Source organism: Pseudoxanthomonas putridarboris (assembly GCF_038321125.1).
In the GTDB taxonomy this organism is placed as follows: domain Bacteria; phylum Pseudomonadota; class Gammaproteobacteria; order Xanthomonadales; family Xanthomonadaceae; genus Pseudoxanthomonas_A; species Pseudoxanthomonas_A putridarboris.
In genome coordinates this window covers 225279-340621 of sequence record NZ_JBBWWT010000002.1, presented here as the reverse complement: position 1 = coordinate 340621, position 115343 = coordinate 225279, and the positions used below count along the sequence as shown (strand labels likewise).

90 protein-coding genes and 4 tRNA genes (2 of these 94 cut by a window edge) are annotated in these 115343 nt (G+C 67.2%); 24 read left to right on the top strand and 70 right to left on the bottom strand.

Annotated features, from left to right (window positions below; translation table 11 throughout):
- The 4 genes from AAD027_RS05585 to AAD027_RS05570 all read left to right on the top strand — a co-directional run.
- Positions 1 to 255, top strand: partial view of a M13 family metallopeptidase gene (locus tag AAD027_RS05585; RefSeq protein WP_341725402.1) — the 3' end only. 1818 nt of this gene lie to the left of the window's left edge; the window shows 255 of its 2073 coding nt (coding positions 1819–2073); the start codon falls outside the window, past its left edge; it ends in the stop codon at positions 253 to 255.
- Positions 256 to 355: 100 nt separating this feature from the next.
- Complete coding sequence (locus tag AAD027_RS05580; RefSeq protein WP_341725026.1) at positions 356 to 2437, top strand: M13 family metallopeptidase; 2082 nt, start codon at positions 356 to 358, stop codon at positions 2435 to 2437.
- A gap of 344 nt (positions 2438 to 2781) precedes the next feature.
- Positions 2782 to 4809, top strand: a complete 2028-nt coding sequence (locus tag AAD027_RS05575) for a M13 family metallopeptidase (protein ID WP_341725025.1) — start codon at positions 2782 to 2784, stop codon at positions 4807 to 4809.
- A gap of 93 nt (positions 4810 to 4902) precedes the next feature.
- The gene (locus tag AAD027_RS05570; RefSeq protein ID WP_341725024.1) at positions 4903 to 5682 is read left to right on the top strand and encodes an IS1595 family transposase; all 780 of its coding nucleotides are present in this window, start codon (positions 4903 to 4905) and stop codon (positions 5680 to 5682) included.
- A 59-nt stretch (positions 5683 to 5741) separates the two neighbouring features.
- On the opposite strand, the gene AAD027_RS05565 is transcribed toward AAD027_RS05570, so the two are convergent.
- Together AAD027_RS05565 and AAD027_RS05560 are read right to left on the bottom strand one after the other, a co-directional pair.
- The gene (locus AAD027_RS05565) at positions 5742 to 6401 is read right to left on the bottom strand and encodes a rhomboid family intramembrane serine protease (protein WP_341725023.1); all 660 of its coding nucleotides are present in this window, start codon (positions 6399 to 6401) and stop codon (positions 5742 to 5744) included.
- Between the two features lie 43 nt (positions 6402 to 6444).
- Positions 6445 to 6783, bottom strand: coding sequence for an MGMT family protein (locus tag AAD027_RS05560; protein ID WP_341725022.1), 339 nt, complete (start codon positions 6781 to 6783; stop codon positions 6445 to 6447).
- Between the two features lie 42 nt (positions 6784 to 6825).
- Here AAD027_RS05560 and AAD027_RS05555 point away from each other — a divergent pair, with 42 nt between their 5' ends.
- The gene (locus tag AAD027_RS05555) at positions 6826 to 7236 is read left to right on the top strand and encodes a hypothetical protein (protein WP_341725021.1); all 411 of its coding nucleotides are present in this window, start codon (positions 6826 to 6828) and stop codon (positions 7234 to 7236) included.
- Between the two features lie 166 nt (positions 7237 to 7402).
- On the opposite strand, the gene AAD027_RS05550 is transcribed toward AAD027_RS05555, so the two are convergent.
- On the bottom strand, positions 7403 to 8527 hold the full coding sequence (locus AAD027_RS05550; RefSeq protein ID WP_341725020.1) for an inorganic phosphate transporter: 1125 nt from the start codon (positions 8525 to 8527) through the stop codon (positions 7403 to 7405).
- A 12-nt stretch (positions 8528 to 8539) separates the two neighbouring features.
- Complete coding sequence (locus AAD027_RS05545) at positions 8540 to 9166, bottom strand: DUF47 domain-containing protein (RefSeq protein ID WP_341725019.1); 627 nt, start codon at positions 9164 to 9166, stop codon at positions 8540 to 8542.
- 280 nt (positions 9167 to 9446) lie between these two features.
- Here AAD027_RS05545 and AAD027_RS05540 point away from each other — a divergent pair, with 280 nt between their 5' ends.
- On the top strand, positions 9447 to 10754 hold the full coding sequence (locus AAD027_RS05540; protein WP_425605398.1) for a hemolysin family protein: 1308 nt from the start codon (positions 9447 to 9449) through the stop codon (positions 10752 to 10754).
- 1 nt (position 10755) lies between these two features.
- Positions 10756 to 11382 (top strand): exopolysaccharide biosynthesis protein, encoded by a 627-nt coding sequence (locus AAD027_RS05535; RefSeq protein ID WP_341725018.1) that lies wholly within the window; start codon positions 10756 to 10758, stop codon positions 11380 to 11382.
- Positions 11383 to 11599: 217 nt separating this feature from the next.
- On the opposite strand, the gene AAD027_RS05530 is transcribed toward AAD027_RS05535, so the two are convergent.
- The 3 genes from AAD027_RS05530 to AAD027_RS05520 form a co-directional block, all read right to left on the bottom strand.
- Positions 11600 to 13720, bottom strand: coding sequence for a putative bifunctional diguanylate cyclase/phosphodiesterase (locus AAD027_RS05530; RefSeq protein WP_341725017.1), 2121 nt, complete (start codon positions 13718 to 13720; stop codon positions 11600 to 11602).
- Entirely contained in the window at positions 13717 to 14646 is a 930-nt protein-coding gene (locus AAD027_RS05525; RefSeq protein ID WP_425605397.1) for a phosphate/phosphite/phosphonate ABC transporter substrate-binding protein, read from the bottom strand. Before AAD027_RS05525 ends, AAD027_RS05530 begins: the two co-directional genes overlap by 4 nt.
- A gap of 63 nt (positions 14647 to 14709) precedes the next feature.
- Positions 14710 to 15507 carry an RNA methyltransferase gene (locus AAD027_RS05520; protein ID WP_341725016.1) on the bottom strand — a complete coding sequence of 266 codons (798 nt, stop codon included), beginning with the start codon at positions 15505 to 15507 and terminating at the stop codon, positions 14710 to 14712.
- 95 nt (positions 15508 to 15602) lie between these two features.
- On the opposite strand from AAD027_RS05520, the gene AAD027_RS05515 reads away from it, so the two are divergent.
- Entirely contained in the window at positions 15603 to 16424 is an 822-nt protein-coding gene (locus AAD027_RS05515; protein ID WP_341725015.1) for an inositol monophosphatase family protein, read from the top strand.
- A gap of 164 nt (positions 16425 to 16588) precedes the next feature.
- Here AAD027_RS05515 and secF read toward each other — a convergent pair whose 3' ends face one another.
- The 10 genes from secF to AAD027_RS05465 all read right to left on the bottom strand — a co-directional run bounded on the left by secF (position 16589) and on the right by AAD027_RS05465 (position 28212).
- Positions 16589 to 17554 (bottom strand): protein translocase subunit SecF, encoded by a 966-nt coding sequence (gene secF, locus AAD027_RS05510; protein ID WP_341725014.1) that lies wholly within the window; start codon positions 17552 to 17554, stop codon positions 16589 to 16591.
- 16 nt (positions 17555 to 17570) lie between these two features.
- A complete protein-coding gene (gene secD / locus AAD027_RS05505; protein ID WP_425605410.1) occupies positions 17571 to 19421 on the bottom strand; it encodes a protein translocase subunit SecD in 1851 nt (616 codons plus the stop codon).
- A gap of 144 nt (positions 19422 to 19565) precedes the next feature.
- On the bottom strand, positions 19566 to 19904 hold the full coding sequence (gene yajC, locus AAD027_RS05500) for a preprotein translocase subunit YajC (RefSeq protein ID WP_341725012.1): 339 nt from the start codon (positions 19902 to 19904) through the stop codon (positions 19566 to 19568).
- A gap of 215 nt (positions 19905 to 20119) precedes the next feature.
- The gene (gene tgt, locus AAD027_RS05495) at positions 20120 to 21259 is read right to left on the bottom strand and encodes a tRNA guanosine(34) transglycosylase Tgt (protein ID WP_341725011.1); all 1140 of its coding nucleotides are present in this window, start codon (positions 21257 to 21259) and stop codon (positions 20120 to 20122) included.
- A gap of 287 nt (positions 21260 to 21546) precedes the next feature.
- Positions 21547 to 22548 (bottom strand): ABC transporter ATP-binding protein, encoded by a 1002-nt coding sequence (locus AAD027_RS05490; RefSeq protein ID WP_341725010.1) that lies wholly within the window; start codon positions 22546 to 22548, stop codon positions 21547 to 21549.
- Positions 22545 to 24215 (bottom strand): ABC transporter permease, encoded by a 1671-nt coding sequence (locus tag AAD027_RS05485; RefSeq protein WP_341725009.1) that lies wholly within the window; start codon positions 24213 to 24215, stop codon positions 22545 to 22547. The genes AAD027_RS05490 and AAD027_RS05485 overlap by 4 nt, the downstream gene beginning before the upstream one ends.
- Positions 24216 to 24255: 40 nt before the next feature.
- Complete coding sequence (locus tag AAD027_RS05480; RefSeq protein ID WP_341725008.1) at positions 24256 to 25353, bottom strand: Fe(3+) ABC transporter substrate-binding protein; 1098 nt, start codon at positions 25351 to 25353, stop codon at positions 24256 to 24258.
- Positions 25354 to 25642: 289 nt separating this feature from the next.
- Positions 25643 to 26695 carry a tRNA preQ1(34) S-adenosylmethionine ribosyltransferase-isomerase QueA gene (gene queA / locus AAD027_RS05475; RefSeq protein WP_341725007.1) on the bottom strand — a complete coding sequence of 351 codons (1053 nt, stop codon included), beginning with the start codon at positions 26693 to 26695 and terminating at the stop codon, positions 25643 to 25645.
- Positions 26696 to 26749: 54 nt separating this feature from the next.
- Positions 26750 to 27748 carry an isopenicillin N synthase family dioxygenase gene (locus AAD027_RS05470; protein ID WP_341725006.1) on the bottom strand — a complete coding sequence of 333 codons (999 nt, stop codon included), beginning with the start codon at positions 27746 to 27748 and terminating at the stop codon, positions 26750 to 26752.
- Between the two features lie 32 nt (positions 27749 to 27780).
- A complete protein-coding gene (locus AAD027_RS05465) occupies positions 27781 to 28212 on the bottom strand; it encodes an Lrp/AsnC family transcriptional regulator (RefSeq protein WP_341725005.1) in 432 nt (143 codons plus the stop codon).
- Between the two features lie 119 nt (positions 28213 to 28331).
- Here AAD027_RS05465 and AAD027_RS05460 point away from each other — a divergent pair, with 119 nt between their 5' ends.
- Positions 28332 to 29828: an aminotransferase class III-fold pyridoxal phosphate-dependent enzyme gene (locus AAD027_RS05460; protein WP_341725004.1), complete on the top strand. Its 1497-nt coding sequence runs from the start codon at positions 28332 to 28334 to the stop codon at positions 29826 to 29828.
- 239 nt (positions 29829 to 30067) lie between these two features.
- On the opposite strand, the gene AAD027_RS05455 is transcribed toward AAD027_RS05460, so the two are convergent.
- The 3 genes from AAD027_RS05455 to AAD027_RS05445 all read right to left on the bottom strand — a co-directional run bounded on the left by AAD027_RS05455 (position 30068) and on the right by AAD027_RS05445 (position 33310).
- Positions 30068 to 30682 (bottom strand): inorganic diphosphatase, encoded by a 615-nt coding sequence (locus tag AAD027_RS05455; RefSeq protein ID WP_341725003.1) that lies wholly within the window; start codon positions 30680 to 30682, stop codon positions 30068 to 30070.
- A 121-nt stretch (positions 30683 to 30803) separates the two neighbouring features.
- Positions 30804 to 32189: a purple acid phosphatase family protein gene (locus tag AAD027_RS05450; protein WP_341725399.1), complete on the bottom strand. Its 1386-nt coding sequence runs from the start codon at positions 32187 to 32189 to the stop codon at positions 30804 to 30806.
- Between the two features lie 8 nt (positions 32190 to 32197).
- Entirely contained in the window at positions 32198 to 33310 is a 1113-nt protein-coding gene (locus tag AAD027_RS05445) for a phytase (protein WP_425605409.1), read from the bottom strand.
- Positions 33311 to 33534: 224 nt separating this feature from the next.
- Between AAD027_RS05445 and AAD027_RS05440 the strand changes: the two genes are divergently transcribed.
- The gene (locus AAD027_RS05440) at positions 33535 to 35856 is read left to right on the top strand and encodes a TonB-dependent receptor plug domain-containing protein (RefSeq protein ID WP_341725002.1); all 2322 of its coding nucleotides are present in this window, start codon (positions 33535 to 33537) and stop codon (positions 35854 to 35856) included.
- A 341-nt stretch (positions 35857 to 36197) separates the two neighbouring features.
- Positions 36198 to 36830 (top strand): uracil phosphoribosyltransferase, encoded by a 633-nt coding sequence (gene upp / locus AAD027_RS05435; protein WP_341725001.1) that lies wholly within the window; start codon positions 36198 to 36200, stop codon positions 36828 to 36830.
- 478 nt (positions 36831 to 37308) lie between these two features.
- Here upp and AAD027_RS05430 read toward each other — a convergent pair whose 3' ends face one another.
- The 8 genes from AAD027_RS05430 to AAD027_RS05395 form a co-directional block, all read right to left on the bottom strand.
- The gene (locus tag AAD027_RS05430) at positions 37309 to 38964 is read right to left on the bottom strand and encodes a Na+/H+ antiporter (RefSeq protein ID WP_341725000.1); all 1656 of its coding nucleotides are present in this window, start codon (positions 38962 to 38964) and stop codon (positions 37309 to 37311) included.
- Between the two features lie 267 nt (positions 38965 to 39231).
- Entirely contained in the window at positions 39232 to 40122 is an 891-nt protein-coding gene (locus AAD027_RS05425) for an MBL fold metallo-hydrolase (RefSeq protein ID WP_341724999.1), read from the bottom strand.
- Between the two features lie 279 nt (positions 40123 to 40401).
- The gene (ggt, locus tag AAD027_RS05420; protein WP_341724998.1) at positions 40402 to 42150 is read right to left on the bottom strand and encodes a gamma-glutamyltransferase; all 1749 of its coding nucleotides are present in this window, start codon (positions 42148 to 42150) and stop codon (positions 40402 to 40404) included.
- A 50-nt stretch (positions 42151 to 42200) separates the two neighbouring features.
- Positions 42201 to 42449, bottom strand: coding sequence for a YfhL family 4Fe-4S dicluster ferredoxin (locus AAD027_RS05415; protein WP_341724997.1), 249 nt, complete (start codon positions 42447 to 42449; stop codon positions 42201 to 42203).
- Between the two features lie 517 nt (positions 42450 to 42966).
- Entirely contained in the window at positions 42967 to 43458 is a 492-nt protein-coding gene (locus tag AAD027_RS05410) for a hypothetical protein (protein ID WP_341724996.1), read from the bottom strand.
- Positions 43459 to 43502: 44 nt separating this feature from the next.
- Positions 43503 to 44012, bottom strand: coding sequence for a pantetheine-phosphate adenylyltransferase (gene coaD, locus AAD027_RS05405; RefSeq protein WP_341724995.1), 510 nt, complete (start codon positions 44010 to 44012; stop codon positions 43503 to 43505).
- Positions 44009 to 44626: a 16S rRNA (guanine(966)-N(2))-methyltransferase RsmD gene (gene rsmD / locus AAD027_RS05400; RefSeq protein WP_341724994.1), complete on the bottom strand. Its 618-nt coding sequence runs from the start codon at positions 44624 to 44626 to the stop codon at positions 44009 to 44011. Before rsmD ends, coaD begins: the two co-directional genes overlap by 4 nt.
- Before the next feature lie 729 nt (positions 44627 to 45355).
- Positions 45356 to 45655: a hypothetical protein gene (locus tag AAD027_RS05395; RefSeq protein ID WP_341724993.1), complete on the bottom strand. Its 300-nt coding sequence runs from the start codon at positions 45653 to 45655 to the stop codon at positions 45356 to 45358.
- Between the two features lie 124 nt (positions 45656 to 45779).
- Here AAD027_RS05395 and ftsY point away from each other — a divergent pair, with 124 nt between their 5' ends.
- The 3 genes from ftsY to AAD027_RS05380 all read left to right on the top strand — a co-directional run bounded on the left by ftsY (position 45780) and on the right by AAD027_RS05380 (position 48451).
- The gene (gene ftsY, locus AAD027_RS05390) at positions 45780 to 46937 is read left to right on the top strand and encodes a signal recognition particle-docking protein FtsY (protein ID WP_341724992.1); all 1158 of its coding nucleotides are present in this window, start codon (positions 45780 to 45782) and stop codon (positions 46935 to 46937) included.
- A 180-nt stretch (positions 46938 to 47117) separates the two neighbouring features.
- A complete protein-coding gene (gene mutY / locus AAD027_RS05385) occupies positions 47118 to 48182 on the top strand; it encodes an A/G-specific adenine glycosylase (protein WP_341724991.1) in 1065 nt (354 codons plus the stop codon).
- The gene (locus AAD027_RS05380; RefSeq protein WP_341724990.1) at positions 48182 to 48451 is read left to right on the top strand and encodes an oxidative damage protection protein; all 270 of its coding nucleotides are present in this window, start codon (positions 48182 to 48184) and stop codon (positions 48449 to 48451) included. Before mutY ends, AAD027_RS05380 begins: the two co-directional genes overlap by 1 nt.
- A gap of 239 nt (positions 48452 to 48690) precedes the next feature.
- Here AAD027_RS05380 and AAD027_RS05375 read toward each other — a convergent pair whose 3' ends face one another.
- Entirely contained in the window at positions 48691 to 49137 is a 447-nt protein-coding gene (locus AAD027_RS05375; RefSeq protein ID WP_341724989.1) for a DUF6491 family protein, read from the bottom strand.
- A gap of 177 nt (positions 49138 to 49314) precedes the next feature.
- On the opposite strand from AAD027_RS05375, the gene AAD027_RS05370 reads away from it, so the two are divergent.
- A tRNA-Phe gene (locus AAD027_RS05370) sits at positions 49315 to 49390 on the top strand.
- A gap of 188 nt (positions 49391 to 49578) precedes the next feature.
- Here AAD027_RS05370 and AAD027_RS05365 read toward each other — a convergent pair.
- From AAD027_RS05365 to AAD027_RS05290, 16 genes are all read right to left on the bottom strand, one after another.
- On the bottom strand, positions 49579 to 50796 hold the full coding sequence (locus AAD027_RS05365; protein WP_341724988.1) for an acetate/propionate family kinase: 1218 nt from the start codon (positions 50794 to 50796) through the stop codon (positions 49579 to 49581).
- Entirely contained in the window at positions 50793 to 52217 is a 1425-nt protein-coding gene (locus AAD027_RS05360) for a bifunctional enoyl-CoA hydratase/phosphate acetyltransferase (RefSeq protein WP_341724987.1), read from the bottom strand. The genes AAD027_RS05365 and AAD027_RS05360 overlap by 4 nt, the downstream gene beginning before the upstream one ends.
- 54 nt (positions 52218 to 52271) lie before the next feature.
- Positions 52272 to 53153, bottom strand: a complete 882-nt coding sequence (locus AAD027_RS05355) for a universal stress protein (RefSeq protein ID WP_341724986.1) — start codon at positions 53151 to 53153, stop codon at positions 52272 to 52274.
- A complete protein-coding gene (locus AAD027_RS05350; RefSeq protein ID WP_341724985.1) occupies positions 53150 to 55909 on the bottom strand; it encodes an HAD-IC family P-type ATPase in 2760 nt (919 codons plus the stop codon). The genes AAD027_RS05355 and AAD027_RS05350 overlap by 4 nt, the downstream gene beginning before the upstream one ends.
- A gap of 248 nt (positions 55910 to 56157) precedes the next feature.
- Positions 56158 to 56904, bottom strand: a complete 747-nt coding sequence (gene phbB / locus AAD027_RS05345) for an acetoacetyl-CoA reductase (RefSeq protein WP_341724984.1) — start codon at positions 56902 to 56904, stop codon at positions 56158 to 56160.
- On the bottom strand, positions 56894 to 57415 hold the full coding sequence (locus AAD027_RS05340; protein WP_341724983.1) for a phasin family protein: 522 nt from the start codon (positions 57413 to 57415) through the stop codon (positions 56894 to 56896). The genes phbB and AAD027_RS05340 overlap by 11 nt, the downstream gene beginning before the upstream one ends.
- A 46-nt stretch (positions 57416 to 57461) precedes the next feature.
- Positions 57462 to 58592, bottom strand: coding sequence for an ABC transporter permease (locus tag AAD027_RS05335; protein WP_341724982.1), 1131 nt, complete (start codon positions 58590 to 58592; stop codon positions 57462 to 57464).
- Position 58593: 1 nt separating this feature from the next.
- On the bottom strand, positions 58594 to 61428 hold the full coding sequence (gene rbbA / locus AAD027_RS05330) for a ribosome-associated ATPase/putative transporter RbbA (RefSeq protein WP_341724981.1): 2835 nt from the start codon (positions 61426 to 61428) through the stop codon (positions 58594 to 58596).
- A 4-nt stretch (positions 61429 to 61432) separates the two neighbouring features.
- The gene (locus tag AAD027_RS05325; protein WP_341724980.1) at positions 61433 to 62512 is read right to left on the bottom strand and encodes an HlyD family secretion protein; all 1080 of its coding nucleotides are present in this window, start codon (positions 62510 to 62512) and stop codon (positions 61433 to 61435) included.
- Entirely contained in the window at positions 62509 to 63948 is a 1440-nt protein-coding gene (locus tag AAD027_RS05320) for an efflux transporter outer membrane subunit (RefSeq protein WP_341724979.1), read from the bottom strand. Before AAD027_RS05320 ends, AAD027_RS05325 begins: the two co-directional genes overlap by 4 nt.
- A 57-nt stretch (positions 63949 to 64005) precedes the next feature.
- Positions 64006 to 64773, bottom strand: a complete 768-nt coding sequence (gene fabI, locus AAD027_RS05315) for an enoyl-ACP reductase FabI (protein ID WP_341724978.1) — start codon at positions 64771 to 64773, stop codon at positions 64006 to 64008.
- Between the two features lie 2 nt (positions 64774 to 64775).
- Complete coding sequence (locus AAD027_RS05310) at positions 64776 to 66512, bottom strand: PHA/PHB synthase family protein (RefSeq protein WP_341724977.1); 1737 nt, start codon at positions 66510 to 66512, stop codon at positions 64776 to 64778.
- 276 nt (positions 66513 to 66788) lie between these two features.
- Positions 66789 to 68081: a ComEC/Rec2 family competence protein gene (locus tag AAD027_RS05305; RefSeq protein WP_341724976.1), complete on the bottom strand. Its 1293-nt coding sequence runs from the start codon at positions 68079 to 68081 to the stop codon at positions 66789 to 66791.
- 10 nt (positions 68082 to 68091) lie between these two features.
- Positions 68092 to 69840, bottom strand: coding sequence for a gluzincin family metallopeptidase (locus AAD027_RS05300; RefSeq protein ID WP_341724975.1), 1749 nt, complete (start codon positions 69838 to 69840; stop codon positions 68092 to 68094).
- A 47-nt stretch (positions 69841 to 69887) separates the two neighbouring features.
- Positions 69888 to 71042: a DUF2235 domain-containing protein gene (locus AAD027_RS05295; protein WP_341724974.1), complete on the bottom strand. Its 1155-nt coding sequence runs from the start codon at positions 71040 to 71042 to the stop codon at positions 69888 to 69890.
- A gap of 1039 nt (positions 71043 to 72081) precedes the next feature.
- A complete protein-coding gene (locus tag AAD027_RS05290; RefSeq protein ID WP_341724973.1) occupies positions 72082 to 72936 on the bottom strand; it encodes a PA4780 family RIO1-like protein kinase in 855 nt (284 codons plus the stop codon).
- Between the two features lie 99 nt (positions 72937 to 73035).
- On the opposite strand from AAD027_RS05290, the gene AAD027_RS05285 reads away from it, so the two are divergent.
- Positions 73036 to 73746 carry an rRNA pseudouridine synthase gene (locus tag AAD027_RS05285; protein WP_341724972.1) on the top strand — a complete coding sequence of 237 codons (711 nt, stop codon included), beginning with the start codon at positions 73036 to 73038 and terminating at the stop codon, positions 73744 to 73746.
- 245 nt (positions 73747 to 73991) lie between these two features.
- A complete protein-coding gene (locus AAD027_RS05280) occupies positions 73992 to 75011 on the top strand; it encodes a LacI family DNA-binding transcriptional regulator (protein ID WP_341724971.1) in 1020 nt (339 codons plus the stop codon).
- A 165-nt stretch (positions 75012 to 75176) separates the two neighbouring features.
- Here the strand turns inward: AAD027_RS05280 and AAD027_RS05275 are convergent, their stop codons facing one another.
- The 3 genes from AAD027_RS05275 to AAD027_RS05265 all read right to left on the bottom strand — a co-directional run bounded on the left by AAD027_RS05275 (position 75177) and on the right by AAD027_RS05265 (position 82234).
- Positions 75177 to 76631, bottom strand: coding sequence for an MFS transporter (locus tag AAD027_RS05275; protein ID WP_341724970.1), 1455 nt, complete (start codon positions 76629 to 76631; stop codon positions 75177 to 75179).
- 140 nt (positions 76632 to 76771) lie between these two features.
- Positions 76772 to 79318: a glycoside hydrolase family 3 protein gene (locus AAD027_RS05270; RefSeq protein WP_341724969.1), complete on the bottom strand. Its 2547-nt coding sequence runs from the start codon at positions 79316 to 79318 to the stop codon at positions 76772 to 76774.
- A 135-nt stretch (positions 79319 to 79453) separates the two neighbouring features.
- Positions 79454 to 82234, bottom strand: a complete 2781-nt coding sequence (locus AAD027_RS05265) for a TonB-dependent receptor (protein ID WP_341724968.1) — start codon at positions 82232 to 82234, stop codon at positions 79454 to 79456.
- 229 nt (positions 82235 to 82463) lie between these two features.
- Between AAD027_RS05265 and AAD027_RS05260 the strand changes: the two genes are divergently transcribed.
- The 5 genes from AAD027_RS05260 to dxs all read left to right on the top strand — a co-directional run bounded on the left by AAD027_RS05260 (position 82464) and on the right by dxs (position 89704).
- The gene (locus tag AAD027_RS05260) at positions 82464 to 83936 is read left to right on the top strand and encodes a glycoside hydrolase family 30 protein (protein WP_341724967.1); all 1473 of its coding nucleotides are present in this window, start codon (positions 82464 to 82466) and stop codon (positions 83934 to 83936) included.
- 158 nt (positions 83937 to 84094) lie between these two features.
- The gene (locus AAD027_RS05255) at positions 84095 to 84571 is read left to right on the top strand and encodes an LEA/WHy family protein (protein WP_341724966.1); all 477 of its coding nucleotides are present in this window, start codon (positions 84095 to 84097) and stop codon (positions 84569 to 84571) included.
- Between the two features lie 61 nt (positions 84572 to 84632).
- The gene (locus AAD027_RS05250) at positions 84633 to 86423 is read left to right on the top strand and encodes an acyl-CoA dehydrogenase C-terminal domain-containing protein (RefSeq protein WP_341724965.1); all 1791 of its coding nucleotides are present in this window, start codon (positions 84633 to 84635) and stop codon (positions 86421 to 86423) included.
- Between the two features lie 141 nt (positions 86424 to 86564).
- Positions 86565 to 87218, top strand: coding sequence for an HNH endonuclease (locus tag AAD027_RS05245; RefSeq protein WP_341724964.1), 654 nt, complete (start codon positions 86565 to 86567; stop codon positions 87216 to 87218).
- A gap of 578 nt (positions 87219 to 87796) precedes the next feature.
- Positions 87797 to 89704: a 1-deoxy-D-xylulose-5-phosphate synthase gene (gene dxs, locus AAD027_RS05240; protein ID WP_341724963.1), complete on the top strand. Its 1908-nt coding sequence runs from the start codon at positions 87797 to 87799 to the stop codon at positions 89702 to 89704.
- A 199-nt stretch (positions 89705 to 89903) separates the two neighbouring features.
- Here the strand turns inward: dxs and AAD027_RS05235 are convergent, their stop codons facing one another.
- The 13 genes from AAD027_RS05235 to uvrB all read right to left on the bottom strand — a co-directional run bounded on the left by AAD027_RS05235 (position 89904) and on the right by uvrB (position 102273).
- Positions 89904 to 90926 carry a TraB/GumN family protein gene (locus AAD027_RS05235; RefSeq protein WP_341724962.1) on the bottom strand — a complete coding sequence of 341 codons (1023 nt, stop codon included), beginning with the start codon at positions 90924 to 90926 and terminating at the stop codon, positions 89904 to 89906.
- Between the two features lie 107 nt (positions 90927 to 91033).
- Positions 91034 to 91504 (bottom strand): cupin domain-containing protein, encoded by a 471-nt coding sequence (locus AAD027_RS05230; protein WP_341724961.1) that lies wholly within the window; start codon positions 91502 to 91504, stop codon positions 91034 to 91036.
- Positions 91505 to 91602: 98 nt separating this feature from the next.
- Positions 91603 to 91679: transfer RNA gene (locus tag AAD027_RS05225), tRNA-Pro, on the bottom strand.
- Positions 91680 to 91763: 84 nt separating this feature from the next.
- Complete coding sequence (locus tag AAD027_RS05220) at positions 91764 to 92120, bottom strand: MerR family transcriptional regulator (protein WP_093300448.1); 357 nt, start codon at positions 92118 to 92120, stop codon at positions 91764 to 91766.
- Entirely contained in the window at positions 92101 to 92400 is a 300-nt protein-coding gene (locus tag AAD027_RS05215) for an integration host factor subunit alpha (protein WP_055936063.1), read from the bottom strand. The genes AAD027_RS05220 and AAD027_RS05215 overlap by 20 nt, the downstream gene beginning before the upstream one ends.
- A 55-nt stretch (positions 92401 to 92455) precedes the next feature.
- Positions 92456 to 94834, bottom strand: a complete 2379-nt coding sequence (pheT, locus tag AAD027_RS05210) for a phenylalanine--tRNA ligase subunit beta (protein ID WP_341724960.1) — start codon at positions 94832 to 94834, stop codon at positions 92456 to 92458.
- A 123-nt stretch (positions 94835 to 94957) separates the two neighbouring features.
- Positions 94958 to 95953, bottom strand: a complete 996-nt coding sequence (pheS, locus tag AAD027_RS05205) for a phenylalanine--tRNA ligase subunit alpha (protein ID WP_341724959.1) — start codon at positions 95951 to 95953, stop codon at positions 94958 to 94960.
- Between the two features lie 199 nt (positions 95954 to 96152).
- Positions 96153 to 96512: a 50S ribosomal protein L20 gene (gene rplT, locus AAD027_RS05200; protein ID WP_341724958.1), complete on the bottom strand. Its 360-nt coding sequence runs from the start codon at positions 96510 to 96512 to the stop codon at positions 96153 to 96155.
- A 10-nt stretch (positions 96513 to 96522) separates the two neighbouring features.
- Positions 96523 to 96720, bottom strand: coding sequence for a 50S ribosomal protein L35 (gene rpmI, locus AAD027_RS05195; protein ID WP_341724957.1), 198 nt, complete (start codon positions 96718 to 96720; stop codon positions 96523 to 96525).
- Between the two features lie 497 nt (positions 96721 to 97217).
- Positions 97218 to 97766: a translation initiation factor IF-3 gene (infC, locus tag AAD027_RS05190; RefSeq protein ID WP_425605396.1), complete on the bottom strand. Its 549-nt coding sequence runs from the start codon at positions 97764 to 97766 to the stop codon at positions 97218 to 97220.
- 27 nt (positions 97767 to 97793) lie between these two features.
- Positions 97794 to 99695 carry a threonine--tRNA ligase gene (thrS, locus tag AAD027_RS05185; protein ID WP_341724956.1) on the bottom strand — a complete coding sequence of 634 codons (1902 nt, stop codon included), beginning with the start codon at positions 99693 to 99695 and terminating at the stop codon, positions 97794 to 97796.
- A 288-nt stretch (positions 99696 to 99983) separates the two neighbouring features.
- Positions 99984 to 100058 (bottom strand) — tRNA-Val (locus AAD027_RS05180).
- Between the two features lie 193 nt (positions 100059 to 100251).
- Entirely contained in the window at positions 100252 to 102273 is a 2022-nt protein-coding gene (gene uvrB, locus AAD027_RS05175) for an excinuclease ABC subunit UvrB (RefSeq protein ID WP_341724955.1), read from the bottom strand.
- 158 nt (positions 102274 to 102431) lie between these two features.
- Here uvrB and AAD027_RS05170 point away from each other — a divergent pair, with 158 nt between their 5' ends.
- Together AAD027_RS05170 and AAD027_RS05165 are read left to right on the top strand one after the other, a co-directional pair.
- Positions 102432 to 103004, top strand: coding sequence for a GspH/FimT family protein (locus tag AAD027_RS05170; protein ID WP_341724954.1), 573 nt, complete (start codon positions 102432 to 102434; stop codon positions 103002 to 103004).
- A 106-nt stretch (positions 103005 to 103110) separates the two neighbouring features.
- Positions 103111 to 103187, top strand: a tRNA-Asn gene (locus AAD027_RS05165).
- A gap of 70 nt (positions 103188 to 103257) precedes the next feature.
- Here the strand turns inward: AAD027_RS05165 and AAD027_RS05160 are convergent.
- The 9 genes from AAD027_RS05160 to AAD027_RS05120 form a co-directional block, all read right to left on the bottom strand.
- Entirely contained in the window at positions 103258 to 103677 is a 420-nt protein-coding gene (locus AAD027_RS05160; RefSeq protein WP_341724953.1) for a type IV pilin protein, read from the bottom strand.
- Between the two features lie 51 nt (positions 103678 to 103728).
- Complete coding sequence (locus AAD027_RS05155; RefSeq protein WP_341724952.1) at positions 103729 to 107523, bottom strand: pilus assembly protein; 3795 nt, start codon at positions 107521 to 107523, stop codon at positions 103729 to 103731.
- A 9-nt stretch (positions 107524 to 107532) separates the two neighbouring features.
- Complete coding sequence (locus AAD027_RS05150) at positions 107533 to 108045, bottom strand: pilus assembly PilX family protein (RefSeq protein WP_341724951.1); 513 nt, start codon at positions 108043 to 108045, stop codon at positions 107533 to 107535.
- 12 nt (positions 108046 to 108057) lie between these two features.
- Positions 108058 to 109206: a PilW family protein gene (locus AAD027_RS05145; protein WP_425605395.1), complete on the bottom strand. Its 1149-nt coding sequence runs from the start codon at positions 109204 to 109206 to the stop codon at positions 108058 to 108060.
- 8 nt (positions 109207 to 109214) lie between these two features.
- Entirely contained in the window at positions 109215 to 109715 is a 501-nt protein-coding gene (gene pilV, locus AAD027_RS05140) for a type IV pilus modification protein PilV (protein WP_341724949.1), read from the bottom strand.
- Positions 109712 to 110218: a GspH/FimT family pseudopilin gene (locus AAD027_RS05135; protein WP_341724948.1), complete on the bottom strand. Its 507-nt coding sequence runs from the start codon at positions 110216 to 110218 to the stop codon at positions 109712 to 109714. Before AAD027_RS05135 ends, pilV begins: the two co-directional genes overlap by 4 nt.
- A gap of 158 nt (positions 110219 to 110376) precedes the next feature.
- Positions 110377 to 111420, bottom strand: coding sequence for a sensor histidine kinase (locus AAD027_RS05130; protein WP_341724947.1), 1044 nt, complete (start codon positions 111418 to 111420; stop codon positions 110377 to 110379).
- A 76-nt stretch (positions 111421 to 111496) separates the two neighbouring features.
- Positions 111497 to 112879, bottom strand: coding sequence for a nucleotide 5'-monophosphate nucleosidase PpnN (gene ppnN, locus AAD027_RS05125; RefSeq protein WP_341724946.1), 1383 nt, complete (start codon positions 112877 to 112879; stop codon positions 111497 to 111499).
- A 126-nt stretch (positions 112880 to 113005) separates the two neighbouring features.
- Positions 113006 to 115343 carry the 3' portion of an outer membrane beta-barrel protein gene (locus tag AAD027_RS05120; protein WP_341724945.1) on the bottom strand. It continues 929 nt past the right edge of the window, so only the last 2338 of its 3267 coding nucleotides appear in the window; its start codon lies beyond the right edge, outside the window; the stop codon is at positions 113006 to 113008.

Genomic DNA, 115343 nt, shown 5'->3' with positions numbered 1-115343 from the left:
ACCGAGGGCACGCCGGACCCGATGACCGACGGGCTGACGCGCGACCAGCGCTTCTTCCTCAACTGGGCCACGGTGTGGCGCCGCAACTTCACCCCGGAAGAGCTGAAGAACCGCATCGCCACCGACGAGCACGCCCCGGCGCAGTTCCGCGCGATCGGCGCGCCTTCCAACCTGCCCGCGTTCGCCGCCGCGTTCTCGTGCAAGCCGGGCGAGCCGATGGTGCGCGCAGGCGACCAGCAGGTCGTGATCTGGTAGGCCTGTTTACGGCACTGGCGGTACCAACGGAGCCCGGCATGTCCGGGCTCCGTCATTTCCTGCGTAGAACGTTCGAGACCCCGTGAATGAGGGCCACGAAATGACACAGGGAATCCGCGTACTTCTCTTGTCGGCAGCCGTGGCGACAGCGGTAGCCGGCTGCCGTCAGGAACAGTTGCCGCCATCGACGCAGGCACCAAGCGTGCCTTATCTCCTCGACCCGGAAAAGCTGGCACCGCTGGTGGAATTCGATGCCGCCGCTCTCGACGAATCCCGGGAACCGTGCGTGGATTTCGATGGCTACGCCAACGGCAAGTGGCTGGCGGCCAATGCCATCCCCGCGGACAAGTATGCGTGGGGCGCCTGGGACATGCTGATCGAACGCTCGCAAAGCGTACAGCGGCAACTGGCGGAACAGGCGGCGGCCCGGCCCGACGCAGCGGGCGTGGACAAGATCGTCGCCGACTTCTGGAGTAGCGGCATGGACGAGGAGCGGCTCGACGCGCTGGGCATCGCCCCCCTGCGCGACGAGCTGGAACTCGTCCGCACCCTGTCCAGCCCGGCGGACATCGCAGGTTACCTGTACCGGAGCGCCGCGCAGGGCCGCGTCCGCCTGTTCGCTTTCGGGCCGTATCCGGATTTCAAGGACGCCACCGTCAACATGGCCTATGCCGAACAGGGCGGACTGGGCATGCCCGACCGCAGCCTGTACCTGGACGCGGACAAGCAGGCGATCCGCGACGCCTATCTGGTCTACATCTCCCGGCTGCTGGTCCTGTCCGGCGGGACGCCGGACAGCGCGGCGCGGCAGGCCGGCGATGTGCTGTCCTTCGAGACGCGCCTGGCCAAAGCCTCGAAATCCCGCGAGGAACTGGCGCGCGACGTGTCCCTCTACTATCACCCGCTCTCGATCGCGGAGGCCGAGAAACTCACGCCCAACTTTTCCTGGACGGCGTTCTTCCGCGCCCAGGGCATCGAGCCGCCGGCGGCGTTCTCCCTGTCCGTCCCCGCCTTCCACCAGGAATACGACCGGATGCTGGCGGACGTCCCCGTGCAGCAATGGCAGCACTACCTGGGTTTCCACGTCATCCATGAAGCGGTTCCCTTCCTGCCGGAGCCCTTCGCCGACGCCGCGGCCGACCTGCTGAAGGTCGCCGCGGGCGTGCAGGAAAAGAGTCCGCGCTGGAAGCGCGTGCTCCGCGAGATCAACCGTCACGTGGAAGAACCGATGGGGCAGTTGTACGTGCAGGTCGCCTTTCCACCCGAATCCAAGGCGAGGATGGAGTCCCTGGTGGAGAACCTGCGCACCGCGTTGAAGGTGCGCATCGAAAAACTGGACTGGATGAGCGACGAAACGAAACACAGGGCGATCGCCAAGTGGGAGAGTTTCACCCCCAAGATCGGCTACCCGGACAAGTGGCGCGACTGGGATGGCCTGAAGACCGCACCGGATGCCTTCCTGGCCAACATGCTGGCCGCGAAGGAATTCAACCACGCGTGGAACCTGAGCAAGATCGGCAAGCCGGTGGACAAGGACGAATGGTTCACCAGCCCGCAGACCGTGAACGCGTTCTACGACCCCCAGGCCAACGAAATCGTGTTCCCGGCGGCCATCCTGCAGCCGCCGTTCTTCGGACTGGCCGCCGACGATGCCCTCAACTACGGCGGCATCGGTGCCGTGATCGGACACGAAATGACCCACGGGTACGACGACCAGGGCTCGCGCTTCGGTCCCAGCGGCGAATTCGAGAACTGGTGGGCCGAGAGCGACAGCATCGCTTACAAGGCCCGCACCAGGAAGCTGATCGAACAGTTCGATGCCTACGAAGTGGGCACCGGCGACAGAGTCAACGGCAACCTGACCCTGAGCGAGAACATCGCCGACCTGGGCGGCCTGGCCACCGCGTACGATGCGATGAAGCTGGCTACCGGCGACCAGGCCGACCCGATGCTGGACAACCTTACCCGCGAGCAGAGATTCTTCCTCGGCTGGGCCACGGTATGGCGCAACAAATACACGCCCGAGTACCAGAAGATCCAACTGGTGGTCGATACGCATGCACCGTCGAGCATCCGTTCGATCGGCGCCCCGTCCAACCTGCCGGCCTTCGCCGCGGCGTTCAGCTGCAAGCCGGGCGCGCCGATGGCGCGCACCGGCGACCAGCAGGTGGTCATCTGGTAAATCCGCGCCCGACCGTGGCGTAGGAGGAAGGCCCGGCTTGCCCGGGCCTTTCCTTTGCCGGGACGCGCGCGCGCCTGCCTGCGATCCGCCCCCGCATGCGGGAAGAAGGGCGATGAGCCGCACCATCCCGCGCAAGATGCGCGCCGGGTGCCGGGGCGGAAATCCCACCCGGCACCCTTCCCCCAACGACCAGCCGCTCGGCGGCGCGGCGCCCCCTTCCCTCTTCGCTCTGTGACGCAGGGCGGAAAATGCCGCCGATCCCGGCGGGAATCGGGGCGTCCGCATTCGGAGTGGGCACGGGCGACTTGCTAGAATCGCCCGACCCTGAACTCTGGACACTGCTGATGCCCACCCTGCGTACCGCGCTCGGCCGCCCCACCTTGATCGCCTTCGCCCTGATTTTCGCCTTGGGCGCCCCCGATGCCGAAGCGCAACGCAACAAGCGTGCCGCCGTACCCGCCGTCAGCCCGCAGTGCAGCGACTTCTATGCCGCCACCAATGCCGACTGGCTGAAACAGAACCCGTTGCCGGCCGGAGTCGGCACGGTCAGCGTGCTGGGCCAGTTCCGCGACCGCACGCTGCAACAGCAGCGCCAGTTGCTGGACGCGGCCATGCAGTCGCCGCAGGGCAACGTGCAGAAGCTGCTGGGCGACTTCTGGGCCAGCGGGCTGGACGAGGCCGCGGTGGAAGCCGACGGCTCCCGCCCGATCGCGCCGCTGCTGGACCGCATCAACGCCATCAAGCGCGCCAAGGACGTGGCCCCGGCCATCGCCGCGCTGCACCAGGTCGGCATCCCGGTGGCGTTCAACTTCAGCCCCGACGTGGACCTGCAGCACCTGGACCGCCACATCGGCTACTTCATGCAGGGCGGCCTGGGCCTGCCCGACCCGGCCTACTACACCCGCACCGACGCCGACACGCGCGAGCTGCTGGGCCGCTACCGCACCTACGTGAAGCAGGTGCTGGCGCTGACCGGCACCCCGGCCAACAAGCTGGACGACGAATCGGCGCTCGTCATCGATCTGGAGACGCGCCTGGCGCAGGTGTCCAAGCCGCTGCTGGACCTGCGCAGCCCCTTCGCCAACTACGCCGCGATACCGACCAAGGACCTGGGCAAGCAGTACCGCAACCTGCAACTGGATGCGTTCCTGAAGGCGCAGGGCGTCAGCGACGACACCGTGTCGATGGCCGACCCGGAACTGTTCAAGCGGCTGGACGAACTGGTCGCCGGCCTCAAGCCGGACCAGTGGAAGAGCTACCTGCGCTGGCGCGTGGGCGATGCGATGGCGCCGTACCTGGCCAAGCCCTTCCGCGATGCCGAATTCGAGTTCCGCGGCCGCGTGCTGCGTGGCGAGGCCGCGCCGGCGCCGCGCTGGCAGCAGGTCCTGGACGCCATCAACCTGGCCGCCGGCCCGATGCTGGGCAAGGAATACGCCGCGCGCTACGTTCCCGCCGACCACACGCGCCGCGCCGAGCAGATCGCCGCGCAGGTGCGCGACGCGCTGGGCCGCGGCATCGAGCGCAACACCTGGATGAGCGAGGTCGCCAAGACCGAAGCCAAGGCCAAGCTGGACAGGCTGAAGATCGAGGTGGGCACGCCCAAGCGGGACCTCGACTACAGCGTGCAGCCGATGGGCCGCGGCAGCTTCGGCGGCAACATGCTGATCGCGTCCACCTGGCGCCATCGCGAGGAGATGAAGCGCATCGGCAAGGGCAATGCCGACCGCCGCTGGGACGTGCTGCCGCAGCAGCCCGCGCTGGCCTACGACATCGCGCAGAACCGCCTGATCGTCACCGCGGCCGTGCTGCAGGAGGAGATCTTCAACGCCAAGGCCACGCAGCTGCCGCCGGCCGTGCTGTACGGCGCCTACGGCGCGCTGGTGGGCCATGAACTGAGTCGCGGCTTCGACGGCAAGGGCCGCATGGTCGACGCCAAGGGCCAGTTGCGCGACTGGTGGACGCCGGCCGACGTGGCCGCGTGGACGGCGCTGGGCGGCAAGGTCGCCGCGCAGTACGACGGCTACGCGTATCCGGGCCTGAAGAGCGTCAATGTCAACGGCAAACTGACCCAGGACGAGAATCTGGCCGACCTGGCCGGCATCGAACTGGCGTGGGACGCCTTCACCACCGCCGAACCGCAGGCCGACGCGGCGGCCAGGCAGTCCTTCTACCAGGCCTGGGCCGGGCTGTGGGCGCAGCAGGTGTCGGAAACCGAAGCGGCGCAGCGCGCGGCCGTGGACGTGCACGCACCCGGCCACTGGCGCGCCAACGGCCCGCTGGTGCAGCAGCCCGCGTTCGCCCAGGCCTTCGCCTGCAAGGCCGGCCAGCCGATGCAGGCGCAGGAAGCGACGCAGATCAGGATCTGGCGCTGACGACGCGCCGTGGGAGGGACGTGAGTCGCGACCATACGAGGAAAAGAAAGGTAATTCCCAAGCAAACCGGACCAGATCTGAGAGGATTTGGTCATGAAGCAATGTCCTGCTTGCGGTGGTAGCCGACACTACGGCCTGTCGGATGGACGACTGAAATGTCGCGCTTGCGGCAAGCGGTTCACCTGGACATCGGTGTGGGACTCGGTGCGCTTACCAGGCACCAGCAAGCACCGCCTGCTGGAGTTGTTCGTGCTCGGTGTGCCGTCCTACCGGCAGCGTTTCCGGAGTGATACCACGGCCGCCACACGTGAACGGTTCTACCGGCTGGTGCGCGCGTGCTGCGCGATGGTGGAGCAACTGCGGGAGCCGTTCGAGGGCGCGCTGGAACTGGACGAAACCACGTTTGGGGGCGCCAGGAAGGGCAAACGTGGTTGGGGTGCTGCCGGCAAGGTGATCGTCTTTGGACTGATCAAGCGCAACGGTCAGGTCAAGGCCATGCCGATCGCGGCGCATGACCGGGCCTCGGTCATGCAGCAGATCGATGCGCACAGCCGTGAAGGTTCGCTGTACTACACCGACGAGTGGCAGGCCTACGCCACCTTACGCTTGCGCGGCGAGCATGTGATGATCCGCAAGGAGAAGGGACGGCCTCTCGGACGTGACCACATCAATGGCATCGAGGGCTTCTGGAGCTATGCCAAGAACTGGCTGTATCCCTACCGGGGCGTGCCCTCCCAATACTTCCATCTGTACCTGGCCGAAGTTTGCTATCGCTTCAACCACCGCCAGCAGGATCTCAAACCCCTGCTTTTAAGGCTTTTGAAGGCCACTTCGATCCAGGAACTGCGGCCCATTCTGGTCCGGAAAGCTTAGGAATTACCAAAAGAAAACGGCGCGGGAAACCGCGCCGTTTTCTTTCCGCTCCGCGCACCTCACTTCACGATGCGCATCCGCGGCGGTGGCGGCCGGCGCTTGCCGAACGGCGGCTGCCCGCGCCAGTAGCGGATCAACAGCCAGCCGAACAGCATGCCGCCCAGGTGCGCGAAATGCCCCACGCCCGGCTGCCAGCCGGTGATGCCGAACAGCAGTGTGGCAACCGCATAGATGATCACCAGCGTGCGCGCGGTGATCTCGACCGGGAAGGGGAAGATGATCATGCGCCGGTTCGGGAACAGCATGCCGAAGCCCAGCAGCAGGCCGAACACGCCGCCCGACGCGCCCAGCGACGAATACAGGCGCCCGGTCTCGGCGGTGAACCACGAGATCGCCAGCAACTGGCACAGGTTCGCGCCGATCAGGCAGACGAAGTAATAGACCAGGTAGCGGCGTTCGCCCCAGGTCTGCTCCAGCGGCGAACCGAATATCCACAGCGCAAGCATGTTGAAGAACAGATGGCCGAAGCCGCCATGCATGAAGCCGCTGGTGAGCAACTGCCATGGCTGGAAGCCGTAACCGGCGGCCGCGGCCGCATCATTGACGGGCCACATCACGAACAGATCGGTGATCGCCGGCGCCAGGAACACCTGCAGCATGAACACCACGCCATTGGCGATCAGCAGGGCCTGGGTGGCGGGGGGAAGTCGGGGGAACATGGAAGTCCTCGCGTCGGCAGACCGCCATGATACGGCTCGCGCGTTAACGCTTGCCGGGTCCCCATAGCGCGGCGTCCAGATCGTCCGCGGGCCGCGCGCGCTTCACCCGCCCGTTCACCACGGTGACGCCCTCGGCGCGCAGCCGCTGGCTCTGCTCACGGTACGCCTTCGAACCCTCGGGGAACGCGATGCGCCCGTCCGAGCGCAGCACGCGGTGCCAGGGCAAGGCCGGATCGTCGTTCTGGCTGAGGATGCGCGCCGCCAGCCGCGCGCGCCCCGGCAGGCCGGCACGATGCGCCACTTCGCCATAGCCGGCGACCTGCCCGCGCGGAATGGCGCGGATCGCGGCGAGGATGCGGTCTTCGGGAGACTTGGCGCTCATTGGGGATTAGCATAGCGGCACTGCGCAACACAGGAGCATGCCATGCAGAACTTCGAACAGGTCCGCGGACACCTGCACTCTTCCGGCTACAAGGTGACCATGCAGGATCCTTACGTCGCCTGCGTGGAACTGTCGCTGGGCAACGGCAAGCGCCACCAGGCGATCTTCCTGTCCGAACTGGGCAATGACGACGAACGCGGCTACCTGCGCGTGAGCACCGTGATCGCACCGATGACCGGCATCGACGCCAAGCGCGCGCTGACCTTCAACTGGCAAAGCAGCGTGGGCTACCTGGCCATCGGCGAACTCGACGGCGTGCCCTACCTGCAACTGTGCGAGAACCGCCCCTACGAAAGCCTCAACCCGGCCGAGGTGGACCGCCTGGTGCTGGAGATCGGCGGCCTGGGCGACAGCATGGAACGCGCCCTGTCGGCGGAGGGCGACCTGCTGTGAATCCGGGATTGGGGATTGGGGATTGGGAAAGCGGCAGATTTCGTAGGGTGGGCCCTGGCCCACCATCAGGGGCCAACATCCAGAATGAAAAGCGCCGGTGGAAGCCGGCGCTTTTTGTTGGTGCAGGAGAACGCCTCCGCGAATCCCCAATCCCGCCCCCGCTCCATCACGCCCAGCCCATCCCCCGCAACAGGCGCAGCAGGCCGTAGGCGATCAGGCCGGAAGCCGGAATCGTCAGTATCCACGCCCAGATGATGCGCTCGACCACGCTGAGCTTCAGCGCGCGCGGGTTCTTGGCGAAGCCCACGCCCATGATGGCGGTGGAGATGCTGTGGGTGGTGGACACCGGCATGCCGAAATGCGCGGCCACGGTGAGGATGGTGGCCGAACTGGTCTCGGCGGCGAAGCCGTTGATCGGGTGCAGCTTGACCATCTTGTGGCCCAGCGTCTTGATGATCTTCCAGCCGCCGGACGCGGTGCCCAGCGCCATCACGATGGCGCAGGTGATGACGATCCACAGCGCGATGTCCTGCCCGCCGCTGGCGCTGCCCGGATGCATGAACGACAGCCAGGCCGGCAGGTCGTCCAGCGCGCCGGAGGCCTGCGCGCCGAACAGGGTCAGCGCGATGATGCCCATGGTCTTCTGCGCGTCGTTGTGGCCGTGCGCATAGCCCATGTAGGCGGCGGACAGGATCTGCGCCTTGCCGAAGAAGGCGTTGACCCAGCGCGGGCGCGCCATCCGGCCCAGCAGGCCGCCGGCCCTGGACATCGCCGCGATCAATCCCCACAGCAACAGCATCACCCCGATGCCCAGCAGGAAGCCGGCGATGGGCGAAGTGATCATCGGCAACAGCACCTTCCACAACAGGCCCTTGTTCTTGGCCCAGTTGCCGACGCTCTCCGACCAGATCAGCGCATCCCAGTCGTTGTGGGCGGCGGCCAGCGCCGCGCCGCACAGGCCGCCGATCAGCGCATGCGAGGACGACGACGGCAGGCCTTTCCACCAGGTGATCAGGTTCCATACGATGCCGCCCAGCAGCGCGCACAGGATCACCTGCGAACTGGCCTCCACCACCTGGGTGTTGACGATGCCGCTGGCGATCGTGGCCGCCACCGCGGTGCCGGTCAGCGCGCCGATCAGGTTCATGACGGCCGCCAGCGCGACCGCCCACCCGGGCGACAGCACCTTGGTGGCCACCACGGTGGCGATGGAATTGGCGGTGTCGTGGAAGCCGTTGATGAATTCGAAGACGAGCGCGGCCAGGATCACCACCAGGACAAGCGTAAGCATCGGCGCGATCCGTCAGCTGTTCTTGAGGATGATCTGGTACGCCACCACGCCGGCCTCGCGGCAGCGGTCGATGGCCTTCTCCAGGATCTCGAAGAACTCCTTCAGCAGGAACATCTGCAGGTTGTCCAGACGGCCGGAATAGATGTCGCGGTACAGTTCCAGCATCAGCCGGTCGGCCTCGTTCTCGATCGCGCGCAGCTTGTCGTTCAGCGCGGTCATGCGGTCGATGTTCATCTTCTTCAGCTCGTGGACCATGTCCACCACCACCGCCGCCGCCTGCTCCAGCATGGCCGCGCGCGGCGCGAAGTCGATGCCGTCCAGGTGCTGGATGGCCAGCGAGTAGCGGTCGGCGAACTTCTCCACCTGCTTGGGGATCTTGTACAGCGCCGAACCCAGCGCCTCGATGTCCTCGCGCTCGATGGGCGTGATGAAGCTGTCCACCAGCGCCTTGCCGATCTTCTCCGAGGCCGCCCGCTCGCGCAGGCGCGCCAGCTTGAAGGCGTCCAGCGCCGGCTGGCGGTCGGTGGCCTTCATCATGCTGTGCAGGGCCTTGGTGCTGTCGTGGGCGGCTTGGGCGGCCTCGTCCAGCAGGGTGTAGAACTGCTGGCCGGAGCCGAAGATCGTCTGCAGGGAGAACATCGGGCGGTCCCACCGTCACGGGATGGACGGCTTCAGGGACAGAATTATGACCGTTTCATGACGGTCCGCGACAGTGCCGGGGGCCCTGTGCGGCTTGCCGACGCGGCGAAAAACGGCCTGTTCAGGCAAGTCCGCACGGTCGCGGGGGTTTGATAAACTGCCCCGGCGCCCACAGGGTGCACCCTATGGACGACGACGACCCTTCTTCCCCCGCCCACTGTCCCCCGCGACGGACCTCGCCCGCTTCGCCGGCCGCCCACCGCCCTGACCGGAGGCCGCCGTGCTGGAGCTGATCCTGGTCGTTTTCGCCTTGATACTGCTCAACGGCTTCTTCGCCATGTCCGAGATGTCGGTCATGACCTCGCGCAAGAGCCGGCTCAAGCAGATGGCCTCTTCCTCCAAGCGCGCGGCCAAGGCGCTGGAACTGTCGGAGAAGCCCGAGAACTTCCTGTCCACCGTGCAGATCGGCATCACCGTGATCGGCGTGCTGACCGGCTTCCTGGGCGGCGAGGCGCTGGGCGAGGCCATCGCCCGCTGGATCCAGGGGCTGATGCCTGGCTTCGCCTACGCCGACTGGATCGGCAAGGCGTTGGCGGTCACCCTGATCACCTTCTTCACCCTGATCTTCGGCGAGCTGGTCCCCAAGCGGCTGGCCCTGACCCGCTCGGAGGACATCGCCGGGCTCGTCGCGCTGCCGATGGGTTGGCTGGCCAAGCTGGCCTTCCCCTTCGTCTGGCTGCTGTCCAGGACCACCTGGCTGGTCCTGCGCCTGCTCGGCCTGGGCAAGGACGAGTCGGCCTCGGTGACCGAGGAGGAAATCCGCATGCTGGTGGCCGAGAGCCACGAGGCCGGCGTCATCGACATCCATGAGCGCGACATGATGAATCGTGTCATGCGCCTGGGCGACCGCACCGCCGACAGCCTGATGACGCCGCGCAAGAAGATCGTGTGGCTGGACGTGGCGGCGAGTTATGCCGAGAACCTGGAAACCATGCGCGAATCGCAGTTCTCGCGCTTCCCGGTCTACCGCGCCGGCGACCATGACGTGATCGGCGTGCTGGAGGTGAAGTCGCTGCTGGACCGCTTCGCCGAGCCGTCGCCTGAAATCTTCCGCGACCTGCGCGAGCCGCTGTTCGTGTCCGAATCCACCCATGCGATGAAGCTGCTGGAGATCTTCCGCGAGGAACAGCAGTCGCTGGCGCTGGTGGTGGACGAATACGGCGAGATCCAGGGCCTGGTGACGCTGAGCGACCTGATGGGCGCGGTGGTCGGCCGCCTGCAGGCCAGCGAAAACACCGAGGACGCGCCGCTGGTGGTGGTGCGCGACGACGGCTCGCTGCTGGTCGATGGCTCGTTGCCCAACGACGACCTGCGCGAATTGCTGGGTGGCGTGACGCTGCCCGACGCCGACGAATACAACACCCTGGCCGGCATGATGATCGAGCGCTTCGGCCGCATCCCCCACGTGGGCGAGCAACTGGAATGGGCGGGCTGGCGCTTCGAGGTGGTGGACCTGGACGGTGCGCGCATCGACAAGCTGCTGCTGCAGCGGCTGCCGCAAACCGACGGCGAAGACCTGGCCGTCTGACATGACGGACGACGCGACACCCCGGCACACCAGTACGGTGGCCCTGCTCGACAGCTTCGCCACCGGCGATCCCGAGGACGTGCTGCGCCTGGGCGACCTGCTGAAGGACTTCGGCCCGGCCGCGTTCGGCATGCTGCTGTTCCTGGGCGTGCTGCCCGCCTTCATCCCGGTGCCGGGCGTGGGCGGCGCGGTCGGCGGCCCGCTGGTGATACTGGTGGGCGTGCAACTGCTGTTGGGCATGCGCAAGCTGTGGCTGCCCGGCTTCCTGGCCCGCCGCGGCCCGCACCGCAGCGCGATGATGCGCTTCCGCCAGCGCATGGCGCCCTGGCTGCGCCGCCTGGAGAAGCTGGTGCGCCCGCGCATGACCGCCTTCCTCGACAACCGGCTGGCGCTCTGCTTCACCGGCCTGCTGCTGGTGCTACTGGGCGTGCTGCTGGCGCTGCCGATCCCGTTCACCAACTATGTGTTCGGCTTCCTGCTGCTGCTCTACGCGCTGGCTCTGCTGGAGCGCGACGGCGCGCTGATGCTGGTGGCGTGGGTGAGCGGCGCGGCCGCCATCGTGGTGTTCGGCTTCCTGTCCGGCAACCTGGTCGGATCGCTGACCGCGCTACTCGCCCGCTGGTCCTGATCCGGACCCGGGATGCCTGCGTGTAGGAGCGACGTAAGTCGCGACCGCGGAAACGAAAGCGCATTCGCCACGGATCACGCGGATGAACGCGGATAGGGCTTTCGACTTCGGTTTGCTCCATCCGTGTACATTCGCGTGATCCGTGGCTCCATGGCTCTTGTACCGTGCGGTCGCGACTTACGTCGCTCCCACAGAGAGGGAAGAGGAAACCGGTGCTTCAGGTCACCAGTTGCGCGAACTCCGCGGCGGTGACCGGATACCCCAGCCAGTAGCCTTGCGCCAGGTCGCAGCCGCGCTCGCGCAGCAGGTTGAACTGGCCTTCCTTCTCCACGCCCTCGGCCACGACCGTGATCCCCAGCGAGTGCGCCATCGCGATGATCGCGGTGGTCAGGGCCAGGTCGTCGGGGTCGCGCAGCATGTCGGCAATGAAGCTGCGGTCGATCTTCACGCCGTCCACCGGCACGCGGCGCAGGTGGCTGAGCCCTGAGAAGCCGGTGCCGAAATCGTCCAGCCATACCTTCACGCCGGTGCGGTGCAGCGTGGCCAGCAAGGCGCTGGCGTGGGCCTCGTCGCTGATGACGGCGGTCTCGGTCAGTTCCAGGTGCAGGCGCGACGAGGCCAGCCCGGTCTCGCGCAGGCATTCGGCGACGACGTCCGGCAGATCGCCGCTGCGCAGTTGGCGCGGCGACACGTTGACCGACACGAACAGCTGGTCCAGCGCGTCGCGGTCGTTGCCCCAGCGCGCCGCGGCGGCGCAGGCCGCGCGCAGCACGCGCGGGCCGATGCTCTCGATCAGGCCGCTCTGCTCGGCCACGTCGATGAATACCGACGGCGCCACCATGCCCAGTTCAGGATGCTGCCAGCGCAGCAGCGCCTCGGCACCGACGATCTTGCTGTCGGCGAGGCGGAACACCGGCTGGTAAAGCAGGCTCAGTTCGCCGCGTTCCCAAGCGCCGCGCAGCTCCTGCTCCATCCGCACGCGGCGCTCGACCGCCTGGTCCATCGCGCGGCTGTAGAAGCGGTAGCAGTTCTTGCCCGCCACCTTGGCCTGGTACATGGCGATGTCGCCGTTCTTCATCAGCGCCGTCGCGCCGGAGGCGTCCTCCGGGAACAGGGTGATGCCGATCGACGTGCCCAGGAACACCTGGCGTTCCTGCACCACGATCGGCCTACCCAGCTCGGCCACCAGCTTCTCGGCCAGCAGCGTGGCGCTGGTGCGGACATCGCCGTCCTGGATCAGGATGACGAATTCGTCGCCGCCGAAACGCGCCAGCAGCGCATCGTCGCCGCCCATCTGCTCGACCGCGTCGCGGATGCGGTGGGCGAACTGCTGCAGCACTTCATCGCCGGCCTCGTGGCCCAGCGTGTCGTTGACGCGCTTGAAGTCGTCGATGTCGGCGAACAGCAGCGCCAGCTGCCGGCCCGCGCCGCGCAGCATCATCAGCCGGTGGTCCAGGCTTTCGCGGAACGCCAGCCGGTTGGTCAGCCCGGTCAGGGAATCGGTGTAGGCCATCCGTCGCACGTCGCGGTCGTGGCGCGCGATGCTGTCGCTCATGGTGCCGAAGGCGCGCACCAGTTCGCCGACCTCGTCCTGGCGCTCGCTGGCCAACCGCTCGGCGTTGTAGTTGCCCACTTCGATGGCGTGCGCGGCCTGCGCCAGCTGGCGGATCGGCCGCACCAGCGTGCGCTGCACGTACAGCATGATGGCCACGCAAGCGATCACCAGCGCCAGCAGCAGCAGCGCGACCCAACCCAGGTGGCGCGCCCCCAGTTCGTTGAGCCGCTCGCGCGCGGCGTTGATCGCCTTGTCCTCGTAGGCGCGCACCGAAGCGACGGAATACCCCACGCGCACGCCGCCGATCCGCTGGGACCCGATCATGATCGGTTCGGACACATCCACGATCTGCGTCGACCACTGCGTATGCGTGCGCTGGGCGTTGATGGCCTCGTAGGCCAGCGGGTCGGTCATGGCCTGGCCGTACACCGCGATGTCGGCGCTGCCGTCGTGGATGATGCGGCCCTGCGGGTCGTAGACCAGCACGTAGCTGACATCCGGCTCCTTCTGCGCCGAGCGGACGATGCCGCCCATCGCGTCCAGGTCGAAGTAGTACAACGGGTTGGCCAGCGCGTCGGCCAACTGGTCGACGGTGGCCTCGCCATGGCGGCGCAGGCTGTCCTCGACCATGCCGTGCATGGCGTCGCGGCCCAGTTCGGCCACTTCCGCCTGCATCACCTTCTGCCGGTGCAGCAGCGTGGCCAGCAGGGCGATGACCACGGCCAGCATGATCGCCATCGCGACGATGAAGCGCGCCTGCAGGCCGAAACGCAACGCCTTCATTCCACCTGCTCGCGCACGCGCGCCACGCCGCGGCGCAGGTGGTCCAGCGCCTGCTGCGATTCCGGGTCCACCGGCAGGAACCGGGTCGTGCGGAAGAACGTGTTGAGCGCCTCGCGCGCGGCCGGATCGTTGGCCGCCTCCAGCAGCACTTCGCGCAGGCGCGCCTCCACCTTCGGCTCCAGGTCGCCGCGCACCATCTCCAGCGCGCGCGGGAAGTCCTGGGTCTCGTGGATCACGCGGAAGTCGCGGCGGAACGCCGGCGGCATGCGGCGCACGTCTTCCCAGTCCAGGTTGCTGACCACGCCGGCGTCGACCAGCCGCTTGTGCACCCACGCGGCGATGTTGAGTTCCGAGCGCGCGAACACGTAGCCCACCGATTCCGGCGCCGGGCGGTCCATCGGCGAAAGCAGGATCTCCAGCCGCTGGCCGGCATCCAGCAACGCCACCGAAGGCGCGAAGTAGGCGCTGGTGGAGGCGGTGTTCTGGAACGCGACCGTGCGGCCCTTCAGGTCCCCCAGCCGCTCCAGGCCGCTGTCGCGGCGCACGAAGAACACCCCGTGGTAGCGGCTCACGCCGCCACGTTCGGTCAACAGCAGCGGGCGGGCGCCGGCGCGCTCCTGCAGGCGCATGCCGGTGCCGGCGGTCTCGGTCACCCAGTCCACCCGGCCGCGGCGCAGGTAGCTGGTCATCTGCTGGGCATCGCGGGCCATCAGGATGCGGCCCTCGGTGATGCCGACATCGCGCATGCGCGGGACCACGTAGTCCAGCAACGGCTTGAGCTGTTCGTAGTGCGCCCTGGGGTCGTCGCTGATCCGCCCCAGCACCAGGATCCGGTCTTCACCGGCGGCGCTGGCCGGAGCGATGCTGGCGGGGAACAGGGCCGCGCCGATCAGGACCAGCGCCAGGCCGAACCAGGTTGTACGCAACGATAGGAGCCCGCCGAAATGATGCGGGCAGCCTATCGGAAAATGTGACTCGGGGACAGTGATTCACCCCGGCAGGCCGCGCGCCAGCCGCGCCATCCGCTGCGCATCGGCCAGGATGCCGCGCAGCAGGCGGACCTCCTGTTCGTTCAGGTTGGCGCGCAGGTAAAGCCGGCGCAGCTTGCGCATCGCCGAGTCCGGCATGCGGCCCTTGTGGAAGTCGATGGCATCGAGGGTGTCGCCGAGCTGGGCGAAGAAACCTTCCAGGTGCGCATGGCTGGCCGGCGCTTCGTCCGGATGGCGGTCGTCGCCGGTGGCGGGGGCGCCGTCCAGCGCCAGCAGGGCCAGCCGCAGTTCGTAGGACAACACCTGCACGGCCGCGGCCAGGTTCAACGAACTGTATTCGGGGTTGGCCGGGATGTGCACGGACGCGTGGCACAGCTGCAGTTCCTCGTTGCTCAGCCCGGTCCGTTCGCGGCCGAACACCAGCGCCACTTCCCCGCCCCGCGCGGCGGCCTCCACGGCCCGTTCCGCCGCCTGCCGCGGGACGTGTTCCTCCAGCGCCACCCGGCGGCTGCGGGCGGTGCAGCCCAGCACGAAATGGCAGTCCGCCACCGCCTCGGCCAGCGTCGGCAGCACCTGCGCCCCGGCCAGCAGGTCGTCGGCCCCGGCGGCGCGGCGGAAGGCCTCCTCGGCCGGGTAATCCTCGGGGTCCACCAGCACCAGCCGGGGCAGGCCCATGGTCTTCAATGCGCGCGCGGCGGCGCCGATGTTGCCGGGGTGCTGGGTGCCGACCAGGACGATGCGGATGCGCGCCGCGGCGCGCTGGAAAGGGGTCGGCACGGGGAAATCGGGCGAGTTCATGGGTGCAAATGGTAAACTGCGCGGGCCGGCCTCCGCGCCGTGCCGCTCTTTTCCACTCGTTTGCCCCACCCCACGCCTGTCCGAGGTCCGTTCGCATGCAGAAGCCCGTCGTCACCGTCATGGTCAAGGCCGCCCGCCTGGCAGGCAACGTGCTGTTGCGCAGCATCAACAAGCTGGACGCGCTGAACGTGGTGCAGAAGGAGCGGATGGATTACGCCAGCGAAGTGGATTCGGACGCCGAGAAGGTCGTCATCAAGGAACTGCGCAGGGCCTATCCCGATTACGGCTTCGTCGGCGAGGAAAGCGGCGCCCAGATCAATGGCCGCTACACGTTCGTGATCGACCCGCTGGACGGCACCAGCAACTACCTGCGCGGTTTCCCGCACTACTGCGTCTCCATCGCGCTGGTGGACAACGGCGAACCGACCGACGCGGTGATCTTCGACCCGCTGCGCAACGACCTGTTCACCGCCAGCCGCGGCGCCGGCGCCCAGCTCAACGAGCGCCGTATCCGCGTGGCCGACCGCAAGGACCTGGCCGGCGCCGTCGTCGCCACCGGCTTCCCGCCGCGCGAGCGCGCCCGCACCGGCGCCCAGTTGGAATGCGTGCGCGAGCTGCTGGTGCACGCCGAGGACGTGCGCCGCACCGGCTCGGCCGCGCTCGACCTGGCCTACGTGGCCTGCGGCCGCGTGGATGCCTACTTCGAGGCCGGGGTGAAGGACTGGGACATCGCCGCCGGCGTGCTGCTGGTGCGCGAAGCGGGCGGCAAGGTCTGCGATTTCCGCGGCGCCGGCCTGACCCGCATCGACGGCCGCACCGCCCTGCCCCGCCAGATCGTGGCCGGCAACCTGAAGGTCGCCGAAGCCCTGCAGAAGACCATCGTGTCCTCCGGCTACGCCGCCGCGTTCAACGCCTGAACAACACACCTCTTCTTGCAGGAGCGCCCTCGGGCGCGATGCTCTTGAGTCGGTGTAGAAGGTCGGCGTGAAAGCATCGCGCCCGAGGGCGCTCCTACGATGGAACTCCCATGAAAAAGGCCGCGCGATGCGCGGCCCTTTTCTTTTCCCGTCAACCGACTGGGTTACGGACGGCGCGCCAGCGCCTCCACGTCCTTGGCCTTGGGCAGCAGGTCCTGCTTGGTGACCTTCAGGAAGCCGATGGTCAGCAGCGGGCAGGCGATGAAGATCGAGGACAGCGTACCGATCACCGCGCCGATCATCTGCGTCAGCGCCAGGCCCTGCAGCGAACCGCCGCCGTACAGGTACAGCGCCAGCACCGACAGGAAGAACACCAGCGAGGTGATGATGGTGCGGGACAGCGTCTGGTTGATCGAGCGGTTGAACACTTCCAGCGGATCCACGCGCAGGCTGCGGAAGTTCTCGCGCACGCGGTCGAACACCACGATGGTGTCGTTGATGGAGAAACCCATCACCGAAAGCAGGCCGGCCAGCACGGTCAGGTCGAACTCGCGCCCGCTCAGGGCGAAGTACCCCGCGACCACCAGCACGTCGAACATCGTGGTCAGGCTGGCCACGATGGCGAACTTCAGCTCGAAGCGGAAACCGATGTAGATCAGGAAGCCCACCACCACGAAGATCGCCGCGTACAGGCCGTTCATCGCCAGCTCCTTGCCCACCTGCGGACCGACGAACTCGGTGCGCAGCAGGGTGGCCTGGTTGTCCGGCGTGCTGATCGCCGCCTGGACCTCCTGCGCGGTGCGGTTGTTCGCATCGCTGCTGGTCTGGCTGTCGCGCGGCTGCAGCCTCACCAGCAGGTCGCTGCCGCTGCCGAACCTCTGGACCTGCGCGCCCTCGTAACCGGCTTTCGCCAGTTGCTCGCGCACCAGTTCCACGTCCGCGAGTTTCTGGAAGCGGACTTCGACCACGGTGCCGCCGGTGAAATCCAGCGCGTAGTTGAAGCCCTTGTAGCCGATGGCGCCGACGGCAGCGACGAACAGGATCGCCGCCACGGTCATCGCGACCCAGCGGATCCGCATGAAATCGATGCGGGTGTCGTTGGGGATCAAGGTCAACGGGAAAATTTTCATGGACTCGGTTCTCCCGTCAGATGGCCAGTGACTTGAGCTTGTTGCGGCGGCCGTAGATCAGCACCGCCAGCGCGCGCGAAACGGTGATCGCGGTGAACATCGAGGCGATGATGCCGATCACCATGGTCACCGCGAAGCCCTTCAACGGGCCGGTGCCGAACGCATACAGCGCCACGCCGGCCAGGATGCCGGTCAGGTTGGCGTCGAAGATGGTGCCGGACGCCTTCTCGTAGCCGCCGGCGATGGCCGCCTTGGGCGGCACGCCCGCGCGCAGCTCTTCGCGGATGCGCTCGTTGATCAGCACGTTGGCGTCCACCGACAGGCCGATCGAAAGGGCCAGGCCCGCGAAGCCGGGCAAGGTCATGGTGGCGCCGAACAGCGACATCACCGCCACCACCACCACCAGGTTGAGCATCAGCGCGATGCCGGTGATCACGCCGAACATGCGGTAGTAGACCGCGAAGAACACCAGGGTGAACAGGAAGGCGTACAGCACCGCCTGGGTGCCGCGCGCCACGTTCTCCTTGCCCAGGCTGGGGCCGACCACGCGCTCCTCGATGAAATCCATCGGCGCGGCCAGCGAACCGGCGCGCAGCAGGCGGGCCAGGTTGTCGGCCTCGGTCTTCTCCAGGCCGGTGGTCTGGAAGTTCTTGCCGAACACGCCGGCGATGCGGGTCGGCGACAGCGCTTCTTCGCGCACGCGCACGGTGCGCACTTCCTTGCCGTCGACCATGGTCACCTGCGGGATGCGCTCGATGTACACCACCGACATCAGCTTGCCGACGTTGGCGCTGGTGTAGTCGAACATGCGCTGCCCGGCGACATTGTTGAGCGTGACGTCCACCGCCGGCAGGCCGTTCTGGTCCACGCCGACGCGGGCATTGACCATCTCGTCGCCGGAGGCCAGCACGCGCTTGTTCAGCAGCACCGGGACCGGCTTGCCGTCCAGGCCCGTGTCGCGCAGGTAGTACACCTTCGCTTCAGGGGGGATCCGACCACTGGCCACGGCGTCGGCGGCGTTGCCTTCCACCACGGCGCGGAACTCGAGCGTGGCGGTCGCGCCGATCAGGCGCTTGGCCTCGGCGGTGTCCTGCACGCCCGGCAGCTGCACGACCACGCGGTCGTTGCCCTGGCGCTGGATGATCGGCTCGGACACGCCGATCTCGTTGACGCGGTTGCGCAGCGTGGTGAGGTTCTGCTCGATGGCTTCGCTGGCGATCTGGTCCAGCTCGGCCTGCGGCAGGCCGATGGTGATCTGGTTGCCCAGGGACTGGAAGGACAGGCCCGCACCCGGTATCGCGCTGGCATTGCTGCCGCGCGCGCTGAGCGACTGCGACAGCGTGGTCTGCGCCGCCTGCACGTCCTGGTCGTCCGCCAGCGTGACCACGATGCTGTTGTTGGGACGGCGCTCGACCGAGGTGTAGCGGATGCGCTTGTCGCGCAGCGTCACCCGGGTGTCTTCCATGTAGCCGTCCACGCGCTTGTCCAGCGCCGCCTTCTGGTCCACCTGCAGCGCGAAGTGCACGCCGCCCTGCAGGTCCAGGCCCAGCACCATCGAACGGGCGCCCAGCCGGCTGAGCCAGTCGGGCACGGTGGATGCCAGGTTCAGCGCCACCAGGTAGTCCTCGCCCAGCGCCTGGCGCAGCGCATCGTTGGCCTTGGTCTGGTCTTCCAGGTCGGACAGGCGCACCAGCATGCTGCCGGTCTCGGCCTCCACGCCCTTCGGCGTCACGTCGACCGATTTCAGCGCCGCGTCCACGCGCCCGCGCAGGGCGTCATCGATGGCGAAGCCGCGGTTGGCGGTGATCTGGACGGAAGGGTCCTGCGGATAGATGTTGGGCAGTGCGTACAGCGTACTGACCAGCATCACCACCAGGATGAGAACATATTTCCAGCGTGGGAATTCAAGCATCGCGGCAACCCGCGCATGGCCGTCGGCGGCATGCGCTCAGCAGTGGTGAGGAAGGTGTGGCATCCGGGCCGCCGCGGCAGGCGGCGGCCCGGCGTGGTATCAGGCGGACTTCAGCGTGCCCTTCGGCAGCACATTGCCCACGGCGGCCTTCTGCACGCGCAGGCGCACGTTGTCGGCCACCTCGACGGTGATGAAGTTGTCGCCGATGTCGGTGACGGTGCCGGCGATGCCGCCGGAGGTGATCACTTCATCGCCCTTGGACAGCTTGTCCAGCATGGCGCGGTGTTCCTTGGCGCGCTTCATCTGCGGGCGGATCATCAGGAAATACATGATGGCGATCAGCGCGATCGGCATCAGCAGGCCGAAGCCGCCCATGCCGGGCTGGGCCGGAGCCGCCTGCGCGAACGCGGGCGCAATGAAGAAATCGAGCAGATTCATGGACTTGTCCATTCAGTGTTAAAAGCAGCCGGGGATTATGCCACGCGGGGCGCACCCCCGTCCGGGCCTTGCGCACACCCCGGACCGGAAGAGACCGCGCCACCGCCGGATGGTTCCCCGGCCCGCGCGGGAGTGGGAGCGCCGTCCCGGCGCGAGCTGTGCGGCCCCGCCCGGGAAAGCTCGCGGCCGGAGGCCGCTCCCACAGCCCCTGGCCCCTACAGCGGCGGCGCGTCGATCCCGCGGGCGGCGTAGAACCCGGCCCGGAAGTCGGCGAAGCGCCCCTGCTCGATGGCGGCCCGCATCTGCGCCATCACCTGCTGGTAGTACCAGAGGTTGTGCAGGGTGCCCAGCATGGGCGCCAGCATCTCGTTGCAGCGGTCCAGGTGGCGCAGGTAGGCGCGGGTGAAGCCGTTGCGGCAGGCGTAGCAGCCGCAGCCGGGCTCGATGGGGTCCAGGTCCCGTTCGTACCTGGCGTTGCGGATGCGCACGGTGCCGAACGAGGTGAAGTAGTGGCCGTTGCGCGCGTTGCGGGTGGGCATGACGCAGTCGAACATGTCCACGCCGCGCGCCACCGCTTCCACCAGATCCTCCGGCCGGCCCACGCCCATCAGGTAGCGCGGCTGGTCCTGCGGCAGCAGCGGGTGCACGTGCTCGAGCATCGCATTGCGTTCCTCCTCGGTCTCGCCGACCGCAAGGCCGCCGATCGCGTAGCCATCGAAGCCGATCGCCTTCAGGCCTTCCGCCGAGCGCGAGCGCAGGTCCGGGTGCACCCCGCCCTGCACGATGCCGAACAGGGCGGCGTCGTTGCCCTCGTGGGCGCGTTTGGAACGTTCGGCCCAGCGCAGCGACAGTTCCATGGACCGCTCGACCACGCGCCGGTCCACCGGCTTGCCGTCGACGTTCACCGGCGGACACTCGTCGAAGATCATCACGATGTCCGAGCCCAGCACGCGCTGGATGTTCATGCTTTCCTCGGGGCCGAGGAACACCTTGCCGCCGTCCACCGGCGAAGCGAAGGTCACGCCCGCCTCGGTGATCTTGCGTCGGTGCGCCAGCGAGAACACCTGGAAGCCGCCGGAGTCGGTCAGGATGGGCTTGTCCCAGCGCGCGAAGCCGTGCAGGCCGCCATGCGCCTCCATCACCTGCAACCCGGGCCGCAAATACAGGTGGAAGGTGTTGCCCAGGATGATCTCCGCACCGAGATCCTCCACGTGCTCCGGCAGGATGCCCTTGACCGAACCATAGGTGCCCACCGGCATGAAGGCCGGGGTCTCCACCGTGCCGCGCGGGAAGGTCAGGCGGCCGCGGCGGGCGACGCCATCGGTCTTGTGCAACTGGAACTGGAGTCGGGACATGGAGCGGATCGGGCGGATAGACCCGCTATTGTCGCGGATATCGGCCACGGGAGCGACGCAAGTCGCGACCGCGCCCCGCAATCCGTGAGCCGAATCCGGCCATGAACGCGCCGCAGCGCGCCGGAATGGCGAACGACCGCGCTTCCGGCACCCTCGTGAGGCAGGCATCGGCCACGGATCAACGCGGATCAAAGCCTTGAAGGCTCCATCAGTGTCCATCCGCGTGATCCATGGCTTTCCGCTTCCATTCGGTTCCCGTTCGCGGCCCATGTCGCTCGCACGATCCGCTATTGGCGCGGGAAACGTACCGGCGCGGGGTCGGTCCAGCGCAGCCCGAGTTCCTGGCCCGCAGGCGGCGGGTCGGCTTCGCCCAGGTCGATTTCGACGATCTCCCCGGTCGCCAGCCGCACCTGGCCGCTGTAGCCCGGCCCGCGGAAGGCTCTCGCCAGCAGGCGTCCGCGCACCGGACCGGCCGGGTCGAGGCGCAGGTGTTCCGGCCGCAGCAGCACCAGCGCGTCTTCGCCCTCGCCCAATGCCGCGCCGGACACCAGCGCGCCGCGCCCGACGAAGCCGGCCACCGTGCGGTCGGCGGGATGGCGGTACAACGCCTCGGCGCCGTCCCATTGCAGCAGGCGGCCACCATCCATCACGCCGATGCGGTCGGCCATCGCGAACGCTTCGGTCTGGTCGTGGGTGACCAGCAGCACCGTGGTGCCGGTGGATTTCAGCAGCACCCGCAATTCCTCGGCCAGGCGTTCGCGGGTGTGGATGTCGAGGTTGGAGAACGGCTCGTCCAGCAGCAGCAAGGCCGGCCGCGGCGCTAGTGCGCGCGCCAGCGCCACGCGCTGCTGCTGGCCGCCAGAGAGTTCGTGCGGGTAGGCCCAGGCGGAACCGGCCAGCCCCACCAGTTCCAGCATTTCCCGCACGCGGGCGTCGCGCTCCGCCCGCGGCAGCCGGCGCAGGCCGAAAGCGACGTTGGCGGCCACATCCAGGTGCGGGAACAGCGCGTAGTCCTGGAACATCATGCCGACCCGGCGCCGCTCCGGCGGCATCGCGACGGCGGTATCGACCAGCACCGCGCCGTCCAGCACGATGCGGCCCGCGCGCAACGGCTCGAAACCGGCGATGGCGCGCAGCACCGTGGTCTTGCCGCAGCCGGACGCGCCCAGCAGGCAGCCGATCTCGCCCGCGGGCAACGACAGCGACAGGCCATCCACCACCACTCGCACGCCGCCTCCGGACGGGTAGCCCACGCCGATCTGTTCCAGTCGCAGCCAGGCCGGATTCATCGCGTCGCCACCCCTCCTCCGAAACGCTGGCCGGTGCGCGCCAGCAACGCCACCGGCAACAGGCCGGCCAGCACGATCAGCAACGCCGCGATCGCCCCTTCCTCGTAGGCGCCGCGCGCGGCATCGGCGTACAGCCAGGTCGCCAGCGTGTCGAAGCCGATCGGGCGCAGCATCAGCGTGGCCGGCAGTTCCTTCATCGTATCGACGAACACCAATAGCGCGCCGGCCGCCAGCGAAGGCCGCAGCAAGGGAAGATGCACGTCGCGCAGCATGCCGCCCGAGGTCCGCCCCAGGCTGCGCGCGGCCTGGTCCAGAGAGGCAGGGATGCGCGCCAACCCGGCCTCGGCGCTGCCGGCCGAAATGGCGAGGAAGCGCAGCGTGTAGGCGATGACCAGCGCCGCCATCGAGCCCATCAGCCACATCCGCGGCGGCACGCCGAACACCGCCAGCGATGCGGCCAGGCCACTGTCGAACCACGCCAGCGGCGTCAGCAGGCCCAGCGCCAGCACCGTGCCCGGCACCGCGTAACCCAGGCTCGCGGCGCGCAGGCTGACCGCTTCCACGCGACCGCGTCGCCGGGCCTGCGCCAGGCGCATCGCCCAGGCCGCCACCAGCCCGGCCAGCAGGGTGACCACGGTCGCCAACAACGCCACCGTGAGCGTGTTCCACAGGCTGGCGAGCAGTTGGCGCGACACCCCACCCGCCGCCCCCCATCGCCGCAGCGCGCTCCACGCCAGGTACAGCGCCGGCAACGCGAAACCCAGCGTCACCGGCACCAGCGTCAGCAGCAACGCCAACGCCGCGGGAAATCCACGCAATCGCTGCGGTCGCATCGGTCGCGGCCGCTGCTGCGCCGCGTAGCGTTGGCGCCGGCGCGCGTGGCGCTCCAGTACGATCAGCGCCACCACGATCGCCAGCATGCTCAGCGCGATCTGCGCGGCGCCGGCCAGGTCGCCGCGGGTGATCCAGGTGGTGTAGACCGCCACCGTCAGCGTCTGCACGCCCAGGAACTCGGAGGCGCCGATGTCGTTCAGCGCTTCCAGCAGCGCCAGCACCACGCCCACTGCGATGGCCGGCCGCGCCAGCGGCAGCGCGACCCGGTGGAACAGCGCCGCGCGGCCGACGCCCAGCGAGCGCGCCGCCTCCAGCAGGCCGGCCGCCTGGGTCATGAACATCGCCCGCGTGCTGAGGTAGACGTACGGGTACAGCACGAAGCCCAGCAGCAGGATGCAGCCGGCCAGCGAACGCACGTCGGGAAGCCGCAACCCGCGCGGATCGTCGATGCCCAGCAGCGTGCGCAGCACGCCGTGCACCGGCCCCAGCGGATGCAGCAGGTCCAGGTAGACGTAGGCCACGATGTAGGTGGGCACCGCCAGCGGCAGCAGCAGCGCCCACGCCATCAGGCGACGGCCCGGGAACTCGTAGGCGGTCACCAGCCAGGCGCTGCCGGTGCCGATGGCGACGACCAGCACGCCCACCCCGCCCAGCAGCAGCAAGGTGTTGAGGCTGGCGCGCGGCAGCACGTGCACGGCGATGTGCGACCACAGCCCCTCGCTGCCCGGCAGCGCCGCCCAGGCCAGCGCCAGCAGCGGCATCGCCGCGACCAGCGCGATGCCCACCGCCGCCGACTGCCAGGCGCGGTCCGCGCCCGCGAGGGCCAGCCTCATCTAGGGCCTGTTAACGCTATTGGGATAGGCCACGCCGCGATCAGTTGTCGAAACCGACGCGGTCGACCAGTTCGCTGGCCTGCTTGCGGTGCTCCACCACCTCGGTCAACGGCAGCGGATCGACCTTCAGCTCGCCGAAGCTGGCCACCACCGGGTCCAGTTCCACGCCCGCCTTCACCGGGTATTCGTAGTTCGCCTTCGCGTACAGGCTCTGCGCCTCGTCCGACACCAGGAACTCCAGCAGCTTCACCGCGTTGTCGCGGTTGGGCGAGAACTTCGCCACCGCCGCGCCGCTGATGTTGACGTGGGTGCCGCCGTCCTGCGCCGAGGCGAACACCGGGCGCACCACCTGGATGGCGTCTCCCCACTGGCGCTGCTCGGAACCTTCCGGGCTGTTCTTCATCCGGCCCACGTAATAGGCGTTGGCGATGCCGATCTCGCAGATGCCGCCCAGGATGTCGCGTGCGACTTCGCGGTCGCCGCCGGCCGCCTTGCGCGCCAGGTTGGCCTTCACGCCGCGCAGCCACTGCTCGGTGGCCGCTTCGCCGTCGTGCGCGATCATCGCCGCGATCAGGCTGGTGTTGTACGGGTGCTGGCCGGAACGGATGCAGACCTTGCCCTTCCATTCCGGCTTGGCCAGGTCTTCATAGGCGAAACCCGACAGCGACAGGTCCTTGCGCGCGTACAGCACGCGGTCGCGCAGGGACAGCGCGTACCACTGCCCGTCCGCGCCGCGCAGGTGGGCGGGGATGGCAGCGTCCAGCACCTCCGAGGCGATCGGCTGGGTGTGTCCGCCATCGACCAGGTCCAACAGGTTGCCGCTGTCCACCGTCATCAGCACGTCGGCCGGCGAACGTTCGGCTTCGGCGCGCAGGCGTTCGGGCAGGCCGTCGCGCACGAACACGGTATTCACCTTGACGCCGCTCTGCTGGGTGAACGCATCCAGCAGCGGCTGCACCAGCGCCGGCTCGCGCGTCGTATAGAGATTGACTTCGCCCGCATCGGCGGCGGCGGCCGCGCCGGAAGCTGCATCGCCCGCCGGTTGCGGCCGGCAGGCGGCCAGCGCCAGCAGCAGGCCGGCGGCGACGAAAATATGCGGAATTCGGGCGAAACGGGAAGCGCGTGCGACAGGACGCATCGGGAGTGTCTCCTTGGAAAGGGGGATATCCGGCTCTGGCGTTGCCTGAAGCGGGTAGGCGCGAGCAGCGAACGGGAATACTAGTGGCTTTGCCGCAATGGAGCCAATCGCGCTCCAAGCCCCCTGTAGGAGCGGCTTCAGCCGCGACCGCAAGAACAGAACAAGCATTGGCCACGGATTCGCACGGATCACACGGATGAGATGAAGCGAAAAGAACTTCATCCGTGCTTGTCCGCGTCAATCTGTGGCCAAGGGTTTCTTTATTTCACGGTCGCGGCTGAAGCCGCTCCTACAGGGGATCGCCCTGCGGGAACAGCAGCATGGCGTCGCCGTAGGAGAAGAAGCGGTACTTCTCGCGCACCGCATGTTCGTAGGCAGCGAACACGCGCGCCTTGCCGGCGAAGGCGGAGACCAGCATCAGCAGCGTGCTTTCCGGCAGATGGAAATTGGTCACCATCGCATCGACGCTGCGGACGCGGTAACCCGGGAAGATGAAGATGCGGGTCTCGCCGGCGAACGGCTGCAGTTCGGCCTCGCCCGCGGCATTCTGGCGCGTCGCCGATTCCAGCGCGCGCACCACCGTCGTGCCCACCGCGATCACCCGGCCGCCGCGCGCGCGCGCGGCGCGGACCTGCTCCACCAGTGACGCGCCGACGTTCAGCCATTCGCTGTGCATGCGGTGCTCGCGCACGTCGTCGACCCGCACCGGCTGGAAGGTGCCGGCGCCGACGTGCAGGGTGACGTGGCCGAATTCCACGCCCTGCGCGCGCAGCGTGGCCAGCAGCGCATCGTCGAAATGCAGGCCGGCGGTCGGTGCCGCCACCGCGCCCAGTTCGCGCGCGAACACGGTCTGGTAGCGCTCGTCGTCGTCCTTGCCCGGATCGCGCCGGATGTACGGCGGCAACGGCAGGCGGCCGGCCTTCTGCAGCCAGCTCTCCAGCGAGTCGGGCACATGGAAGCGGAGCTGGTAGAAATCGCCTTCGCGGCCCAGTACTTCCGCCTCGCCACCGGCATCCAGCTGGATGCGGCCGCCCGGCTTCGGCGACTTGCTGGCGCCGATCTGCGCGCGCGCGACGTTGTCCGGCAGCAGGCGCTCGATCAGGATCTCGACCCGCCCGCCGCTGGCCTTCTGGCCGAACAGGCGCGCCGGGATCACCCGGGTGTCGTTGAACACCAGCAGGTCGCCGCGGTTCAACCATTCCGGCAGGTCGCGAACGTGGCGGTCGGCAAAGGGCGCGTCGCCCGGCGGCACCACCAGCAGGCGGCTGGCGGAACGCTCGGGCAAGGGTGCCTGGGCGATCAATGCATCGGGCAGGTCGAAGTGGAAGTCGGATTTCTTCATCGCGGGGGGATTTTCTGGCAGCGCATTGTAGCCGTCCGCCCGGACGGTCCGCCGTCAGACCACCCGTTCCAGCAGTTGCGGGAACACCTTGCCGACCTTGCCCAGCAGGTAGTCGCCATAGGTCCCGTCGAACGGCGCCAGCACGCTGGCGCCATCCCAGCGGTCCGCGCGGTCCGCCGCCACCTGCGTCGCATCGATGCGCGCATGCTGCGGCAACGGCGTCACCTTCGCCGAGAAATCCGGGTCGAAGAACAGCGGAAACGAATAACGCTCGCGGCCGCTGGCGTTGAGCACGCGATGCGGCGTCGAGCGATAGACGCCGCCGGTCAGGCGGTCGAGCATGTCGCCGATATTGCAGACCAGCGTGCCCGGGATCGGCGGCGCGGCGATCCAGCCCTGCCGGGTCTTGACCTGCAGGCCCGGCACGGCGTCCTGCAGCAACAGCGTCAGCAGGCCATAGTCCGTATGTTCTCCCACGCCCCACTGCACTTCGTCCGGCGCCTGCGGGGGATAGTGGAAGATCCGGAACAGCACCGTCGGATCGGCGGTGTAATGCCGCAGGAACCAGTCGTCGTCCAGGCCAAGGCTCAGCGCCACGCCTTCCAGCACGGCGTGCGCGGCGCGTTCGGCCACCGCCATGTAGTCCAGCACGGCTTGCCGCAATTCCCGCGGCCGCTCCGGCCACAGGTTGTCGCCGTGCAGCGGCCAGCCGGCGCGCACGCGCGGATCGCCTTGCGGCAACGGAGTGCCCAGGTACAGGCCCTCCTTGCGGTCCGGCTTGCCGCTGGTCAGTTCGCCGCCGACCGGGAAGTAGCCGCGCCAGGCGCGACCGCCGCGCAACATCCCGATCCGCATCTTTTCCGCCTGCGGCAGCGCGAAGAACTCCCGGCTGGCCGCCTGCAGCGCCCGCTGCAGTTCCTCGGCGATGCGATGACCGGTGATGTAGAAGAACCCCTGCGTGCGGCACGCCTCGCCGATCCGCGCCGCAGTCCGCTCGCGATGGTCACGTTGCGCCCGGTCGAACAGGGCGGAGATGTCGATGATGGGAAGCATGGCCTGCGGCATGGTGTGCCCGTCGGGGTCCTTCAGCGCTCGAACTTCGTCGAGAGGATGATGGACGAAGTCGTCCGTTCGACGCCATCGATCGCGCCGATGCGGTCGGTCAGCACATCCATCTCCGCGACCGTCGGCACCACCCCCATCGCGACCAGGTCCCAGCCGCCGCTGACCGAATGCAGATGGCGCACCTGCGGCATCTCGCGCAACGCCTTGACGACGGCCGGCATCTGCTTGGGATGCACGGTGATCATGATGTGGGCGCGGATGTTGCCGCGCTCGTACTCGTCGTGGACGCGCACCGTGTAGCCGCTGATCACGCCCTCGCGTTCCAGCCGCTCGATCCGGCTCTGCACGGTGGTGCGCGACAGGTCCAGCCGGCGGGCGATCTGCGCGGTGGAGGCACGGGCATTCTCGCGCAGCACTGAGAGCAATTGTTCGTCGGCGGCGGTGAGCTTCATTCGGACGGCAGTTTTCGGCGGATCGACGAAATATCGACGAAAAATGCGCGGATCACAACTGTCAAACGACGAATTTATCCCGATAATAACTGTTTCACGCTTCCAGCCGGAGGAATGCCATGGCCCCGATCGACTCGCTTGCTCCCCTGCGCGCCCACAAAGGCAAGCGCCTGACCCACGGCCTGGACGACGCCACGGTGATCCGGCTGGCCAAGTCGCATCCGGAGCTGCCGGCCGCCATCGAGGCCGCCGCCGCCGAACACGCGCGCCTGCGCGACGAGTTCGCCGAACTGTTCGACCTGGACGAGAACGCGCAGCTGCGCGCCGTGCAGGCCGGCTACGTCAATTTCTACGCCGACGACGCCATCAACCCCTACATCGCACTGGCCGCTCGCGGCCCGTGGGTGGTCACGCTGAACGGCGCGGTGCTGTACGACGCCGGCGGCTACGGCATGCTCGGCTTCGGCCACGCGCCGCAGGCGGTGCTGGACGCGATGGCGCGCCCGCAGGTGATGGCCAACATCATGACCCCCAGCCTGTCGCAACTGCGCTTCGACCGCGCACTGCGCCGGGAGATCGGCCACACTCGCGGCGGCTGTCCCTACGCGAAGTTCCTGTGCCTGAATTCCGGCTCGGAATCGGTCGGCCTGGCCGCGCGCATCGCCGACATCAACACCAAGCTGATGACCGATCCGGACGGCCGCCACGCCGGCCGCGCCATCAAGCGCGTCGTGGTGAAGGGCAGCTTCCATGGCCGCACCGAACGCCCGGCGCTGTATTCCGATTCCTCGCGCCAGGCCTACCAGCAACACCTGGCCAGCTTCCGCAACGAGGATTCGCTGATCGCCATCGAGCCTTACGACGTGGAGGCGCTGAAGCGCGCCTTCGCCGACGCCGAGGCCAACGGCTGGTTCGTCGAGGCGGTGTTCCTGGAGCCGGTGATGGGCGAAGGCGACCCCGGCCGCTCGGTGCCGCCTGCGTTCTATGCGGCCGCGCGCGAACTGACCCGCGGCCACGGCAGCCTGTTCCTGGTCGATTCGATCCAGGCCGGCCTGCGCGCGCACGGCGTGCTGTCCATCGTCGATTACCCGGGCTTCGAGGGCCTGGACGCGCCGGACATGGAAACCTATTCCAAGGCGCTGAACGCCGCGCAGTACCCGCTGTCGGTGCTCGCCGTGAACGAGCGCGCCGCCGGCCTGTACCGCAAGGGCGTGTACGGCAACACCATGACCACCAACCCGCGCGCGCTGGACGTCGCCTGCGCGGTGATGGACCTGCTTTCGCCGCAGGTGCGCGACAACATCCGCAAGCGCGGCGTCGAAGCGGTGCAGAAACTGGAGAAACTGAAGGGCGAGCTGGGCGGCCTGATCACCAACGTGCAGGGCACCGGCCTGCTGTTCTCCTGCGAACTGTCGCCGCAGTTCAAGTGCTACGGCGCCGGCTCCACCGAGGAATGGCTGCGCGAACAAGGGCTCAACGTCATCCACGGCGGCGCCAACTCGCTGCGCTTCACCCCGCACTTCATGATGACGTCCGACGAACTGGACTTGCTGGTGGGCATGGTCGGCAAGGCATTGCGCGAAGGCCCGCGGCTGTCGCAGTCCGCCGCGGCCTGAAGCCACGAGCGGCCGGCGCTCCCGCCGTGGCGCGCCGCCAGCGAAGATTTCGCGCTGCAATCGGGCGAAGCACGCTACGACCCGGCCTTCGCGTTACGCGCCGGCACCCTCGACGTCATCCCGGCGCAAGCCGGGACCCAGTGACTTGGCATCCGCGATAGTCGGAAAAGCATGAGGCTCTGGGTCCCGGCTTGCGCCGGGATGACGGGCCTGTCCATCGATACGGGCCGATATCCGCCCTACGGCCTCTTGGCGTCGAAACGCTCCAGCGACGCGCGGATCAGCGCCTTCGCCTCCGCGGCATCGCCAAAGCCATCCAGTTGCACGGGATTGCGCCCTTTCGGCAGGTCCTTGTAGACGCGGAAGAACGCCTCGATGCGGTCGCGCTCGATCTCCGGCAGGTCGGACAGGTCGCGGATGTCGGCGTAGGTGGGATCGACCTTGTCGGTGGGGACGCCGATGATCTTCTCGTCGTGTTCGCCGTCGTCGATCATGCGCAGCACGCCGACCGGGCGGAACTTGATCAGCACGCCCGGATGCAGCGGCTCGCGCGTCAGCACCAGCGCGTCCAGCGGATCGCCATCGCCGGCCAGCGTGCGCGGCATGGAGCCGTAGTTGGCGGGATACGCCACCGGCATCGACTGGAAACGGTCCACGAACACCAGCCCCTCGTCATTGATCTCGTACTTGGTGAAACTGCCCGCCGGAATCTCCACGGCCAGCAGCACTTCCTCCGGTGCGGACCTGGGCTGTTCGGCCAGGAAGGGATGGCGGATGTGTTCTTCCCTCGCCACGGCGGCACTTGCCAATGCGCACAGCAGCGCTGCGAGTACGAAACGGTTTCGCTTGGACATGGGAATTTCCCGGAGATTGGAGAGGGTGGTGAAACCGTGCCCCTGCAGGAAGGGCTTCCGCCCCGACTGCAATGCACCTCGCGCGCGGAACGGTCGGAGCCAAAGCCCCTCCTGCAGACGCTCATTCCCAGCAACGGTCGGCACGGCCCTTGAGCGTCTCGGCGCGCGCGCAGTCGCGCTCGTCGATACGCTCTTCCGCATGTTCGACCAACTGCTTGCCCGTAGCCCCCTGATCGACCAGCTCGAACGCATCGTAGAGCCGGCCCGTCGCCGTGCGCGCTTCGTAGCGCAGGCGCGGCCCATCGAAGCGCAGCACCTGGAACAGTTGGGTGTCCTCGGCCACCGGCTTCATCGTGGTCCGGGCATCGTCCGACAACCGGTACTGCTTGGCGCCGGTGACCGAGACGACGAACACGGGCGTGGGTTCGTCGCCCGGCAAGCGGCGTCCGTACACATGGTCGTGGCCCTGCAACACCAGATCGACCTTGCGCTTGCGGATGACCGGCAGCAGGTGCTTCCGCAGCAACACGTTGTCGCGCCCCTCGCGCGGCGAATAGAACGGCTGGTGCGTCAGCACGATGCTCCAGCGGTGCGGGTTGGACGCCAGCACGCCATCCAGCCACTGTGCCTGCGCCTTCGCGGTGCCGAGATCCAGCGCCGACGTTCCATCGATGACGACCACGCGCACGTCCTGGTAATCGAACCAGTACGTCGTTTCCGCCGCCTGCGCCACGCCGTTGCGCGGCAGGGCGAACTGGACCGGCCAGTGCGCGCCCAGCACGCGGCGCTCCTGAGGCGTGTCCTCGAATTCCTCGAAGTACTCATGGTTGCCCGGCGCCGGCGCCACGGCCATCGAGGTGGGCAGCGTTTCGTTCGACTCGAACCACTCGCCCCACTCGTTGTCGTCCTCGCCGTCGCCGCCGCTGACCAGATCGCCGGCATACAGCGCCAGCCGCGCGTCGGGCGCATGGCGCATGGCCTCACGCACCACGCGGGTGGTCAGGCTGACGTTCTTGTTCTGGGTGTCGCCGAAGTACAGCAGCGTCAGCGGCGCCTCCGCGCCCGCGGCCGTGCGCGTGTGGTGCCAGGCGCTCCATGTGCGCTCGCCCTGTACGCGCCAGGCGTACAGCGTGTCAGGCCGCAGGCCGTCCACGTCGGCGCGGTGATGGTGGGCAACGCCGTTCTCGGTCTCCAGTACGCGGGTGGTGGCGCGCACCTGGCGCGGTTCGCCCATGTCCGGCGAATCGCCGGCCACCACCACCTCCAGCAGCGGCGACTCCACCGCCGCGCTGGTGCGCCAGGCGACCGCGAAACCGGTCGCCGCATCCGCCGCCGGCGAAGCGACGATGCGGTCCGGGAAGCCCGTCGGCGCATAGCGCATCACGCCCTTCGGCACGCGCGTGTTCGGCTCGTGCTGGCGCCAGGCCGCGTCCTGCGCCCATGCGGCCGGACACGACATCGCCAGCAATGCGGCCAGCAGGCCGCGCGACATTCGCGGCGCCATCACGGCCATGGTCATTCCCCCCGGCAGGCGGGCAGCGACAACGCCTTGGCGATATCGCGCCAGTCGAACGCGGCCACCGCCTGGTCGTCGTCCACCGCATAGAAGATGCCCTCGGGGAAGCGCGCATCGACGCTCTGGTCCAGCCACACACCGTCGGTATTGGCCGTCTTGTCCCCGGCGAACGCACCGCGATACTCCAGCGTCCTGCGTTCGAACACATGGAACACGCTGCGGTCCTTGAACTGGTCCGTCGCGATCCAGTAGCCGCCGCCATCGCGGCACTTGGCCAATGCCATGCCCTCGGCCTGTGCCTTGAACAGGTCCGCGCCGATGTCGCGGTCGCGATACCTGCCATCCAGGCCGTACTCGCGCAGGCGGGTACCGCTGGCGACATCCTCCTCGGCCAGGAGCAGGCGGTCGTTGTCGGCGTCGCCGAACACCGACTCGGCGATGCGGATCGCGCCAGCCTCGGTGGTGTCGCCAAACATGTCCATCAATGTCGCCTGCCAGCCATCGGGCACGCGGCGCAGCTGGTAGCGCTTGAAACGCTTGTCCAGTTCGGCCAGGGGCGGCGGCAGGTCCTTGTCCTGCGGCGACATGTAGTTGTCGCTGACGATCACCTCGTAGCTGTCCTTCTGCGGACGTACCCACAGCCCATAGGGCTGCTTGAGATCCTCGGCGCCGAACGCCAGCAGCGGCTCGAAATCCGGCAACTGGAAGACCTGCACGCGCTGGTTGTCGCGTTCCACCACCAGCACCAGATCGTCGATCACGGCGATGCCGTTGGGGCGCCGCATCTGGCCCAGCGCCGTGCCGGTGCCGGACACGGTACGCACCTGCTTGCCGGTGCCGCCGTCGTAGACCACCAGCCTGTTGGTGGCCTTGGCCGTCGCGATCAGCCAGCGCTTGCCGTCCGGCGCGCGCCAACTGGCGGGGGAATCCACGTTCTCGTCCGGCGTGGCGGCCGTGATGAAGGCTTCCGTCACCACCACGTGCGGCACCTTCGCTTCGCTGAGCAGCGGGTCCTTCTCGACGTTCTCGTCCGGTTCGCGGTCCACCGGGGTCGCGCTCGCTTCCGCCGTCGACGCGGGCGAAGGCGCCTGCGTGGCGGAGCACGCGGCCAGCAACAACGGAAACGCGAGCAGGACAAGGCGTGGCTTCACTGGATTTCTCCCACGGCGATTGCGCCGTCAACAAACCGTCATTTTTTACGCAAGCTCCATGACGCTTTCGTGTCATTCCGGCCGCGACCCGGAAGTGTCATCGAAATGGAATCCTTGTGTCATGTTCCCGCCATGCGGCATGCCTACAAAGTGGCGTTTACTTTTCATCACGGGGACGCTACACGATGAAACGCAATGCCCTGGCCGCCGGCCTGTCGCAGGCCCTGTTCTGCATGGCCATGCTGCCGGCCAGCCTCGCCGCCATCGCGCAGGACCAGGCGCCCGATGCCGGTGCCGCGGCGGATCCCAAGCAGCTCGACACGATCGTCGTGCAGGCCGAGATCGCCTACCGCAACCGCACCGACGACACCGCCCCCACCCTGGTCTACGACCTGGAATACTTCCAGCGCTTCGAGCCCAACACCGTGGGCGACATGCTCAAGCGCGTGCCCGGCGTCGGCTTCGTCGGCTCGGACATCATGGAATTCGACGGCGCCCAGATGCGCGGCCTGCCCGGCGGCTACACCCAGGTGCTGATCAACGGCAAGAAGGTGCCGGGCGCCGGCGACGACCGTTCGTTCTGGGTCGACCGGATCCCGGCGGAAATGGTCGACCGTGTCGAAATCCTGCGCAGCAACAGCGCCAACCGCAGCGGCGACGCCATCGCCGGCGCGATCAACATCGTCCTGCGCGACGCCTACGAGTTCGACGGCAGCTATGTCCGCATCGGCGCGAACCGCTGGTACGACGGCGAAGTGAACCCGACCTTCGGTGCGGTGACCAGCGGCGACGCCCTGGGCGGCCGCATCCTCGCCGGCGTCAACGTGCAGGACCGCTACCGCGCCAAACTGAAGCGTTCGGACCGCTTCGAAGATCCATCGATGGAAGAACTGGTCAGCTGGGAGGACCAGACCGAAGTCAAGGACGGCCGCGACTACTCGGCCAACCTCTCCTATACCGCCAACGTCGGCGACACCGGCCGCCTCAGCATCGACGGCTTCTACGTCAAGACCGACCGCGACGTGACCGAAGTGTCCTTCGAGGAAGAGTACGACGACGACGACGTGATCACCTCCGACGTGCCGGGCCTGGCCACCGTCGACCAGGCCAACTGGGGCGTGGGCCTGGAATACCGCTTCGACATGGCCGGCGGCACCACCAAGTTCGAGCTCGACCACGCCCGCTTCACCGACAAGAGCTGGGAAAGCGAGGAAGCCCACGCCTACGAGAACGGCGAATGGGACGAATCCGAGGCCGAAGCCGAATACATCGATGCCAAGGACACCGAGAGCAGCTTCAAGATCGCGCACAAGCGCCCGGTCGGCGCGGCCGAGATGGAGTTCGGCGTGGACTACCGCCGCAAGAAGCGCGACTTCGCCTTCACCACCTACGAGTGGGAAGCCGATGACGAAGGCGACCCGGTGGTCTACGAGCTGGACGGCGTCGTCGCCAGCGTGATCGAGGAAAAGCGCCTGGACCCGTACATCCAGTTCAACGGCAAGGTGGGCATCCTGTCGTGGGAAGCCGGCCTGCGCTACGAAACCACCAAGTCCGACATCCGCTACATCGAGGACGGCGAAGTGGAAGGCAGCGCCAGCAAGGACTACAACGAGTTGCTGCCGTCCGCGCACCTGCGCTGGGACCTGACCGACGCCGACCGCATCAGCCTGTCGCTGGCCAAGAGCGTCAAGCGCCCGAACTTCAACGAGCTGATCCCGGCCCTGCTGGACGGCGAGTTCGGCGACAACGACTATATCGGCAACCCCCGTCTCGACCCGGAAACCGCCAACGGCATCGATTTCGGCTACGAGCGCCGCCTCGGCAAGAAGGGCGTGGTCGGCATCAACTTCTTCTACCGCGACGTCAAGAACCTGATCGAAGTGATCAACACCGGCGCGCCGAGCGAGGAAGCGCTCGACAACTGGGAGGAAATGGTCGAGGACGGCGACTACGAGACCATCGAAGAGGCCATGGCGGCAGAGCCGGCGGAAAGCTGGGTGTTCACCTCGGCCAACGTCGGCGACGGCAAGGTCTACGGCGTCGAGTTCGACCTGTCCACGCCGCTGAGCGTGTTCGGCCTGGACAACACCGGCGTGTTCCTGAACTACTCGTACGTGAAGTCCAAGGTCGACGACTTCCTGGGCCAGCGCCGCTTCAACGAACAGGCGAAGTCGGTCTTCAACATCGGCTTCATCCAGGACCTGCCATCGCTGGCCGCCAGCTTCGGCGTGAGCTACCGCAAGCAGGGCGACGCCTACGAGCGCGTCCTGGGCGAGGAAGTGACCGTCAAGTACGGCGAGGACCTGGAAGCCTTCGTCGAGAAGCGCTTCGGCAAGAACGTGTCGTTGCGCCTGTCGGCCGCCAACCTGCTGGATGCGTCGAAAGACGAGTTCTTCCACAAGTTCGACACCCTGGGCGACCAGATCGCCCGCGACTACGACGAGTACGAGCTGGAAACCGAAGAAGCCGGCCCGAGCTACCAGCTGGTCCTGCGCTGGGCGTTCTGACCATCGGCCATCGACCGATGCCACGAAGCCGGCGCCTGCCGGCTTCGTTTTTTCCGGCAAGCCGCGCGCACCGCAAGACGGAAAAGATCGTTGTTCTTGTGGGAGCGACGCAAGTCGCGACGGCAATCCTCCATGGATCGGGCTTCCGGGAGCCATCCGTGACCCCTCGCAATGGCCTGTAGGAACGCGCTTCATGCCCCGGGGGTACATGGGCGCGATGCTTCTGGACGAAGAGCATCGCGGGCATGGCCCGCTCCTACAAACCCAGGGTTGTTATGCTCGCGCCTACACGGCCCGCGCCGTTTGTTGCAGACTTCGCGCATACGCTCTGGAGCCGCCCCATGAAAACCGTCGAAGTCCGCCATCCCCTCGTACAGCACAAGATCGGCCTGCTGCGCGATGCCGGGCTCAGCACCAAGGGATTCCGCGAACTGGTGACCGAACTCGGTACGCTGCTGGCCTACGAGGCCACCGCCGACCTGGACACCGAACCGGCCACGATGCCGGGCTGGGCCGGCCCCGTGCAGGTGAAGAAGATCGCCGGCGCCAAGATCACGCTGGTGCCGATCCTGCGCGCCGGGCTGGGCATGCTGCCCGGCGTGCTGGCGCTGATCCCCGCCGCCAAGGTCAGCGTGGTCGGCCTGCAGCGCGACGAGGAAACGCTGCAGCCGGTGCCGTACTTCGAACGCCTGACCGGGCGCCTGGACGAGCGCGACGCGCTGATCCTGGATCCGATGCTGGCCACCGGCGGCACCCTGATCGCCACCATCGACATGCTGAAGCGCGCCGGGGCGAAGCGGATCAAGGGCATCTTCCTGGTCGCCGCACCGGAAGGCCTGGCCGCGCTGGAAGCCGCGCATCCCGACGTCGAGATCTATACCGCCGCCATCGACGAACGGCTCAACGACAAGGGCTACATCCTGCCCGGCCTGGGCGATGCCGGCGACCGCATCTTCGGCACGCGGGTGGAGTGAGGGCCGTCCACGGCTGCGCCATAGACCGGACAGGGCAACCGGCAGCATTGTGAGAACGTTGCCGGGGAAAGTCACTGCCGGGTGATCTTGCCGTCGCGACTTATGTCGCTCCCACGGTTTTGCTTTCATGCGGCCTCATCCGGATCGCGGGCAAGGCGTGGATCGGGAACGCGGCTACCGCGCGCGGAGCTGCGAGACTTCCCTTGCATCGGCTGAGTGGGACCGACTGCGGCTGCCATGCGCGCTTCTGCATGCTGGACGATGCACGCGCATCCAGAGCATTTCGCATCGGGCCATGACGCATCCGTCGTCCCGGCGCAGGCCGGACCCAGCGACTTTCTGCCGTCCGGGGTTCAAGGCACTGGGTCCCGGCCTGCGCCGGGACGACGGTGGATTATGGAGACGGTGGACTATGGATTTCCAGTCAACATTCGATACGACAATGCGCTTGCGTCAACGGACCCTGGCCCGCTTCCGCTCACCCCTTCCGGGAAGCGGGCTCCACCAGGCGCGACTCCATCAGGTCCAGTTCGCGTACCAGTCGGCGCGAGGTTTCGTCGGAGATCCGACGATGCCGGGCCAGGCTGAACAGCGCTTCGCGTTCGGCGCGCAGTCCGGCCAGCCGCAGCGCCCGTTCCGCCGTATCCGCCCGGCGCAGTTTTTCCGCCTCCACGCCGCCGGCCGAGCCATCCAGCCGTCGCTGGTAGGTTTCCATCGCGCGGGTGGCGGCGCTGACGTAGAGTTCGGCGTCGGTGCCAGCCTGCTCCGACAGCGCGTGCTGCGCCTCCTGGATGGCGGCGATCGCGGCGCGGCCCGCTTCCAGCCGCGCCAGGTCCTCTTCATGCCGTTCGGCCGGTTCTGGCGGCACTTCCAGTCCTTTCAGCAGGCGCGGCAGGGCGATGCTGGCGGCCAGCAGCGACAGCAGGATCACCGCCATCGCCAGGAACACCGCCAGGTCGCGCGCCGGGAACGGCGTGCCGTCCGGCAGCGCCAGCGGCAGGGTCAGCACGCCGGCCAGCGTGATCGCGCCGCGTACGCCCGCCAGCGACGTCGCCGCCACCAGCCGCCAGTGCGGCCGCTTCACCGGTTCGCCGCGTCGCTGCGCCGTCCACATGCCCCAGCGCAGCGACACCCACACCCAGACGAAGCGCAGCAACGCCAGCCCCAGGTTGATCGCCAGCGCGTAGACCACCAGCCAGCCGGGATTGAGATGGCCGCTCTCGCGCACCGTCGTCGCGGCCGAACTCAGGATGGCGGGCAACTGTTCGCCCAGCAGCACGAAGACGATGCCGTTGAGCGAGAACTGCACGGTGTCCCAGACCGCCGCGCGCTGCACGCGCGTGGTCGCCAGCGCGCGGCCGCTGAGTTCGACGTAGCTCATCGTGATGCCGGCCGATACCGCGGCCAGGATGCCGGAAGCCTGCAGGTGCTCGGCGATCAGGTAGGCGCCGAACGGGATCAGCAGGCTGATCAGGATCGGCGAGCCGCTTTCCTCGCCGAACTGCCTGGACAGCCAGCGCTGCGCCAGGCTCACGCCCCAGGTGAAGCCGACACCGACCGCCAGCCCCGCCAATGCCACCCACAGGAAGGTCAGCGAGGCGGTGGCCAGCGAAAAGCCGCCGGTCATCGCCGCGGCCACCGCGAAACGGAAGCACACCAGGCCGGAGGCGTCGTTGAGCAGCGATTCGCCTTCCAGGATATGCATCAACCGTTTCGGTATCGGCACCCGCGCGGCGATGGAGGACACCGCGACCGGATCGGTCGGCGACACGATCGCCGCCAGCGCGAACGCCACCGCCAGTGGCATCGCCGGGATCAGCCAGTGGATCAGCAGGCCCACGCCGACCACGGTGAACACCACCAGCCCCAGCGCCAGTTCCAGGATCATCGCGCGGTCGCGGAACAGGCCTTCCTTGGGGATGCGCCAGCCGTCCAGGAACAGCAGCGGCGGCAGGAACAGCAGGAAGAAGATCGCCGGATCCAGCGTCACCGCGCTGCCGGACATGCCGGCGATCGCCGCTCCCAGCCCGATCTGCACCAGCGGCAACGGCAGCGAGAACGGCAGCACCCTCACCAGGTAGCCGCTGCCGATCACCGCCAGCAACATCGCCAGCACCACTTCTATCGAATGCATGCCGTCATCCGCCAACCACGCCCGTAGAGTTTAGACCTTCCGGCACGGAAAGCGTCCTGTAGGAGCGACGTCAGTCGCGACCGGGAAATCAAAGAAAGCAATAGGTAGCCACGGATCGACGCGGATAAGGCTTTTTGCCTTGATCCGCCATTCCCGCCTTGGCACGTGTCGTAATGCTGTGCCGCGATCCGTTTTATCCGCGTTGATCCGTGGCTTCAAGGCTTTCCAGGCTCCCGGTCGCGACTGACGTCGCTCCTACAGGGGTGATCACGCCGCCAACGGGCGGGCGTGCAGTTCGGCGACTTCGTGCGCGGTGCCGAACCTGCCCTTCTCGTCGCGGGTCACCTGCGCCAGTGCGCAGCCCGGGTCGTGGGTAAAGAACAGATGTACGTTGCGCGCCAGCTTGTCTTCCAGGAAGACGCGCTTCTCGTCGATCAGCAATTCGGCGTTGCGGTCGTAGCCCATGGTGATAGGCACGTGCACCCACGAACGGCCGGGGATCAGGTCGGCGCAGAACACCACGCCGCCATGCGGCTGGCCGTCGGTGCGCTCCGGCCCGACGATTTCCGCCAGCATCAGCCCCGGCGTATGGCCGTCGCTGAAGCTGAAACGCACGCTGTCGCCCAGCGCCCGCGAATGCCCGCCCGGGACCAATTCCAGCCGCCCGCTGGCTTCCAGCAGCGGCGGCAGTTCGGGGATGAAGCTGGCGCGGTCGCGTGGATGCGGCTTCAATGCGCGCTGCCAGTGCTCGGCGCCGACCACGAACGTGGCGTTGGGGAACAGCAGTTCCGGGGTGCGGCCTTCCCGCCAGGGCGCCAGCAGGCCGCCGGCGTGGTCGAAGTGCAGGTGGCTGAGCACCACCACGTCGATGTCCTCGTGGCCGAACCCGGCCTGCCGCAGCGAATCCAGCAGCACGTGGCGGTCTTCCTGCACGCCGAAGCGTTCGCGCATCTTCGGCTCGAAGAACGCGCCGATGCCGGTCTCGAACAGTACCGTCTTGCCGTTCAACGGGCTGGCCAGCAGCGCGCGGCAGGCCAGCTCGATGCGGTTGTGCGCATCCGGCGGCGACCACTTCTCCCACATGGCGCGCGGCGCGTTTCCGAACATCGCGCCGCCATCGAGTTTCTGGGAATTGCCCAGCAGCGACCAGAGTTTCATGCGACGATTCTACTCCCGCCTGACGGCGCGGGAAGGCGTAGGGTGCGCCCTGGCGCACCGCGCACCGATGGCTCTTCCGCCTGCATGATGATGAACGCGCCGCATCGCGTCCGGATGGCGAACGGTCGGACTTCAACACCTTACTTGCGATCACAACGGTGCGCCAGGGCGCACCCTGCCTCGCTCACATCGATGATGTGGGAGCGCCGTCCCGGCGCGAGCTTTACCTGCCTGCCAATGAAGCTCGCGGCCGGAGGCCGCTCCCACCGTTGCCGGCCGTCAGCGCGGGCTCTCCGCCGCCGGCTCCACCTTCGCCGAGCCCACCGGATTGCGCGGATCGCTGCCGCCGCTGAGCGTGTTGGCGGCCTTGTCCCATTCCACCGTCTGCAGGTTGCCCCACTGGTGGCTGGAGGCGCGGCCGGAGACGCCATCGCCCGGCAGGCTCAGCGTGTGGCCCATCGCCTGCAACTGGCGGGCCACGTCGTCGGAGAACATCCCGCTTTCGGCCTGGATCACGTCCGGCATCCACTGGTGGTGGAAACGCGGCAGCGCCGCGACTTCCTGCGCGCCCAGGCCGGCGTCGTAACCCAGCATGCCCAGCAGCACCATGGTGATGATGCGGCTGCCGCCGGGCGTGCCCAGCACGGCGACGCGCTCTGGCGACTCCATGAAGCTGGGCGTCATCGAACTGAGCATGCGCTTGCCCGGCTTCGGCGCGTTGGCATCGAAACCCATCACGCCGAACGCATTGGGCGTGCCCGGCTTCAGCGCGAAATCGTCCATTTCGTTGTTCAGCAGCACGCCGGTGCCCGGCGGGATCAGGCCGGAACCGAACAGCAGGTTGACCGTCTGGGTGGCGGCGACGCGGTTGCCTTCGGCATCGATGATGGAGAAATGCGTGGTCTCCTCGTCCTCCAGCGGCGTCTGCTGGCCGGACAGCAGGTCGCTGGGCGTGGCCTTTTCCGGGTTGATGGTGGCGCGCAGGCCGGCGGCGTAGTACGGGCTGGTCAGCGTCTTCATCGGGATGTCGACGAAATCCGGATCGCCCAGGTAGAACGTGCGGTCGCGGAACGCGCGCCGCATCGCTTCCACGATCAGGTGCGCGCGATGCGTCTCATCCAGCGCGGAAAGATCGTACGCGTCCAGGATCTGCAGCATCTGCGTCAGCGCCACGCCGCCGGACGATGGCGGCGGCGCGGTGGTGACCTGCCAGTCGTTGTAGTGGAACTTCAACGGCTCGCGTTCGCGCACGGTGTAGGCAGCCAGTTCCTGCACGGTCCACTGCCCGCCTTCGGCCTTCACCCCGGCCAGCAGCTTCTTCGCCGTCTCGCCGCGGTAGAAACCGTCGAAGCCCTGCGCAGCGAGGCGTTCCAAGGTACGGGCCAGGTCGGGTTGCTTGAGCAGGTCGCCTTCCTGCAACGGCTTGCCGTTGGCCAGGAACACCGCGCGCGTACCTGGGTAGCGTTCCATCACCTCACGCCGTGCGGCGTAGCCTCGCGCCAACCGTGCGTACACCGGGAAGCCCTCGCGGGCGATGCGGATGGCCGGCGCCAGCGAGGTCTTCAGCGGCAGGCGGCCGTAGTTTTCCGCCAGGTGCACGAACGCGGCCGGCAGGCCGGGAATGCCGGCCGCCCACGGCCCGTTCTCGGCGCGGTCGCGGTCGAACTCGCCGTTCGGCAACAGGTACTTGTCCGGCGTGGCCGCCGCGGGCGCGGTCTCGCGCGCGTCGATGAAGACGTCCTTGCCGGTCCTGCCATCGTGCAGCAGGAAGAAGCCGCCGCCGCCCAGGCCGGAACTGATCGGTTCCACCACCGACAGCGCGGCCGATACGGCGATCGCGGCGTCGAAGGCATTGCCGCCCTGCCGGACGATGTCCAGGCCCGCCTGCGTGGCCAGCTCGTGCGCACTGGCGATGGCGGTACCGGGCGGATGGGAGGGCGCGGCGGGACGGGTGTCCGCATCGGCGGCGAAGCCGGCGGGGATGAAGGCGACGGCAAGCAGCAGGGCAACGACTCGGCGGAAGATCACGACTTCTCCTGGACGGGGACCGGAACGAAGCGCGCGACGCGCGCAGGGAGTCAGTCGCCCTGCAGCCGGAGCATCTTCGCCAGCAGCTCTTCGTGGGTCTCAGGATACGCCGGATCGGGGTCGATGCACTCCACCGGGCAAACGACGACACATTGCGGTTCGTCATGATGGCCGACGCATTCGGTGCAGCGCGCCGGGTCGATCACGTAGATGCTCTCGCCCATCGAGATGGCCTGGTTGGGACAGGCCGGCTCGCAGACATCGCAATTGACGCAGAGTTCGTTGATCTTGAGGGACATGGTGTTTCATCGTCCCGCGCATGCGGGAACGCCTACGACGGCCGCGGGCCGGTCAATGCAACGACTTTACGCGTGGGACCTGTCGAAGTCACCGGGGCTGGTGCAATGCACTGGATCATTGTGCGAGCGAATACGGGGCTCCTCGCGACGGCGGGGTGGTTGCCCGTTAGGTGCACTTCCAACCGAAGCGTCATCCCGGCGAAAGCCCGGACCCAGTGCCTTTTGGCACGACGGTCCGCATTCTGGTGGGCGCGGGCTGGGTGGGAAGGCCGTTCCCGCACTGCGCTGCCGGCCTGGATCAAGGAGAAGCGTGGGTGGCCCGGCGTGTTGGCTTGGGGATGGGCGGCGGAAGGCGCTGGGTCCGGGCTTGCGCCGGGATGACCTTTCCGATGGTAAAGGCGCTGGGTGCCAGCTTGCGCCGGGATGACCTCCAGCAGCAAAGGCACTGGATCCCGGCCTGCGCCGGGATGACCTTTCCGCAAAGGCGTGGCCGCCAGGGCGGCCACGCGCGGAAAGGTCACTTGGCTTCGACGAAGACGTATTCGGCGCCGCTCGGGGTCACGGCGGCCTGCACGCGCTCACTGTCGGCGGCCTGGCCGATGAACAGCACGCGCACGCCCTTGAAGCTGTCGGCTTCGGCGCCTTCGAACGCGGCCACGGCCAGGTCGGCGATCTTGGTGCTGGCCGGCGAGCCGAACGCGATCAGGTTGCCGCTGCTCACGCCACGCGCCACGGCGCCCTTGGCCTGTTCCAGCTGGCGGCCGTACTTGGCCTCGAATTCCGGATCGGTCTCGGCCGGCAGGTAGTACATGTAGGGCTGGTTGGTGATCGTGCCCATGTTGTTGTCGACCACCTTGACCAGGTATTCCTTCCACTCGCCATCGCCGGTCGTGGTGGGCGCCACCAGCGGCGCGGCGGCCGGCTGAGCCGGGGCCTCCTCCTTCTTGCAGGCCGCGAACGGCGCCACGAGGCAGGCGATCAGCAGCATACGGGTTGCGATGTTCTTCATGGGTCTTCCCCCTCCTGTTGGAACTGTTGTTGGTCTATTCGATTTCAGCCGACGTTGCGGCCACGCTGCCACTGCGCCTGCAGCGCCGCCGCCACCGCCGGCGGCACGAAGCCGGACACGTCGCCGCCCAGCCGCGCGATCTCGCGCACCAGCGACGAGGAGATGAAGCCATACTGCTCGGCCGGCGTCAGGAACAGCGTTTCCACTTCCGGGATCAGGTGGCGGTTCATGCTGGCCAGCTGGAACTCGTATTCGAAGTCGGACACCGCGCGCAGGCCGCGCAGCAGCACGCCGCCGCCCACTTCCTTGACGAAGTGCGCCAGCAGGCTGTCGAAGCCGCGCACTTCCACGTGCCTGTGCCCGGCCACCGCCTCGCGGGCCAGCTCCACGCGCTGGGCCAGCGGCAGCGCCGGACCCTTGCCGGGGCTTTCCGCCACGCCGATCACCACCCGCTCGAACAGCGGCGCGGCGCGATCGATCAGGTCGATATGGCCATTGGTGATCGGGTCGAACGTGCCGGGATAAACCGCCGTCCGGTTGCGTGCCACAGTCATTCAGTCGTCGCCGGCGAATCGTCGGGGCGAAGTGTAGCAGCGCCTTGCCCGGCGGGGGCCCGGTACAGGGCGAAGCGCACGTCGCGCGTGCGGCCTTCGCGATGCAGCGCCCAGCCGGCGGGCACCGGCGGCACGGTGTCGGCCGGCGACTCCAGATAGACCCAGGCGCCAGAGGCCAGGCGGGGCTCCAATCCGGCCAGCGCCTTTTCCCAGAGCCCGTCCGCGAAAGGCGGGTCGAGGAAGACGAGGTCGAACTTCGCATCGCCGCCATCCAGCCACGCCAGCGCGTCCTGCGCCTGCACCTCGGCAGCCGCGGACAGCCGGGCGACCGCATCGCGCAGCGCGCGCGACAACGCCGGGTCGCGCTCCACCAGGGTGGCATGCGCGGCGCCGCGCGACAGCGCCTCCAGGCCCAGCGCGCCGGTGCCGGCGAACAGGTCCAGCACCCGAGCGCCCGGCAGCGCCGGCATCAGCCAGTTGAACAGCGTCTCGCGCACCCGGTCGCTGCTGGGCCGCAGGCCGGGACTGTCCGGCACGGCCAGCCTGGTGCCGCGCCAGCGTCCGCCGATGATGCGCACGCTGCCGGCCCCGGCGGGTTTGCGGGCGGGCTTCATGGACGTGTGACCGGAATGGAAGGCTGCATGGCGCCATTGTCCGCGATCGGGCAGGTCGCGGGACACTGTCGTGTCTCCCGCATCTGCGGGAAAAGGGAACAACGCCGCATCCCGCCCATCCAACCACCGCGCGCCTCTCATCCGGCCTGGCGGCCACCCCTTAGAACCTGTTCACGATCTCAAAAAAGTGAGTTCGTCATTCCGGCGGCTTTCAACAGCCGAATGGCTGGTCAAGCCGGAACCCAGCGACTTTCATTGAGTCGACGCGAACATTCCGAAGATCCCAAAGACACTGGGTTCCGGCTTGCGCCGGAATGACGGGTCTTTTTTCTCGAATACCGGCCGCGCTGCTCGAGCCGGCCGCGCCGCTCGGGATCGTGAACAGGCTCTTAGCCAAGGGTCAGGCGCTTCTTCCCATCTTCCCGCCGAGCGGGGAGAAGGAAACGGTGACGCCCCGTGCCGACCAGCTCGAATGCATCGCCAACTCCGCCAGGAACATCCCCTCTCCCCGCCACGGGGAGAGGGTGCCGAAGGCGGGTGAGGGGCGAACGGAGCCAAATCAACGGACTTGCCGGTGTCGCATCCGCGTTCGCGTATGACCCGGATCGTCATGCGCACAGCTGGACGTGTGCCGGCGACTCGATTACCCCCTCTTCGCCCCAGGATCACGTTCGAAAAAGGCTCTTCGGGCCTCTTCTCCCACTTTCGGGGAGAGAGGAGCATCCCGCGCTACGCCCTCACATCCAGCAGCCGCCCCAGCGCCTGGTCCGCCACCTTCAATACGAACACATTGGCCCCGGCCATCGCCCGGTAGGTCAGCATCGCGGCGACATCGTCCAGGGGCGCGGCTGGATCAGCGGGTGCATCCGTCGTGCGGACCGACACGCCGCCCGACGGGAGCGAAGACAAGACCACACCCTGCCGCGCCGCCTCCGGCGTGGCCAGGTTGGCGACGTTGTGCGCGGCCGCCCGCATTCCCAGCGACGCGGCGCGCAGGCCCGAAGCGGCGATACCGGCAATGTCGGACATGGCTTGCCTCCACGGGGTTTCCCACTGTCGTTATCGGCCCGGCCTGCCCCGGCTTTAGGCCGTCCTGCACGGGCCGGGAACGGCCGGGTGGTAGCATGTCGCCCTCTTTTCGATACCCCCTGAAATGATCGGTTTTTTCCGCCGCAAGAAGCCCAAGAACAGCCCGGACGCCGGCCCTGCCCCCCTCTCCACCGAGGAAATCGCCGCCGCCTTCCCGCGTGCACCGGCCGAGGCCTTGCGGGAAGCGACCGACGCCACCCCGCCCACTGGCGGATCAGGGGCGGCGCCCCCGCCGCCCGAGAGCCCCCCTTCTCCCCCACCCATGGAGGAGAAGGAGCCCGAAACCGCCGCACCTGCCCCCGCCGGCAAGCCCGGCTGGCGCGACCGCCTGCGCCGCACCAGCGCCGCCCTGGGCCTGGGCGGCCTGTTCTCGCGCAACCCGCGCCTGGACGACGACCTGCTGGACGAGATCGAGACCGCGCTGCTGACCGCCGACGTCGGCGTGCCGGCCACCAGCGCGCTGGTGGAGGATCTGCGTAAGCGGATGAAGGCGCGCGAATTCGCCGATGCCAATGCGTTGCTGAAGGCCCTGCGCGCCGATCTGGTCGCCCTGCTGCAACCGGTCGCCAAGCCGTTGGTGATCGACGCGGGCGCCAAGCCCTTCGTGGTGCTGACCGTCGGCGTCAACGGCGTGGGCAAGACCACCACCATCGGCAAGCTGGCGCGCCGCTTCAAGGAAGACGGCCACCAGCTGATGCTGGCCGCCGGCGACACCTTCCGCGCCGCCGCGGTGGCGCAGTTGCAGACCTGGGGCGAACGCAACGGCGTGCCGGTGATCGCGCAGGGCCAGGATGCGGATGCCGCTTCGGTCGCGTTCGACGCGTTGCAGGCCGCCAAGGCGCGTGGCTTCGACGTGCTGATCGCCGACACCGCCGGCCGCCTGCACACCCAGCAGGGCCTGATGGCCGAACTGGGCAAGATCCGCCGCGTGCTGGCCAAGCTGGACGAAACCGCGCCGCACGAGGTGCTGATGGTCATCGACGGCACCACCGGCCAGAACGCGCTGTCGCAGTTGCGCCAGTTCCATGCCGCCGTCGGCGTCACCGGGCTGGTGGTCACCAAGCTGGACGGCACCGCCAAGGGCGGCGTGGTGTTCGCGCTGGCGCGCGAGTTCGGCATCCCGATCCGCTACGCCGGCATCGGCGAGCAGCTGGAGGACCTGCGCGTGTTCGATGCGGAATCGTTCGTCGACGCGCTGCTGCCGGAAGCGTTGGGTGGCTGATCCGGCTTGGTGCCCTGCAGGAGCGGCTTCAGCCGCGACAGACGACCCGACGTGCGTTGGAAGTGGTTGTTCGCTATCCAGACGCGCTGCGGCGCGTTCATCATTGTGCGCCATGGACTGCTGTCGGGGCGCGGCCGCGGCTGAAGCCGCTCCTACAATGGCTTCGTTCTACGCCTTCGCATGAAAGCAGCCACCACCGACACCTTCGCGCACCGCTTGCTCGCCTGGTTCGACGTCTCCGGCCGCCACGACCTGCCGTGGCAGCACCCGCGCACGCCGTACCGCGTGTGGCTGTCGGAAATCATGCTGCAGCAGACGCAGGTCGCCACGGTGATCCCGTACTTCCAGCGTTTCGTCGAGCGCTTCCCCACCCTGCCCGACCTGGCCGCGGCGTCCACCGACGACGTGATGGCGCACTGGGCGGGCCTGGGCTACTACGCCCGCGCACGCAACCTGCACGCCGCCGCCAAGGCCTGCGTGGCGCACCACGGCGGCGAGCTGCCGCGCGACTTCGATGCGCTGCATGCCCTGCCCGGCATCGGCCGCAGCACGGCGGGCGCGATCCTGGCGCAGGCGTGGGACGACCGTTTCCCCATACTCGACGGCAACGTCAAGCGCGTGCTCACGCGCTACCACGGCATCGGCGGCTGGCCCGGCCTGCCCGCGGTGGAGAAGCAACTGTGGGCGCTGGCGCACGCGCACGTCGAACACGTGCCCGCCGGCAGGCTGGCCGACTACACGCAGGCGCAGATGGATTTCGGCGCCACGCTGTGCACGCGCGCCAGGCCCGCATGCGTGCTGTGCCCAGTGAACGAGGATTGCGTGGCGCGTCGTGAAGGCCTGACCGAGGCACTGCCCACGCCCAAGCCCGGCAAGCCACTGCCCGAACGCGAGGCCGTGGCGCTGCTGCTGGAGAACACCGCCGGCGAACTGCTGTTGCAGCGCAGGCCGCCGACCGGCATCTGGGCATCGCTGTGGACGCTGCCGCAGGCGGACACCGACGCCGGGATGCGCGACTGGTTCGCGCAGGAGATCGCGGGCGACTACGACAATGCGGAAGAGCTGCCGCTCATCGTCCACACCTTCAGCCATTACCGGCTGCACCTGCAGCCGCTGCGCGTGCGCAAGGTCGCCCTGCGCGACACGGTGCGCGACAATGACGACCTGCGCTGGGTGGCGCGGACCGACCTGGCCACGCTGGGCCTGCCGGCGCCGATCCGCAAACTCCTGGGAAATGGAAGCTGATGCCCCGCACCGTCTATTGCGAATACGAAAAGCGCGAAACCGAAGGGCTGGATTTCGTGCCCTACCCCGGCGAACTGGGCAAGCGCGTGTTCGCCCACATCGGCAAGCCGGCGTGGGCGGCGTGGCTGGCGCACCAGACCATGCTCATCAACGAGAACCGGCTGTCGCCGCGCGATCCCAAGCACCGCGCCTTCCTGGAAGCGGAACTGGAGAAGTTCCTGTTCGGCGGCAACGCGGAAAAGCCCACCGGTTACGTACCCGAAGCCTGATGCTGCAGGCCGGGCCGATGGGCTGGCGTTTCCGGCCCTGTCATGGGTCATCGCATGTCGGCAAGCAGGGTATCCCTGCCTGATGCATGGCCCAGGATTGCGAAGTACCGCAGGTCGGGCTACGGCCCTACATCGCTATCTTCAATCGTCCCCGACCGTGCCAATCCCGCACGCTCTTCCTGTCCCGGTCATCGGGGACAACCCCGACCCGCCGGCGTCACGGTGCGCCGGGGCGCACCCTACTTCGCTTCGCGCTCCACGGCGGCGGCTTCGCGCATCTCCTTCTGGCTGGCGCGCAGGGCCTTCACATCCAAGGGACGGATGGTCTCGATGCGGCACGGGATGCGGATGCTGCCGGTGCCGCCGCCGCGTGGCACGACGTCGTCGAAGCGGGCGGACACGCGGTTCATGTGGTGGGTGATGGTGATGGCCGGCGCGTAGTCCAGATCGTTGCAGGGACCGGAGAGTTCCAGCAGGTAGGCTTCGCTGGGCTTGGTCCACACGGCCAGGGCGGTATTGCCCAGCGGGGTCCAGCCGTTGATGGTGCCGAAGTAATGGAAATCCCTGACCGGTCCGCCGGCGTGGCCGCGGTACATGTCCAGGCGTTCGGCGTCGGTCTGTTTCGGGCCGGTGGCGCAGGCGCCCAAGACGGCGGCCATCAGGGCAAGGGGAATCAGGCGTTTCATGGGGCCTCCTGTCGATGGTGTCGGGGCTCTCTCTTGCACGGAATGATGCACCTGCCGGCCGCGACCGGCGGCGCCCCAACGGGCACACGTTCAGCGCGGGTGCGGCTTGCCATCCCCCCGGCCGATCCGTATCATTGCGCCTCTTCGCACCGGCTCAGCCGTAACGCGACAAACCTTGGCCGGGTAGCTCAGTTGGTAGAGCAAGGGATTGAAAATCCCTGTGTCGGGGGTTCGATTCCCTCCCCGGCCACCATGTAGTTTTCCGTAGCAGTTCCCGAAAGGCTGGAACCCCTGGATGCACAAAGGGTTTCGGCCTTTTTCGTTTGCGCGATTGTCCATCTTCTTCCGTATCAATCCCCGTGACAACGGGGGCATCGTCGGGGGCATCCATGACGCCACGCACCGTGCGGTCAGCTCGTTCCGACAGCCTGCCCCATGGAATCAGAGGCAGGCCAGCGCCTGCCGGGCCGCGATCCATTCTTCGTTGGTCGGTTCGACCGCGACACGCACCTTGCTGCCATCGGTCGAGATGACCGTTCCATCGCGCGCGTTCGCCTCTTGGTCGAGCGCGACGCCCATCCACTCCAGCGCCGCGCAGACGCGTTCGCGGACGAAGGCGTTGTGCTCACCGACGCCGGCGGTGAACACCAGCATGTCGAGGCCGCCGAGCACCGCGGCCAGCGCGCCGATCTCGCGGACGATGCGGCGCACGTACAGGTCCAGCGCGATGCGCGCGCGTTCGCCGCTCTCGCCTTCGTCGTTCTCGTGACGGACGACGACGCGCGGCTCGGAGGAGATGCCGGAGACGCCGAGCAGGCCGGACTCGTGGTAGAGGAGGTGGCCGACCTGCTCCAGGCTCAGCTTCTCGATCTCCATCAGGTACAGCACCGCGCCGGGATCGAGCGCGCCGGTGCGCGTGCCCATCATCAGGCCGTCGAGCGCCGAGAAACCCATCGTGGTGGCGACGCTCTGGAGATCGCGCATCGCGCACAGGCTGGCGCCGCTGCCCAGGTGCGCGACGATGGTGCGCCCGCGCGCGGCATCGCCATGGCGCGCGGGCAACTTCTCCGCGATGTAGGCATAGGACAGGCCGTGGAAGCCGTAGCGGCGCAGGCCGCGCTGCCAGGCCGAGTACGGCAGCGGCAGGATCTGTTCGACCTTCGGGATGGTGTGGTGGAAGCCGGTGTCGAAGCAGGCCACCTGGGGAATGTCCGGGCGCTCGCGCAGCAGGATCTCGACGGCCTCCAGCGCGAACGGCTGGTGCAGCGGCGCCAGCGGCACGTAGCTCTTCAGGTCGGCCAGCACGCCGGCATCGACCCGCACCGGGTCGAAGTACTTGTTGCCGCCGTGCACCACACGATGCGCGACCACCGCCAAGCGGCGGCCATCGAGGCGCGCGACCACGCGCTCGCGGATCAGCCGCAGCGCGTCGCGATAGGGATGCGCGGGATCCAGCGCGATGGCGAACGGCGCCACGCCGGTCTCGCCGAAGTCCGGGCGGGGTCCGCCGATGCCCTGTACCTTGCCGTTCCAGGCCGGGGCGTGCGGTAGCGGGTCGCGGCCGGCGTCGAACAGCGCGAACTTGATGCTCGACGAACCGCAGTTGAGCACCAGCACCAGATCGCCGCGGGTCGCGTGACGGTCTTGCGCGCCGCTCATGGCGGCGAGGTCCGGTAGTGGTGGGCCAGCATCAGCGCGATGGCGCAGGACGCGATGCGCGATTCGCGCGAGTCGGCGCGGCTGGTCAGGATCACCGGCACCTTCGCGCCCATCACGAGGCCGGCGCTGGCGGCCTCGCCCATGTACATCAGCTGCTTGGCCAGCATGTTGCCGCTTTCCAGGTCCGGCACCACGAGGATGTCGGCCTGCCCGGCGACATCGGAGACGATGCCCTTGGTGCGCGCGGCGGCGATCGACACCGCATTGTCGAAGGCCAGCGGGCCATCGAGCACGCCGCCGGCGATCTGGCCGCGGTCGGCCATCTTGCACAGCGCCGCGGCATCCAGCGTGGCCGGCATCGTCGGGGTCACCGTTTCCACCGCTGCGAGGATCGCCACCCTCGGCTCGGCCACGCCGATCACATGCGCCAAGTCGATCGCGTTGCGCACGATGTCGGCCTTCTGCTCAAGGTCTGGGGCGATGTTGACCGCCGCGTCGGTGAGGATGAACGGCCGGGGGTAGAGCGGCGTCTGCAGCACGAAGCAGTGGCTGACCCTGCGCTTGGTGCGCAGGCCGGACGCGGACGACACCACCGCGGCCATCAGTTCGTCGGTATGCAGGCTGCCCTTCATCAGCGCTTCGACGCCGCCCTGCTTCGCCAGCTCGGCCGCGCGCGCGGCGGCGGCGTGGCTGTGCGGCACGTCCTCGACGACGATCCCCGACAGGTCCAGGCCCGCTTCCGTGGCAACGGACTCGAGCTTCGCGCGTGGCGCGACCAGCACCGGGACGATCAGGCCGGCGTCGCGCGCGTCCAGCGCCGCCGACAGGCTGAGTTCGTCGCAAGGGTGCACGACCGCGACGCGGACCGGTTCCAGTGTGGCCACATGCGCGAGCAGGCGTTCCAATCCCTCGTGGCCGGCGACGTCGAGGCGGATCTCGGGCAACGCGGTGCGCGCGCGCTCGATGCGCTCGGCCGGCGCCACGACTTCCGCGTCGCCTTCGATGACCACCTCGCCATGCTGGTTGGTGCAGGTGCAGGCAAGCGTCACGTTGCGCGTGGCCGGCTCCTTCGCGGCCACGCTGACGCGGACCGTCAGGCGGTCGCCCACCTTCACCGGCGAGCGGAAACGCAATGTCTGGCTGCGATAGACCGTCCCGGGGCCGGGCAACCGGGTGCCGAGCACCGCGGAGATCAGCGCCCCGCCCCACATGCCGTGCGCGATCACCTCGTGGAAACGGGTGGTCGCCGCGAACGCCCGATCGACGTGGTACGGATTGATGTCGCCGGACGCCACGGCGAACAACTGGATGTCCTCCATCGTCAGCGTGCGCTCGATGTCCGCGCTGTCGCCGACCTCGAGTTCGTCGAAGGTCCGGTTGCGCAGCAGCTTCAGGTCGTCATCCACGGGATGTGCGCTCATCGGGATCTCCATTGTCCTGCCCGGAAGCGGCGACGACCGTCGGCACGCATGCCGTCACGCCCGCACGACCAGCGTGTCGGCCGTCGTGGTGGTGACGATGCGCCGGGCGACGCTGCCCACGACCAGCTCGTAGACGGCGCCATGGCCGTGGGTGCCGACCACCACGAGATCGGGCGAGAACGTTTCCAGGTACTGCTGCACCAGGCGCGCCGGATCGCCGTGCTCGACGAGCAGTTCGACTTCGCCGAAATCGGCCAGGCCGTCGTGCAGGAACGCCTGTCCTTCCTCGCGCAACTGCCGCCGCGTCTGCGCGATCGCGTCGTCCTGCGTCGTGTCCATCAATCCGAGCATCGGGATCTGGAACCCGTGCAGCAGCGTCATCCTGGCCTCGGGGAACAGTGCATGCGCCCTGCGCAGCGCCGCGCGCGACGGGGCGGAGAAATCGCTGGCCACCAGCAGGTGGCGGTAGTCGGCATGCGCGCGTTCGCGCACCATGAGCAGCGAGGTTTCCGCGCGCCGCAGCAGCCGGTCCACGGTCGAACCGAGTACCGCCGGGCCAAGCACGCCCTGCCGCACGGGGCCGGTCACCACCAGCATGTCGCCACCGCCATCCAGGATACCCGCGAGCTGTTCGCCCGCGGACCCCTCGCCCACGCGGACATCCCACGTGGTGCCCGCATCGGCGAACTCCCGGTGCAGCCGCCTTTCGGCGCGCGCCTGCGGCGAGGGCGCGCGATACCAGGACGGGATCGCGTGCCGCGGCACGTTCTGCGCCAGGGCTTCCCCCGCCTCGACGATGGTCGCCGCGATCGCGGGCCCGCCATGCTCGCGCGCCAGGCGGATCGCGCGATCGGTCGCGCGGTCGCAGCGGGGGCCGAGATCGGTGGCCAGCAGCACGCCCAACGGATGGGGCGCGGTCGTGTCGTGTTCGCTCATATCGTCACTCCAGGGGATGGCGCGGATTTCTCCGTCGCCGGTTTGAGTTCGTCGAAGAGGCCCATCTTCCTCAACAGCCATTTCTCCACTTCCAGCACCAGCATCATCGCCATGCCGGCCAGCACGATCACGATGCCCTCGAACAGCGGCACCGGACGACTGTCGAATATCGCCTGCATCCACGGCAGGTAGGTGAAGGCCAACTGCGCGAGCACCACGGCGGCGATCGCCCACAGCACCGCGGGCGTGCCGCGCAGGCCCTGCAATGAGAACGAGGTGCCGTGCAGGTAGCGCACGCTGAAGAGGTAGAAGATCTCCATCACGCAGAACATGTTGACCACCATGGTGCGCGCCGTCTCGACGTCGTGGCCGCGCGCCTGCGCCCAGGCGAAGATGCCGAACGCGCCAGCGCTGAACAGCAGCGACACCAGCACGATCCGCCACAGCATGAACGGCGACACCAGCGCCGCGTCGCGCCGGCGCGGCGGACGCGCCATCACGCCCTGCTCCGGCGGCTCGAACGCGAGCGCGAGGCCGAGGGTCACGGTCAACACCATGTTGATCCACAGGATCTGCGGCGGCGTCATCGGCAGCACCAGGCCGAACAGGATCGCCAGCACCACCGCCAGCGCCTCGCCGCCGTTGGTCGGCAGCGTCCAAGCGATCACCTTGCGGATGTTGTCGTAGACCGCGCGGCCTTCGTACACCGCCGCGTCGATGGACGCGAAGTTGTCGTCGGCCAGCACCATCTCGCTGGCTTCCTTCGCCGCCTCGGTGCCCTTGTGGCCCATCGCGATGCCGATGTCGGCCTGCTTGAGCGATGGCGCGTCGTTGACGCCGTCGCCGGTCATCGCCACGGTGTGCCCGCGCGACTGCAGCGCGCGCACGATGCGCAGCTTGTGCTCGGGCGTGGTGCGCGCGAACACGCTGGCCGATTCGGCCAGCGTGGGCAGGTCGGCGTCGGCCACGCCTTCCAGTTCCTGCCCGGTGACCACGCGCACCTCGTCGGCGAGGCGCAACTGTCCGGCGATGGCGGCCGCGGTCGCGGCGTGGTCGCCGGTGATCATCTTCACCGCGATGCCGGCGCTGCGGCAGTCGGCGACGGCGCGGATCGCCTCGTCGCGCGGCGGGTCGATGAAACCGACGATGCCCGCGAACACCAGTCCGCCCACGTCCGGCAGCTCGAACCGTTCGGGCACGCGTTCCAGCTTGCGCCAGGCGAAGCCGAGCACGCGCTGGCCCTCGGCGCCGGACGCATCGATGGCGCGCCGCCAGAACGCGGGATCGAGCGCTTCCTCGCCCATGCCATGGCCCGCCTGCCATGCGCTGAGCGCCAGCACCTGCTCCGGTGCGCCCTTCACGCACACCAGCGCGCCCTCGCCCTCGATTTCCGCATGCAGCGTGGCCATGAAACGATGCGCGGCGTCGAACGGCACCTCGTCCAGCCGCGGATGCATGCTGCCTATCGATGCGCCATCCAATCCCGCCTTGCCCGCCAGCGCGAGCAACGCGCCTTCCATCGGGTCGCCGTCGATGCGCCAGCTTCCATCGCTTGCGTGCAGCCGCGCGTCGTTGCACAGCAGGCCGATGCGCGCCACGCGCTCCGCCGCCGCCAGCGCCGCATCGCCGCCCGCGCGGGCGGACAAGGCGCCGACGGGCGCGTAGCCGCCGCCTTCGGCCTCGACTTCGCCGGCGGCGGTGACCACGCCGCGCGCGGTCATTTCGTTGCGGGTGAGGGTGCCGGTCTTGTCGGAGCAGATCACCGTGGTCGCGCCCAGCGTCTCCACCGCCGGCAGCCGGCGCACGATGGCGTTGCGCGCGGCCATCCGGCGCACGCCGATGGCCAGGGTGATGGTGATCACCGCGGGCAGGCTTTCCGGCACCACGCCGACCGCCAGCGCGACCACCACCATCAGCGCGTCCAACCACACGTAGCCGCGCGCGGCGACCGCGAACACGAACAGCGCCGCCGCCGCCACGATGGCGATGGCGGTGAACGCCTTGCCGAAGCGCTTGATCTGCTGCAGCAGCGGCGTGGTCAGCATCTCCACCTGGCCGAGCAGCGCGCCGATGTGGCCGATCTGGGTGTGCGTGCCGGTGGCGACCACCACCGCCGTGGCCTGCCCGGCCGACACCAGCGTGCCCGAGTACAGCATCGAGGTGCGTCCGCCGAGATCGGCGCCTTCCGCGACCGCATCGACCGACTTCTCCACCGGCACCGATTCGCCGGTCAGCACCGACTCGTCCACGCGCAGGCCGCGACCGCGCAGCAGGCGCGCATCCGCGGGTACGCGGTCGCCAGCTTCCAGCAACAGCACGTCGCCAGGGACCAAGGTTTCGACGGCGACCAGCCTGCGTTCGCCGTCGCGCAGCGCGCGCGCCGACGGCGACAGCATCGAACGCAGCGCCGACAGCGCCTGCTCGGCGCGACCTTCCTGCACGAAACCGACGATGGCATTGATGGTCACCACCGCCGCGATCACCGCCGCATCGACGCGGTGGCCGAGCGCGAGCGCGACGATCGCCGCCGCCAACAGGAACAGGATCAGCGGATCGTTGAAATGCCGCAGGAACCGCCGCCACGCCGGTACCGGGCGTGGCGGCGGCAGTTCGTTGCGGCCGTACGTCGCCAGGCGGGCGGCGACCTCGGTGTCCGACAAGCCCGCCGCGGACGCCGACAGGGCCTGCAGCACGTCATCGCTCGGCCGCGCATGCCAGTCGCTTCGCGCGACGGTGGCCGGCGGCGCCGTCACCATGCTGCCGTCCCGTCGCCCGCCGCGGTCACGGCCCCGGATCCGGGCCACCCGCATCGTTCCGGTCTTCCCGCTCCCGCGCATTTCCCCGCCCGGTGCGGAACGGTGCCGCGCCGGATTCCGAAGCCGGCGGCAAGGCCGCCAAGGACGGGGCCGGACGCGGTGCATGCGGCGGGTGGAAGGACGATGTCGCGCATGTTCTAACCTCGCTCGTGCGTTGTCGGAAGGCTTCCGCCATGGGGAGCGGCCGCTCAATACATGTGCTGGCCGCCGTTCATCGACACGTTGCTGCCGGTCATGAACGCGGCAGCGTCGCTGGCGATGAAGGCGACCAGCTCGGCGATCTCCTCGGGCTCGCCGAGGCGACCGACCGGAATACCGGCGACGATCCGCTCCAGCACCTCCTGCGGCACGGCCGTCACCATCCTGGTGGCAAGATAACCCGGCGACACGGTGTTGACGGTGACACCCTTCTTCGCCACTTCCTGCGCGAGCGCCTTGGTGAAGCCATGCATGCCGGCCTTGGCGGCGGAGTAGTTGGTCTGTCCGAACTGGCCCTTGCTGCCGTTGATCGAGGAGATGTTGACGATCCTACCCCAACCGCGTTCGAGCATGCCCTCGATCACCGGCCGGGTGACGTTGAACACCGAGTCCAGGTTGGTGCGCAGCACCGCATCCCAGTTGACCTTGCTCATCTTGCGGAAGACGCCATCGCGGGTGATGCCGGCGTTGTTGACCAGGATGTCGACGGTGTGGCCATCGGCCTGGATCTTCGCGGCCAGCGCCTGGCAGGAAGCCTCGTCGGCGACATCCACGGCGTAGGCCGTGAATGCGTAGCCGTCCGCCGCCTGGCGTTCCAGCCAGGCGTGGACGTGGTCGTTGCCGGGCGAATGCGCGACCAGCACGGTGTGCCCGCGATCGTGCAGCACGCGGGCCACCGCTTCTCCCAACCCACCCATGCCGCCGGTGACCAGGGCGGTGCGTCCGCTACTTGCCACGTCCGCCCCCCTTCGCGGCCTTCTTGGCCGCAGCCGCCGCCGCCGGCTCGGGCTCAGGCGCGTCCGCGCTCGCGGATGCCGCCGCCTGGAACAACTGTTCCCAAGGCGCGAACATCTTTTCCCACGCGTCGGCGAACGGCGCGCCGGGAATGCCGCCCGAACCCAGCGCCTCGGCGGTTTCCTTCTGCCAGGCCCGCAGCGCTTCCTGCAGTCCGTTGGCGAACGCGGTCTGCGCGCTCACCGCGATCTGCACGGCGGCCTGGCTGTCACCGAAGCGTTGCTGCAACTGCCGCCAGAACGATTCCGCCGGCAGCGTCGCCAGCGTCTGCCAGTCTTCGGTCTTCAGCAACTCCTCGATCTCGGCGTTGCTCTCGGCGATGCCGTCGCCCAGCAGGCGGTTGCTGAGATCCAGCCATTGCTGTCCGCCCTGCTGGGCCAGGCGGTTGATCCTCGTCTGCAGCTCGATGTTGGCCTTGAACAGGCTCAGGGGCAACTCGGTCTTTCCGCTCATGTCGATTTCCTCGTTTCCAGGGAGAGAGCGTCCATGCGGGATTCCATCAGGCCATCTGGCCGATGGTCTTGCGGAAGCGCCACAACGACAGCGCGAACAGCACCGCGCCGATCGCCAGCAACGCCAGCAACTGCGTCCACACCACCTCCAGCCCGGCGCCGCGGCAGAGGATGGCCTGGCCCAGTTCGACGAAATGGGTGGTCGGCGCGACCAGCATCAGGTTCTGCACCGGCTCGGGCATGCTCTCGCGCGGCGTCGCGCCGCCCGACAGCATCTGCAACGGCATCATGATGAGGACCATCAGCATGCCGAACTGCGGCATGTTCCTTGCCAGCGTGGCCAGGAATATGCCCATCGACGTGGTCGCGAACAGGCACAGCGCCGAGCTGGCGAAGAAAAGCGCCAGCGAGCCCTCGACCGGCACCGAAAGCAGGCCGCGCACGACCAGGTTCAGCGACAGGAACGATGCCAGCAGGACCACCAGGCCCATCGACCAGACCTTTGCCAGCATGATCTCGGTCGGCGTCACCGGCATCACCAGCAGGTGCTCGATGGTGCCATGCTCGCGCTCGCGGATCAGCGCCGCGCCGGTCAGGATGATCGACAGCATGGTGACGTTGTCGATGATCTCCATCAGTCCGCCGAACCAGGTCTTCTCCAGCGCCGGGTTGAAGCGCACGCGCAGCGCCAGTTCGACCGGCGGCGGCGCGGCGCCGCGATGGCGCCGCACGAATTCGTCGACTTCGCCCATCACGACCTGCTGCACGTAGCCGCTGCCGGCGAAGGCCTGGCTCATGCGGGTGGCGTCGATGTTGAGCTGGATCTCGGGCGCGCGCCCGGCCAGCACGTCGCGCTGGAAGCCGGGCGGGATGTCGAGCACGAAGGTGAAGCGGCCCGCGTCCATGCCCGGGTCCACTTCCGCAAGCGAGATCATCCGCGGCGGCATGAACTGCGGCGGATAGAACGCCGAGACGATGCGCTGGGACAGCGGCGATCCGTCCTCGTCGACGATCGCGATGGGGGCGTTGTGCAGGGTTTCCGGCATCGCCGTGGCCGAGGTGTACACCGCGGCCGTGAACACGTAGACGATCAGCACCATCATCACCGGGTCGCGCCACAGGCTCCACAGTTCTTTGACGCCCAACCGGTAGATGTTGCCGAGGCTGCGCCCGTTCATCTCAGCGCTCCTGCTTCTTCAGCAGCGCGATCGCCGCGCCCATGATGACCGGCGCCGCCAGCAGCAGCGGCCACAGCGCGCCGTGCAGGTCGGACAGCCCCAGCCCCTTGTTGAACACGCCGCGGCTGATCGTGAACATGTGCGTGGCGGGATAGACCTCGCCGATGATGCGGCCGGCGCCCTGCAGCGACGAAACCGGATCGATCAGCCCGGAGAACTGCGCGGCCGGGATCATCGTGCCGATCATCGCGAAGAACATCGCCGCGATCTGGCTGCGGGTCGCCGCCGAGACCAGCAGTCCCATGCCGGTGACGCTGAAGCTGAAGACCAGCGCGGCCAGCAGCAGCACGGCATAGCTGCCGGTCACCGGCACGCCGAACACGGTGACCGCCAGCAGGCTCATCAGCACGAAGTTGAGCATCGCCAGCGCCACGTACGGCAACTGCTTGCCGAGCAGGAACTCGCTGCGGGTCACCGGGGTGACGTACAGGTTGACGATCGAGCCCATCTCCTTCTCGCGTACCACCGCCAGCGCGGTCAGCATCGCCGGCAGCATCAGCAGCAGCATCGGAACCACCGCCGGCACCATCGCCGGCAGGCTGCGCACGTCCGGGTTGTAGCGGAAGCGGGTCTGGATGGCGGCCGTGCCCGGGATGTCGCCGATCCGCTCGCGCAGTTGCTCGGCCAGCCAGTGCTGGTGCATGCCCTGCACGTAGCCCTGCACGGTCTCGGCCCGCTGCGGCATCGCGCCATCGACCCAGGCGCCGATCTGCACGTTGCTGCCGCGCAGCGCGTAGCGACCGAAGCCGGACGGGATCTCCAGCGCCAGCGACAGTTCGCCGCTGCGCATGCGGCGGTCGAGGTCGTCATAGTCGGCGATCGGCGGTCGCTCGACGAAGTAGCGCGAGCCGGCCAGGCTGGTCGTGTAGCTGCGGCTCAGCGTGGTCTGGTCGCGATCGAGCACCGCGTAGCGCAGGTCCTCGACGTCCATGCTGATGCCGAAGCCCATCACGAACATCAGGATCACCGAGCCGCCCAGCGCCAGCGTCGCGCGCACCGGGTCGCGCCGCAGTTCCAGTGCCTCGCGCCAGGCATAGCCGAACATGCGCCGCGGGCTGAACGGGCTGTGCCGTAATCCTTCCCCCACCTGTGGGGGAAGCTGGCCCGCAGGACCGGATGCGGGGAGCTTTTGGTGCTGTAATCCCCGCACGGCTGGCGTCGGGTGCATTGCCCCTCTTCCGCCTTCGGCCCCTTCCCCCGCAGGCGGGAGAAGGGTCGGAAGAGCCGTGGTGGCAGCGCCATCGGCCTCCACCAGGTAGCCGATGAAGGCTTCCTCCAGCGTCTTCGCACCGCGCTTTTCCACCAGCGCCGCCGGCACGTCGCTGTCCAGCACCTTGCCGGCGTGCATCATCGACATCCGGTCGCAGCGCTCGGCCTCGTTCATGAAGTGGGTGGAAATGAAGATGGTCACGCGGTCGCGGCGCGAAAGCTCCACCAGCAGCCGCCAGAAGCCGTCGCGCGCCACCGGGTCCACGCCCGAGGTCGGCTCGTCGAGGATCAGCAGTTCCGGCTTGTGCACCATCGCCACCGCCAGCGACAGCCGCTGGCGCATGCCCAGCGGCAGCGATTCGGGCAGTCCGTCGAACACCGGCGCCAGGCCGAAGCGCTCGACCATCTCCTCCACCCGGGCGGGAATGTCGGCCTCGGGCACGTGGAACAGGCGCGCGTGCAGCACCAGGTTCTGCCGCACGGTCAACTCGCCGTAGAGCGAGAAGGCCTGCGACATGTAGCCCACGCGCCGGCGCGTGGCGATATCGTGCGGGTCCACCGCGTGGCCGAACAGCCAGGCCTGCCCGTCGCTGGCCGGCAACAGGCCGGTCAGCATCTTCATCGTCGTGGTCTTGCCGCAGCCGTTGGAGCCGAGGAAGCCGAAGATCTCGCCACGGCGGATGCGGAAGCCGACGCGGTCCACGGCCACGAAGTCCCCGAAGCGCATCGTCAGGTCCCTGGCTTCGATGGCGATGTCGCCGTCGTCGGCCTCCAGCGGCGGGATCGTCACCGGCGCATGGCCGCGCTTCTTCTCCTCGGGCAACAGGGCGATGAACGCTGTCTCCAGCGAATCGCTACCGGTGCGTTCGAGCAATTCGGAAGGCGAGCCCGTGGCCAGCACCCGGCCGGCGTCCATCGCCACCAGCCAGTCGAAGCTCTCGGCCTCGTCCATGTAGGCAGTGGCCACGATCACGCTCATCCCGGGCCGACTCTTGCGGATGCGGGCGATGAGCGCCCAGAACTGGGCGCGCGCCAGTGGATCGACGCCGGTGGTGGGTTCGTCGAGGATCAGCAGGTCCGGATCATGGATCAGCGCGCAGCACAGGCCCAGCTTCTGCTTCATGCCGCCGGACAGCTTGCCGGCCGGGCGCGACAGGAACGGATCCAACCCGGTGCTGAGGGTCAGTTCGTCGATGCGGCGGCGGCGCTCGGCCGCGCCATGCCCGAACAGCCGGGCGAAGAACTGCAGGTTCTCTTCCACCGACAAGGTGGGATACAGGTTCCTGCCCAGGCCCTGCGGCATGTACGCGATGCGCGGGCAGACCGCGTCGCGGTGGCGACGGTCGGCCATGTCGCCGCCCAGCACGTGGACCGTTCCGTCCTGCAGCGCACGCGCGCCGGCGACAAGCGACAACAGGCCCGACTTGCCCACGCCGTCCGGGCCGATCAACCCGACCACGCACCCGGCCGGCATCTCCAGGTCAATGCCGGCCAGTGCGATGGTCTTGCCATGGCGCAGGCGCACTCCTTGCAGTCGGACGACGGACGGGGGAGCGCCGGAGGACATGCGTCTAGTCCCGCCCTTGCGCGGACAGCGAGGGCGGCCACGCCGCCGCTGGGTCCAGCCTGATCCAGGCCACGCCGGGCACGCCGGTCTTGACCTGCTCCATGTGCGCGCGCAGCAGTTCCGGCGGAATCTGCGCGCGCACGCGGAACATCAGCTTCTGCCGCTCGCTGGCGGTCTCGACGGTCTTGGGCGTGAACTGCGCCTGGCTGGCGACGAACGAGACCGTCGCCGGGATCACGCGTTCCGGGGCGACATCCAGCACGATCCGCACTTCCGCGCCCAGCGCGACGCGGCCGGCCACGGTCTCGGGCACGAAGAAGGTCATGAAGACATCGGACAGGTCGATCAGGTTCAGCACCCGGCCGCCGGCACCGAGCACTTCCCCGGGATGGGCGACGCGGAACTGCACGCGGCCGTCGCGCGGCGACTTCAACTGGCTGTCGGCGATATCCGCCTGGATCCGGGCCACGCTGGCGGCGGCCGCGTCGACAGTGGAGCGGGCGCCGACCACCTGCGCCTTTGCCGCTTCCACCGCGGCCTGCGCGGCGGCGACCTGGGCGCGGGTCGCCGCCAATGCGGCTTCCGCACCGCGCACGCGGGCGCGATCGTCGTCGAGTTCCTGCACCGACGAGGCGCCTTCGGCGGACAACGTTTCCGAACGCGCCAGGCGCCGCTTCGCGCCATCCAGTTCGGCCTCGCGCTGCGCCACCAGCGCCTGCGCGGCGGCGACCTCGCTCTGGCGCAGGGTCACCTGGGCCTCGGCGGCCACCGCGGCGTGCCCAGCCTGCTGGCGCCCGGCCTCGGCCTCGTCGCGCTGCGCGTGCAGCACGTCGAGTTGCATCGTCGCCAACGGTTGGCCGGCTTTCACGAAGTCGCCCTCGCGCACCAGTATCTCCTCGATGCGGCCTGGCAGCTTGGTCGCCACATCGATCTCGGTGGCCTCGATGCGGCCGTTGCCGCTGACGAAACCGTCGCCCGGGCCGTCGTCGGACAGCCTCGTCCACCCCCACCAGGCCAGCGCCAGCACCACCGCGGCGGCCACCGCGACCATCGATTTCTTCTTCGTCGAAGAAGGGACGTTCATCGGTGGGCCTCAACAGGGGAAAACGGCGCGGAGGCGGAAGACGTTCCGGTCCTCGGTGCGGTCCCGCCGCCCAGCGCGGCGTACAGCGCCACCTGGCTGGAACGCAGCGCGCGCCGCGCCTGCACCAATTGCTGCTCGGCATCGAGCAGGTCGCGCTGGGCGTCCAGCACTTCCAGGTAGGTGGCCGAGCCGTTGTCGTAGCGCAGCTGGGCCAGCCGTGCGCGCTCTGTCTGCACCTCCAGCGCGGTGCGCTGGAAGCGCAACTGCTCGGCCAGCCAGCGCTGCGCCGACAGCCCGTCGGCGACTTCGCGGAACGCAGCCTGGATGGCCTGTTCGTATTCGGCCACGGCGATGTCGCGACGCACTTCGCCCAGGTCGAGGTTGGCGCGGCGACGCCCACCATCGAAGATCGGCAGCGAGAGCGTCGGCACGAAGGTCCAGGCGCGGCTGCCGGAATCGAACAGGCCACCGAGCTCGGCGCTGGCCGATCCAAGGCTGCCGGTCAGGGCGATGCGCGGGAAGAACGCTGCGCGCGCCGCGCCGATGTCGGCGTTGGCGGCGCGCAGCCGGTGCTCGGCGGCGATGATGTCCGGCCGTCCGGCCAACAGGTCCGAGGGCAGGCCGGGTGCGAGGTCGGCCAGCGCCATGGCCTGGTCGAACGACGCGCTGGCCGGCAGCGGTCCCGGATGGGCGCCGAGCAGCTGCCCCAGCGCATGCAACTGGCTGGCGCGCGCGCGTTCGAGCTGGGCGTGCAGGGACTGCGCCTGGGTCAGCAGCGCCTGTACCTGGGTCAGTTCCAGCTTCGAGGCCGCCCCCACTTCGAAGCGGCGGCGGAAGATGCGGTGGGATTCCTCGCGGGTGGCGAGGGTCCGCTGCGCCAGCGCGACGCGCTCGTCCAGTTCGCGCAGGCCCAAGTAGCCGTCGGCGACCTGGGCGATCAGCGCGATGCGCACCGCCTGGTGGGCGGCGTCGGTGGCCAGCCACGTCTGCAGCGCGGATTCCTTGAGGCTGCGCACGCGCCCCCACAGGTCGAGTTCCCAGTTGCTCAGGCCGACCTCGGCCCGGTATTCGCCGCCGACCATGGACTGGCCGGAGGCGTTGAGATCGCCGGGCACCCGCGCCCGCGCGCCCTGTGCGCCGACGCCAGGATCGGGAAACTGGTCGGCGCGCCGGATGCGGAACGCCGCGCGGGCCTCCTCCACCCGCAGTGCCGCCACCCGCAGGTCGCGGTTGTTGTCCAGCGCGGTCTCGATCAGGCGCTGCAGCAACGGATCGGTGAAGTACCCGCGCCACGGCAACTGATCCGCGCGCGCACCCGCGGCGGCCGGGACTGCGGTTCCCGCCGGCCAGGCATCGGGCACCGGCAGCGGCGGCGCCCGGTAGGAGGTGGCCATCGAGGCACAGCCGGCCAGCGCGATAACCAGGATCGTTGCCATGGCGGAACGGCGGAACGGCGGGTAGATATCGCGGGGCGTCATCGTGTCCGGTCCGCTCTAGTTGAGGATGCTGTAGCCGCCATCGACGTACAGCGTCTGGCCCGTGATCGCCCGCGCGCCGTCGCCGGCGAGGAAGGCGCACAGCGGACCCACGTCGTCGATCGACAGCGGCCGCCGCAGCGGCGCGCGGCGCACACTGTCGTCGACCAGCGCGTCGAAATCCTCCAGGCCCGAGGCCGCGCGGGTCCGGATAGGGCCCGGCGAGATCGCATTGACGCGGATCCCCGACGGACCGAGTTCGGCGGCGAGGTAGCGCACCGCGGATTCCAGCGCCGCCTTGACCGGTCCCATCAGGTTGTAGCGCGGGACGACCTCGCTGGCGCCGAGGTAGCTCATCGTCACCAGGCTGCCGCCGTCGCGCATCAACGGTTCGGCCCGCTGCGCCAGGCGGACGAACGAATGGCACGACACGTCCATCGCCTGCAGGAAACCGGCGCACGAGCTGTCGGCCAACCGGCCGTGCAGGTCGGCCTTCGGCGCGAAGGCGACCGAATGCACCAGGAAATCGAGCCGCCCCCAGCGCGCGGCCAAGGCATCGAACAACGCCTGCATCTGCGTTTCGTCGGTCACGTCCAGCGGCAGGCGGATGTCGGCGCCGATGCGCTCGAGCAGCGGCTCGACATGCGGCCGCGCCTTGTCCGTCTGCCAGGTGCCGCCGATGGCCGCGCCGGCCTCCGCGCAAGCGCGCGCGCAGGCCCAGGCGATGCTGTCCTCGTTGGCGATGCCGATGACCAGGCCCCTCTTCCCCGAAAGCGCCGGCGGCATCGTCATGTCTCCAGCACGTAGATGCCGGGCGCGTCGCCGAGGATCCCGTAGCCCTTGGACGGCGCGCCCATGCGCGGCGGCCGCACCGGTTCGCCCGAACGCGCGCGCAGCCAGTCCGTCCACGCCGGCCACCACGAACCTTCCCGCGGCGGCGTGGCGTCGAACCACTCGTCGGGTGCGATGTAGTCGCCGCCGGCCGGCCGGGTGCGCAGCCGATAGCGGCGGTTCGGCCGGCCCGGTTCGCTGACGATGCCGGCGTTGTGGCCGCCGCTGGTCAGCACGAAGGTGATCTCGGCCGGCGACAGGTAATGCAGCTTGTAGACCGAACGCCACGGCGCGACATGGTCGGTCTCGGTGCCGACGCAGAAGACCGGCAAGGCCAGGCTGCCGAGCGACACCGGGCGCCCATCGACCGGATAGCGGCCCTCGCTGAGATCGTCGTCGAGGAACAGCCGGCGCAGGTACTGCGAATGCATCTTCGCCGGCATCCGCGTGGCGTCGGCGTTCCAGGCCATCAGGTCGTTCATCGGCCGGCGTTCGCCGAGCAGGTATTCGTTGACCCGCCGCGACCACAACAGGTCGTAGGAGCGCAGCATCTCGAAGGCGCCGGCCATCTGCTCGGCGCGCAGGTAGCCCTTCTGTTGCATCTGCGCTTCCAGCAGGCTGACCTGGCTCTCGTCGATGAACAGGCCCAGTTCGCCGGGTTCGGTGAAATCGGTCTGCGCGGTGAACAGGCTCAGCGAGGCCAGCCGGTCGTCGCCGTCGCGCGCCATCGCCGCCGCCGCGATCGCCAGCAGCGTGCCGCCGAGGCAATAGCCGGTGGCGTGGACCTTGCGCCCGGGCACGATGGCGTTGACGGCATCCAGCGCGGCGCGCGCGCCCAGGTCCAGGTAATCGTCCATGCCCAGGTCGCGTTCCTCCAGGCCCGGGTTCTTCCACGAGACGCAGAACACGGTATGGCCCTGGTCCACCAGGTACTTCACCAGCGAGTTGTGCGGCGACAGGTCGAGGATGTAGTACTTCATGATCCACGCCGGCACGATCAGGATCGGCTCGGGATGCACCTTCGCGGTGGTCGGCGTGTACTGGATCAACTCGATCAGGCGATTGCGCAGCACCACCTTGCCCGGCGTGATCCCCACGTCGCGCCCGACCACGAAATCCTCGGCTCCAGGAGGGGGACGCTTGGCGAGCGCGCGCTGGACATTGTCCGCGAGTATCGACAGCCCGCGCAGCAGGTTGGCGCCGCCTTCCTCGAAGGTGCGCTTCAACGCGACCGGATTGGTCGCCAGCTGGTTGCCCGGCGAGAACATGTCCAGCCATTGCCGCGCGACGAAGGCAACGACGTTCTCGTGGTGGCGATCGACGCCGGGAACGCCATGGGTGGCCGCATCCCACCAGCGCTCGTTCAGCAGGAAGGCCTGGTGCCACAGGTCGAACGGCCAGTGGCGCCATTCCGGCGCGGCGAAGCGGCGGTCCAGCGCCGGCGGTTCGATGCAGTCGTGCGCTTCGCCCGGCCCGGCCATCACGCGATCGCGCAGATAACCGGCCAGTTGCGCGGCCTGGGTCAGCGCCAGCGTCGCCAGTTCGGACTGCTTGCCCGGCGAAGCGGCCAGGTGCGAAACCCAGTCCAGCCAAGCCAGCAACGCCGACTGCGGCGACATCGACGCGGTGGCATCGGCCAGCACGGCGCGGGCCTCGACGTCCAGCGGGTTCGGCTGCTGCGGATCGGCGGACATGGAATGGCCGGTAAGGGAGACGTGGGACGAGCATCGCGGACCTGTCCCGACGCAGCATTGATCGAGATCAATGGCGACCGCCGGGTCGATATCCGGACGGAGTTGACTGCTGGTGCCCACGGAGTATGCCGAAGTGGAACTCGGTAGCGGTCTGGCGGATCGCCAGATTACAGCGCATGTCGCGCACTATGCACGAATGCATGGCCGCCCGTTCGAACGGAGGCTGCGAACATCCGCTTGCGGACTGCCGCGAACGGACCGCGAACGGCGCCAGTTTCAATCTATCGCGATCACTTCATCGTGATACTCGGCTTCGCCGATCGATTCCGTGCTCTTCATGGTCGTCTTGCTCTTGAGCGCATCGACCAGCTTTCTCCTAGGAACCTCGCTGTCGTTCTCGCGCTTTCCGTGCTTGCCCTCCAGCGTGGAAAGCAGCGAGACCATCCGCCGGCCCGCGCCCTGCTGGCCGCCGCCCTCCGGGAACCAGATCTTCCACAACGATTTCGGCGTGGCGTTCAGGCTGCCATGGTGGCCTACCTTGTAGACGGATATCTTCTCCAGGTGCTTGCGGAGCGAAGGCGTTTTCAGTGCGTACTCCCAGTTCTCGATCTGGGCGTCGCCGGGGAACAGCAGCCTTCGATCGCCGCACTCGAACAGCAGGATCAGGCTGGTGTTGTTCATCGCATCGTCCAGGATGCGCACCAGCTGCAGCAGCTGCTCGGCGTTCTCGGATTTCATCGCGTTGATCAGCCAGCGGGAGGAGACCGGCGCATGACGGCCCGGGGCCGAGGGAAAACCCTTGAACAACGAGTCCGACCGGGTGAGGCCGACCCTGGCGCCCATGCCCAGGGATCGGGCCTGCAGGTGCCAGAACTGCTCCTCGTCGCGTGCCCGCTGCCCGCGGACCTTGCCGTACTGCCCGATCGTCGGCGGACCCAGCACGTGTACCCGCACGCCGGGAAGGAAGCGGGTCAGGCGGGTCGCCCTGCCGGCATGGACGTAGTCGTTCGGGGCCATGGTCATGAGGTTCTCGACTGCCCGCAGGTTCTTGATGTTGTCCTTGCCGATGAAGTCCAACTGGCCGGCGATCCCGCGCACCGCCTGACTCCGGCGAAGCCGGGGCACGTACTGGTCGACGATTTGCGAGGCGACGACGTTCAGGTCGTCCAGCGTCTTCCGGCGCAGCGCCATGCCGCGCCGGGCGGCCGGCGCCTCGGCATCCACGGGAAGGCTCGGGTCCTCCGTCCAGGGCTGCACGACGAACTTCGGCTTGAGCGCGGCGATGATCGCACCCGCCCCCTTGCCGTTGGCGCCCGGGTCGAAGCCGGAAACGTGGTCGGTGTGGCGGTGGGTGGCGACCACCGCGAAGGGCTCGTCGCCCACGGTGCCGGCGATGCTGGCCGCGACCCGCTTGATCAGGCCGGGCGCGCTGCCCTTCGGCGAAGCCATCGACCCGCAGTCGATCAGCACGTGGCGGCTGGGCTTGGGCGCATAGTCGAAACTCAGCAGGAAGCAGTCGCCGAAGCCGACCTGGTACATGCGGATGCGGATGCTCTTTGGCGCGGTCATGCGTGCTCTCCTACAGGCCGCGTGCGCGATTGAGGTGCAGGCGCGAGAAGTACCCGCGGCTGAAGGCCGTTTCGGTGCGGTACTCGAAGAAGCCGCTCTCGGCCAGGTGGTCCAGGCGTTTCTGCTGGCGCGCGATGTTGAGCACGCCGTTGCCGATGCTGAACTTGAGTTGCCCATACTCGTTGAAGACGAGCACGGCGCCGCCGTATAGCCGGACCTGGCGGAACGTGGGCATCTGCGCGGGCTTGCGCAGGCCAAGAGCGGCCAGTTCGTTGCTGCGCACGGACAGGATCTGCATGAAATCCACGACGGTCTCGCGGACGATCAGGCCGTCCGGCGCGACGCGCGCGATCGGCCGCACACCGGTGACCTGGGTATAGGCGTCCGTGTTGAGCTTGAGGGACCCGACGTTCTGCCAGATGAAGCGGAACGCCTCGTCCGCGTTGCGCTGCAAGGACTCGAAGCGGATGTTGGCGTGGTCGACAGGGCCACTGAAGGCCTGCCAGCAGCCGTCGCCCGCCGGATCGCTGGTGGGCTCGATGCCCCACGCCGCGAAGCACTGCCGGATCGTCCGGCGGTATCCGAAGCGGGAATCGTCCGGCACGGTTTCGCGATCGGCGGTGAGCAGCGCGCTGAGGTAGTCGCTGTACTGCAGGTCGGTGGGCGGGGCGTAGTCCAGCGCACGGATGCACATCGTCAGCAGGTGCGAGGCGGCCGTGGCGCCGTCCTCCACCACCCGCGCAGCATCGAGATAGCCGCGCCTGATCTCGCCCAATCCCTCGAGACGGTGGCGCCACACTTCGATGAAGGCATTGAGCACGGCCGCCACCAGGATCTCGCCGCGGCGATGCGGCTCGGCGAACTCCGGATCGTCCATCCACTTCGGCGTGGGCGTCAGGCTCGCCGACCGGCGCAGCGCCGTGGCCGCGCCGTTGGGGAGCGTTTCGCCCATGCATTCGGCCAGGCCCAGCAGGGCGGATCGCCGCAATTCCCGCGCGCCCAGCTGCTTTCTGGACACCAGCTTCTGGCCGGCCGCCATGACCTTCTCGCGGGTCAGGATGGTCTCGACGATCCTTTCGTCCGAGAGGATCGAGAGCAGGGCGACGATGTCGGAAAAGCCCTCGTGGAAGCCGCCCTGGTCGGGCGAGGACGGGTCGATGTAGCGGGGCCGCAGGCCGTCCAGCAGCGCATGCGCCGTCTCGTGGGCGACGATGTCGTGCGACAGGCAGGTGAACGTGGTCCGGTCGTCGTCGTCCGGGAAGTACCCGAAGCACAGCGATCGGCTTTCGCGCGAGTAGTAGGCGTTCGCCTCCGCGAAGGCATGCGGCGCGATGTGCAACTGGTGCCCGTTGAAGCCGAAGTTGACCCGCCTGCCCAGGGCGTTCTCGAAACGGCACAGGATGCGCATGGCGATCGCGTAGGCGTTCTGCTGGTGGAACCGGGGATCGCGCAGACGCGCGCTGCTGGAGGCCTTGGCGAACGGATCGACCGGTTCGCCGTTGCTTTCGTAACCGCCGGCGAGGGGCGCGTAGTAGCGGTCCTGGCTGGCGTCGTAGTCGACGACCTTGATGCGCGCGCCACAGGGGCCAGGCAGCAGCGGTTCGCACGGCAGCGTGACGCTGGACCACAGCGGCTTGCCATCGACCTGGACGTTGGGATCCTGGGCAAGGATGGTGAGGTCGCGCCAGAGCGCCCGCTGTCCCCGTGTCTGCGCGGTCAGGTCGGGCCCGGCTGTCTTCTTGCTACTGCGCTTCGCCATGGTGGTTCCTCGCGCGCGGCTTGGAGGTGGCGGCCATCGCCGGGCGGTCAGGCTTTCTGGTCGCCGGCAGCGGTCGTCAGGTCGATTCCCCGCACCTTGGCCCAGTCCTGTAGGTTGGGCGGGCGGTACGCAGGGTCGTTGCGGTACTTCGCGAACACGCTGGCGTCGATGGTCTCGTTGATCGAGGTCGACCAGCCCTTCTTCACCTGTCGGCTGGAGGCGCCGATCTGGCGGTAGTAGCGCTTGCCCAGGCGGGCGATCCTGTAGATGCCCTTCATGAACTTGGCGAACGAGTCGACGGGCGTTCCCCCGCTGTCGCCGGGCGCGGTCTGGAAGCGCGACGAGAACGCCAGGCCGTGCGCGGCGACCTTTTCCTGCATCCACGCCAACGGCAACTGGCACAGGCGGTCGCCCTTGTAGCCGCCGCCGACATTGGAGTGCGCGCCGACGAACCAGCGCTGCTCGATGCGCGGGGGCGCCACGTGCGGGTCCGCCTGCGGGTCCTTGCCTTCGGGCGTGAAGCGGGTCCAGAACGTGGGCTTGTACGGCGCGCGATGCTCGTCGATCGCCAGGGCGTGATAGCAATGGTCGTAGATCGTGCTGGGATTGGTGTTGTGAAAATAGAAGCTGCGCTTGCCCACCAGCGGAGCGGCGGTCCACGGGACGCCCAGCGCGCCCACCGTATCCCATACCGCAAGCGCGTGGATCCTGACCCGGCGGCTGTCGGACAGCAGGCGCTTTTCCTCGTCGGTGAGCGTCCGCTCGCCGGTCCGCTGGACGAACTCCAGCCGGTAGATGGGATCGGCCGCCTTGCCGGCCCGGTAGCGCTCGTAGAGCGCTTCGGGCGTCAGGGCCGCGCCTTTCCGGAGAAGACCGCAGTTGACGATGACGCCGCCCAGGCTCCTGGCGGTGTACGCCCCGCGGCTGAAGCCGAACAGGTAGATCTCGTCGTCTTCGGCATGGTGCTCGACCAGCCACCGGTACGCGTCCAGCACGTTGCGGGACAGGCCGACGCCGAACGCACCGCCACTGAATCGCTCTGACACCTGGGTGCCCACCCCCGTGCGGTAGAAGGTGCGTTGTTCCACCCCGTCGGGCGCCATCCCGTCGATGGTCTTCTCGTAGAGCCGATGGACACTGGTCCTGTCTTCGGGCGTGTTCCATGTGCCGTCAAGGAACACGGCAAGTCTCTTCTTGGACATCATGCGCCTCCTGGCATCGGTTGAGGCCTTCGAGCAGCGGGATTCGCGCAAGCTGCGCCAGCCCTCGCGTGCGCCGGCAGGACCTCGCCTCACTACAGCCGAACGCACACCTCCAGCGAAGCCGGACAGGTAAATTCGTTTACGTGCCAAGAGTCGCCATCATCGGTGGTTTCTTCCAGATATCGGCCTCGTCAGGTCCGCCGGGAGGCAAGAGCCATTGCGCCAAAACCTCCAAGAAGAATCCGGTCCATTCCCCTGATTCTCTTGCGAGGCGCAAGTGCTTCGCGGGCGGACACTCAGGCCCGCCCGCGACATATGGCCAAGACCATGAGGTCGCTCAAGATCCTGTTAGGCCGCATGTACATGAATGAGATGCGTATCCATGAACTGCATCGCAGCAACTCATCGGCATCGCCCCATTCAATCCATCATCGGTTCCTATCCGGCTCCACAACCCAAATTCCTGCTCCTTGAGGCGACCGGTTGGCCGGATGAGTTATAGACAGTGACATGAATCTGACCGCTGGAATTCGTATGCTCGCACCATGCGGTACATACACTCGAGTTCTCGGTGCATACGAATGGATCGAGATTCGCGACGCCCGTCGTCGACCACACGTAGCGTGCGAATGTGTCGGGCCTCACCTCGCATATTTTCCACGAATTGACGTGTCCCTGCTCACAAGCAAGGATTATTGCACTCTGTGCCTGGGCGGATGGGCCTGTTACAGACAGCGACGCGAACACCAGTATCGAGAGAACGAACAGCTGAGCACGAGTTCTCATGATGCATCTCCTTTTTCGCCGACACGTTCGGCAAGGAGAATCAACTCCGCTGACACACCCAAGTAAAGTAGTAAAAGCGTGAACCAGAAAATCCTCAATTCCAGTCACGCCGACTGATTGACGCACGTCACGGCGAGACGGAAATTTCCCGTTTGCTGTTTATGCACGTATAGCAGGATGGACGCTATCCATCCGGCCCGTTTCTCCGGTCGCGACTCACGTCGCTCCTACAGGGAACCATCACGGCGATGGATCATTCGGCCGCGGCCGCTTCCCTGCCCTGCTGGCGGATGATGGCTTCCTGCCGGGCGTCCTCGATGGCGTGACGCACGCCGTCCACGTCCACGTGCCGGGTGTCGTGGGCGAACACGCCGGTAAGTTCGGTGTCCGGGTGCAGGCTGCCGGCTTCGTACAGCGCCCACATTTCCTCGCCGTACCACGTGTCCAGCAGTTCCGGCGCGTAGCGACCCAGGCTCGCTGTCAGTGCGTTGACGTCGCGCAGCAGCAGGCGGCGGCTGGCGTTGTTGCCGGCGGCGCTGACCACCTGCGGGAAATCGATGATGACCGGGCCGTGCTCGCCCACCAGTACGTTGTATTCGGACAGATCGCCGTGGATGAGCCCCACGCACAGCATCTTCACCACGTCGCGCAACAGCGACTGGTGGAACGCGCGCGCGTCCTCCGGCGACAGTTCCACTTCGCCCAGCCGCGGCGCGGAATGGCCGGCGGCGTCGGCCACCAGTTCCATCACCAGCACGCCGTGCACGTAGCCGAACGGTTCCGGCACGCGCACGCCGGCGTCGCGCAACTGGTACAGCGCGTCCACCTCGGCGTTCTTCCACGCCACTTCCTGCTGCTTGCGGCCGTAGCGGGTGGCCTTGCCCATCGCGCGCGCCTCGCGGCTGCCGCGCACCTTGCGGCCTTCCTGGTACAGCGTGCGCTGCTGGAAACTGCGTTGCGCCATGTCCTTGTAGACCTTGGCGCAGCGCACTTCGCCTCCGGCGTGCACGACGTAGACGGAGGCTTCCTTGCCGCTTTTCAGCGGGCGCAGCACGCGGTCGATCACGCCATCGTCGATCAACGCTTGCAGTCCGGGGGGTGTCTTCATGGCAGCCTGGCAGGGGAAGGGAGCGGCGTTCGGCCACGGAACACGCCGGACGCCCCCGCCATCATTACACTGGTCGCCCGAAAACACCGGTGATTTCTCATGCCCGACCCCATCCGCCTTGCCAAACGCGTCGCAGAAATGACCGGCTGCTCGCGCGCCGAGGCCGAGCAGTACATCGAAGGCGGCTGGGTCACCGTGGACGGCGAGACGGTGGAGGCACCGCAGCACCCGGTCACCACGGAACGCGTGGAGATCGACCCCGCCGCCCGGCTCAGCGCCAGCGAACCGGCCACGCTGCTGCTGCACAAGCCCGAAGGCATCGCCTGGCAGGACGCCGCGGCGCTGGCCACACCGGCGACGCATGCCAAGGACGACGACAGCGGCGTGCGCCCGCTGAAGCGCCATTTCCACCGCCTGACCCCGCTGATGCCACTGGACACCGACGCCAGCGGGCTGATGGTGCTCAGCCAGGACGGCCGCGCGTGGCGCCGGCTGACCGAGGACTATGCGCAGATCGAACAGGAGTTCGTCGTGGAGATCCGCGGCGGCACCGACCCGTACACGCTCAGCTGCATCGGCCACGTGGCGACCTACCAGGGCCGCGGACTGGCGCCGTGCAAGGTGAGCTGGCAGAACGAGGTGCGGCTGCGCTTCGCGATCAAGGACGTGCAACCGGGCGAATTGCGCCACCGCTGCCGCGAAGGCGGGCTGGACGTGGTGTCGATCCGCCGCCTTCGCATCGGCCGCGTATCGCTGGCGAAGATGCCGGTGGGCCAGTGGCGCTACCTGCCGGCGGATGCGCGTTTCTAGCCGCACATCGCGTCAGCGTGCCTGCCGCGTGGGAAAACCGGCGTCGAGGCGGGCGCGGCAACACCCTGCCCCACGTATTGCACGAACACCACGCTGCGAGCCCTCGCCGCCGAATGCGGCGTTGCGACTTGAATCCCCCTGCCATACCCCTTAGATTCCGATGGCTGACAGCGCTGTCAGCCACGAGGGGAATCCATGATCAGCGATCGCACCTCCGGCAGGCGAACCATGCGCATGCGCGCGCCATGACCGTGCGCGTACGCATCGAGGACGTGGCCAGGGCCGCCGGCGTGTCGATGAAGACCGTTTCGCGTGTGCTGAACAACGAGGCCACCGTGCGCGACGACACCCGCAGCCGCGTGCAGGAAGTGGCCAAGGCGCTGAACTACCGCCCCGACCCGTCCGCGCGCAGCCTGGCCGGGCGCAAGTCCTACCTGGTGGCATTGCTGTACGACAATCCGTCGGCCAACTACCTGATGGAAATCCTGATGGGCGTGGTGGAAGCCTGCCAGGCTCACCACTACGGCATGGTCGTGCAGCCGCTGCTGTACGACAGCCCCGACTTCGTGGAGACGGTAATCTCGCTGGTGTCGTTCTCGCGCTTCGACGGGCTGATCCTGACCCCACCCATCACCGACAGCGTCGAACTGCTGGACCGGCTGGACGAACTGGCGATTCCCTACGCCTGCATCTCGCCGAAGAACCGCGAGGGCCGCATTGGCGTGACGCTGGAGGAGCACGATGCCGTCAGCGACATGGTGGCTCACCTGGTGTCGCTGGGGCATACCCGCATCGCGCACATCAAGGGACACACCGCGCACGGCGCCAGCGAATGGCGCTTGGCCGGATACCGCGCAGGCCTGCGCCGCACCGGCCTGCGCTACGACCCCGCGCTGGTGATCGAGGGCGAATTCTCGTTCGATTCCGGGGTCCGGGCCGGCCACGTGCTGCTGGATCTGCCGGAGCCGCCCACCGCCATCTTCGCCGCCAACGACGACATGGCCGCCGGCGTGATGAGCGTGGCGCACGGCCGCGGCCTGCGCATACCGGACGACATCTCGGTGTGCGGCTTCGACAACACGCCGATGTCGCGGCAGATATTCCCGGCACTGACCACCGTGCACCAGCCCACGCAGGACATGGGCAGGCAGGCCACGCTGGAACTGCTGAAGGCCATCCGCGACCCCGCCAGCGGCGAGATGGTGCGGATGCCGTACGCCCTGCAACTGCGGCAATCGACCGGATCGGCACCGCGCAGGCCCTGAGCCTTTGCGGCGTTCTCCGTCGTCCGTCCGCAATGGGCGGCTCCCTGGCGGACCATGAAGTTGTCCGCGCTTGGGCACGGGGTGCGATAAAAAAGCCACCGGGCCGGAGAGCGGACCCGATGGCTCGCGGTGCCCGCCCTGGCCGTCGGCCAGGGCGGCGCGCGCTCAGTGGCCGTTGCCGGCGGCCAGTTCGTCCAGGTCGATGCCCTGCCTGCGCAGCGTGCGCGTGGCGGCGATCGCGTAGAAGGCGAGGTAGGCGAAGCACGCCACACCGACGATGAAACTGAAGTGGATGCCCACCTTGTCGGCCAGCGCGCCCTGCGCGAAGCTGACGAAGCCGCCGCCCATGATCATCATGATCAGCAGGCTGCTGCCCTGGTTGGTGTTGTTGCCCAGGCCGGTGATGGCCAGGGCGAAGATGCACGGCCACATGGTGCTGCAGAACAGGCCCACGCTGATGAAGGCCACCACGCTGGTCATGCCGGTGGTGGACATGCCCAGCAGCAACGCGGCGATGCCGCACAGCGCGAAGTACAGCAGCATGCGCGCCGGGTTGCCCCGGCTGGCCAGCGTGGCGAGGATCATCAGCACGATGACCAGTGCGTAGCCGAAGAACTGCGACACGTCGTGGCGCATGATGGCGTTGACCGCCAGGAACACGCCGAACGCCAGGTACGGCAGCAGCAGCGTGAGCCAGCGCTTGACGCCGGAACCGACGTTGAAGGCACCCGCCGCGCCACCCCAGCGGCCGATCATCAGGCTGGCCCAGTACAGCGACACGAACGGCGCGATCATCGAGGTGTCCAGCCCCAATCCTTCCTCCGACTCCAGGTAGGCCGGCAGGTTGCTGATGGTGGAGACCTCCACGCCCACGTAGACGAAGATCGCCAGCATGCCCAGCACCAGCTGCGGATAGGCCAGCGCCGACTTCTTGTGGATCAGCTTGCTGCTGTCCTGCGCCTCGCTTTCGGACAGGCGCTCCAGGTCGATGTGGTTGGGCACAGAAGAGAACTTCAGGAAGATCGCCACCACGATGAAGGCCACGCCCAGCACCAGGTACGGCGTCTTCACGCTTTCGATGCTGGCCTCGGTGCCGCCGGCCAGCACGCTGCCGAAGATGGCCACGCTGACCAGCAGCGGCCCGATGGTGGTGCCGAAGTTGTTGATGCCGCCGGCCAGCGTCAGCCGTTGCGCACCCGTCTTGGGGTCGCCGATGACGATCGCCAGCGGGTTGGCGGCGATCTGCTGCAGCGAGAAGCCCAGGCCGACGATGAACAGGCCCGACAGCATCAGCGCGAACGAGCCGGCATTGGCTGCCGGGTAGAACAGCAGCGTGCCCAGCGCCGAGATCACCAGGCCCAGGCAGATGCCGTTCTTGTAGCCGATGCGGTTGAGCAGGTCCTTGCCGATGCTCTTGGAGATCGCCACGTAGATCAGCGAGCCCACGGTGTAGGCCACGTAGAAGGCCACGGCGACGTACTGGCTCTGCGCCTGCGTCAGGTTGAAGGCTTTCTTGAACACCGGGATCAGGATGTCGTTGCTGGCCGCAACGAAGCCCCAGAAGAAGAAGACGGTGATCAGCACGCCGAACTGCGACCATCGGGTGGTTTGTGTCGTCATGGAATGGATTGCCTGCTGGTTGGGGGTTCGGTGGCCCGGTGGGCGGACGGAGCCGCCAGCCTACGTGGCCGCCGCGCGATTACATCATGCACCGCATCATGGCGTCCCGCGGCTTGCCGGCCGCGGGACGCATTCCGCACTTACTGCGCGCATTTCACCGCATCGGCGTCGTCGGCCGCACCGGCGACCACCTTGATGTTGGTGAAGGCCGCCGCGAACGGCGCATCGGCACTGATGGCGAACGGCACATCGATACCGGTCAGGTCGGCGCCCAGCGTGCCGAGGCAGGCCAGCGGCACCTTCACCGTCTGCTTGCCGCCCACGGCCTGGCCGGTGAACCTTGTGGTCAGGTCGACGCGGGCGCCGCAGCCGGCGCCGCAATCCACGCCGAACCGCACCGGCGAGGTCGGCGCCTGCTTGACCAGCACGTCGAACTGCACGGCGCCGCGCGCGGTGGCCAGCGCCGCCAGATTGTTCTTCGACGGATTGCGCGAGAAGAAGCGCGCCGGCGCCAGCCAGGTGACTTCCTTCGCGTCCTGTTGCGTGTTGACCTGCACGGTGGCGACCTGCACGGCAGGCCCAGCCTGCGGCCAGCGCAGCACCTGGTTGAGGTCGGCGCCGACGGCCTGCTCGGCCCCGCCCGCCGCCACGTGCAGCGCGAACGGCGCGATGTCGGACAGGTTGAAGATCGGCAGCGTGCTGGCTTCGCCGCAGGCGGTCCTGTCGTCTTCCGGCAGCTTGCCGACAGGCTTGGCATCGCCATAGCGCAGGCCTTGGCCGACCGCGAACTGCGGCGCGGAGTCCTTCGCCGGGCAAGCGATCGCCGGCCACGGGAAGGTCAGCGTGCCGCGGAAGTCGTGCGCGGGCGCGCCGTCTTCACCGGCCACCAGCACATCGGCCACGCCCTTGCCTTCCGTGCCCGGCAACCAGCCGGCGACGAAGGCGCTGGACAGGTTCAGCAGGTCGTTGGCGTACAGCGCGCGGCCGGACAGGAACACCGTCACCACCGGCTTGCCGGCGGCTGCGGCGGCCTTCAGCACGGCCAGATCCTCCGGGTGGCGGCGGCTGTGCGCCATCGTGTCGGACGGCACGATGTCGCCGTTGGTTTCGGCGTAGGGCGTTTCGCCGAAGACGGCCACGGCCACGTCGAACGTCGCCGGGTCCACGCCTTCGGCGCTGTCGCGGTGGATCACGTTGCCCTCGCCCAGCGCTTCGCGCAGGCCGGCCAGCACGCTGTCGGCATTGGGGAAATCGGCGTTGGTGTTGTCGGTGCCCTGCCAGGTCAGCGACCAGCCGCCGGTCTGGTTGGAAAGGTCGTCGGCGCTCTTGCCGACCACCAGCACGCGCTGGCCGCGCTTGAGCGGCAACGCGCCATCGTCGTTCTTCAGCAGCACCAGCGACTCGCGCACCGCGCGGCGCGCCAGGTCGCGGTGCACCAGCGATTCGGGCTTGCCGGCGTAGCGGCTGTCGGACGGCTTGTGGTCGAACAGGCCGGCGCGCAGCTTCACGCGCAGGATCCGCGTCACCGCATCGTCGATGCGGGTCTGCGGGATCTCGCCCGCCTTCACCTGCCGCACGGTGTTGGCGATGAACGCCTTCCACGCGTCCGGCACCATCACCATGTCGATGCCGGCGTTGATCGCCCGCGGGCAGCTGTCGTCGGTGCAGCCGGTCACCTGGCCGATGCCGTTCCAGTCGGACACGACGAAGCCGTCGAAACCCATCTTCTGCTTCAGTGCGACGTCCAGCAGCTCGCCGGGGCCGTGCATCTTGCCGTAGTCCTTGCCGGCGGCGACGTCGTTCCAGCTGTTGAACGAGGCCATCACCGTCTGCACGCCGGCCTCGATGGCGCCGTAGTAGCCCTGGCCGTGCACGTTGATCATTTCCGACTGCGAAACCAGCGCGTTGCCCTGGTCCTTGCCGCCGTCGGTGGCGCCGTCGCCGATGAAGTGCTTGGCGGTGGCGACCACGTTGCCGTCCTCCTTCAGCGCGCCCTGCATGCCCTTGACGTAGGCGACGGCGTACTCGCGCACCAGCGCCGACTGGGACGAATAGCTTTCGTAGGTACGGCCCCAGCGGGCGTCCTGCGCCACGGCCACGGTCGGTGCGAACGTCCAGCCGATGCCGGTGGCGCGGGTGGACTGGCCGGTGGCCTCGGCGATGCGCTCGATCAGTTCGGCATCGTGCGCCGCGCCCAGGCCGATGTTGTGCGGGAAGATGGTGGCGCCGTAGACGTTGCTGTGCCCGTGCACGGCGTCGGTGCCCCAGATCACCGGTATCGGCACCTCGGCATCGGTCGCCATCGACGCGGCGTGGTACTGGTCGGCCAGCTTCAGCCAGTCCTGCACCGTGGCGCGCTTGTTCATGCCCGGCCACGAACCGCCGCCGTTGAGCACGGAGCCGATGTAGTATCGCCGCACCTCGTCCGGCGTGATCGACTTGATCTCCGGCTGCACCATCTGCCCGATCTTCTGCTCCAGCGTCATCGTTGCCAGGATCTCGGCGACCCGCGCCTCGATGGCGGGATCCTTCGCGAAGCTGCTGCGCAGCGCGGGCCAGTCCTCCAGTTCGGCGGTGTCGCTGGCGGCAGCGGGCGCCTTCGCCTGCCGCTCGTCTTCCTTCTTGCCGGTACAGGACAGGCATGCCAGCAAGCTGGCTCCCAGCAGGGTCGCGCGGATCGGGTTCACTAAGCATCTCCCTTGGATGGCGGCGTGCACCCCGTCCCCCGACAGGATCCGCGCCTGGATGAAAAGCCCACGGGATGCGGCGCATGCCGCACCGCATCCCGTCGGGCCAGGTCGCTTTTCAGCGGCGTATCGTCGTCACAGCCTGTAGCGGAAGCCCAGCATGTACTGGCGACCGTATTCGGTGTATTCCTCGGGGAAGAACAGACCGGTGCCGGTGCTCTCGCTGACTTCGGTACGGAAGGGCTCATTGTTGAGGTTGTTGACCTGCAACAGGATGGACAGCCCCGATAGCGCACTCGACTCAGGGAAATCGTAGCCAAGCTGCAGGTCCAGGGTGCGCTCACTGAGCGTGAAACGGTACTGGCGCTGGCCGAACAGCGAACTGTACTCACCACGATAACGGTCGCGGTAGCGCTGGCTCAGGCGCGCGGAGAAACCGTGCTTCTCGTAGTACACCGTTGCATTGGCCACGATCTTGGACAGGCCCGGGATGGTGTCGGTGCCGGTCGAATCGTCGTTCGGGTCCGGATCGATGGAGGATTCGGTGTACGACGCATTCAGCAGCGCGCCGAAACCATCCAGCGACGGGTGGATGATGTCGCCAGAGATCGCCCCACTGATTTCGATACCCCGCATGTAGCCGCCAGTGCCGTTGGCCCAGGTGCTGTAGCTGCCGAAGTTGGAACTGGGCGACGCGCCGTCCGGATCGTACGCGCTGAAATCCCAGTTCGGGAAGTCCTGCCGATAGATGTAGGTTTCCAGATCCTTGTAGAAGACCGCGATGGCGGCGTATGCGGCAGGCCCGAAATACTTCTCGAACGAGAGGTCGTAGGCCGTCGCACGGTAAGGTTCGAGCGTGGGATTGCCGCCGCTTCCCACCCACACGTTCTGATCATTCACGCTCGCGCTGCTGTCGGCGCTCAGATAGTTGATCGGCGGGCGCATCAACGTCTTGGCCGCGGCGAAGCGCAGCATCCAGCCGTCGCCGAAATCAGCGGACAGATTCAGGCTTGGCAGTATGTCGCCGTAGCTGGCGCCCAGCGTTTGCGCGCCCACGATCTCTTCGTTGTTGGCGTTGAAGCCGGTGGAATGTTGCTCGGTGCGGATATATTGCACGCCGGCGTTGCCGCGCAGACGGACCCTGTCGGTCACGTCCAAGTCCAGGTTGGCCTTGGCGTAGAAGGTCTTGACCGTTTCCTCGACGATGAAATCCTTGCGCAAATCGTCATTGCTCTCGCTGACGTACACGTCGTAATAGCGGTTCAGCAGCGCGCGCGGATTGAAGCTCAGCACGTCGCCCATGCCGACAAAGCCGAGCGAGGTGGGCGAGTACAGCAGCGACGGATCGACCAGGACCGGCGCGCGGTCGTTCGGCAGATCGGCGAAGTAAACGGTCGCGACCTTCTCCTTCGTGCGCCGGTTGTAGTTGAAGCCCACGTCGTAGCTGCGCAGGAAGTCGGACTCCACGAGACGATTCAGCTCCACGCGACCGGCCTTGATGGTGTCCTTCTGGAACGAGTCCTCCATACGGCCGTCGTGCCCCCAGTTCTGGGGATCCCACAGGTACACCGCACCTGGATCGGCCATGTCGGGCAGTGTGTAGTGCGCGAAACCGGGACTGGTACGGATATCGAAATCCACGCTTTGGCCGCCTAGGCGGCCGGCGTAGAGCTCCAGCACCGATTGCTCGCGTTCGGCGCGCGAGTAGCTCAGGTCGGTCTTCAGCGTGTAGATGTCGCCCCAATGGAACGTATTGGCCCAGCCTGCCGACAGCAGCTTGTCTTCGCGCTGGTTGCTGTCGTTTCGCACGGCGGGACGGACGCCATTCAGGGTGCCGCTGGTGACGACGTCATGGCCCTTGTAGTTGCCGACCGTCGTGTTGCTGTAGCTGACGCCGCCATCCAGGAACCAGGGATCGTTGTTCCACATGGCGCCATGCATCACCTCGTCCTGCTTGAACTTGGAGTAATAGACATCCAGGATGCTGTGGAAGGCGTCGTTGGGCTTGAACTCCAGCACGCCCATCACGCCATCGCGCCGCAGGTCGCGCGACTTGGTCCAACCCTCCGAGCCCTGCAGGGTGATGGCGTCGGCCGGACGGCCGGCTTGCGGCGGATCGCCCCAGTCCACGGCATCCATGTCCGCCCACCACCATGCCTTGTAGTGCTTCTCCTGGAACGGCGAATCGATGCGCGCAACGCCCAGTGCCACACCGATGGTGTCGTTCGCGAACTGGTCCACATACGAAGCGCTGGCGCGATAACCCTTGTCGTCGCCGTCCGCACTCAACTTGCCGAACGAATTGTCCTCGTACTGGCCGCCGACCATGATGCGGCGCTCGCCGATGCTCAGCGGACGGATCGTCTGCAGGTCGACCGTGCCGGACAGGCCCTGCCCCACCAGCGAGGCGTCGGGCGTCTTGTAGACGACGACGGCATTGATCAGTTCAGCCGGGTACTGGTCGAACTCGACACCGCGGCTGTCGCCGGTGCTGACTTGCTCGCGACCGTTGAGCAGGGTGCTGGCGAACTGCTCGGACATGCCACGGATGTTGATGACCTGCGAGCGGCCGTCCACGCGTTGCGTGGCCAGGCCCGGCAGGCGCGAGATGGAGTCGGCGATGCTGATGTCGGGCAGCTTGCCGATGTCCTCGGCCGAGATCGCTTCGACGATGGACGTGGATTCGTTCTTGGTTTCCACCGCGTTGGCGATGGCGGCGCGGATGCCGGTGACCCTCACCGTATCCAGCGTTTCCACGCTCGGGTCCGCCGGCGTTCCGGCCTGCTGCGCGTGTGCGGCCGAGGATGCGAACAGGGCAAGACCGCAGGCCATGGCCAGTGCGCCCTTGCGTGGCGCACGACGGATCGCGGCGGCATCGGCTGTCGCGGGCTGTTGTTTTATTGTTATGTGAGTCATCTGGCCCCTCTCCGACCGTTGTTGACAGCGCTGTCATATACGACCTTTAATTGGGCTGTCAACAAACCCATAACAAATGTGCCGGCATCGTGCGTGCAGGATTGAATTTGCTTGCGTGATGCGAAAAACAGACCGTGCTTTCGCTGCAATGCAGCACCCGGTTTGCGCGGATTCCGGGAGGGATCCGGCGGCAGGATTCCGATATTCGCCATCACGGGAGGCGCTCCGCATGAACAAACCCCTGGCAAGGCCCGTCGGCCTGCTTTCATCCACGCTCGCCCTGCTGCTTTCGTGCCTGGCAGGCGATGCGCAGGCGCAAACCGCCGCCACGGACGGCGCCGAGGTCGCGGTCTGGATCACCACCTCCGACCATCGCCAGGTGCTTTCTCCCTCGAAGACGGCGCGGTTCGGCGATACGTCCGCGGCGAAATGGCACATCGCCATCGACGACACCCAGCGCTATCAGCAGATGGTGGGGTTCGGCGCCTCGCTGACGGATTCGTCGGCATGGCTGATCCAGCACAAGCTCGACGACACCCAGCGCGGCGCGCTGCTGGAGGAACTGTTCGGACGCGAGGACGGCGGTCTGGGCCTGAGCTTCTCGCGTCTGACCATCGGCGCCTCGGACTTCTCGCGCCATCACTACAGCCTGGACGACCCACCGGACGGCCAGCCCGATCCGGAGTTGAAGCACTTCAGCATCGACGAGAACCGCGGAGACGTGATCCCGGTGGCACGCGCGATGCTGGCGGTCAATCCGCAGCTGAAGATCATGGCCTCGCCATGGAGCGCGCCGGGCTGGATGAAGGACACCGGCAGCCTGATCCAGGGTCGCCTGCTGCCGCAGTACTACGACGCGTTCTCGCGCTACCTGCTGGAATACGTGGACGCGTATGCGGCCGAAGGCATCCCCATCTTCGCGCTGACCGTGCAGAACGAACCGGACTACGAGCCGGGCGATTACCCGGGCATGCGCCTGAACGCCCCCGAGCGCGCACGCCTGATCGGCGACCACTTGGGGCCGATGATCGCCAGGCGCGGTGAGGGCCCGCTGATCTTCGACTGGGATCACAACTGGGACAAGCCCGAGGAGCCGTTGGGCGTGCTGTCGGATCCTGTCGCGGGCCAGTACGTCGCCGCCGTGGCCTGGCACTGCTACGGCGGCGACGTAGCGGCGCAGACGCCGGTGCACGATGCGTTCCCCGACAAGGACGCCTACATGACCGAATGCTCGGGCGGCGACTGGGAACCGGTGCGCAGCGGCGGCCTGACCCTGCAGGCGCGCAACATCATCATCGGCACGTCCCGCCACTGGTCGCGCGGCGCGCTGTTCTGGAACCTGGCGCTGGACGAGAACAACGGCCCCTATGCCGGCGGCTGCCACACCTGCCGTGGCGTGGTCACCATCGACTCGCGCACCGGTGCGGTCAGCCGCACCGACGAGTACTACGCCCTGGCGCACGCCAGCCGCTTCGTCCGGCAGGGCGCGCACCGCATCGCCTCCAGCGAAACCGGCGGCGATCTGGACAACGTGGCCTTCCACAATGGGGACGATGGCTCGCTGGTGTTGCTGGTCACCAATTCGGCCAAGCGCCCGCGCACCTTCACGGTCGGACAGGGCGGGCGGCGCTTCGCTTACACCCTGCCGGCCAGGAGCCTGGCGACTTTCGTCTGGACGCCGGTGGAAGCAGCGCGCCCCTGACGCATGCGGTCTGTCTTGTAGGAGGGGCTTCAGCCCCGACCAGCATTACCGAACGTCGGGTCGGGGCTGAAGCCCCTCCTACAGGGTGCCGGCACCGGGAATGCGCCATCGCCATACGCCGTAGTATCCTGCCGCTTTCCCATCACTCGAGGTGCGGCATGATGCGGCGTTGGTCTCTGGCGGTCCTGATTGTGGCGGCGGCCTTTCTGGCGGGGTGTGGCGATGGCCGCGTGCGGCGCGTCTCCGATCCGGCGGCCAGCATCCAGCAGCTCACCGTCAATGCGGATGGGCGCTGGTCCGTGGACCTGCGACTGCAGAACTACAGCAGCATCCCGATGCGCTTCGATACCGTGACGCTGGCGGTGCAGGTCGGCGAGCAGGACGCCGGCACGTTGCAGGCCACGCCGGGACTGTCGATCGGCCCGGAATCCGCCGACGTGGTGACCCTGCCCTTCGCGCCCAGCAGCGCCGCCCGCATCGTGGTGGCCGATTCGCTGGCCGGGCGACGCCCGCTGCCCTACACGCTGAAGGGCAGCGTGGGCGCCACGCCGGAAGAAGCCAAGCTGCGCAACTTCGACGTGGACACCCGCAACACCCTCAATCCGGTGCCCGGACTGGACGGCGTGCTGCGCTGATCGCGCGCACGGCCAACGTCCATCCCCGACACCTCCATAGAACCGAGTACGAGAACCCCGCATGACCGCCTACAAAGCCCCGCTCAACGATATCCGTTTCGCCCTGTACGACGTGCTGGGCGTGGAGCCCCTGTTCCAGCGGCTGGGCTACGCCGACGCCACGCGCGACATCCTCGACGCGGTGCTGGAGGAAGCCGGCCGCTTCGCCGAAACGGTACTGGCCCCGCTCAACAGCGTGGGCGACGAAATCGGCAGTCGGTTGGACAAGGACACCGGCGAGGTCACCACGCCGCCGGGCTTCAAGCAGGCCTATACCCAGTTCGTCGAAGGCGGCTGGACCGGCCTGACCGCCTCGCCCGATTTCGGCGGACAGGGCCTGCCGCACACGCTGGGCGTTCCGCTCAACGAACTGGTCAACGCCAGCAACCTGGCGTGGGGCAACTTTCCGCTGCTGTCGCATGGCGCCGTGGAAGCGCTGAAGCACCATGGCGAGGACTGGCAGCGCGAGGTATTCCTGAAGCCGCTCGTCGAGGGCCGCTGGACCGGCACCATGTGCCTGACCGAACCGCATTGCGGCACCGACCTGGGCCTGCTGAAGACCCGCGCCGAACCCAACGCCGACGGCAGCCATTCCATCACCGGCACCAAGATCTTCATCACCGCCGGCGAGCACGACTTCACCGACAACATCGTGCACCTGGTGCTGGCCAAGCTCCCCGACGCGCCGCCGGGCGCGAAAGGCATCTCGCTGTTCGTCACGCCGAAGTTCAAGGTGGCGCGCGACGGCACGGTAGGCGAGCGCAACGCGGTGCGCTGCGGCTCCATCGAACACAAGATGGGCATCAAGGGTTCGGTCACCTGCGTGATGAACTTCGACGGCGCCGAAGGTTATCTGGTCGGCCAGCCGCACAAGGGCCTGCAGGCGATGTTCACCATGATGAACACCGCGCGCCTGGGCGTGGGCCTGCAGGGCGTCGGCCTGTCCGAGCGCGCCTACCAGAACGCCCTGCTCTACGCGCGCGAAAGGCTGCAGACGCGTTCGTTGAGCGGTCCCAAGTTCCCCGACAAGCCGGCCGACCCGATCATCGTGCATCCCGACGTGCGCCGCATGCTGCTGACGGTCAAATCCCTGGTGGAAGGCAGCCGCCTGCTGGCGCTGCACGCCGGCACGCTGATCGACATCGCCAACCATGCGGAAGACCCGGCCGAGCGCGAACGCGCCGACACGCTGGTCAGTTTCCTGACCCCGATCTCCAAGGCCTGCCAGACCGAGTGGAGCATCGAGAACACCTACCACGCGCTGCAATGCTTCGGCGGCCACGGCTACATCCACGAGCACGGCATGGAGCAGCTGGCCCGCGACGCGCGCATCACCACGCTGTACGAAGGCACCACCGGCATCCAGGCGCTGGACCTGATGGGCCGCAAGACGGCAGCCACGCAGGCGGCGGGCCTGAAGCTGTTCCTGGCCGACGTGCATGCGTTCGTGCAGCAGCAAAAGGACAACCCGGCGCTGGCCGAGTTCATCGACCCGCTGCAGCAGAAGGCGGCGGAATGGGCCGCGCTGACCAAGAACATCCTGCACCGCGCGGCCAGCAATCCGGAGGAGATCGGCGCCGCCAGCACCGACTACCTTTTCTATTCCGGCTACGTGGTGCTGGCCTACTGGTGGGCGCGCAGCGTGGCCGCCGCCGAGGCCTCCGCGCATGGCGACGCCTTCAAGCAGGCCAAGCGCGAAACCGCACAGTTCTACTTCGCCCGCATTCTGCCGCGCACGCTCGCGCATGCAGCGGCGATCGAGTCCGGCGCCGGCACGCTGATGGCGATGGCATCGGAGCGCTTCGGCGACTGAGCGCCTCGTAGGAGCGCCCTCGGGCGCGATGCTCTTGGGCAGGCGGCTGGGAAAAGCATCGCGCCCAAGAGCGCTCCTACAAAGCGAAATGCCGTCGCGCTATACACATTTCGTCAACATTTCGGTATAACCTGCTCCTCCATGGAAGCAGACAGAGCTCAGCTTCACCTGGTTGGAACCGGTACCCACGTCACGCCGGTCGTCCCCCCTTCGTCCCCTCGTTCCCACCCTGCCAGCGTCCGCCTGCTGTCGCTGGATGCACACGGCCGCGTGCTGGACTGGATCAACTGGCAGGACGCCACCTGCCTGTACGCCCGCGGCGCCGTCGCCTGGACGCTGGGAGAACCCTGCCTGCGCGTGCGCGGCGGCACCTGTCGGCGCACCGGCGAGCAGAGCCTGATCGAACTCCACCCCATCGTCGCCTCGCGCGGCCATGCGCGCGCGCAGGCGCTTTCGCCCACGCCCACGCTGACCAATACCGCATTGTTCGCCCGCGATGCCCAGCTGTGCCTGTACTGCGGCCACGAGTTCAGCCGCCCGCACCTGACCCGCGACCACGTGCTGCCGCTGTCCAAGGGCGGCCGCGATGTCTGGGAGAACGTGGTCACGGCCTGCTTCCATTGCAATTCGCGCAAGAGCAACCGCACCCCGCAGCAGGCCAACATGCCGCTGCTGGCCGTGCCCTACCGGCCCAGTTGGATCGAGCACCTGATCCTGTCCAACCGCAACATCCTGGCCGACCAGATGGCCTTCCTGAAGGCCCAGTTGCCGAAGAGGTCCAAGCTCTCCGCATGACCTGCTGCCAGGATGCCCCGCCCGCGCTTGCACGCGGGCGTTCGCTGGACGCGCGATCTGCCCCCGGCAGATCGCAAGCGCATCCGCTCACCCTGGCCGACCAGATGGCCTTCCTGAAGGCCCAGTTGCCGAAGAGGTCCAAGCTCTCGGCATGACCTGCTGCCAGGATGCCCCGCCCGCGCTTGCGCGCGGGCGTTCGCTGGACGCGCGATCTGCCCCCGGCAGATCGCAAGCGCGTCCGCTCACCCTGGCCGACCAGATGGCCTTCCTGAAGGCCCAGTTGCCGAAGAGGTCCAAGCTGTCGGCCTTAACGACTCTGCGTAGGGTGCGCCCCGGCGCACCGCCGCGATCCCGGACGCAACATGAAGGCTTGCCTGTCCGCCATCCGGGCACGCTTGTCATCGTGCGGTCGGAATGGTCATGGGTGCGGTGCGCCGGGGCGCACCCTACGCGCCTGCTGGTTGCTGGAACCAACAACCCTGAACCGGCAACCCGCCCCTCACCCCGCCTTCACCTGTTTGCTTGCCCCGCTTCACATCGGAGGGGGACAATACCGGCTCAGACGAAGCCCGCCCCCGATGATCGACCCTGACCGCTATCCCCGCCTGTCCCGCATCCAGACCCCGGCCGACCTCCGCCAGTTCGAGGAAGCCGAACTGCCGGCCATCGCCGAGGAACTGCGTGGCTACCTGATCGAATCCGTGGGCAGGAGCGGCGGTCACTTCGGCGCCGGCCTGGGCGTGATCGAACTGACCGTCGCGCTGCACTACCTGTACGAGACGCCCGAGGACCGCCTGGTGTGGGACGTGGGCCACCAGTGCTATCCGCACAAGATCCTGACCGGCCGCCGCGACCGGATCCACACGGTCAAGCAGAAGGACGGCGTGGCGCCGTTCCCGAAGCGCGAGGAAAGCGAGTACGACACCTTCGGCGTGGGCCATTCGTCCACCTCGATCTCCGCCGCGCTGGGCATGGCCATCGCGCTGGCGCAGCAGGGCGACGAGCGCAAGGTGGTGGCGGTGATCGGCGACGGCGCGATGACCGCCGGCATGGCCTTCGAGGCGCTCAACCACGCCGGCGGCATGGAGCCGGAACCGAACCTGCTGGTGATCCTCAACGACAACCAGATGTCGATCTCCGAGAACGTCGGCGGATTGACCAAGATGCTCGGCCGGCTGAGCAGCAGCCGCACGCTCAACGCGCTGCGCGAAGGCGGCAAGAAGCTGCTGGGCGACAAGAAGAAGCCGCCGGCCCGCTTCATGCGCCGCTGGGAGGAACACTGGAAGGGCATGTTCGTGCCGTCCACGCTGTTCGAGCAGATGGGTTTCCACTACACCGGCCCTATCGACGGCCATGACGTGGAAGCGCTGGTCGGCGCGCTGAAGATGCTCAAGACCCTCAAGGGTCCGCAGTTGCTGCACATCCTGACCACCAAGGGCAAGGGCTACGAACTGGCCGAGGGCGACCAGATCGGCTACCACGCCGTCGGTCCGTTCGATCCGGAAAAGGGCCTGGTCAGCAAGTCCGGCGCGAAGAAGCCCACCTACACCGACGTCTTCGGCGACTGGCTGTGCGACATGGCCGCCGCCGAACCGAAACTGCTGGGCATCACCCCGGCGATGCGCGAGGGCTCGGGCTTGGTGCGCTTCAGCAAGGAATATCCGCAGCGCTACTTCGACGTCGCCATCGCCGAGCAGCACGCGGTGACCCTGGCGGCCGGCATGGCCTGCGAAGGCGGCAAGCCGGTGGTGGCGATCTATTCCACCTTCCTGCAACGCGGCTACGACCAGCTGGTGCACGACGTGGCCATCCAGAAACTGGACGTGCTGTTCGCCATCGACCGCGGCGGCGTGGTCGGCCCGGACGGCGCCACCCACGCCGGCAACCTGGACCTGAGTTACCTGCGTTGCGTGCCGCACATGGTGGTGATGGCGCCGGCCGACGAGAACGAATGCCGGCAGATGCTCAGCACCGGCTACCACCACGCCGGCCCCGCCGCCGTGCGTTATCCGCGCGGCGCCGGCCCCGGCGTGGCGATCGCGCCGTCGCTGGACACGTTGCCCATCGGCAAGGCGCAACTGCGCGAGCGCGGCTCGCGCGTGGCGCTGCTGGCGTTCGGCTCCACCGTCGCGGCCGCGGAACAGGTCGGCCGCGAACTGGGCCTGACCGTGGTCAACATGCGCTTCGTCAAGCCGCTGGACCGCGCGCTCCTGCTGGAACTGGCGAAGACGCACGAGGGCTTCGTCACCATCGAGGACAACGTGGTGACGGGCGGCGCCGGTTCCGGCGTGGCCGAACTGCTGAACGCCGAGGACGTGCCACTGCCGATCCTGCACCTGGGATTGCCCGACGAATTCCAGCACCACGCCAGCCGCGAAGACCTGCTGGCCGAGGCCGGCATCGACGCCATCGGCATCCGCGCCGCCGTGCTCGCCCGCTGGCCGCAACTGGCCAACACCACGCCGCCGCTGACCGCCGCCGGTTGACCCGCCCCGCACCCTTGTGGGAGCGACGTCAGTCGCGACCGTGGCGCACGATAAAGCCATTCGCCACGGATTGCGCGGATGAACGCGGATAAGACACAAGAAGGCTTCATCCGTGTCCATCCGCGTGATCCGTGGCCCGCGTTTCTGATTTCCGGTCGCGACTGACGTCGCTCCCACAGGGAGGGTGCCCGTGCCCGCTTCAGGGCGCCTCGACCTCGTAGCCCTTGGCCTGCAGTTTGGACAGGTAGCCGTCGGGCTTCAGCAGTTCCGAGATCGGCAGGGTGGCGAACGTGGAGGCGTTGTTTTGCAGGGCCGCCTCGGCGGCCGCCATCCATTCGGCCTCGACCTTGCGCGGCAGGTCGTCCAATCCACGCTTCTGCGCGAAGCCGGTCTCGGTCATCGCCAGGATGCAGGCGCGGTTCTGGTCGTCGTAGGGCATCGCGCGCAGCGCCTCGATGTCGCCGATGGCCCAGGCGTTGGCGCGGGCGGTCATCGCGGCCAGGTCGGTCTCCAGGCGGTCCAGGGTCCTGCGGAAGCAGTCCACGTCGCTCAGCGACGAATCGCGGAATTCGCGGAGCGCGTTCTTCGGGTCTTCCACCTTCAACTTCACCACCGGCGAGGTGACCTTGACCTTGTGCGCCTTCACCGCCTTCTCCACCACCGGGCCGACGATGCCGCCCTCGGCCAGTCCCGCCTTCTTGATCGCCGCCTCGTAGAGTTCGCGCGCGGCGAAGATCGGGCGCCACTTCTCCACGCCGGCGTCGCGGCCGATGTACTTCAGCTTGAGCACTTGCCAGCGTGCGTACAGGTCGGCCGGCAGCACCTCCTGCAGCGTGGCCCCGTCGGGATTCCTGCGCGCCTTCAGCAGCGAGGGGATCAGCATCGCGCCGCGCACGATGCCGATGTCCGCGTCGAACGAAACGCCCGGTGCCTTGAGCGCCTCCTGCGATTCCGCGATCACGCCTTCCACGTCGCGCGAAAGCCAGGTCATCCGCTTGGGCAGCGGCGACAGCGTGCCCATGATCCACAGCACGTGCCCGTCCTTGCTGACCCGCCACAGGCCGGGACCGGGCTGCACGCCGCTGACCACCATCGTGTCCATGTCGATGACGGGCGCTGCGCCGGTGGCCGTCGTCGCGGCGACCGGCGGCTCCGCCGGCGTCTGCGCCAGCACGGGGACAAGAGCGGACAACCACAACAGACCGACGCAAAGAAGACGCATCCACCGCACTCCGGACAGTTAGAAACCAAGGTCGGGAACCACGTCCCGGCGACGCCGCGATCAGACCGGTGCCGCTCCGACAAGTTCAACCAGCGGCGATGGGCCGCTCAGGCGACCCGCGCGCCGGCTTCGCGCAATTGGTGGGCCACCTCGCTGTTTTCCTCCAGCAACTGGAAGCCCTTCCAGACGAAGCCGGGCGACACCGTGCAATCCATCAGCGAATAATCGCCCAGCGAGCGGGCGCTCTGCCAGACCCCGGCCGGCACCACCTGGGTCTGCTGGCCGCCGCGCGCGGACGTGTCCAACTGGGCGCGGCTGAGCGTACGCGTGTCGGGATAGAACATGGACAGTTCCATCGGACTGCCCTCGTGCCAGTCCCACACTTCGGTGGCGTCCACGCGGTGCCAGCGGGTGACCACGTCCCGCGGCAACAGGAACTTGATGGCCGTCAGGGTGGGGCGCTCGATGCCGTTGACCTCGGTGCGCTTGGCCGACTCGTAGATGCGACGGAAGTAGCCGCCCTCGGGGTGAGGGGCCAGTTGCAGCGTCCGGATCAGCTCATCGGTGCGCGGGTGCATGGCCCATCCTATACGGCGGCCCATCGGTTTGTCGCTATCGCCGGCAGCGGGCACAAAAAAGCCCACGCGTTGGCGCAGGCTTGATGTCGAACCGCGATTGGTCGGGACGGCCGGATTTGAACCGACGACCCTCTGCCCCCCAGGCAGATGCGCTACCAGGCTGCGCTACGCCCCGAATCTCGCGGATCGGCCCGCCTTGCGACGGGCCGCGCATTATAGCCGTATTTCGGCGGCATCTCCCAGCGGCAGACGCGCTGGCTCAACGGCGGAGCAGTTGCAGGATTTCCTCCAGTTCCATGCGCACCTGGCGCACGATCTGGTGGCTCAGCGCGGCTTCCTGCTTGGCGCCGTCGCCTTCCAGGCGCAAGCGCGCGCCGCCGATGGTGTAGCCCTGTTCGTACAGCAGGCTGCGGATCTGGCGCACCATCAGCACGTCGTGGCGCTGGTAGTAGCGGCGGTTGCCGCGGCGCTTGGCCGGTTCCAGGCTGGGGAACTCGGTCTCCCAGTAGCGCAGCACGTGCGGCTTCACGTCGCACAGTTCGCTGACCTCACCGATGGTGAAGTAGCGCTTGGCCGGTATCGGCGGAAGCTCGCGGTTACTGCCCGGATCCAGCATACGTTTCCACCCGCTCCTTGAGTTTCTGGCCCGGCCGGAAGGTCACCACCGTCCGCGCCGAGATCGGGATCTCCTCGCCGGTCTTCGGGTTGCGGCCCGGGCGCTGGTTCTTGCGCCGCAGGTCGAAGTTGCCGAACCCGGACAGCTTGACCTGGCGGCCCTGTTCCAGGGCCTCGCGCAGCACGTCGAAGTACGCGTCCACGAACTCCTTCGCCTCGCGCTTGTTCAGGCCGACTTCGTCGAACAGACGCTCGGCCATTTCCGCCTTGGTCAACGCCATGGAACCTGCTTCCCCTCTGCGGCCGTCGCCGGCCCTGCCACTGCCTTCATACCGTTCATCCGCGAATCCGGGCCCCGTGTCCGGCACCGATGGCGGCCACCACATCGGCCACCACCTGTTCCACCTCGCGGTCGGTCAGAGTGCGTGAGTTGTCCTGCAAAATCAAGCCCATAGCGAGACTCTTTTGACCCGATTCGACCCCCTGCCCCACGTACCGGTCGAACACCTGCACATCCCGCAGCAGCGGGCCCGCGGCAGCCCTCACGGTGGCCGCCAGGGCCGCCCACGGCACCGTGTCGGCAACGACGAACGCTAGGTCGCGGCGGACGGACGGATAGCGCGAAAGTTCCGAGGCGCGCGGCAGCGGGCGCTCGCTGAGCAGCGCCAGGTCCAGTTCGAACGCCACCACCTCGGCGTCCAGGTCCAGCGCCCGCTGCAGGCGCGGGTGCAACTGGCCGATCCAGCCGATCCGCCGACCGTCCCGGTACACGTCGGCCGAGCGGCCCGGGTGGCCGAAGCCCGCCGTGGAAGCGCGGAACTCCAGCGTGGCGCCGGCCAGCGCCGCCAGGCTTTCCAGATCGCCCTTGAGATCGTGGAAGTCGACCTTGCGTGCCGGCTGGCCCCATTGCTCGGCGACCGCGTCGCCGCAGGCCGCCGCCGCGATCCGCGACGTCTCCGTGGGGGCCTGCCCTTGCACGGCAGGCGCCGCGAAGACATTGCCTGCCTCGAACAGCCGCACACGCCCCGCCTGCCGCGCCACGTTGCGCTGCAGGACCGACACCAGCCCCGGCAACAGGTGCGTGCGCATCACGCCCAGTTCGGCGCTCAGCGGGTTGGCCAGCGGCACCGCGCCGTCGGTCACGCCCCACTGCTTCAGCAGGCTGGCGTCCACGAAGGCGTAGTTGACCGTTTCGATGAATTCGCGCGCGGCCAGTTGGCGACGCACCGTGGAAGCCTCCACCCGCGTTTCGCTCGGCGCGGCGATGCGGGTGGCACCGCCCGGCAGCGTGGTCGGGATGCGGTCGTAGCCGTGGATGCGGGCCAGTTCCTCGATCAGGTCTTCCTCGATGGCGATGTCGAAGCGGCGGCTGGGCGCGACCACGCTCCATCCCTCGGCCACGGCAGCCACCTGCATGCCCAGCGCGCGCAAGATGCGCTCCACATCGGCATCGGCGATCTCGATGCCCAGCACGCGCGCGATGCGCGCCTTGCGCAGCAGTATCGCGGTGGGCTTGGGCAGGTGCTCGGGCAGTTCGGCCTCGGTCACCGGCCCCGGCGCGCCACCGGCCAGTTCGACGACCAGGCGCGTGGCCACCTCGATGGCCTGGCGCGGAAGTTCGGGGTCGACGCCTCGCTCGAAGCGGTGCGAGGCGTCGGTGTGCAGGCCCAGCTTGCGGCCGCGACCGATGATGGCGGCCGGCGCGAAGTGCGCGGCTTCCAGGAAGACGTTCGTGGTGGCATCGGTCACGCGGGTATCGAAGCCGCCCATCACGCCGGCCAGCGCGACCACGTGGTCGGCATCGGTGACGACCAGGAAGCCGTCGTCCAAGGCGGCATCGCGGCCATCGAGCAGCTTGACCGTCTCGCCATCGCGCGAGCGGCGGACGCCCACGGGACCGCTGAGCAGGTCGCGGTCGAAGGCGTGCATCGGCTGGCCCAGTTCCAGCATCACATACTGGGTGATGTCCACCAGCAGCGATACCGGGCGCACGCCGCTGCGGCGCAGGCGCTCGGCCATCCACACGGGCGTCTTCGCGGCGGCGTTCACGCCTTCGATAATCCGGCCGCAGTAGCGCGGTGCATCGGCGCCGGCATGCAGTTCCACCGCCAGCGCCTTGTCGGTCAGCGCGGGCATCGGCGTGGCGTCGAAGGCGACCACGTCGCTGCCGCAGGCGGCGGCCACGTCGAAGGCGATGCCGCGCACGCCGAAGCAGTCGGCACGGTTGGGCGTCAGCTTGATCTCGATGGAGGCATCCGGCAGTCCGAGGTAATCGGCGATGGCGGTGCCGATGGGGGCATCGTCCGGCAGTTCCAGCAGACCGGAAGCGTCGGCATCGATGCCCAGTTCCCTGGCCGAGCACAGCATGCCGTTGGATTCCACGCCACGCAGCCTGGCCGCCTTGATGGCGATGCCGCCGACGTTGGCGCCGACCATCGCCAGCGGCGCGCGCAGGCCGGCGCGCGCGTTCGGCGCGCCGCAGACGATCTGCAGCAGTTCGCCCTGCCCGGCATCGACCTGGCACACCTGCAGGCGGTCGGCTTCCGGATGCTTGGCGCATTCCACGATGCGCGCCACCATCACGTTGGCCAGGCCGTCGCCCAGCGCGGCGACGTCCTCGACCTCCAGGCCGATGGCGGTCAGCGTGGCCACCAGCTCCTCGCGGGTGGCCTGGGTGGGGACATGGCTGCGTAGCCAGTTTTCGCTGAATTTCATTCTGAAATTCCGTGATTCGTGATTCGTGATTGGGGATTCGTCAACAACGTTCGCCTGTCGGGGTTCGGGCAGTCTCGGTGCCGCTTTTGCGAATCACCAATCACCAATCCCGAATCCCGTTCCTCAAGCAAACTGCCTGAGGAATCGCACGTCGTTCTCGAAGAACGCGCGCAGGTCGTTGACGCCGTAGCGCAGCATCGCGAAGCGCTCCACGCCCAGGCCGAAGGCGAAGCCGGTGTAGCGTTCCGGATCGATGCCGCAGTTGCGCAGCACGTTGGGATGCACCATGCCGCAACCCAGCACTTCCAGCCAGCGCGTGGAACCGTCCGGTTGCTGCCAGGCGATGTCGACTTCCGCGCCCGGTTCCACGAACGGGAAATAGCTGGGACGGAAGCGCATCTCGAAGTCGCGCTCGAAGAACGCGCGCACGAACTCGGCCAGCGTGCCCTTGAGGTCGGCGAAGGTGGAATGTTCGTCCACCAGCAGGCCTTCGACCTGGTGGAACATCGGCGAGTGGGTCTGGTCGCTGTCGCTGCGGTAGACCTTGCCGGCGGCGATCATGCGCAGCGGCGGCCGGTGGCTGTCCATGTAGCGCACCTGCACGCCGGAGGTGTGCGTGCGCAGCAGGCGGCCGTCGCCGAAGTAGAAGGTGTCGTGCATGGCGCGCGCCGGGTGGTGCGGCGGGAAGTTCAGCGCCTCGAAGTTGTGCCAGTCGTCCTCGATCTCGGGGCCGTCGGCCAGTTCATAGCCCAGCCGGCCGAAGATGTCGGCGATGCGTTCCAGCGTGCGGCTGATCGGATGCAGGCCTCCGCGCGTGCCATTGCGGCCCGGCAGGGTGATGTCGATCGTTTCGCCGGCCAGGCGGGCATCCAGTGCGGCATCTTCCAGCACCGCCTTGCGCGCCGTCAGCGCCTCGGCGATCGCGTCGCGCGCGCGGTTGATGGCCTCGCCGGCCGCCTTGCGCTGGTCGGCCGGCAGCGCGCCCAGTTGCTTGAGTTGCGCGGTGACGCTGCCGTTCTTGCCCAGCAGCGCCACGCGCAGGTGTTCCAGCGCGTCGGGCGATGGCGCGGCGGCGATGTCGGCAAGCGCCTGCGCGGACAATGTTTCGATTTCGCTCATGGACGATCGGACCTTGGAAGCAACTTCAGTGGGAGCGACGTAAGTCGCGATGGGGCGTTACCGGTAACGCTTCATCGCGACTTACGTCGCTCCCACAGGAAATAGTCGAACCACAAAAAACAATGGGGAAGGACTCGCGCCCTTCCCCACGTGTTCGGCGATGGATCGCCGGTACAGCGTTTACGGTGGAGATCGCAGCTCAGGCTGCGAGTGCGCCCTTCGCCTTTTCAGCCAGGGCCGCAAAACCCGTCGCGTCGTGCACGGCGATGTCCGCCAGCACCTTGCGGTCCAGGGTGATGCCGGCCTTCAGCAGGCCGTTCATGAAACGGCTGTAGCTCAGGCCGTTGATGCGGGCCGCCGCGTTGATGCGGGTGATCCACAGCGAACGGAAGTTGCGCTTCTTCTGCTTGCGGCCGATGTAGGCGTACTGCTGCGCCTTGATGACCGCCTGCTTGGCGACGCGGAACACCTTGCGGCGGGCGTTGTAGTAGCCCTTGGCCAGGTGGAGGATCTTCTTGTGACGGCGGCGCGCCATCACGCCACGCTTAACTCGTGCCATGGTTCAGTCCTCAGAGATAGGGAAGCATGCGGTCCAGACGGCCGCTGTCCTCGGCGCGGACGATGTTCGTCGCACGCAGGCCGCGCTTACGCTTGGTCGCTTTCTTGGTGAGGATGTGGCTACGGTTGGCGTGGCCAGCCTTGTACTTGCCGGAGGCGGTCTTGCGGAAACGCTTGGCCGCCGCCCGGTGGGTCTTGATCTTGGGCATTGCAATGTCCTTGATAGGTTTATGTCACTGATCCGGGCGGTGGCCCTGGCACCGGTGAGATGCCGCCACGCTTTCCATCCATGCCCCAATCGGCTTGTAAGTCGTTGAATCCACATGGGAAGCCGCGACGGGTCCATCGGCTGCGAGCAGCCTCCCGGCGTACCGGGCCGCGTATTATGCCAGCGCGGGGTTTTCCTTGCAAATCAGGGGGTTTGGGCCGGCTTCCTGTAGGAGCGGCTTCAGCCGCGACCTTCGGCCAACGGCTCCATCAAGCCGCCAAGGCCGCTCCATGATCGGGTCCCGGCCCTCCCCCCGTGACTGGGGGGCAACGTCTCGACCATCAATGTTCGCGGTCGCGGCTGAAGCCGCTCCTACAAGGTTGACGAGGCGGGTACGGAAACGAAAAGAGCGCCTTGCGGCGCTCCCCCACCCTTTACCCTCCCCCGCTGCGCAGGGGGAGGGGAACGGTTGGCCTTTCGCGCCTGCGGCGCGAAAGATCATTTCTTCTTGGGGGCGATCATCATGACCATCTGGCGGCCTTCCAGGCGCGGACGGGATTCGATGACGATCTCGTCGCCCAGTTCGGCCTCGATGCGCGCGGCCATCTCGCGGCCCAGTTCCTGGTGGCTCATCTCGCGGCCACGGAAGCGGATGTTGACCTTGACCTTGTCGCCCTCTTCCAGGAAGCGGCGGATGTTGCGCATCTTGATCTGGTAGTCGCCCTCGTCGGTGACGGGGCGGAACTTGAGTTCCTTGATCTCGACCTGTTTCTGCTTCTTCTTGGCCTCGTTCGCCTTCTTCTGCATCTCGAACTTGAACTTGCCGAAGTCCATGATCTTGCAGACGGGCGGTTCGGCGTTGGGCTGGATCTCGACCAGATCCAGGCCCTCTTCCTCGGCCATGGACAGCGCCTCGTCGCGCGTGAGCACGCCGATCATTTCGCCATCCGAACCGATCACGCGCACGCGCGGCACGCGGATCTCGTGGTTCTTGCGGTTTTGCTTGTTGTCAGGGATGCTGATGTTGCAGTCTCCAAAGAGGGTCAAGCCGGCCCTTCACGGGCCGGTACTGGCCTACGCGGCGTGTTCGTTCCGCAAACGTTCGGCGAAGGCGTCAACGGACATGGTGCCCAGATCCTCCCCCGAACGCGTGCGGACGGCGATGGCGCCATTTTCCTTCTCGCGGTCGCCGACCACCAGCAAGTATGGCACCCGCTGCAGCGTATGCTCGCGAATCTTATAGCCGATTTTCTCGTTCCGCAAATCGGCCGCGACCCGGAAGCCTTGATTTGAAAGGGTTTTCCGGACCTGGGCCACATAATCGGCCTGGGCATCGGTGATGTTCATCACCACGGCCTGCTGGGGGGCCAGCCAGGCCGGGAACGCACCGGCGTGGTGCTCGATCAGGATGCCGATGAAACGCTCCATCGAGCCCACGATGGCCCGGTGCAGCATGACCGGGTGCTGGCGCTGGCTGTTCTCGTCCACGTATTCGGCGCCCAGGCGGCCCGGCATCATGAAATCGACCTGCATGGTGCCCAGTTGCCAGGTGCGGCCGATGGCGTCCTTGAGGTGGTATTCGATCTTGGGGCCGTAGAAGGCGCCCTCGCCCGGCAGCTCCTGCCATTCCACCCCGCAGCTGCGCAGGGCGGCGCGCAGGGCGGCCTCGGCCTTGTCCCAGGTGGCGTCGTCGCCCAGGCGCGACTCGGGGCGCAGGGCGATCTTGATCTGGATGTCCTCGAAGCCGAAATCAGCGTAGACCTTCAGCGCCTGCTGGTGGAACGCGGTCACCTCGGCCTCGATCTGGTCCTCGGTGCAGAAGATGTGGCCGTCGTCCTGGGTGAAGCCGCGCACGCGCAGGATGCCGTGCAACGCGCCGGAGGGCTCGTTGCGGTGGCAGGCGCCGAACTCGCCGTAGCGGATCGGCAGGTCGCGGTAGCTGTGCAGGCCCTGGTTGAACACCTGCACGTGGCCCGGGCAGTTCATCGGCTTGACCGCGTAGGTACGGTTCTCCGACTCGCTGAAGAACATGTTTTCCTTGTAGTTGTCCCAGTGGCCGGACTTCTTCCACAACGCCACGTCCAGGATCTGCGGGCAGCGCACTTCCTGGTAGCCGCTGTCGCGGTAGACCTTGCGCATGTACTGCTCGACCACCTGCCAGATGGCCCAGCCCTTGGGGTGCCAGAACACCAGGCCCGGGGCCTCTTCCTGCAGGTGGAACAGCTCCTGCTGCTTGCCGATGCGGCGGTGGTCGCGCTTCTCGGCTTCCTCGATGCGCCGGATGTAGGCGTCCAGCTGCTTCTTGTCGGCCCAGGCGGTGCCGTAGATGCGCTGCAACTGCTCGTTCTTGGCGTCGCCGCGCCAGTAGGCGCCGGAGATGCGGGTCAGCTTGAAGGCCTTCAGGAAGCGCGTGTTGGGCACGTGCGGGCCGCGGCACATGTCCACGTATTCCTGGTGGTAGTACAGGCCCATCGCCTGCTCGTCGGGCATGTCGTTGATCAGGCGCAGCTTGTAGTCCTCGCCGCGCGCCTTGAAGACTTCGATGACCTCCGCGCGCGGCGTCACCTTCTTGACGACGTCGTAGTCCTGGTCGATCAGTTCGCGCATGCGCTGCTCGATCGCGGCCAGGTCCTCCGGCGTGAACGGGCGCTCGCTGTAGATGTCGTAGTAGAAGCCTTCGGCGATCACCGGGCCGATCACCATCTTCACGTCCGGGTACAGCTGCTTGACCGCATGGCCGACCAGGTGGGCGCAGGAGTGGCGGATGATCTCCAGGCCTTCCTCGTCCTTGGGCGTGATGATGCGCAGGCTGGCGTCGTGGTCGATGACGTCGCTGGCATCCACCAACTGGCCGTCCACGGCGCCGGCCAGGGTGGCCTTGGCCAGGCCCGCGCCGATGGACTGCGCCACCTGCATGACGGAAACGGGATTCTCGAATTCGCGGCGGCTGCCGTCGGGGAGCGTGATGGTGATCATTTGGGGACCGGGATTCGGGATGGGGGAGTCGGGATTCGTGAAAGCGAGCGGGATTCGATGCGACGAATCTCCAATCTCGTATCCCGAATCCCGTGGCCGCTTCGCGGCCAATAAAAAAGCGCCACGAGGGCGCCTACGGGATGCAGTGCCTCGGGCAGTACCAGGTTCAGGCGATGGTAGTGCTCATGTCGCACGCTCGGCCGGCGTTTCCGCGGGCCACCTCGTGATGTTCCGGATGGCGCAGAGGGGAACGACCCCGGATATTCCGGTATCCACGCTGTGCAAGCGTGGTGGGCGGTACAGGGTTCGAACCTGTGACCCCTACCATGTCAAGGTAGTGCTCTACCGCTGAGCTAACCGCCCGGTCTGCCCTTTGCAGGGGCGCGAATTCTAGCCCGGAAGCGGGGTCGCCGACAACTGGCGTGGGAGCGGCGTCCCGCCGCGAGTTCTTTGGTGAAAGCCAGCTAGGCAGCACAACAGCTCGCGGCGGGACGCCGCTCCCACCTCCCTATCTCGGGCTCCAGCCTCCAACCAGGCAGGGCGGGCCGTACCGGCGCTAGCCGCCCAGGCTGGCTTCCTTCAGGCGCCGGATCTGGTCGCGCAGGCGCGCGGCGTCCTCGAACTCCAGGTCGCGGGCATGCTGGTACATCTGCTGCTCCAGCGCCTTGATCCGGGCGACCGCCTGGGCCGGGTCCATCACCGCGTACTCGGCGGGCTCCTCGGCCACGCGGCGCGACTTGCCGCGGCCGGACCTGCCGTCGTTGGCGGCCTCGCTGCGGGCGCCCTCCAGGATGTCCACGATGGGCCGGGCCACCGATTTCGGCGTGATGCCGTGCTCCAGGTTGTATTCCACCTGCTTCTCGCGACGGCGGCCGGTCTCGTCGATGGCGGCCTGCATCGACCTGGTCATGCGGTCCGCGTACAGGATGGCCTTGCCGCGCAGGTTGCGGGCGGCGCGGCCGATGGTCTGGATCAGCGAGCCGGTGGAACGCAGGAAACCTTCCTTGTCCGCATCCAGGATCGCCACCAGCGATACCTCGGGCATGTCCAGGCCTTCGCGCAGCAGGTTGATGCCCACCAGCACGTCGAACTTGCCCAGGCGCAGGTCGCGGATGATCTCCACGCGCTCCACCGTGTCCACGTCCGAGTGCAGGTAGCGCACCTTCACGCCGTGCTCGCCGAGGTATTCGGTCAGGTTCTCGGCCATGCGCTTGGTCAGGGTGGTGACCAGCACGCGGTCGCCCCACGACACGCGCAGGCCGATCTCCGACAGCAGGTCGTCCACCTGCGTGCCGACCGGGCGGATCTCCACTTCCGGGTCGATCAGGCCGGTGGGTCGGACCACCAATTCGACGATCTCGCCGTTGGATTCGCGCAGTTCGTACGGGCCCGGCGTGGCCGAGACGTAGATGCTGCGCGGCGAGCGCGCTTCCCATTCCTCGAAGCGCAGCGGCCGGTTGTCCAGCGCCGACGGCAGGCGGAAACCGAACTCCACCAGCGTCTCCTTGCGCGAGCGGTCGCCCTTGTACATCGCGCCGATCTGCGGGATGGTCACGTGCGATTCGTCGATGACCAGCAGCGCGTCGGCCGGCAGGTAGTCGAACAGCGTCGGCGGCGGTTCGCCCGGCGCCTTGCCGGTCAGGTGGCGGGAATAGTTCTCGATGCCCGAGCAGTAACCGACCTCGGCCATCATCTCCACGTCGAACTGGGTGCGCTGGGCCAGGCGCTGCGCCTCGACCAGCTTGTTCTGCGCGTACAGCAGCTCCAGCCGGTCCTTCAGCTCGGCCTTGATGGTGTCGATGGCGGTCAGCACGCGCTCGCGGGTGGTGGCGTAGTGGGTCTTCGGGTACACCGTGTAGCGCTGCAGCTTGCGCAGGGTTTCGCCGTTCAGCGGATCGAACAGCGAAAGCCCCTCCACTTCGCCGTCGAACAACTCGATGCGCAGCGCCTCGGCATCGCTTTCGGCCGGGTGCACGTCGATGATCTCGCCGCGCACGCGGAACGTGCCGCGCTGCAGTTCGTATTCGTTGCGGGTGTACTGCAACTGGGTCAGGTGGCGGATCAGGTCGCGCTGGTCGATGCGCTCGCCCAGCGACAGGATCAGGCGCAGCGACAGGTAGTCTTCCGGCGCGCCCAGGCCGTAGATGGCCGAGACGGTGGCCACCACCAATGCATCCGGCCGCGACAGCAGCGTCTTGGTGGCCGCCAGCCGCATCTGTTCGATGTGCTCGTTGATGGAGCTGTCCTTCTCGATGAAGGTGTCGCTCGACGGCACGTAGGCTTCGGGCTGGTAGTAATCGTAGTAGCTGACGAAGTATTCCACCGCGTTGTGCGGGAAGAACGCCTTGAATTCGCCATACAGCTGCGCCGCCAGCGTCTTGTTCGGCGCCATCACCAGGGTGGGCTTCTGGATCCGCTGCACGACGTTGGCGATGGTGTAGGTCTTGCCCGAGCCGGTCACGCCCAGCAGCGTCTGCTTGGCCAGGCCCGCCTCGAAATTCTCGACCAGTTTCTCGATGGCGCGCGGCTGGTCGCCGGCGGGCGAATACGGGGAAACGAGCTGGAAGCGGTCGGTCATGGGGGACGGTCCGAAGGCGACTTTGCAGTATACCGCCGGAGGTTGTGACAGCCGTGCGCGGTGGATTCCTACCCGGCATTGCGGACATTTCCGATGGCGCATGACCGCCATGAGCATGAAGCTGAACCCATCCCATCACGGGATACAGGAGCATGACCATGGCAAGGACGCCATCGCCTCCGCGCGACCGGAGGCGCCTCGAATTCACCGTTCGCCCGACCGGCGTGACCTTGATCGAACTCTGCGTCGCGATGGCCGTGGCGGCGATCCTGGCCGCGATCGCCGTTCCGTCCTATAAGGCGCAGATGAAACGCCAGCGGGTGGATACCGTGATGCACCTGCTCACGTCCCATCTCGCCTCGGCCCGGGTCACCGCCATCACCCACAACGTCCCGGTCATCGTCTGCCCGAGCCATGGCGACGGCCGCTGCCGCCAGGACAGCGACTGGAGCGCGAACTGGTTGATGTTCCGCGATCCCGACGGCGACCGCCAGCCGGATCAGGACATCGACATCTACCGGAACGAACAGGCGCCGCGCGACCCCCGGCTGCGCATCCTGTCCACCCACGGGCGCCCCTATGTGCGCTACCAGCCCAACGGGCTGAGTTACGGGAGCAACCTGACCATACGCGTCTGCTATGACGGGGAAACGGCCGGCAGCATCGTCATCAACAACACGGGCCGTGCCAGGAGCGTGCGTAGCCAGGCTGCCACGGCATGCGGGAACTGACCGCCTCCCGGACCCCGGGCAAATAGGGCACGCGGCCCGTCCCGCCCCCGTGGACGCTCCGCAAGGCTTGTCCCCGCGGTGCCGGGCTGGCTACAATACGCGCCCCGCCCGAATAGCTCAGCCGGTTAGAGCACTTGACTGTTAATCAGGGGGTCGTTGGTTCGAGTCCAACTTCGGGCGCCAGATCATGAAAAAAGCCGCCAGTGATGGCGGCTTTTTTCTTTTTCTCGGGCATGGACCCGGAACGGTCGCCTTACCAGCAGTCGGACAGCGTGCCGGCACTGTTGGTTTTCACACCGGCCTGATTGAGGCTGAGGTTCCCACACTTGTCCGCGGCCTGCCCCCCTTGCGCGGTGGCTGTGATCGTATACGTATTGACGCCTGTGAAAGCGCCTACCGGAGTCAATGCGTAGTGGGCCGTGCCTCCCTCCCGGGGCGACTGGTTGGTCGGAAGCTCGAAGCCGACGTAGGTGTTGTTGGACGTGTGGTAGCGCTCAGCCAGTTGCGCGTATTCCACCAAGTCCGCCTTGGCCTGGGCCCTGCGGGATTTGCGGATCTGGTCCTGGTACGACGGATAGGCGACAGCGGCCAGGATGGCGACGACCGCGACCACGATCATCAGCTCGATGAGAGTGAAGCCGGCGATGGCACGCAAGGGGACGATCTTCGACATCGAATCTGCTCCATATCCTAGATGTGGCTGTTTCATGCTGAAAACCCCGCCTCACCTTACCTGTCGCCAGGATTGTCGGCCGCAGGGGCGCGGGACGTATAGCGGCGGCGCACCGGCTACCTGCACCACCATCCAACACCGCGCCGACAGAGCTGCCGCCTCTTCGGCCGGAGTGGGCGTAGCACCCAACGGCGAGACACGCGGCGTGGACATCACTGCCACATCCTTCACCGGCGCCGTACCACCCGTATCCAACTTGAACCCACCGGTACCGGCTCCCGGCACAGCGCCATCCGGCGTGCCGACCCGTACGGCATGCAGTGCGGCACCACCGTTGAGTGCGCTGAGCCCGTAAAGACGATTGGCGCCATCACCGCCGCAAGTGGTGGTGTTGTTCGGCTCATAGGTCGGGAAGAACACAACGCCGCTTTCGATGCGCGGATAGCCTACAAAGCGTTCGCCGCCACGTGCCGTGTTACCACCGGAAGTGACGCCCAGGTCCAGATACCAACCCAACTTCCCCGGCGTCATGGGGCTGGTTGACGTAATGCGGGCACCGGTCAAGGCGTTATCGCTGACGATTGTCTGCCTGACGAGCGAGGACCGTCCAGCGACGGTAGCGCCCGGGCGATCCAGTACGCCGTACAGGGTTTGCAGCTGCGAATCGGCCTTGTCGCCTTCGAAGGAGAAGCTGCCCGTACCGAAGAACAGCATGACACCGCCTCCAGGTCCGCTTGCGGCCTCGAAGCCGCCCAGGATGGCCTGGCGATTGCCACCAGTATCTGCATCGGTGGCGATGAAGAAAGGGTTTGCGGGTACGGAATTGTTGCGGAGATCGAACTTCCATACCGCGCCGTTCTGGTCGCCTGCATACACCGTGTCGGCATAACCATCGCGCCCGGCGTCACCGCTTGTCCCGACATAACGGTCAAGCACGATCACGTTACCCAACCCATTGGGTACTGCCGCCTGCGAGGCCTCTTCCGCCCTGATCATGGTCACATTGCCATTGCCGATGTCCACCACGAACAGCACGGCATCGTTGTTGACGCTGCCATAACCGTTGCCGAAGATCGCCTTCCAAGACACCGTCCCCGCGGCATTCTTCACCGGCACGATCACCGGCCGTCCCAATACATGGCCGATATTGTTCCGGATGTTGATATCGGCGGAACGATCGTTGATATCCCACAACACACTGGATGCGTCGAAGCTGCCTGGATTGGTGACATTCAGCGCGAAGACGCCGCGTCCACCCGCGCCTGCCGTGCCTACCAGGACGCTCTTCCAGCTGCCGCTGTAATGCGCGTCAGAAACCACGACCGGGCCGTCCACATAGTAGCGGTGTTGGAACACCTGATCATTTTGATCGATGGCCCGGTAAGGGAACAGCAGATTGCCCATGTGTCCCAGGGCAGTGCGGGGTATATAAGCGAAATACTCATCACCGGTCTTGCCGTTGAAGGCGTGCAGCATGCCGTCATTGGCACCTGCGTAGACCACCGGTCGATCAGCCGACTTCTTGCTGGTCAGGAAAGCATTGTAGCTGGCCTGATATGGGTAGCTGTAGGTGCCATCACCCTGACGATTGCGAAGAGAACGATAGCCGAAATCGTCATTGGGCGAAGTCACAACCGGGCTTGAGTTGACGATGTCGCCCAGGCGCGTGCTGCGATCACGCAGTTTCCCACCGGTGTTGCGCACCTCCAGGGCAGTGTCGCCGCGAAGATAGGCGATCGCCTCGATCAATGAGATATTCAGCCGGCTGCCTGGACCGCTGATCATCTCGGCCGTACAGCGCGACATCGGCGAGCCGCTGTTGCACAGGTCCGCCAAAGTGATGTTGGTGGCACTGAAAGGCACCACGCCGGATGCACCATTGGCCAGGATGTTGCGTTCGGTGTGGTCTTCCGGCAGCTCTGCGCTGCCCTCCCAGGCGAAACTGTAAGTGACTTCACCGGTGATCGGGTTGTTGCTGACATTCTGCGCAGTGAGGCGGCTATACCAGTCCGTACCCTCGTTGCGGGATTCATAGAAGGGAATGACGGTGACCGATCCCTCGCCGATGCGTGCGCCTGTCAGGGCAATGCTGCCGGATGGAGTCGCACCGGAACCGACTACGGAAAGCACGCGCCGCATGGCGGCCGTTACCGCTGCCGGCGTCTTGGCATTGATCATCTCTCCGCGCGTGTTCAGCGTCGCATGCCACATCTCATCGACGGCATGCGGATCCAGGTCGACGCGCGCGTTGTGCCAGGACGGCGGATTCGTATACGGATCCGGAGTGATCACGGCGGGATTCGTCTCATCCGGCAGATAACTGACGCCAAACATCCTGCCCTGGGTACCCAACGTTACCCCATAGAAATTCATGTGGAGGTTGGTCTGGCAATCCAGGTTCTTCGGCGGCAAGGCCGGAGGGGTCACCCGGCATGCTTCGGGCACACGGACAGCGTTAGCCTCGATACCGGGTACCAGGCTGTTCTGGTAGAAGGGCACCACGATGTCGGCCATGGTGTTGCTGACCGCATCGGCAAACGGCGCCCCCAATCCGCCGTCGAGGTTGCCACCCACGTTGGGACTGCTGCCATCGTTGATATAGCCATCGGTGAACAGCATGCCGGCGTTCTTCTGGCACTGCAGTTGCACCGGAGCGCCCGGGTCTGTCCGTGGGTCTCTGCGGAACTGATTGCCCAGATAGTTCACGGCCTGACGGCTCGGCGTACTGCCATCTGCCCGCAGCGTGTATATCTCGTTGAACAAGGCCTGGCGCTGGGTGACGTTGGCCATGCTGCGCATGGTCACCGCGCGACGGTCATTGATCCAGAACCAGCCTACGCGCATGTTGTTGACATCGACCAGCGAATTGGTCAGCGCGGAAACCAATGCATCGCGGCGGGTGCGGTAATAAGTGAAGTAGTTGGCGAAGTTCTGGATGGCTTTTTCGTACTCGCCGGCTTCGTAGTTTTCCGGCCTGATCTCGTACTTGTACAGCGTCGTGCCCGCAGGCATGCCCTGCGCATTGGCGATCGTCTGCGGCGTAGCCGAATAGCCCGCCAAGGTCGGGGTGGTCAGATAGAAGGTGGCCGGGAAGTATTCGATGGCAAGCCGGCAACCCGTGTTGTCGTCAGTCACATTGTTGACTGTGGTATCCGCACCCAATGACACCCAGTTGCCGCTGGTCTTGGGTATGTTGCCGCAGCGGTTGTCATTGTCCGGCAGTCTGTAGACTAGATTCCGCGGCAACACCATGCCGTTATGGACGCGGAACCTCCACCCATTGTCCGCATTGCGCACATTTTGGGTCAGGTTGAAAACCGTATTGATCTTGTTGTTGACGCCCGCCGGCCGTGCATCGGCGGGCGCGGCCGCAGGATTGATCGTCTGATACGTCGTACCGTCTTCGCGCTTCCACGGCTGGTAATCGATCGTGGGATCGAAATAGGCAGGATTGAACTGCGGGGACCTGGCAAACCCATACCTGTCGATGGGCGGAACGCTGTTCTGCTCGTTATTGCGGCCGCTATAGGGGAATAGCATCAGATAACGGGGACGATCACTTCCAACATCGCCATATCCCCAGGGCGTGGTGCCATTGAAAAAGCTGTTGTTCCTCCAAGTGAACACACCATCGCGAGTGTTGTTCAGCGTTTCCCAGTTCATCGAGCCGGAATCGTCCAGGGCCATGATGAACGCGGGCGGCGTCTGGCTTTCGATGTTCAACGGCGATTGCGACAACGTGCCCTGCCCTTGGGCAGCGAATACCGAATACACGAAATAGCCGGCCACTCCCAGCACGGCCAGCGCGGCCGCGGAAAGCGAGAGGATGCGTCGACGAGATGCCATGGAAAGTCCTCAGGGCCTGAAGATGGTGTCCACGGCCGCATCGGCCGAGGGATTCGCTGCGTAATCGGTGGCGTAAGCGCTGATCTGGAATACTGGATTGGGGTCTTCGCTTTCCGGTTGCACACCCATCGCCAGACTGCTGTTACCGGAAATGCACTTGCCAACGGATCGAACCATCTGGGTATTCGCGAGAGGATCGTCCATCGCACGCTGCGCCGCCCAACTGGTGGCATCAAAGCCGTTGTCGCACATCTGTTCGACATTGGTGGCACCGCAGCCGGCCACCGCGGTACGGTTGACCTGCGCTTCGACCGAGCACTCTGCCTGACGCGCCTGCGCTTCGGCATTCTGGAAAGCGAGGTTGACGTTCCGATAATTCGCAGACATCTTCTCCTGCATGCCTGCGACTTGCATTCCGACAATGCCAATCAACGCCAGCAGCAACAGCATTATCAAGGCCACATACAGCGCAGCGCCCTGCTGGGATCGGGCCGATGGAAAAGAGCTGGGATGGCGGCGCATGGGGTGCCTCACTCAGTTGCCGTACAGACGATTGCGCAAAGCAATCGAGGATTCGTAGGTGGAGCGGTAGTAGGCATCGGCCGGCGGGGTGAGTGTGACGCCGACGGCACTCAGACCGACCACGGTCGATTGCGCGGAGGCCGCGGGTTCGGGGCTGACGGCCACCAATCCGACCTTGATCTGGCCGACACGGCGCCATTCGGTCTCATTCGCCACCGCTGCACCCAGCGTCGCAGCCGTTTCATAGCTGGTCACATTGCCGGTCAAGTTCATCACGTCGTTGGACTGATCCTGACCGTACAGCAATTGCAGATTCTGGATGCCCTCGACCAATTCTTCGGAGACAGGCGTCACCGCGCCACCCGCCACGGTGTTGAAGCGTGCACGATAGAGTGACGGAACGCCGGCACCTGCACGCGTGCCCACGTAATAGACGATGGCTTCGGCACGATAGAGCACTGTCTGACCAGCCGGACTGGCTGTATACCTTCCCTCGAAGTCTGGCAGGCTGATCGCCACGCCACCAGAAGCCGAGGCATTGACTTGTCCCGGGCTCACCGTGCTGGCTTGGAACGCATCCGCGTAGGTGCAGTCCCCCACCCCAAAAACCGCAGGATTGGCCACACCGCCCTGAGTCAACACCTTCCATTTCGCCACATCAACGTTGAGCTCACCGGCGCCGATCGACGTAACCGGCACTCCATCGCTGTGGAAGAAACGCAGCACGACGATGTCGCTACCCGCGTTGGGTGCGGGGGTCAGTCCAGTGATATAGGCAGGCAGGCCTGGCGACCAACCCGCGGCGGGACCCGCGAGACTAACGATGTCGCCGGGGGCGCTACCGCTGGCCTCGTAGCCTTGTACCGAGACATTGAAGTTCAAGGGATTGTCGGCCGCGCTGATGTGCGAGACCAGCATGTCGGCATTCTGCTTCCTGGCCTGATCGTTCACGCAACCGTAGTGCCCCACCATACGGATATCGCGCTGCAGGTAATCCATGGCGAACCGCGCATTCTCCTGGGCCCGCGCTACCCCTTGCGAGAGTTGATAGGCAGTACGGGAAGCACCGAACACCTGGACCAACCCCAGTACCAGAATCGTGCCGATCAGCAATGCGATCATCAGCTCGATCAACGACAAGCCTTGCGTGTCCTTGCGCATCGTCATCCTCATAGCCGGCTGGTGAGCGTCAAGGTGCCTGTGTTGTAGGCGCCCTGGGTTCTGGCGGTATCGCGCTCCCAACGCTGGTCGCCCCAGGTCAGGGTTACCGTCGCTTGGCCATTGATCAAAGTGACGTTGGCCGATGATCCCTCACCAAGCGAGCGACGCACGGTGCATTGCCAAGCGGCGATCTTCTGGGTGACGCTCTGGCTACCCGTGGCGATAAGGCAAACGTTTCCGGTAGCCGTATCAGGGAAGGTGGCCGCCGTGTATTGCGCCGCCAGGAGACGGTTGGATCGCATCTGGTCGAGCAGGTCATATGCCAGATCGGTCGCCTTCGTTCGCTGGTTTGCGCTTTGGGTAAAGCGCACGCTCATGGTCTGCAGCAATGCGAAGCCCAGCAGGCCGAAAGCCAGTACAAGCATGGCGATCAATACTTCCAGCAAGGTGAAGCCGGCAGCCGATCTGCTCGAGGAGAGCTTCCTGCCCGAACGAAGCAACGTATTCATGGACAGGCATCCTTGACGATGCGGGCGTGACCGGTCAGGTTGATGGTGACGCAGCGGAAGGGTGTCGCCTGGCCCGCCGGCTTCACTCCGAAGTTCTGCGCGGCGAGTGCCCGCGAGCGCCCGCGCGGGTCGAACGCGACTGCCCCGGCGCTGCTCGTCAAACCGAGTGCCGAGTTGCCTTGCGTATGGCGAACGACGGTCTCGCCGACATCCAGAACACCGTTGCCATTGTCGTCTCGCCATACGAGCCAACCCGCATTCCAGTCCAAACCGCAGGTAGCGCCATCGCCGCTTGCGCAGATTCCAGCCCCGCGGGTACTACGTATCGCCTCGCTGCGGGCAAGCGAGAACGACGTAAGCAGTTCGTTGGATACTGAAGTCACGCGGTTGGAGCGCAGTGAGGCCTGGAAGCTCGGCAACCCCAAGGACAGCAATATCGCCAGCACGGCAATCGCTATCAGGAGTTCGATCAGCGTAAAGCCGGAGTACCTAGAATTGTCCATCGGACACCTTTCCCCAAAGCATCGGCAGGGAAACTAGCACATCCCCGCCTGATCCTGTCTGGCTGCCGCGACGGGCGGTCGGATCAGCAGGACAAGTGTTCCCGGCGTGCGGATTTTCGTGACGGGCGGCGGTCACGACCTATGACCGTTGCCGTGATCTAGCCAAGCGGCAGGACTATCTGGCAGCGGTAGACACCTTCCTTCCAGTCCCCGGACAGCGTCGCCCGCGGCCCGAACTGGTAAGCAAGCCGATAGGCAATATTGCGCTGCGCATGACCGCTACCCTGGTGCAGTCCGGTCTGGGCCTGGCTGGGCGGCGGCGCACCATTGTCGATGAGGATCTTCAGCAGCCCCGGTTCCTGCCTGACCTCCAAGGTAATGACGCCGCCTTCCGGCAACTGCGACACTCCATGTAGTACAGCGTTCTCCACCAAAGGCTGCAGCACCAGACGCGGCAGCACCTGGGACCACGTCAAAGGCTCATGGAGTCTCCAGTCAACCCGCAGCCGGTCTCCGAGGCGCAAGGATTCGATCATCAGGTACTGCCTGACCAGTTCGACTTCTTTTTCCAGGGTCGAGTTGCCCTCGCCAGCTCCCAACGCCGCTCGGAACAAGTCTGAAAGATCTAGCACGGCACGCTCCGCAAGGTCTGGGTCGCGCCGGATAAGGCCCACGATCATGTTCATGCTGTTGAACAGGAAATGCGGGCGGATCCGCGCCTGCAACGCATCCGCCTCCGCTCGCGCGTTTGCGCTGACTTGTGCCGCCCAACGATCACTGACGTAAAAGTAGCGCATGACCAAAGCGGTGGTAAGGGATGCCGTGGCTGCGCTTCCCGCAACGAACCGCCACAGACTGCTGTCTCTTGGCGGACTCCCGAGTGCGTCATAAAGCCCGAACACCACTCCCGCCCCGAAAGCGGCGATGAGGCCTGTCAATGCCAGCGCGCAGGCTACGCCCAAACCCGGCGACAACCTCGACAGCCAGGGCCGCCCAGTGCATAGCACAGCCGCAACCCCCATCGCCAGCCACAGAGAGAATGCGCTGGCCGACAGGAACTGCCCCAGCGTCGGTTGCAGGCCGCCACTGGGAGCGATCATCAGCAGTACAACCACCAGTTCAGCGATCGCCAGCATCGCCGCCAGGCGATTCCGCCGGCAGAAATCCGGTATCCATGAATCCGGCGAGCGCATGGATTGCATAGTTCCCCTCATCCCGTCATGCCACTGTTCGAGGACACTCCAGGCAGCGCCATCTATACAGCCTTATCAGCCACAGTCAGGTCACCACGCGATAGCAGGGCTGGTATTCCCCCGCGATCTTCATGCGCCGCTGTTCGACGAAGGCTCGCAGCAGTGCGTCCAGCGCCTGCATCATCGCCGGGTCGCCGTTGATCTCGAAGGGGCCGAACTCCTCGATCCGGCGCATGCCGTCCTCCTTGACGTTGCCGGCGACGATGCCCGAGAACGCGCGCCGCAGGTCGGCGGCAAGATCGTGCACGGCGCGCCCGGGGCGCAACTGCAACGCGGCCATCGCCTCGTGGCTGGGCACGAAGGGCTGCTGGTAGTCCTGCGGGATCTGCACCGCCCAGTTGAAGAAGAACGAATCCTTGTGCCCGATGCGGTATTCGCGCACGCGCCTGATGCCGGCGATCATCTTCTTCGCCACGGCCGCGGGGTCGCCGATGACGATCTCGTAGCGCGACGCGGCCTCGTCGCCCAGGGTTAGGCGGATGAAACGGTCGATCTGCTCGAAGTACGGTGCGGCGATGGTCGGGCCGGTCAGGATCAGCGGGAACGGCAGGCCGGCATTGTCCTCGTGCAGCAGGATGCCCAGCAGGTACAGGATCTCCTCCGCCGTGCCCACGCCGCCCGGGAACACGATGATGCCGTGGCCGATGCGGACGAAGGCCTCCAGGCGCTTCTCGATGTCCGGCATGATGACCAGGTGGTTGACGATGGGATTGGGCGACTCGGCCGCGATGATGCCGGGCTCGGTCACGCCGATGTAGCGGGTGGTGCGGCGGCGCTGCTTGGCGTGGGCGATGGTGGCGCCCTTCATCGGCCCCTTCATCGCGCCCGGGCCGCAGCCCGTGCAGATGTCCAGCCCGCGCAGGCCCAGCTCATAGCCGACCTGCTTGGTGTAGAGGTACTCGTCGCGCGAAATGGAATGGCCGCCCCAGCAGACCACCAGGTTCGGGTCGGCCGGGCGCAGGATGCGCGCGTTGCGCAGCAGGCCGAACACCGCGTTGGTGATGCCGGCGGAGGAATCCAGGTCGGCGGCGTATTCCGGCCCCAGCTCGATGGCGGTATAGGCCAGGTCGCGCACCACCGCGAACAGCAGTTCGGCGATGCCGCGGATGATCTCCCCGTCCACGAAGGCCATCGCCGGCGCATTGATCAGGTCGATGCGGACGCCGCGGTCCTGCTGCAGCACCTGGATGTCGAAATCCGGATACAGGTCGCGCGCAGCGCGCGGGTCGTCCGAAGCGCTGCCGCTGGTCAACACCGCCAGCGCGCAGCGGCGCAGCAGTTCGTGCATGCCGCCGGCGGAAGCGTCCCGCAACCGCGCCACTTCCGCGCGGGAAAGCACATCCAGTCCACCGCGCGGATAGATCCGCGCGTCCTGCACCGGCAACGCCCTCGATGCCGTTTCGCTCATGGTTTTTCCTGTCTTCTCATCGTTAGGACGGGGACTTTAGCGCAGTCCCGGCGGCAAGAGGAACCCGCCAAAAAAAGAACGGCCGGGTTGCCCCGGCCGTTCGATGTCCTGCATGGTCCCGATGGATCAGAACTTGTAGCGGAAGCCCAGCTGCAGCTGCCAGCGGGAAACGCCCTTGGTCTGGTCCTGGTTGTCGTACAGACCTTCCGCGGTGACCAGGTTCGGGTCGAAGTTGTAGATGTACTTGCCGGTGGCTTGATCGATCCCCTGGAACAGCGCGACGCCGCGGTTCAGCGGGAAGCCCACTTCGTACACTTCGCCCCAATCCTTGTCGATCAGGTTGCCGATATTGATGATGTCCAGCCAGAGTTCGGACTTGTGGCCCTTGAAGAAGCCCGGCAGTTCCTGGCTGATGCGCACGTCGAAGTTGTTCACCCACTTCGAGACGCTGCTGTTGCGCGGGACCACCCTGCCGCCGTAACGGGACAGGTCTGGATTGTTGTCCAGCCAATCGAAGAAGGCCTGTTCCATGGCGGCGCCGCCGGTGAAGATCACGTCGCCCGGGCCGCTGGGGACGTAGAACAGGTCGTTGGTGTAGCCATCGCCATTGGCGTCGTTGCGATAACCCCAGCTGTAGGGCTTGCCGGAACGGCCTTCATAGAATACCGAGGCGGTGGTCCTGTAGTCGCCGAAGAACGCCTTCTGCCAGGTCAGCGAGGCCGAGAAGCGGTCCCTGATCTCATAGTTGGAGCGTGCAGCGACTTCTTCGTTGGGGTCGTAGATCATGCGGCCATTCCAGTTGGAGATGGCGCGCGAACTGGTCAGCGGACTCACTTCATCCGCCTTGGTGTAGGTGTAGCCCACCATCCACGACCAGTTCTCCTGCATCGGCTTGCTCAGGCTGACGGTCAGCTGCTGGGATTCGCCCTTGTCGGTGTTCTTGAGCAGGATCACGCCATCGGGCGCCCAGCCGGTCACGTTTTCGTAGCCGGCCGGCATCAGGCCGGCGGCGCGGAGCGCTGCGATTTCCGCATTCTGGTTAGCGCGCGTCCCGGCGCCCGTCTGGAGATTGGCCCAATAGACAGGGCGGCCATCCGGAGCGAAGTCGGTGGGCGTGCCCAGATCCAGGCGCTCATAGTGCAGGCCGTCCTTGACCTTGGTGAGCAGCAACTCGGCCGACGCCACGATGCCGTACCAGGGCAACTCATGATCGAACGCCAGGTTCGCCTTCCAGACTGACGGCTGCTGGAAGCCGGGATCCATCAGGTTGACCGACTGCTGCTGGCTGGCGGACGGCTGGGGCTGGTTGTCCGGATTGGGCGAGAACGGATAGAGCGCCCGGATGGCGTCACGCTCCGCTTCGCTGAGGTTGCCGAAGGACGGCGTGCTGTAGGCGACCAGGTTCAGGCCGGTGTTGGCGAACGAATTGCCGACCCACACGTTGGCCGCCGCACCCTGGAACAGGCCGAAGCCGCCGCGCAGCTGGGTCGGACGGTCGCTGTCGAAGGTGTAGTTGAAGCCGAAGCGCGGCTGCCACAGGTCGGCGCCGTCCAGCGTCTGGGTATTGTCGTAGCCGTACACCTGATCGATCAGCACGTTGCGCATCGGCGTGTCGCCCAGGCTGATCCGGTCCACGCGCAGGCCGAACATCAGGCTGAGGTTGTAGTTGACAGCCCAGCGATCCTGCACGAAGAAACCGACGTTGCGCTGGCTGTAATCGGCCGCGATGCTGTCGAGCGGCGCGCCGGGTTGCGGCGCGAACGAGGAATACGACCAGTAACGACCGGCCTCGAAATCCGCCAAGCTGGAGAAAGTGTAGCTGCCGAAGACGTTCTGCCCGAACAGGTTGTAGACGTCGTTGTCTTCGTAATCGAAGCCGAACTTGATCTCGTGGTCACCGGCGTACCAGGTACCGGAACCGAACAAGTTGAGCGTCTCCGTCTCCAGCGTGTTGTAGTGGCTGAAGGAGTCCGTGCCGAAATTGAGGAACGGGCTGTTGGGCGCGCCGGTGGTGGCGTTGGGCGCACCGAAGGCGATGCCGATGGCCGGCAGGCGCGAGAACGGATTACGGATCGCGGAGTACTCGCGGCGCGAAGCCTTGAACTCGGTGGAGAAGTTGTCGCTCCAGTCGCTGAACAGCTGGGCCGTCCAGGTCTCCACTTCCTTGTCGGTCACGCTCCAGTTGCTGCTGAGCGAACGACCGGTGTTGCTGAAGCCATACAGGAAGACATCGGACTGCTCGACCTTGCTGTAGCGCAGCGACGCGCGATGGGCATCGGTGATGTTCCAGTCGATCTTGAGCGCGTACTCCTCCAGGTCCGACTTCAGGTTGTCCGGCGCATTGGACGTGCCGGCGTCGAAGCCCCAGACATCGCGCGCGATCCGCTGGACCTCGGCGATCTGCGGATCGGTGATGGCGGCGGCGGCCGAACTGACGGTGGTACCCGGGGCCTTGCGGGTGAAC

What these genes read in the sequence shown, in the direction of transcription:
- AAD027_RS05580 (WP_341725026.1), top strand. Translation starts at nt 356, where the DNA reads ATGACACAGGGAATCCGCGTACTTCTCTTGTCGGCAGCCGTGGCGACA.
- AAD027_RS05575 (WP_341725025.1), top strand. Translation starts at nt 2,782, where the DNA reads ATGCCCACCCTGCGTACCGCGCTCGGCCGCCCCACCTTGATCGCCTTC.
- AAD027_RS05570 (WP_341725024.1), top strand. Translation starts at nt 4,903, where the DNA reads ATGAAGCAATGTCCTGCTTGCGGTGGTAGCCGACACTACGGCCTGTCG.
- AAD027_RS05565 (WP_341725023.1), bottom strand. Translation starts at nt 6,401, where the DNA reads ATGTTCCCCCGACTTCCCCCCGCCACCCAGGCCCTGCTGATCGCCAAT.
- AAD027_RS05560 (WP_341725022.1), bottom strand. Translation starts at nt 6,783, where the DNA reads ATGAGCGCCAAGTCTCCCGAAGACCGCATCCTCGCCGCGATCCGCGCC.
- AAD027_RS05555 (WP_341725021.1), top strand. Translation starts at nt 6,826, where the DNA reads ATGCAGAACTTCGAACAGGTCCGCGGACACCTGCACTCTTCCGGCTAC.
- AAD027_RS05550 (WP_341725020.1), bottom strand. Translation starts at nt 8,527, where the DNA reads ATGCTTACGCTTGTCCTGGTGGTGATCCTGGCCGCGCTCGTCTTCGAA.
- AAD027_RS05545 (WP_341725019.1), bottom strand. Translation starts at nt 9,166, where the DNA reads ATGTTCTCCCTGCAGACGATCTTCGGCTCCGGCCAGCAGTTCTACACC.
- AAD027_RS05535 (WP_341725018.1), top strand. Translation starts at nt 10,756, where the DNA reads ATGACGGACGACGCGACACCCCGGCACACCAGTACGGTGGCCCTGCTC.
- AAD027_RS05530 (WP_341725017.1), bottom strand. Translation starts at nt 13,720, where the DNA reads ATGAAGGCGTTGCGTTTCGGCCTGCAGGCGCGCTTCATCGTCGCGATG.
- AAD027_RS05520 (WP_341725016.1), bottom strand. Translation starts at nt 15,507, where the DNA reads ATGAACTCGCCCGATTTCCCCGTGCCGACCCCTTTCCAGCGCGCCGCG.
- AAD027_RS05515 (WP_341725015.1), top strand. Translation starts at nt 15,603, where the DNA reads ATGCAGAAGCCCGTCGTCACCGTCATGGTCAAGGCCGCCCGCCTGGCA.
- secF (WP_341725014.1), bottom strand. Translation starts at nt 17,554, where the DNA reads ATGAAAATTTTCCCGTTGACCTTGATCCCCAACGACACCCGCATCGAT.
- secD (WP_425605410.1), bottom strand. Translation starts at nt 19,421, where the DNA reads ATGCTGGTCAGTACGCTGTACGCACTGCCCAACATCTATCCGCAGGAC.
- yajC (WP_341725012.1), bottom strand. Translation starts at nt 19,904, where the DNA reads ATGAATCTGCTCGATTTCTTCATTGCGCCCGCGTTCGCGCAGGCGGCT.
- tgt (WP_341725011.1), bottom strand. Translation starts at nt 21,259, where the DNA reads ATGTCCCGACTCCAGTTCCAGTTGCACAAGACCGATGGCGTCGCCCGC.
- AAD027_RS05490 (WP_341725010.1), bottom strand. Translation starts at nt 22,548, where the DNA reads ATGAATCCGGCCTGGCTGCGACTGGAACAGATCGGCGTGGGCTACCCG.
- AAD027_RS05485 (WP_341725009.1), bottom strand. Translation starts at nt 24,215, where the DNA reads ATGAGGCTGGCCCTCGCGGGCGCGGACCGCGCCTGGCAGTCGGCGGCG.
- AAD027_RS05480 (WP_341725008.1), bottom strand. Translation starts at nt 25,353, where the DNA reads ATGCGTCCTGTCGCACGCGCTTCCCGTTTCGCCCGAATTCCGCATATT.
- queA (WP_341725007.1), bottom strand. Translation starts at nt 26,695, where the DNA reads ATGAAGAAATCCGACTTCCACTTCGACCTGCCCGATGCATTGATCGCC.
- AAD027_RS05470 (WP_341725006.1), bottom strand. Translation starts at nt 27,748, where the DNA reads ATGCTTCCCATCATCGACATCTCCGCCCTGTTCGACCGGGCGCAACGT.
- AAD027_RS05465 (WP_341725005.1), bottom strand. Translation starts at nt 28,212, where the DNA reads ATGAAGCTCACCGCCGCCGACGAACAATTGCTCTCAGTGCTGCGCGAG.
- AAD027_RS05460 (WP_341725004.1), top strand. Translation starts at nt 28,332, where the DNA reads ATGGCCCCGATCGACTCGCTTGCTCCCCTGCGCGCCCACAAAGGCAAG.
- AAD027_RS05455 (WP_341725003.1), bottom strand. Translation starts at nt 30,682, where the DNA reads ATGTCCAAGCGAAACCGTTTCGTACTCGCAGCGCTGCTGTGCGCATTG.
- AAD027_RS05440 (WP_341725002.1), top strand. Translation starts at nt 33,535, where the DNA reads ATGAAACGCAATGCCCTGGCCGCCGGCCTGTCGCAGGCCCTGTTCTGC.
- upp (WP_341725001.1), top strand. Translation starts at nt 36,198, where the DNA reads ATGAAAACCGTCGAAGTCCGCCATCCCCTCGTACAGCACAAGATCGGC.
- AAD027_RS05430 (WP_341725000.1), bottom strand. Translation starts at nt 38,964, where the DNA reads ATGCATTCGATAGAAGTGGTGCTGGCGATGTTGCTGGCGGTGATCGGC.
- AAD027_RS05425 (WP_341724999.1), bottom strand. Translation starts at nt 40,122, where the DNA reads ATGAAACTCTGGTCGCTGCTGGGCAATTCCCAGAAACTCGATGGCGGC.
- AAD027_RS05415 (WP_341724997.1), bottom strand. Translation starts at nt 42,449, where the DNA reads ATGTCCCTCAAGATCAACGAACTCTGCGTCAATTGCGATGTCTGCGAG.
- AAD027_RS05410 (WP_341724996.1), bottom strand. Translation starts at nt 43,458, where the DNA reads ATGAAGAACATCGCAACCCGTATGCTGCTGATCGCCTGCCTCGTGGCG.
- coaD (WP_341724995.1), bottom strand. Translation starts at nt 44,012, where the DNA reads ATGACTGTGGCACGCAACCGGACGGCGGTTTATCCCGGCACGTTCGAC.
- rsmD (WP_341724994.1), bottom strand. Translation starts at nt 44,626, where the DNA reads ATGAAGCCCGCCCGCAAACCCGCCGGGGCCGGCAGCGTGCGCATCATC.
- AAD027_RS05395 (WP_341724993.1), bottom strand. Translation starts at nt 45,655, where the DNA reads ATGTCCGACATTGCCGGTATCGCCGCTTCGGGCCTGCGCGCCGCGTCG.
- ftsY (WP_341724992.1), top strand. Translation starts at nt 45,780, where the DNA reads ATGATCGGTTTTTTCCGCCGCAAGAAGCCCAAGAACAGCCCGGACGCC.
- mutY (WP_341724991.1), top strand. Translation starts at nt 47,118, where the DNA reads ATGAAAGCAGCCACCACCGACACCTTCGCGCACCGCTTGCTCGCCTGG.
- AAD027_RS05380 (WP_341724990.1), top strand. Translation starts at nt 48,182, where the DNA reads ATGCCCCGCACCGTCTATTGCGAATACGAAAAGCGCGAAACCGAAGGG.
- AAD027_RS05375 (WP_341724989.1), bottom strand. Translation starts at nt 49,137, where the DNA reads ATGAAACGCCTGATTCCCCTTGCCCTGATGGCCGCCGTCTTGGGCGCC.
- AAD027_RS05365 (WP_341724988.1), bottom strand. Translation starts at nt 50,796, where the DNA reads ATGAGCGGCGCGCAAGACCGTCACGCGACCCGCGGCGATCTGGTGCTG.
- AAD027_RS05360 (WP_341724987.1), bottom strand. Translation starts at nt 52,217, where the DNA reads ATGAGCGCACATCCCGTGGATGACGACCTGAAGCTGCTGCGCAACCGG.
- AAD027_RS05355 (WP_341724986.1), bottom strand. Translation starts at nt 53,153, where the DNA reads ATGAGCGAACACGACACGACCGCGCCCCATCCGTTGGGCGTGCTGCTG.
- AAD027_RS05350 (WP_341724985.1), bottom strand. Translation starts at nt 55,909, where the DNA reads ATGGTGACGGCGCCGCCGGCCACCGTCGCGCGAAGCGACTGGCATGCG.
- AAD027_RS05340 (WP_341724983.1), bottom strand. Translation starts at nt 57,415, where the DNA reads ATGAGCGGAAAGACCGAGTTGCCCCTGAGCCTGTTCAAGGCCAACATC.
- AAD027_RS05335 (WP_341724982.1), bottom strand. Translation starts at nt 58,592, where the DNA reads ATGAACGGGCGCAGCCTCGGCAACATCTACCGGTTGGGCGTCAAAGAA.
- rbbA (WP_341724981.1), bottom strand. Translation starts at nt 61,428, where the DNA reads ATGTCCTCCGGCGCTCCCCCGTCCGTCGTCCGACTGCAAGGAGTGCGC.
- AAD027_RS05325 (WP_341724980.1), bottom strand. Translation starts at nt 62,512, where the DNA reads ATGAACGTCCCTTCTTCGACGAAGAAGAAATCGATGGTCGCGGTGGCC.
- AAD027_RS05320 (WP_341724979.1), bottom strand. Translation starts at nt 63,948, where the DNA reads ATGGCAACGATCCTGGTTATCGCGCTGGCCGGCTGTGCCTCGATGGCC.
- fabI (WP_341724978.1), bottom strand. Translation starts at nt 64,773, where the DNA reads ATGCCGCCGGCGCTTTCGGGGAAGAGGGGCCTGGTCATCGGCATCGCC.
- AAD027_RS05310 (WP_341724977.1), bottom strand. Translation starts at nt 66,512, where the DNA reads ATGTCCGCCGATCCGCAGCAGCCGAACCCGCTGGACGTCGAGGCCCGC.
- AAD027_RS05305 (WP_341724976.1), bottom strand. Translation starts at nt 68,081, where the DNA reads ATGACCGCGCCAAAGAGCATCCGCATCCGCATGTACCAGGTCGGCTTC.
- AAD027_RS05300 (WP_341724975.1), bottom strand. Translation starts at nt 69,840, where the DNA reads ATGGCGAAGCGCAGTAGCAAGAAGACAGCCGGGCCCGACCTGACCGCG.
- AAD027_RS05295 (WP_341724974.1), bottom strand. Translation starts at nt 71,042, where the DNA reads ATGTCCAAGAAGAGACTTGCCGTGTTCCTTGACGGCACATGGAACACG.
- AAD027_RS05290 (WP_341724973.1), bottom strand. Translation starts at nt 72,936, where the DNA reads ATGAAGACACCCCCCGGACTGCAAGCGTTGATCGACGATGGCGTGATC.
- AAD027_RS05285 (WP_341724972.1), top strand. Translation starts at nt 73,036, where the DNA reads ATGCCCGACCCCATCCGCCTTGCCAAACGCGTCGCAGAAATGACCGGC.
- AAD027_RS05280 (WP_341724971.1), top strand. Translation starts at nt 73,992, where the DNA reads ATGACCGTGCGCGTACGCATCGAGGACGTGGCCAGGGCCGCCGGCGTG.
- AAD027_RS05275 (WP_341724970.1), bottom strand. Translation starts at nt 76,631, where the DNA reads ATGACGACACAAACCACCCGATGGTCGCAGTTCGGCGTGCTGATCACC.
- AAD027_RS05265 (WP_341724968.1), bottom strand. Translation starts at nt 82,234, where the DNA reads ATGACTCACATAACAATAAAACAACAGCCCGCGACAGCCGATGCCGCC.
- AAD027_RS05260 (WP_341724967.1), top strand. Translation starts at nt 82,464, where the DNA reads ATGAACAAACCCCTGGCAAGGCCCGTCGGCCTGCTTTCATCCACGCTC.
- AAD027_RS05255 (WP_341724966.1), top strand. Translation starts at nt 84,095, where the DNA reads ATGATGCGGCGTTGGTCTCTGGCGGTCCTGATTGTGGCGGCGGCCTTT.
- AAD027_RS05250 (WP_341724965.1), top strand. Translation starts at nt 84,633, where the DNA reads ATGACCGCCTACAAAGCCCCGCTCAACGATATCCGTTTCGCCCTGTAC.
- AAD027_RS05245 (WP_341724964.1), top strand. Translation starts at nt 86,565, where the DNA reads ATGGAAGCAGACAGAGCTCAGCTTCACCTGGTTGGAACCGGTACCCAC.
- dxs (WP_341724963.1), top strand. Translation starts at nt 87,797, where the DNA reads ATGATCGACCCTGACCGCTATCCCCGCCTGTCCCGCATCCAGACCCCG.
- AAD027_RS05235 (WP_341724962.1), bottom strand. Translation starts at nt 90,926, where the DNA reads ATGCGTCTTCTTTGCGTCGGTCTGTTGTGGTTGTCCGCTCTTGTCCCC.
- AAD027_RS05230 (WP_341724961.1), bottom strand. Translation starts at nt 91,504, where the DNA reads ATGCACCCGCGCACCGATGAGCTGATCCGGACGCTGCAACTGGCCCCT.
- AAD027_RS05220 (WP_093300448.1), bottom strand. Translation starts at nt 92,120, where the DNA reads ATGCTGGATCCGGGCAGTAACCGCGAGCTTCCGCCGATACCGGCCAAG.
- AAD027_RS05215 (WP_055936063.1), bottom strand. Translation starts at nt 92,400, where the DNA reads ATGGCGTTGACCAAGGCGGAAATGGCCGAGCGTCTGTTCGACGAAGTC.
- pheT (WP_341724960.1), bottom strand. Translation starts at nt 94,834, where the DNA reads ATGAAATTCAGCGAAAACTGGCTACGCAGCCATGTCCCCACCCAGGCC.
- pheS (WP_341724959.1), bottom strand. Translation starts at nt 95,953, where the DNA reads ATGAGCGAAATCGAAACATTGTCCGCGCAGGCGCTTGCCGACATCGCC.
- rplT (WP_341724958.1), bottom strand. Translation starts at nt 96,512, where the DNA reads ATGGCACGAGTTAAGCGTGGCGTGATGGCGCGCCGCCGTCACAAGAAG.
- rpmI (WP_341724957.1), bottom strand. Translation starts at nt 96,720, where the DNA reads ATGCCCAAGATCAAGACCCACCGGGCGGCGGCCAAGCGTTTCCGCAAG.
- thrS (WP_341724956.1), bottom strand. Translation starts at nt 99,695, where the DNA reads ATGATCACCATCACGCTCCCCGACGGCAGCCGCCGCGAATTCGAGAAT.
- uvrB (WP_341724955.1), bottom strand. Translation starts at nt 102,273, where the DNA reads ATGACCGACCGCTTCCAGCTCGTTTCCCCGTATTCGCCCGCCGGCGAC.
- AAD027_RS05170 (WP_341724954.1), top strand. Translation starts at nt 102,432, where the DNA reads ATGGCAAGGACGCCATCGCCTCCGCGCGACCGGAGGCGCCTCGAATTC.
- AAD027_RS05160 (WP_341724953.1), bottom strand. Translation starts at nt 103,677, where the DNA reads ATGTCGAAGATCGTCCCCTTGCGTGCCATCGCCGGCTTCACTCTCATC.
- AAD027_RS05155 (WP_341724952.1), bottom strand. Translation starts at nt 107,523, where the DNA reads ATGGCATCTCGTCGACGCATCCTCTCGCTTTCCGCGGCCGCGCTGGCC.
- AAD027_RS05150 (WP_341724951.1), bottom strand. Translation starts at nt 108,045, where the DNA reads ATGCGCCGCCATCCCAGCTCTTTTCCATCGGCCCGATCCCAGCAGGGC.
- AAD027_RS05145 (WP_425605395.1), bottom strand. Translation starts at nt 109,206, where the DNA reads ATGCGCAAGGACACGCAAGGCTTGTCGTTGATCGAGCTGATGATCGCA.
- pilV (WP_341724949.1), bottom strand. Translation starts at nt 109,715, where the DNA reads ATGAATACGTTGCTTCGTTCGGGCAGGAAGCTCTCCTCGAGCAGATCG.
- AAD027_RS05135 (WP_341724948.1), bottom strand. Translation starts at nt 110,218, where the DNA reads ATGGACAATTCTAGGTACTCCGGCTTTACGCTGATCGAACTCCTGATA.
- AAD027_RS05130 (WP_341724947.1), bottom strand. Translation starts at nt 111,420, where the DNA reads ATGCAATCCATGCGCTCGCCGGATTCATGGATACCGGATTTCTGCCGG.
- ppnN (WP_341724946.1), bottom strand. Translation starts at nt 112,879, where the DNA reads ATGAGCGAAACGGCATCGAGGGCGTTGCCGGTGCAGGACGCGCGGATC.